At 61.6% G+C, this 115,343-nt stretch carries 74 protein-coding genes, 1 rRNA gene and 3 pseudogenes (1 of these 78 running past the window's edge); 42 read left to right on the plus strand and 36 right to left on the minus strand.

Annotation, left to right across the window (positions count from 1 at the left end; genetic code table 11):
* Nucleotides 1–6 precede the first annotated feature (6 nt).
* Both rrf and mrdA read left to right on the plus strand, forming a co-directional pair.
* Nucleotides 7–122, plus strand: a 5S ribosomal RNA gene (gene rrf / locus BSF44_RS04715).
* A 201-nt stretch (nucleotides 123–323) separates the two neighbouring features.
* A complete protein-coding gene (gene mrdA, locus BSF44_RS04720) occupies nucleotides 324–2,216 on the plus strand; it encodes a penicillin-binding protein 2 (RefSeq protein WP_095942491.1) in 1,893 nt (630 codons plus the stop codon).
* Nucleotides 2,217–2,218: 2 nt separating this feature from the next.
* On the opposite strand, the pseudogene BSF44_RS04725 reads toward mrdA, so the two are convergent.
* The 9 genes and pseudogenes from BSF44_RS04725 to BSF44_RS04765 form a co-directional block, all read right to left on the minus strand.
* Nucleotides 2,219–2,338: pseudogene (locus BSF44_RS04725) on the minus strand (LysR family transcriptional regulator); the annotation flags it as partial.
* Nucleotides 2,339–2,367: 29 nt separating this feature from the next.
* On the minus strand, nucleotides 2,368–3,498 hold the full coding sequence (locus BSF44_RS04730; protein WP_095942492.1) for a glycosyltransferase family 4 protein: 1,131 nt from the start codon (nucleotides 3,496–3,498) through the stop codon (nucleotides 2,368–2,370).
* Complete coding sequence (locus tag BSF44_RS04735; protein ID WP_095942493.1) at nucleotides 3,499–4,629, minus strand: glycosyltransferase family 1 protein; 1,131 nt, start codon at nucleotides 4,627–4,629, stop codon at nucleotides 3,499–3,501.
* Complete coding sequence (locus BSF44_RS04740; protein WP_095942595.1) at nucleotides 4,613–5,980, minus strand: glycosyltransferase family 1 protein; 1,368 nt, start codon at nucleotides 5,978–5,980, stop codon at nucleotides 4,613–4,615. Before BSF44_RS04740 ends, BSF44_RS04735 begins: the two co-directional genes overlap by 17 nt.
* Nucleotides 5,977–7,230, minus strand: a complete 1,254-nt coding sequence (locus BSF44_RS04745; RefSeq protein WP_095942494.1) for an ABC transporter ATP-binding protein — start codon at nucleotides 7,228–7,230, stop codon at nucleotides 5,977–5,979. Before BSF44_RS04745 ends, BSF44_RS04740 begins: the two co-directional genes overlap by 4 nt.
* Complete coding sequence (locus tag BSF44_RS04750) at nucleotides 7,230–8,027, minus strand: ABC transporter permease (protein ID WP_095942495.1); 798 nt, start codon at nucleotides 8,025–8,027, stop codon at nucleotides 7,230–7,232. Before BSF44_RS04750 ends, BSF44_RS04745 begins: the two co-directional genes overlap by 1 nt.
* Nucleotides 8,028–9,470, minus strand: a complete 1,443-nt coding sequence (locus BSF44_RS04755; RefSeq protein ID WP_095942496.1) for a mannose-1-phosphate guanylyltransferase/mannose-6-phosphate isomerase — start codon at nucleotides 9,468–9,470, stop codon at nucleotides 8,028–8,030.
* A 3-nt stretch (nucleotides 9,471–9,473) separates the two neighbouring features.
* On the minus strand, nucleotides 9,474–10,445 hold the full coding sequence (gene gmd, locus BSF44_RS04760) for a GDP-mannose 4,6-dehydratase (protein WP_008051090.1): 972 nt from the start codon (nucleotides 10,443–10,445) through the stop codon (nucleotides 9,474–9,476).
* 90 nt (nucleotides 10,446–10,535) lie between these two features.
* Nucleotides 10,536–10,880, minus strand: a pseudogene (locus BSF44_RS04765) (NAD-dependent epimerase/dehydratase family protein); the annotation flags it as partial.
* A 424-nt stretch (nucleotides 10,881–11,304) separates the two neighbouring features.
* On the opposite strand from BSF44_RS04765, the gene BSF44_RS04770 reads away from it, so the two are divergent.
* The 5 genes from BSF44_RS04770 to BSF44_RS04790 are packed head-to-tail and all read left to right on the plus strand — an operon-like array spanning nucleotide 11,305 to nucleotide 17,033.
* Nucleotides 11,305–12,882 (plus strand): glycosyltransferase, encoded by a 1,578-nt coding sequence (locus tag BSF44_RS04770; protein WP_256588966.1) that lies wholly within the window; start codon nucleotides 11,305–11,307, stop codon nucleotides 12,880–12,882.
* On the plus strand, nucleotides 12,876–14,171 hold the full coding sequence (locus BSF44_RS04775; RefSeq protein WP_095942498.1) for a glycosyltransferase: 1,296 nt from the start codon (nucleotides 12,876–12,878) through the stop codon (nucleotides 14,169–14,171). Before BSF44_RS04770 ends, BSF44_RS04775 begins: the two co-directional genes overlap by 7 nt.
* Entirely contained in the window at nucleotides 14,168–15,052 is an 885-nt protein-coding gene (locus BSF44_RS04780) for a bifunctional 2-polyprenyl-6-hydroxyphenol methylase/3-demethylubiquinol 3-O-methyltransferase UbiG (RefSeq protein WP_095942499.1), read from the plus strand. Before BSF44_RS04775 ends, BSF44_RS04780 begins: the two co-directional genes overlap by 4 nt.
* Nucleotides 15,049–16,206, plus strand: coding sequence for an acyltransferase (locus tag BSF44_RS04785; RefSeq protein WP_095942500.1), 1,158 nt, complete (start codon nucleotides 15,049–15,051; stop codon nucleotides 16,204–16,206). The genes BSF44_RS04780 and BSF44_RS04785 overlap by 4 nt, the downstream gene beginning before the upstream one ends.
* Nucleotides 16,200–17,033, plus strand: a complete 834-nt coding sequence (locus BSF44_RS04790; protein WP_095942501.1) for a class I SAM-dependent methyltransferase — start codon at nucleotides 16,200–16,202, stop codon at nucleotides 17,031–17,033. The genes BSF44_RS04785 and BSF44_RS04790 overlap by 7 nt, the downstream gene beginning before the upstream one ends.
* Before the next feature lie 24 nt (nucleotides 17,034–17,057).
* Here BSF44_RS04790 and BSF44_RS04795 read toward each other — a convergent pair whose 3' ends face one another.
* The 5 genes from BSF44_RS04795 to BSF44_RS04815 form a co-directional block, all read right to left on the minus strand.
* The gene (locus BSF44_RS04795; RefSeq protein WP_095942502.1) at nucleotides 17,058–18,605 is read right to left on the minus strand and encodes an amino acid ABC transporter permease/ATP-binding protein; all 1,548 of its coding nucleotides are present in this window, start codon (nucleotides 18,603–18,605) and stop codon (nucleotides 17,058–17,060) included.
* Nucleotides 18,606–18,669: 64 nt separating this feature from the next.
* Complete coding sequence (locus BSF44_RS04800) at nucleotides 18,670–19,464, minus strand: ABC transporter substrate-binding protein (protein WP_095942503.1); 795 nt, start codon at nucleotides 19,462–19,464, stop codon at nucleotides 18,670–18,672.
* A gap of 46 nt (nucleotides 19,465–19,510) precedes the next feature.
* Nucleotides 19,511–20,581 (minus strand): isopenicillin N synthase family oxygenase, encoded by a 1,071-nt coding sequence (locus BSF44_RS04805; RefSeq protein ID WP_095942504.1) that lies wholly within the window; start codon nucleotides 20,579–20,581, stop codon nucleotides 19,511–19,513.
* A gap of 14 nt (nucleotides 20,582–20,595) precedes the next feature.
* The gene (locus BSF44_RS04810; RefSeq protein ID WP_095942505.1) at nucleotides 20,596–21,447 is read right to left on the minus strand and encodes a sugar phosphate isomerase/epimerase; all 852 of its coding nucleotides are present in this window, start codon (nucleotides 21,445–21,447) and stop codon (nucleotides 20,596–20,598) included.
* Nucleotides 21,448–21,741: 294 nt separating this feature from the next.
* Nucleotides 21,742–22,011, minus strand: a complete 270-nt coding sequence (locus BSF44_RS04815; RefSeq protein WP_095942506.1) for a hypothetical protein — start codon at nucleotides 22,009–22,011, stop codon at nucleotides 21,742–21,744.
* Between the two features lie 180 nt (nucleotides 22,012–22,191).
* Here BSF44_RS04815 and BSF44_RS04820 point away from each other — a divergent pair, with 180 nt between their 5' ends.
* From BSF44_RS04820 to BSF44_RS04845, 5 genes are all read left to right on the plus strand, one after another.
* Complete coding sequence (locus tag BSF44_RS04820) at nucleotides 22,192–22,965, plus strand: ParA family protein (RefSeq protein WP_095942507.1); 774 nt, start codon at nucleotides 22,192–22,194, stop codon at nucleotides 22,963–22,965.
* A gap of 402 nt (nucleotides 22,966–23,367) precedes the next feature.
* On the plus strand, nucleotides 23,368–25,272 hold the full coding sequence (locus BSF44_RS04830; RefSeq protein WP_095942509.1) for a sigma-54-dependent Fis family transcriptional regulator: 1,905 nt from the start codon (nucleotides 23,368–23,370) through the stop codon (nucleotides 25,270–25,272).
* Nucleotides 25,272–26,990, plus strand: coding sequence for an ABC transporter ATP-binding protein (locus BSF44_RS04835; protein WP_095942510.1), 1,719 nt, complete (start codon nucleotides 25,272–25,274; stop codon nucleotides 26,988–26,990). The genes BSF44_RS04830 and BSF44_RS04835 overlap by 1 nt, the downstream gene beginning before the upstream one ends.
* Nucleotides 26,980–27,657 (plus strand): S8 family serine peptidase, encoded by a 678-nt coding sequence (locus BSF44_RS04840; RefSeq protein ID WP_095942511.1) that lies wholly within the window; start codon nucleotides 26,980–26,982, stop codon nucleotides 27,655–27,657. The genes BSF44_RS04835 and BSF44_RS04840 overlap by 11 nt, the downstream gene beginning before the upstream one ends.
* Nucleotides 27,654–28,949 carry an NAD(P)/FAD-dependent oxidoreductase gene (locus BSF44_RS04845; RefSeq protein WP_095942512.1) on the plus strand — a complete coding sequence of 432 codons (1,296 nt, stop codon included), beginning with the start codon at nucleotides 27,654–27,656 and terminating at the stop codon, nucleotides 28,947–28,949. Before BSF44_RS04840 ends, BSF44_RS04845 begins: the two co-directional genes overlap by 4 nt.
* A 112-nt stretch (nucleotides 28,950–29,061) precedes the next feature.
* Here BSF44_RS04845 and BSF44_RS04850 read toward each other — a convergent pair whose 3' ends face one another.
* Nucleotides 29,062–30,552 (minus strand): aldehyde dehydrogenase, encoded by a 1,491-nt coding sequence (locus BSF44_RS04850; protein WP_095942513.1) that lies wholly within the window; start codon nucleotides 30,550–30,552, stop codon nucleotides 29,062–29,064.
* Between the two features lie 525 nt (nucleotides 30,553–31,077).
* Here BSF44_RS04850 and peaA point away from each other — a divergent pair.
* The 4 genes from peaA (at nucleotide 31,078) to peaD (ending at nucleotide 35,635) form a co-directional block, all read left to right on the plus strand.
* Nucleotides 31,078–32,658, plus strand: coding sequence for a quinohemoprotein amine dehydrogenase subunit alpha (gene peaA, locus BSF44_RS04855; protein WP_095942514.1), 1,581 nt, complete (start codon nucleotides 31,078–31,080; stop codon nucleotides 32,656–32,658).
* Nucleotides 32,659–32,739: 81 nt separating this feature from the next.
* Nucleotides 32,740–34,170 carry a quinohemoprotein amine dehydrogenase maturation protein gene (gene peaB / locus BSF44_RS04860; RefSeq protein WP_095942515.1) on the plus strand — a complete coding sequence of 477 codons (1,431 nt, stop codon included), beginning with the start codon at nucleotides 32,740–32,742 and terminating at the stop codon, nucleotides 34,168–34,170.
* Nucleotide 34,171: 1 nt separating this feature from the next.
* The gene (qhpC, locus tag BSF44_RS04865; RefSeq protein WP_008016081.1) at nucleotides 34,172–34,495 is read left to right on the plus strand and encodes a quinohemoprotein amine dehydrogenase subunit gamma; all 324 of its coding nucleotides are present in this window, start codon (nucleotides 34,172–34,174) and stop codon (nucleotides 34,493–34,495) included.
* A 21-nt stretch (nucleotides 34,496–34,516) separates the two neighbouring features.
* Nucleotides 34,517–35,635, plus strand: coding sequence for a quinohemoprotein amine dehydrogenase subunit beta (gene peaD, locus BSF44_RS04870; protein ID WP_095942516.1), 1,119 nt, complete (start codon nucleotides 34,517–34,519; stop codon nucleotides 35,633–35,635).
* Between the two features lie 152 nt (nucleotides 35,636–35,787).
* Here the strand turns inward: peaD and BSF44_RS04875 are convergent, their stop codons facing one another.
* On the minus strand, nucleotides 35,788–36,189 hold the full coding sequence (locus BSF44_RS04875) for a lysozyme inhibitor LprI family protein (RefSeq protein ID WP_095942596.1): 402 nt from the start codon (nucleotides 36,187–36,189) through the stop codon (nucleotides 35,788–35,790).
* 278 nt (nucleotides 36,190–36,467) lie between these two features.
* Here BSF44_RS04875 and BSF44_RS04880 point away from each other — a divergent pair, with 278 nt between their 5' ends.
* Nucleotides 36,468–36,956 carry an SRPBCC family protein gene (locus tag BSF44_RS04880; RefSeq protein WP_095942517.1) on the plus strand — a complete coding sequence of 163 codons (489 nt, stop codon included), beginning with the start codon at nucleotides 36,468–36,470 and terminating at the stop codon, nucleotides 36,954–36,956.
* A 285-nt stretch (nucleotides 36,957–37,241) separates the two neighbouring features.
* Here the strand turns inward: BSF44_RS04880 and inhA are convergent, their stop codons facing one another.
* Entirely contained in the window at nucleotides 37,242–37,928 is a 687-nt protein-coding gene (inhA, locus tag BSF44_RS04885) for an isonitrile hydratase (RefSeq protein WP_095942518.1), read from the minus strand.
* Nucleotides 37,929–38,017: 89 nt separating this feature from the next.
* Here inhA and BSF44_RS04890 point away from each other — a divergent pair, with 89 nt between their 5' ends.
* Entirely contained in the window at nucleotides 38,018–39,025 is a 1,008-nt protein-coding gene (locus tag BSF44_RS04890) for a GlxA family transcriptional regulator (protein WP_095942519.1), read from the plus strand.
* On the opposite strand, the gene BSF44_RS04895 is transcribed toward BSF44_RS04890, so the two are convergent.
* From BSF44_RS04895 to BSF44_RS04905, 3 genes are all read right to left on the minus strand, one after another.
* On the minus strand, nucleotides 39,001–39,390 hold the full coding sequence (locus tag BSF44_RS04895) for a hypothetical protein (protein WP_095942520.1): 390 nt from the start codon (nucleotides 39,388–39,390) through the stop codon (nucleotides 39,001–39,003). The two genes, BSF44_RS04890 and BSF44_RS04895, sit on opposite strands and share 25 nt — an antisense overlap.
* A 206-nt stretch (nucleotides 39,391–39,596) precedes the next feature.
* Nucleotides 39,597–40,562 (minus strand): phosphotransferase enzyme family protein, encoded by a 966-nt coding sequence (locus BSF44_RS04900; protein WP_095942521.1) that lies wholly within the window; start codon nucleotides 40,560–40,562, stop codon nucleotides 39,597–39,599.
* A 288-nt stretch (nucleotides 40,563–40,850) separates the two neighbouring features.
* Nucleotides 40,851–42,674, minus strand: coding sequence for a glycoside hydrolase family 15 protein (locus BSF44_RS04905; RefSeq protein WP_095942522.1), 1,824 nt, complete (start codon nucleotides 42,672–42,674; stop codon nucleotides 40,851–40,853).
* A 308-nt stretch (nucleotides 42,675–42,982) separates the two neighbouring features.
* Here BSF44_RS04905 and BSF44_RS04910 point away from each other — a divergent pair, with 308 nt between their 5' ends.
* The 6 genes from BSF44_RS04910 (at nucleotide 42,983) to BSF44_RS04935 (ending at nucleotide 70,276) form a co-directional block, all read left to right on the plus strand.
* A complete protein-coding gene (locus BSF44_RS04910) occupies nucleotides 42,983–43,717 on the plus strand; it encodes a thioesterase II family protein (protein WP_095942523.1) in 735 nt (244 codons plus the stop codon).
* 242 nt (nucleotides 43,718–43,959) lie between these two features.
* Nucleotides 43,960–53,196, plus strand: coding sequence for a non-ribosomal peptide synthetase (locus tag BSF44_RS04915; protein ID WP_095942524.1), 9,237 nt, complete (start codon nucleotides 43,960–43,962; stop codon nucleotides 53,194–53,196).
* Nucleotides 53,197–53,248: 52 nt separating this feature from the next.
* Nucleotides 53,249–54,307 carry a TauD/TfdA family dioxygenase gene (locus BSF44_RS04920; protein WP_095942525.1) on the plus strand — a complete coding sequence of 353 codons (1,059 nt, stop codon included), beginning with the start codon at nucleotides 53,249–53,251 and terminating at the stop codon, nucleotides 54,305–54,307.
* A gap of 11 nt (nucleotides 54,308–54,318) precedes the next feature.
* Nucleotides 54,319–57,417, plus strand: coding sequence for a non-ribosomal peptide synthetase (locus BSF44_RS04925; protein ID WP_095942526.1), 3,099 nt, complete (start codon nucleotides 54,319–54,321; stop codon nucleotides 57,415–57,417).
* Nucleotides 57,414–69,218, plus strand: coding sequence for an amino acid adenylation domain-containing protein (locus tag BSF44_RS04930; protein WP_095942527.1), 11,805 nt, complete (start codon nucleotides 57,414–57,416; stop codon nucleotides 69,216–69,218). Before BSF44_RS04925 ends, BSF44_RS04930 begins: the two co-directional genes overlap by 4 nt.
* A 92-nt stretch (nucleotides 69,219–69,310) precedes the next feature.
* Nucleotides 69,311–70,276 carry an alpha/beta hydrolase gene (locus BSF44_RS04935; RefSeq protein WP_095942528.1) on the plus strand — a complete coding sequence of 322 codons (966 nt, stop codon included), beginning with the start codon at nucleotides 69,311–69,313 and terminating at the stop codon, nucleotides 70,274–70,276.
* A gap of 148 nt (nucleotides 70,277–70,424) precedes the next feature.
* Here BSF44_RS04935 and BSF44_RS04940 read toward each other — a convergent pair whose 3' ends face one another.
* Nucleotides 70,425–70,784 carry a DUF6124 family protein gene (locus tag BSF44_RS04940; protein ID WP_095942529.1) on the minus strand — a complete coding sequence of 120 codons (360 nt, stop codon included), beginning with the start codon at nucleotides 70,782–70,784 and terminating at the stop codon, nucleotides 70,425–70,427.
* Between the two features lie 534 nt (nucleotides 70,785–71,318).
* Between BSF44_RS04940 and BSF44_RS04945 the strand changes: the two are divergent.
* Together BSF44_RS04945 and BSF44_RS04950 are read left to right on the plus strand one after the other, a co-directional pair.
* Nucleotides 71,319–71,495, plus strand: a pseudogene (locus tag BSF44_RS04945) (antitoxin); the annotation flags it as partial.
* 574 nt (nucleotides 71,496–72,069) lie between these two features.
* Nucleotides 72,070–72,585 (plus strand): PaaI family thioesterase, encoded by a 516-nt coding sequence (locus BSF44_RS04950; protein ID WP_095942530.1) that lies wholly within the window; start codon nucleotides 72,070–72,072, stop codon nucleotides 72,583–72,585.
* Between the two features lie 113 nt (nucleotides 72,586–72,698).
* On the opposite strand, the gene BSF44_RS04955 is transcribed toward BSF44_RS04950, so the two are convergent.
* From BSF44_RS04955 to pvdM, 5 genes are all read right to left on the minus strand, one after another.
* Nucleotides 72,699–75,116 (minus strand): TonB-dependent siderophore receptor, encoded by a 2,418-nt coding sequence (locus BSF44_RS04955; RefSeq protein ID WP_095942531.1) that lies wholly within the window; start codon nucleotides 75,114–75,116, stop codon nucleotides 72,699–72,701.
* 126 nt (nucleotides 75,117–75,242) lie between these two features.
* Nucleotides 75,243–76,892: a cyclic peptide export ABC transporter gene (locus BSF44_RS04960; protein ID WP_095942532.1), complete on the minus strand. Its 1,650-nt coding sequence runs from the start codon at nucleotides 76,890–76,892 to the stop codon at nucleotides 75,243–75,245.
* A 220-nt stretch (nucleotides 76,893–77,112) separates the two neighbouring features.
* Nucleotides 77,113–77,985: a formylglycine-generating enzyme family protein gene (locus BSF44_RS04965; RefSeq protein ID WP_095942533.1), complete on the minus strand. Its 873-nt coding sequence runs from the start codon at nucleotides 77,983–77,985 to the stop codon at nucleotides 77,113–77,115.
* A gap of 16 nt (nucleotides 77,986–78,001) precedes the next feature.
* Nucleotides 78,002–79,282, minus strand: a complete 1,281-nt coding sequence (locus BSF44_RS04970; RefSeq protein ID WP_095942534.1) for an aminotransferase class V-fold PLP-dependent enzyme — start codon at nucleotides 79,280–79,282, stop codon at nucleotides 78,002–78,004.
* 29 nt (nucleotides 79,283–79,311) lie between these two features.
* On the minus strand, nucleotides 79,312–80,661 hold the full coding sequence (gene pvdM, locus BSF44_RS04975) for a pyoverdine-tailoring dipeptidase-like protein PvdM (RefSeq protein WP_095942535.1): 1,350 nt from the start codon (nucleotides 80,659–80,661) through the stop codon (nucleotides 79,312–79,314).
* A gap of 244 nt (nucleotides 80,662–80,905) precedes the next feature.
* Here pvdM and BSF44_RS04980 point away from each other — a divergent pair, with 244 nt between their 5' ends.
* Entirely contained in the window at nucleotides 80,906–82,525 is a 1,620-nt protein-coding gene (locus BSF44_RS04980) for a PvdJ/PvdD/PvdP-like protein (RefSeq protein WP_095942536.1), read from the plus strand.
* A gap of 130 nt (nucleotides 82,526–82,655) precedes the next feature.
* On the opposite strand, the gene BSF44_RS04985 is transcribed toward BSF44_RS04980, so the two are convergent.
* From BSF44_RS04985 to BSF44_RS04995, 3 genes are read right to left on the minus strand one after another with little or no spacing between them, the layout of a single operon-like run.
* Nucleotides 82,656–84,050, minus strand: coding sequence for an efflux transporter outer membrane subunit (locus tag BSF44_RS04985; protein WP_095942537.1), 1,395 nt, complete (start codon nucleotides 84,048–84,050; stop codon nucleotides 82,656–82,658).
* Nucleotides 84,051–84,057: 7 nt separating this feature from the next.
* The gene (locus tag BSF44_RS04990; RefSeq protein WP_095942538.1) at nucleotides 84,058–86,031 is read right to left on the minus strand and encodes a MacB family efflux pump subunit; all 1,974 of its coding nucleotides are present in this window, start codon (nucleotides 86,029–86,031) and stop codon (nucleotides 84,058–84,060) included.
* A complete protein-coding gene (locus tag BSF44_RS04995) occupies nucleotides 86,016–87,203 on the minus strand; it encodes an efflux RND transporter periplasmic adaptor subunit (RefSeq protein ID WP_095942539.1) in 1,188 nt (395 codons plus the stop codon). The genes BSF44_RS04990 and BSF44_RS04995 overlap by 16 nt, the downstream gene beginning before the upstream one ends.
* Before the next feature lie 381 nt (nucleotides 87,204–87,584).
* Here BSF44_RS04995 and BSF44_RS05000 point away from each other — a divergent pair, with 381 nt between their 5' ends.
* From BSF44_RS05000 to BSF44_RS05030, 7 genes are all read left to right on the plus strand, one after another.
* Nucleotides 87,585–88,064 carry a sigma-70 family RNA polymerase sigma factor gene (locus BSF44_RS05000; RefSeq protein WP_095942540.1) on the plus strand — a complete coding sequence of 160 codons (480 nt, stop codon included), beginning with the start codon at nucleotides 87,585–87,587 and terminating at the stop codon, nucleotides 88,062–88,064.
* Nucleotides 88,065–88,200: 136 nt separating this feature from the next.
* The gene (locus BSF44_RS05005) at nucleotides 88,201–89,538 is read left to right on the plus strand and encodes a lysine N(6)-hydroxylase/L-ornithine N(5)-oxygenase family protein (protein WP_095942541.1); all 1,338 of its coding nucleotides are present in this window, start codon (nucleotides 88,201–88,203) and stop codon (nucleotides 89,536–89,538) included.
* Nucleotides 89,539–90,106: 568 nt separating this feature from the next.
* Nucleotides 90,107–92,821 (plus strand): magnesium-translocating P-type ATPase, encoded by a 2,715-nt coding sequence (gene mgtA / locus BSF44_RS05010; protein ID WP_095942542.1) that lies wholly within the window; start codon nucleotides 90,107–90,109, stop codon nucleotides 92,819–92,821.
* 129 nt (nucleotides 92,822–92,950) lie between these two features.
* Complete coding sequence (locus tag BSF44_RS05015) at nucleotides 92,951–93,667, plus strand: MgtC/SapB family protein (protein WP_095942543.1); 717 nt, start codon at nucleotides 92,951–92,953, stop codon at nucleotides 93,665–93,667.
* Between the two features lie 105 nt (nucleotides 93,668–93,772).
* Nucleotides 93,773–94,174, plus strand: coding sequence for a chemotaxis protein CheY (locus BSF44_RS05020; RefSeq protein WP_095942597.1), 402 nt, complete (start codon nucleotides 93,773–93,775; stop codon nucleotides 94,172–94,174).
* A gap of 108 nt (nucleotides 94,175–94,282) precedes the next feature.
* The gene (locus BSF44_RS05025; protein ID WP_095942544.1) at nucleotides 94,283–94,909 is read left to right on the plus strand and encodes a response regulator transcription factor; all 627 of its coding nucleotides are present in this window, start codon (nucleotides 94,283–94,285) and stop codon (nucleotides 94,907–94,909) included.
* Nucleotides 94,910–98,137 (plus strand): transporter substrate-binding domain-containing protein, encoded by a 3,228-nt coding sequence (locus BSF44_RS05030; RefSeq protein ID WP_095942545.1) that lies wholly within the window; start codon nucleotides 94,910–94,912, stop codon nucleotides 98,135–98,137.
* A gap of 3 nt (nucleotides 98,138–98,140) precedes the next feature.
* On the opposite strand, the gene dkgB is transcribed toward BSF44_RS05030, so the two are convergent.
* Both dkgB and BSF44_RS05040 read right to left on the minus strand, forming a co-directional pair.
* Nucleotides 98,141–98,944: a 2,5-didehydrogluconate reductase DkgB gene (gene dkgB / locus BSF44_RS05035; RefSeq protein WP_095942546.1), complete on the minus strand. Its 804-nt coding sequence runs from the start codon at nucleotides 98,942–98,944 to the stop codon at nucleotides 98,141–98,143.
* Between the two features lie 248 nt (nucleotides 98,945–99,192).
* Nucleotides 99,193–100,101, minus strand: coding sequence for a LysR family transcriptional regulator (locus BSF44_RS05040; RefSeq protein WP_095942547.1), 909 nt, complete (start codon nucleotides 100,099–100,101; stop codon nucleotides 99,193–99,195).
* A gap of 104 nt (nucleotides 100,102–100,205) precedes the next feature.
* Here BSF44_RS05040 and BSF44_RS05045 point away from each other — a divergent pair, with 104 nt between their 5' ends.
* The 5 genes from BSF44_RS05045 (at nucleotide 100,206) to BSF44_RS05065 (ending at nucleotide 104,864) form a co-directional block, all read left to right on the plus strand.
* On the plus strand, nucleotides 100,206–101,072 hold the full coding sequence (locus BSF44_RS05045) for a pirin family protein (protein WP_095942548.1): 867 nt from the start codon (nucleotides 100,206–100,208) through the stop codon (nucleotides 101,070–101,072).
* A gap of 93 nt (nucleotides 101,073–101,165) precedes the next feature.
* Nucleotides 101,166–101,849: an isochorismatase family protein gene (locus BSF44_RS05050; RefSeq protein WP_095942549.1), complete on the plus strand. Its 684-nt coding sequence runs from the start codon at nucleotides 101,166–101,168 to the stop codon at nucleotides 101,847–101,849.
* Nucleotides 101,850–101,905: 56 nt separating this feature from the next.
* Nucleotides 101,906–102,532, plus strand: coding sequence for an isochorismate family cysteine hydrolase YcaC (ycaC, locus tag BSF44_RS05055; RefSeq protein WP_095942550.1), 627 nt, complete (start codon nucleotides 101,906–101,908; stop codon nucleotides 102,530–102,532).
* A 211-nt stretch (nucleotides 102,533–102,743) separates the two neighbouring features.
* A complete protein-coding gene (locus tag BSF44_RS05060; RefSeq protein WP_095942551.1) occupies nucleotides 102,744–104,186 on the plus strand; it encodes a mechanosensitive ion channel family protein in 1,443 nt (480 codons plus the stop codon).
* Nucleotides 104,187–104,423: 237 nt separating this feature from the next.
* Nucleotides 104,424–104,864 carry a carboxymuconolactone decarboxylase family protein gene (locus tag BSF44_RS05065; RefSeq protein WP_095942552.1) on the plus strand — a complete coding sequence of 147 codons (441 nt, stop codon included), beginning with the start codon at nucleotides 104,424–104,426 and terminating at the stop codon, nucleotides 104,862–104,864.
* Between the two features lie 12 nt (nucleotides 104,865–104,876).
* Here the strand turns inward: BSF44_RS05065 and BSF44_RS05070 are convergent, their stop codons facing one another.
* The 4 genes from BSF44_RS05070 to BSF44_RS05085 all read right to left on the minus strand — a co-directional run bounded on the left by BSF44_RS05070 (nucleotide 104,877) and on the right by BSF44_RS05085 (nucleotide 109,886).
* Nucleotides 104,877–106,469: a DHA2 family efflux MFS transporter permease subunit gene (locus tag BSF44_RS05070; protein WP_095942553.1), complete on the minus strand. Its 1,593-nt coding sequence runs from the start codon at nucleotides 106,467–106,469 to the stop codon at nucleotides 104,877–104,879.
* Entirely contained in the window at nucleotides 106,466–107,587 is a 1,122-nt protein-coding gene (locus tag BSF44_RS05075) for an HlyD family secretion protein (RefSeq protein WP_095942554.1), read from the minus strand. Before BSF44_RS05075 ends, BSF44_RS05070 begins: the two co-directional genes overlap by 4 nt.
* Nucleotides 107,588–107,925: 338 nt before the next feature.
* Nucleotides 107,926–109,107: an acetyl-CoA C-acyltransferase family protein gene (locus BSF44_RS05080; RefSeq protein ID WP_057713967.1), complete on the minus strand. Its 1,182-nt coding sequence runs from the start codon at nucleotides 109,105–109,107 to the stop codon at nucleotides 107,926–107,928.
* The gene (locus BSF44_RS05085) at nucleotides 109,104–109,886 is read right to left on the minus strand and encodes an enoyl-CoA hydratase-related protein (protein ID WP_095942555.1); all 783 of its coding nucleotides are present in this window, start codon (nucleotides 109,884–109,886) and stop codon (nucleotides 109,104–109,106) included. The genes BSF44_RS05080 and BSF44_RS05085 overlap by 4 nt, the downstream gene beginning before the upstream one ends.
* Before the next feature lie 216 nt (nucleotides 109,887–110,102).
* Between BSF44_RS05085 and BSF44_RS05090 the strand changes: the two genes are divergently transcribed.
* Genes BSF44_RS05090 through BSF44_RS05100 form a run of 3 tightly spaced genes read left to right on the plus strand, consistent with a single transcriptional unit; the run spans nucleotide 110,103 to nucleotide 113,572 of the window.
* Entirely contained in the window at nucleotides 110,103–111,209 is a 1,107-nt protein-coding gene (locus BSF44_RS05090; protein ID WP_095942556.1) for a polyamine ABC transporter substrate-binding protein, read from the plus strand.
* A gap of 39 nt (nucleotides 111,210–111,248) precedes the next feature.
* The gene (locus BSF44_RS05095) at nucleotides 111,249–112,667 is read left to right on the plus strand and encodes an aminotransferase (protein ID WP_095942557.1); all 1,419 of its coding nucleotides are present in this window, start codon (nucleotides 111,249–111,251) and stop codon (nucleotides 112,665–112,667) included.
* Complete coding sequence (locus BSF44_RS05100; RefSeq protein ID WP_095942558.1) at nucleotides 112,664–113,572, plus strand: LuxR C-terminal-related transcriptional regulator; 909 nt, start codon at nucleotides 112,664–112,666, stop codon at nucleotides 113,570–113,572. Before BSF44_RS05095 ends, BSF44_RS05100 begins: the two co-directional genes overlap by 4 nt.
* Nucleotides 113,573–113,829: 257 nt before the next feature.
* Here the strand turns inward: BSF44_RS05100 and paaZ are convergent, their stop codons facing one another.
* On the minus strand, nucleotides 113,830–115,343 hold the 3' portion of the coding sequence (gene paaZ / locus BSF44_RS05110) for a phenylacetic acid degradation bifunctional protein PaaZ (RefSeq protein WP_095942559.1). The gene runs 556 nt beyond the window's last position; only the last 1,514 of its 2,070 coding nucleotides appear in the window; its start codon lies beyond the right edge, outside the window — the gene reads right to left on this strand; the stop codon is at nucleotides 113,830–113,832.

Consider the following 115,343-nt stretch of genomic DNA (forward strand, 5'->3'; position numbering starts at 1 on the left):
GAATTTCTTGACGACCATAGAGCGTTGGAACCACCTGATCCCATCCCGAACTCAGCAGTGAAACGATGCATCGCCGATGGTAGTGTGGGGTTTCCCCATGTGAGAGTAGGTCATCGTCAAGATTAAATTCCGAAACCCCTATCTGCGTATGCAGGTAGGGGTTTTGTTTTTGCGCTCGAAAAACAAGGCCGGCCCACCCAAGGTCAATTATAAAAAAAATCACACAAACCAGGCTCCACGCTTTTGGTATGGTGCAGCTCATTTTTAATGGACTGAATTTGCGCCCACGGATCGGCATTCTTTTTCAAAGAGTTGCTGCACAAGTGCCCGAACCGATACCGATCAAGGACCACGAAAAAGAGACATGCCTGGTCAACAAGAGACTCATGGCCTGCGCCTTGTTCGTTGCGGCTGTCACCTGTGCACTGGTAGTGCGCATGTATGTCCTGCAGGTAGTCGAGTTCGACTATCACTCGACCATCTCCGAAAACAATCGCGTACATGTCCTGCCGATTACACCGCCCCGCGGGTTGATCTATGACCGCAACGGCGTACTCCTCGCAGACAACCGCCCCAGCTTCAACCTGACCATCACCCGCGAACGTGCATCCAATGTCAACGAAGAGCTGGACGAGGTCGTCAATCTCCTGCACTTGCCCGCTGAAGATCGCACGCTGTTCGACAAGGCGATGAAGCAGGCACGTCACCCCTTCGTACCCGTGACACTGTTCTATGAGCTGAGCGAAGAACAGATTGCCGTACTCGCCGTCAACGAGTTCCGTCTGCCGGGCCTCGATGTCGAGCCGCAGTTCGTTCGGCACTATCCATTAGGCGAGCACTTCGCCCATTCAGTCGGCTACGTCGGACGTATCAACGAGAAAGAGTCAAAGGCTTTGGATAACGTCGAGTACCGAGGTACCCAATCCATCGGCAAGACCGGGATCGAAAAATTCTACGAGTCGCAACTGCACGGCCATGTCGGTTATGAGGAAGTCGAAACCAATGCCCAGGGCCGTGTGTTGCGCGTGCTCAAGCACACAGACCCGGTGCCCGGCGAAAACATTGTCCTGAGCCTCGACATCAAGCTTCAGGAAGCCGCCGAACAAGCCCTGGGGGATCGCCGTGGTTCGGTGGTCGCGCTGGATCCGTCGACCGGTGAAGTGCTGGCCATGGTCAGCAACCCGAGTTTCGATCCGAACCTGTTCGTCACCGGTATCAGCTCCAGGGAATACTCTACACTCCGGGACTCCATCGACCGACCGCTGTTCAACCGTGTGCTGCGCGGTCTCTATGCGCCGGGTTCGACCATCAAGCCGGAAGTGGCAATCGCCGGCCTCGATGCCGGTGTCGTCACGCCACAGACCCGTGTGTTCGACCCCGGTTATTACCAACTGCCGGATTTCGATCACAAGTACCGCAACTGGAACCACAGCGGCGACGGCTGGGTGGATATGGATGCGGCGATCATGCGTTCCAACGACACCTATTTCTACGACCTTGCTCACAAACTGGGGATTGATCGTCTGCACGATTACATGGCGATGTTCGGACTGGGTGAGAAAGTCTCCCTGGACATGAATGAAGAGTCTCCCGGCCTGATGCCATCCCAAGCCTGGAAACGCGCCACCCGTCGTCAGGCCTGGTTCCCGGGCGAGACGGTGATTCTCGGTATCGGCCAGGGCTATATGCAGGTCACGCCACTGCAGTTGGCCCAGGCCACCGCGCTGATTGCCAACAAAGGCGTGTGGAATCGTCCGCACCTGGCCAAAACCGTGGACGGTGTCGCGCCGGTGGATGAGCATCCGATGCCGAATATTCTGCTCAAGGATCCACGCGGCTGGGAGCAGGTCAACCATGGCATGCAGATGGTGATGCACGATGCCCGCGGGATTGCCCGGGCCGCAGCGGCGGGCGCGCAGTACCGTATTGCCGGTAAGAGCGGTACCGCACAGGTGGTGGCAATCAAGCAGGGCGAGCGTTACAACCGGGAGAAAACCCGCGAGCGTAACCGCGACAATGCCTTGTTCGTCGGTTTCGCCCCGGCCGAGCACCCGAAGATCGTGATTTCGGTGATGATCGAAAACGGCGAGGCCGGTGGTCGCGTTGCCGGTCCCGTGGTGCGGGAGATCATGGACGCCTGGCTACTCGACCAGGATGGCCATCTCAAGCCGCAGTACGCAGCGCCGAGCAAGGCTGCGGGCGATCCTCACGTCTGAATTTAGTCTGTCAGCCGTTGTTGCAGGCTTTCGAGAAAGATCGTCTCGGCACGGCTCATGCGCTGTTCGCGGTTCCACAGCCAATGAATGTCCACATCGGCAATCCCTTCGTGGGGCAGCAGCAGGGGGAACTCGGATCTGCAGGAAGGCCTCACGCGTAGGCGAGGGTTTTTTCTTCCAGCAACTCCTCATACAAATTTGCCCATTTGCGACCCATTTCGTCCGCCGTGAACAGATTTTGATAACGGGCCTGTGCCTTCTCGCCCATTTGCGCCGCCAGCACCGGGTTTTCCCAAAGCGTGCGCATCGCCTCGCGAAACGCCAATGGATTACTCGGTGGCACCACCAGCCCGGTCTCGTTATGGATGTTGATGTAACTGGTGCCAGTGCCAATCTCACTGGAGATCATCGGTTTGCCATACATCGCGCCTTCCAGCAGTGAAATGCCAAAGGCTTCGGAGCGCAGGTGCGACGGGAACACGATGGCATAGCTCAGTTGCAGCAACGCTACCTTGTCCTCGTCTCCCAGACGCCCGAGGAAGTGAATATTGCGTAAACCCAAGGCGGCCGCCTGGGCATGCAGCTCTTGTTCCAACGGGCCGGCACCGACAATTACTGTCGGGTAATCCAGGTCCTTCAGGGCGTCGAGCAGGATGTGCAACCCTTTGTAGTAGCGCATCACACCCACAAACAGAAAGAACTTATCGCCAAGCTTTTGCCGCCAGTGAGCCGTTCGATCGCTGTCCGGCTGTGGGTAACCCGTCTTGTTCAATCCATAGGGGATCACTCGGGTCTTGTGCTGAAACTGTTGCAACACATCACTGGTGTGGAGGTAATTAGGCGATGCAACGATGATCCGGTCGGCGCTGTGCAGAAAGCGATTCATCAGCGGCCGGTAAAGTTTGAGCAGCTGTTTCTGGCGGATAATGTCCGAGTGGTACGTCACCACGCTGGGTTTGTTCAGACTGCTTGCGAAATGCACCAGGTCCATGAACGGCCATGGAAAGTGGTAATTGACTACGTCGGCCTCCGCTGCCAGCTCGCAAAACTGTTTGAAGACGCTCCAGGAAAAACCCGTGGAGGCGAACTGAATGTCGAGCCGGGCTCGATGGACTTCATGATGCGCGACCTGCATCACCGGCGGTGTCGGATCGGCACTGAGTGTCAGCACCTTGCCTTCAACGCCGTGCAGGGCGCCGCTTTCGCACAACTGGAAAATCACTTGTTCGATCCCGCCGACCGAGTCAGGCAGGTACGTCTTGAAAAAATGAAGAACTCGCATTCAACCTCCCAGAGCCTGGCGGTAAGCGCTGGCCGTGACTTGCGCGCAGCGCTCCCAGGTAAAAAGCCTTGCCTGTAGCAATCCGGCTTCTCGGCATGCCTGCCAATGCGCTAGATCCTCGATCAGACGACTCATTGCATCGCGCAAGCCGTCGGTTTCATCCGGTTCAACATAGTTACCCGCAGAGCCTGCGACTTCGGGCATGGCCGAACGTCGGGTCAGAATGACCGGCGTTCCGCAAGCCATGGCTTCCAGCACCGGCAGGCCAAAACCTTCGTAAAGCGACGGAAAAATCAATGCCCGGGCGCCGGCCAACAGCTGCGCAACGTGCTCGTCAGGCAGATAGCCCAGCAAACAGACACAACCGCGGGCCAGGGCCTGGTGCAATTCTTCGCTGAACTGCTCGCGCTGCCAGCCGGCCATGCCGACGATCAGCAATGGAAAACGCTGACGGACCGATTCCGGCAATCGGGCGTGGGCGCGCAGGGCGAGGGACAGATTCTTGCGCGGCTCCAGGGTACCGACACAGAGGAAGTATTCCCGCGCTTCAACGCCATGGTTCTTGAGTACAGCGTCGATAGCCTCGGGGGATCGCGGGTGAAAACGCGTGGCTACACCCAGCGGTGCGACGACAAACCGCTCGACCGGTAACCCGAAATGCGCCTGGGCTTCGTCAGCAATGAACTGCGAGTCGGTAAGAATCAGGCTTGCCTGTCGCACGCCATCGGTCACCCGCCGTTCGATTTCTCGCAAGCGCGCCGGTGGCTGCGTTTCGGGATAGTGCAGGTGAGTCAGGTCATGCAGGGTGATGACTGTCGGGCCGTCGAATGACAGCGGCCACAAACTCGGTTCGTGGTAGAGGTCGATGGCTTGCGCGCGGCCTTGATCGAAGCGTTTCTGCTCCAGCCACCGCCGGGCTTGATAGGCCCCCGGAATCTGCCGCAGCAATGGCGTCAGTCGGGAATAGCCGGGCATGGCCGCCTCAGGCAGCACATCACTCCAGCCCCAGCCATGAAACAGCGCCAGTTCAATATCCGGTTCACACGCCAGGGCGTTCGCCAGTTCGACGACGTAGTGGCCGATGCCGGTGCGCGGCGCCTGGAGAATCCGGGCGTTAAGGGCAATGCGCATGTTGCCTCTCTTGTGCGAGCGGCACGTCCGAGAGATTGCGCAGAGTGCGTTCGGCCAATTGCGCACTGGCTTCACGCCAACCGATCCAGCGCCAGTGCGCGACATCACGAGTGGCCGGGAATTGACCGCTGCTCTCGAAACGAATGACCAGGTCAGCCAGGCTTTGTGGTTCGGCCAGATCGAAGTACGCCATGAACTCGCCACCGATTTCGCGAAAAACCGCAATGTCGCTGCCCATGGCCGGCAGTCCACGCTGCATGGCTTCTACCAGTGGCAGGCCGAAGCCTTCCACAAAAGACGGAAACACCAGTGAGCTGGCGTGGGTGTAGGCATGTTCGAGGCTGGTGTCGTTCAGGTCGTTGAACATGAACAGTCGTTGGTTCAACTGCGGGTGATTACGGACCCGGGCCAGCAGTGCATCGCATTTCCAGCCGACTCGCCCGGCAATGCACAGACGGGCATTGGAGCCTGCCGCCCAGGCCCGTTCGAAGGCATCCAGCAGGTAGTCGTGGTTCTTGCGCGGCTCGATGGTACTGACCATCAAAAACACTGGTTCCGGCGTTCTGAAAATATGCGTCAGGCGCGGCTCGACGGCGGCCGTGACTTCGCTCAGGTCCAGTTCGGAGCCGAGGTGGAAATAGTCGAACCACAATTCACTGGCCCTGGCAGGACCCAGGCGGCGCTGCAGTTCATCACGCACCTGATCGCGCACCGTGGCGGAAATGGCCACATAGCCATCGGCGGTTTGGATGATCCAGTCGAACCATTCATTGAAAACCTGCACCAACCGCGTGTCGTAAAACTGCGGATGCGTCACGGGAATCAGGTCGTAAATCACCGAAACGATGCCCACGCCTTCACGTTTGAGTCGTTCGGCAAACGGGAAGAAATCGGTGTGCCAGGACGAGTCCAGCAGCACCAGTTGATCCCCCGGTTGGTGCTGTAGCGGCGTGCAACGTTTGGGCAGTTGATACTGGTTGATGCCCTCGATCGCACGCAGCGGAAGGCTGAAACAGGTGACCGCTGTCACCCGGTAGGCCACGTGCAGCAAACGCTTGATCACCCGTGAGTTGCTTCGGTTGTGCAAGCGCTGATGCAGTTGCCAGAAGCGGTGAGCCAAGCGCCCAAGTCGTCCACCAAAGATCATCAAGGCATCGAAAAACGGAATGTTCAGCGCACCGAGTTTCAGCACCCGATAGAGTTTGCCCTTGAGCATCACAACCGGGATGCATTCAACGCCGTCGACCGATTCCGGTAACTGGTTGACGACGTTGCGCACCACCCGCTGAATGCCCGAATTGACCTTGGGGTGCTGGAAAACGTGCGTACATTCCACCAAAAGACGCGTCATGGCGTGCCCCCCGAGGTCACCGGCGCGCTCGAACGCGTGACGGTGGTCTTCGCGGCCAACCACGAGCAGCCGACAAAGTCTTCCTGGCGGTTGTTGATCACATGGAACACCAACCCGTAATCGCGCCACTCGAAGTTGCGGTCCAGGTGTGAATCCAGGCGTGACAGGCTCAAGGCCACGGAATAGTTCCCCTTGCCCAGCCCCATGACGAAAGCAAAGCGATAGGTCACGCGCTCGCCTGCCTGCAAGTCGGTCAGCGCCTGATCCTGGCGATGGGTGTTGATGCCGTACATGGCCTGGCCCAGGCGATCCTTGATCATGAAGCCCAGCACCAGCCGTTCGATGTCCTGGCAAACCTCGACATTCACTTCCAGCACGACCGGCTGGCCGACTTCGGCGGCGTCGATGGAGCGTTCATGTTGGTCGAGCAAGCGCACGGTCAGGATCCGGGCTTCACCCGTTCCCGAAATGGTACTGACCTGGCCGCCTGCGAGGGCTTCCTGGCGCACGGTCTGTCCTTCACGCTCGGCGAGCAGGGCGTTGTAGTAATCCATCACGGATTCGGGTGTGTCGTGCATGGCCATGTGGCCGTTTTCCAGGAGGATCGCCGAGTCGCAGATCGACTGAATCGCCCCACGGTCATGGGAGACGATCAACAGCGTGGTACCGGCTTTGCGAAAACTGCGGATGCGGTCGAAACTTTTGTGCTGGAAGTAGGCATCGCCCACCGACAGTGCTTCATCGACGATCAAAATGTCCGGGCGCCGCGCGGTAGCCACACTGAACGCCAGACGCATTTGCATACCGCTGGAATAAGTGCGCACCGGGTGGTCGATGGCGTCGCCAATTTCCGCGAAGCGTTCGATTTCCGGCATCAACGCTTCTATTTCTTCGACCTGCATGCCCAGCAGTTGCCCGGCCATGACCGCATTCTGCCGGCCGGTAAAGTCCGCATGAAAACCCATGCCCAATTCCAGCAGGGCGGCGACGCGGCCTTCGAGCTCAATGGTGCCTCGGGTGGGTTGGGTGGTGCCGGTGATCATCTTCAACAAGGTGCTTTTGCCGGCGCCGTTGACCCCGACGATACCCACCGATTCTCCGGGGGCAATCTGGAAGGTCACGTCCTGCAGCACCCAATGCTGGCGATGACGGATCGGCGAGAACGGGACCAGCCATTCAACCAGTCGACTCCAGCGGGAAGGGTATTGTTTATAGGCCTTGCCCAGGCCGGTGACGCGTATGTGCCCCATCAGAGTTCATCCACCATTTCACCGACCCTCTGCCGAAACAGCCGAAGCCCGATGACGAGAAACAAAACGCTGGCGACCAGGATCGGCAGCAGCGAACTCCAGACGGGCCATTGGCCATACAGGAAGATGTTCTGGTAGCTGGTGATCAGGTTGGTCAGGGGGTTGAGTTGCAGCAAGCGCTGCACCCAATCGGGCAGGATGCTCAGCGGGTAAACGATTGGCGTCAGCCAGAACCAGAATTGCAGACAGATGGCGAAAAATTGCCCGACATCGCGAAAAAAAACATTCAATACGCCAAGAATAATCCCCAACCCGGCACAGAACATCACCTGTAACGCCAGCAGAGGAATGAGCGCCAACAGCGCCAGGCCCGGTAGTCGACCGGTGATCAACAGAAAGCCGAGGAACAAGCCGATGATGATTGCGAAGTTGATACCGGCATTCAACAGCACGATCACCGGCAGGCAGATCCGTGGAAAACTGATTTTTTTCAGCAGGTTGGCGTTATCCAGAAACATGTTCTGGCTGCGCACGGTGATTTCCGCGAACAAGCCCCAGGTCAGCAACCCGGCGCAGAGGTAGATGCTGTAGGCCATGCCGTCATCTACCCCCGGTAAACGCGCGCGCATGATCTGGGAAAAAATAACGGTGTAGACAATGATCATCGACAGCGGATTGAGCACGGTCCACAGGGCACCGAACAACGAATTGCGATAACGCGCCTGAAACTCTCGCTGGACGCTACCGAGGATGAACCCTCGATAGCTGCTCAGCGTGCGGTAAAGGGAAAGCAGCATTCAAACCGTCCTGCCGTATTGATCTTCGAAGCGGACGATGTCGTCCTCTCCCAGGTATTCGCCGCTTTGCACTTCGATGATCACAAGGTCGATCACGCCCGGATTTTCCAGGCGATGCTTGTGACCCGCGGCAATGAAGGTCGATTCGTTCTTGGCCACCAGGCGAGTGCCAGTGCCATTGTTGGTGACCCTGGCCATGCCTTCGACCACCACCCAGTGTTCATTGCGATGGTGGTGCATCTGCAGTGACAACTTGGCGCCGGGCTTGACCACGATGCGTTTGATCTTGAAGCGCGGGCCTTCCTCGAGCACGGTGTAGGTGCCCCATGGCCGGCTGACGGTACGGTGCAGGCGATAGGCTTCGTGCTCTTTATCCTTGAGTTGCCTGGCCACCCGGCGCACATCCTGGGCGCGGTCGGCGTGGGCCACCAGCACCGCGTCGGCGGTGTCGACGATGATCAGGTTGTCCACGCCCACGGTCGCGACCAGACGGTCTTCGCTGTGGACGAAGTTGTCGTGGCTGTCGATGAAAATCGACTCGCCGACGGCGCGGTTGTTTTGTGCATCCGCCGGTACCAGCGCGGCCACCGCACCCCAGGATCCGATGTCGCTCCAGTCGAAACGGGCCGGCACGACAACCACCTTGTCGGAGCGCTCCATCAACGCGTAGTCGATGGAAATGTCCATGATCTCGCCAAACAGGGCCGGCGACAGTTCCTGTTGCAGGCAACCCGCGTTTTCCACCGCAGCGCTGGCGGCCATGCAGGTTCGCGTCTGCTCCAGCAAGTCGGGCGCATGGGTTTGCAGTTCGGCCAGTACGCTGGCGACCGAGAAGCAGAACATCCCGGAGTTCCACAGGAAGTTGCCGCTTTCCAGGTAATGAGTCGCGGTTTGCAGGTCAGGTTTTTCGACGAAGCGTCGCACGCCGGCAGCGCCCTTGTCGTCCAGCGAAGTGCCGGCTTCAATGTAGCCAAAACCGGTTTCCGGCGCCGTCGGCACCACACCAAAGGTCACCAGGTGACCGCGCCTGGCCAGCGTCACGGCATGCTCGACCGCGTCCTTCAGTGCGTCGACATTGACGATCAGATGGTCGGCGGGCATGACCAGCATGATCGCGTCGTCGCCATGCAGGGCCTGGAGGGAGAGGGCGGCGGCGGCAATGGCCGGCGCCGTGTTGCGACCCGTCGGCTCCAGCAGGAAGTGCCCGCGATGACGGCCCAGGTGCGCGTCCCGAAAGTGATCCTTGCTCTGGAAGTAGTACTCGCGGTTGGTCACCGTGACGATATCGCCCCAGCCGGCGATCAGCTGCGCGGCACGCCGATAGGTCTTGCCCAGCAGCGACTGGCCGTCGGGCAATACCATGAAGGGTTTGGGATGGTCCTCACGCGACACCGGCCACAACCTTGTCCCGGCACCACCGGAGAGAATCACGGGAATCAGCATGGCCTACTCCTTGGCGACGCGTTTCATGTCCGCATCCATCATCATGCGGATCAAGGCATCCAGATCGGTTTTTGGTTTCCAGCCCAGCACACGCTGGGCCTTGGCCGGGTTGCCGAGCAGCACTTCGACTTCGGCCGGGCGGAAGAACGCCGGGTCGATCTTCACGTAGTCGCGGTAGTTCAGGCCCACATGATCGAAGGCAATCCGGCACATCTCGCGCACGGTGGTGGTCACACCGGTGGCCACCACGAAGTCGTCGGGCTTGTCCTGTTGCAGCATCAGCCACATGGCTTCGACGTAGTCCCCGGCAAAACCCCAGTCGCGCTTGGCGTCGATGTTGCCCAGGCGCAGTTCCTGCTGCTTGCCCTGCTTGATTCGGGCAGCGGCATCGGTGACTTTGCGCGTCACGAACTCGATGCCGCGCAGCGGTGATTCATGGTTGAACAGAATGCCGCTGCTGGCGTGCAGGTTGAAGCTCTCGCGGTAGTTCACGGTGATCCAGTGGCCGTACAACTTGGCTACGCCATACGGGCTGCGCGGATAGAATGGCGTGTTCTCGTCCTGCTGTTCGGCCTGGATCAGGCCGAACATTTCGCTGGTGGACGCCTGGTAAAAACGCGTGTGCGGGCTGAACTGACGGATCGCTTCGAGCAGGTGGGTCACGCCCAGGCCGTCGACGATGCCGGTGGTCACCGGTTGATCCCAGGAGGCCGCGACAAAGCTTTGCGCGGCGAGGTTGTAGATCTCGTCCGGCGCCGACTTGATCACCGCGCGCTGCACTGAACAGGCATCGGCCATGTCGCCCTCCAGGTAGACGATGTCTGCCTCGACCCCCATCTCACGCAGGCGCCAGCGCGAGTCGCTGCTGCGACGCGCCACCAGGCCGTGGACTTTGTAGCCCTTGTCGAGCAGCAGTTTGGCCAGATACGCGCCGTCCTGGCCGGTGATACCTGTGATCAATGCACTTTTAGTCATTCTTGTCGTACTCGCTTCTCCCGGTCGGACAGGATCGCCCGCAGGGATTGTTGTGTTGTGATTTCAGACTTCCATCCGGTGGTTTCGATCAGGCTGCGAATGCTCTGCTCGCGCCCCGAGCAAGCTGACGTACAGGAACGTGCCGGTGAAGCCGCATGCCTTGAAGGCTCGCAGCAGGTTCAGGGTGCCCAGCAGATTGATGTTCAGGGTGCGCGCCGGATCACGAAAGGCGTCCGGGACGAAAGTCTGGCCAGCCAGGTGAATTACCGCATCGGGCAATTCCGGCCACAAGCCTTCGAGGCTGTCCGGCGCGGCGAGATCGTAGCGGCAAGGAACAGGCAGAAGTTCCCATTCCGAGGCATCGGCCTGCAAACGCGATTGGGTATGTTGTCCTGTGAATCCAGTCAGGCCCGTGACAAACAGACGTTTTTTCAACCGCGACCCCCCGGTCATGCATTTCATCCATTCCTGATTGGCTTGATGGAAGGGTCTTACGAACCAACAGGATCGCTCGCAAAGACAGATGAAATGTTTGTTGTAGTTGTTTGCTGGTCAATCTGTGCCATTTGCTCGGCAATTTCAACAGGTCCAATCGTGACCGGTCAGTTCTCGTCAGCGTAGCCTGATTTATTCTCGTCGGGCGGTTCACGAATCCTCAACGGATGTGGTTAGAATGCCCTTCGTCACGAGTATCCGGGGTTCGGCAGCGTCGCTTCGAAACTGCGAGAAACTGACCACTAAAACAAGAACGAAGACGGGCAGCAAGACGATGGACGAGCGCCAGTAAACACTGACTCGAACCGTGTTCTCCCCGTCATGGCGTGAGGCTGCCGGGATGGCGGTGTCACCGTGGGATACCATGAATTTTATTCTTTACTCCGACGTCAACGACAGCTCCATCAGCCAGAGTCTCGGCCGTCCCGAGTACAGTTACTACTTCGTGCTCAAGGCGTATCGCCCTGTACTCGAAAGCCTTGGGCGAGTGCATGTGGTGTCCTCCACCGCCGAGGTCGATCCGCTCTACAAACAATTATTGGCCGCCGGCGAAGACAGTCTGTTCCTGTCGTTTACGCCGCCGCAGAAAACCCCGAACGACCTTGAGTGCCCGACGATCTGCGTGGTGGCCTGGGAGTTTGATTCGATTCCCGATGAACAATGGGATAACGACCCGCGCCAGGACTGGACGCAAATGCTGGCGCGGCAGGGCCGGGTGATCACACTCTCCAGCCATACCGCCCGGGCGATTCGTCGGGCCATGGGCGAAGACTTTCCGGTGTTGGTGTTGCCGACGCCGTTGTGGGAAAACTTCGCCGACATTCGTAGTCGCCACACCAGCGTCCCGATCAGCACCGGCTCGACCCTGGACATCAAGGGTTGCATCTTCGATACGCGCACCCTCGGGCTGAGCGCCGATGCACTGATTCCCGTCGTGCCGAGCGCCGAGGAACTGACGGCGCTCGAGGCCGAGCTGGAGGCATTGAAGCCACCGCCGCTGACGCTCAAGCGCCGCTTGGTGATTGCTCGCCATTACCTGCATATGTGGCGTCTGGACAAAGGTAAATCGCTGCCGGTCCCGGTTCATCGCACGCATTTTCTAAGCCAGTGGTACTGGGAAGGGATTCGCGACTTGTTGTCGCAAACCGCCCATGAACGTCTCGCTGACTGGTTGCCGGCCATCGCCGGCCCGCAGACGATTGCAGTACCCGAGCCAGACCCGCGACAGTGGCCGGACACCACCGCCCAGGTCGAAACACAGGTTGACGGTGTGGTGTACGTCACCGTGTTCAACCCGCGTGACGGTCGCAAAAACTGGCATCAGCTGATCACCGCATTCTGCTGGGCGTTCCGTGAAACGTCTGACGCGACACTGGTGCTGAAGATTACCCAAAGCGATCTGTCGTCCTACCACGACGAACTGATGACGTTGCTCGCGCAGCTTTCGCCGTTCGCCTGTCGGGTGGTGGTCATGCACGGCTACCTGGACGACCCGCAATACGCCCGTCTGTACGAAGCCGCCAGTTACTACGTCAATGCCTCGCGCTGCGAAGGGCTGTGCCTGCCGCTGATGGAGTTCATGGCCAGCGGCAAACCGGTGATTGCCCCGGATCACACGGCCATGGAGGACTACATCGATGAGCGTGTGGCGTTTGTGGTCACGTCCAGCGAAGAGCTGACCATCTGGCCGCAGGACACTCGCATCATCTACCGCACCCTGCGTTACCGGCCGGATTGGGGTTCCCTGAAAACCGCTTACGAAAACAGCTACCGTCTGGCCAAGGAACAACCGCTGGAGTATCAGCGCATGTCCCTGGCCGCCGTCGAACGCATGCGTGATTACTGCGCATTCGCCCCGGTGCACAAACGCATGGCGGATTTTTTCGGGCTGGCGCCACAGGCTTTGCCGACAGCAACCGTGACGGATACCGCCTCATGCTGATCATCATTCATTCGGAAACCAACCAGCACACCATTGCCCGGAACCTTGGCCGCTCGGAGTACAGCTATTACTTCGTGCTCAAGGAGTACCGACCCGTGCTGGAGCGGCTGGGGCGAGTGGTAGAAGTCAGCGACCCGCAGACCGAAGTCGATGCCTTGTACCTGGACTGTTTATCCCGTGGCGAAGCGTGCGTGTTCCTGTCGTTCTCACCACCTCATCGCACGCCGGTCAATTTCACCTGCCCGACGCTGCCGGTGTTCGCGTGGGAATTCAGCACTATCCCCAACGAACCCTTTGCCGGTGATCCGCTCAATGACTGGCGCACGGTATTGCAGGCAGCGGGTGCGGCGATTACACATTCCAGCTACACCGTGAGTGCGGTGCGCGAGGCGATGGGCGCCGACTATCCGGTCATCGCGGTACCGGCCCCGGTGTGGGACCGCTTTTGCCAACGCGGCGCCCACTTGCAACGTCAGCCCTTGGCCAGTCAGGTGCGGTTGACGCTCAAGGGGTTGCTGGCCGACAGCCGCGAACTCGACTTGCGTGCCTTCGGCCCCGTGGCCACTCGCCAAGGTGCGGGTATTGATTTCGAGGCCCCGCCGAGTGAGCACGAGTTGGTCCTCGACGGCGTGATTTATACCTCGGTGTTCAACCCCGGTGACGGGCGCAAGAACTGGGAAGACATGCTCAGTGCCTTTTGCGTGACGTTTCGCGAGGTGGACGACGCAACGCTGGTGCTCAAGTTGACGCACCACGATGCCGAGCAAGCGCTGACCGACATCCTTCACCACTTGTACAAAAACCAGTCTTACCGCTGCCGGGTCGTATTGATTTACGGCTATCTGGCTGACGCGGACTATGAGCAGCTGGTGCAAGCCACAAGTTATGTGGTCAACACATCCTATGGCGAAGGCCAATGTCTTCCGCTGATGGAGTTCATGTCCTGTGGCAAACCGGCGGTGGCGCCACGGACCACGGCGATGATCGATTATCTGGATGCCGATAATGCATTCCTGATTGACTCCACCGATGAGCTGACGGCCTGGCCACATGACCCGCGCAGGGCGTTTCGTACCTTGCGCTACGTCACCAATTGGGCGTCGTTGTGCAGGGCTTACCAATCAAGCTATGACGTGGCCAAGGGTGATCCCGGGCGTTATGCACAGATGTCCGTGCACGCAGTGGCCAGCCTCAGGAAGTTCTGCAGCCAGGCCACAGCCGAGCAGCGGCTTGGCGTATTTTTTGAGCGTTTGTTCGAAAACCGTGTCGTGGAAACCCCTGAGGCATGATTCGCGCATTGGTCAGACGTTTCTTTCCAGAGACGAAACCCGAGCCCCGGCCCGCGCCGTCGCCGGTCGAGCAATCCCGTGTGTCGCCAAGAGACGTGGGCTTGCACGATGCAATGCATGACGGCTGGTTTTGCGGCGACAGCGGCGAATTGCTCAAGGGGTTTGCCATTACCGCCGACGACACCTTGCTGGATGTCGGCTGCGGCGAAGGGGTGGCGACCTTGTTCGCGGTCCGCCAGGGCGCGTCGGTGATTTTCACCGACAGTGAACACGACAAGGTCCGCGAGCTTGCCCGGCAAGTGGCGGCGCAATCGGACAAACCGAACCTGGGGCTGGTCAGCAACAGTTTGCCGCTGCCATTGGCCGACGGGTGCGCCAGCAAAGTCGTGTGCATGGAAGTGCTGGAACACATCGATCAGCCAGAGCCCTTCATGGCCGAACTGGTGCGCATGGGCCGCCCCGGCGCGCTGTACCTGCTGAGCGTGCCGTCCCCGGTGGGCGAGCATCTGCAGAAAGGCATCGCCCCGGCCAGCTATTTTCAATCGCCCAATCACGTGCAGATTTTCAGCCCCGAGCGATTCGCCGCGCTGGTGGAAGACGCGGGCCTGGTCATCGAGCATCGCCAGGCCACCGGGTTTTTCTGGGTCATGGGCATGATTTTTTTCTGGGCCAGCGAGCGGGCTGCCGGGCGTGAATTGGGTGGCGCGGTTCGCGACCGGATTCAGGCGCCGTATCCGCCGCTGATGGAGAGCTGGGCGAAAACCTGGCAGGACTTGCTGGCCCAGCCTGACGGGTTGGCGATCAAGCAGATGCTGGACCGGTTCATGCCCAAGAGCCAGGTGATCATTGCCCGCAAACCCCATGTCCAGGAGGGCGCATGAGCAACGAAAAACGGATCATGGACATCGAGTTGCTGCGCGGCATTGCGGTGCTTGGCGTGCTGTTTCATCACCTGCAGGACAGCCTGTTCGCGGCGGCCGTGCCGTTGCTGCAGGCCATCACGCTGTACAGCCAGCCGTGGTGGGGCGTGGATCTGTTTTTCGCGATCTCGGGTTTCGTCATTGCCCGCAGCCTGATCCCGGCCTTGCGCCGCTGCACAACTCGCCAGGAATACTGGCAACAGACGCGCAATTTCTGGTTGCGCCGGGCCTTTCGTTTGCTGCCGTCGGCCTGGCTGTGGCTGGCGCTGATGTTGTTGGCGTGTCTTTTTCTCAACCGCTCCGGCGCGTTCGGCACCCTGCACGCGAACCTTCAGGCGACACTGGCCGGCGTTGCGCAGTACGCCAATTTCCGCTTTGCCGACAGTTTTTATCATTACGAATATGGCACCAGTTTCGTGTACTGGAGCCTGTCGCTGGAGGAGCAGTTCTACCTGCTGTTCCCGCTGATGATCGTGCTGTTTCGCAAGCACCTGGTGTGGGCGTTGCTGGCGCTGGTGGCGGTGCAATTGTTCACCTTGCGCACGCCGATCCTGATGGTGGTGCGTACCGACGCGCTGGCCCTTGGCGTGCTGTTGGCGATGTGGAGTACGCAACCGTCGTACCTGCGCTGGGAGCCAAAATTCCTGCGTCGTCCATGGGCGGGTGTTGCCGCACTGATCGCGGTATCGCTGCTGCTCAGCTTCATGGCAACGGATCGTTTCACCTTCACGTCTTACCGGATCGGCGTGATTGCGCTGTTGTGTGCGCTGCTGGTGTGGATCGCTTCTTACAACCGAGATTACCTGTTGCCGCGCGGAGTGTTCAAAAACCTGATGACCTGGGTCGGCAGCCGTTCCTACGGGATTTACCTGATCCACATCCCGGCCTACTTGCTGGTTCGTGAGTTCATTTTCCGTTTACAGGCTGCCGGGCTCCCCAGTCCGGCTGGCCATCCGATTCTGATGTTGCTGATGGCTGGCGGCCTGATCGTGCTGCTGAGCGAACTCAACTATCGCTTCATTGAAATGCCCCTGCGCAACCGCGGCGCCTCGCTGGTCAAACGCCTGGGCACCTCCCGAACAGCCATCCCATCCTCTGGAGCCACCTCATGCTGAGCCTTTTGAAGAAACTCACGGCGGGCACGCCCGCGCCTGTGCAGGCAGAGACACCGCCCGCGGCGCCAGTGGCGGAGAAAGTCGACCCCTACATGCTCGGTCTGCACGACGCGATGCTCAGCGGCTGGTTCAATCAGCAGACCGGCGAACTGTTCACCGGCTTCCCGGTGACCCCCGAGGACACGCTGCTGGATGTCGGCTGCGGCGACGGCGGCAACGTGCATTTCTGCGGGATGCGCGGGGCGAAGATCATCATCGCCGATATCGACGCGGCCAAGGTCGAGGCGACACGCCAGCGCCTGGGCGATACACCGGCCCGCGACGTCGAATGCCATGTCACCGACTGCAACCCGCTGCCGATTGCCGATGGGACGGCCACCCGGGTGGTGTCGACCGAAGTCATCGAGCACGTGGACGATCCGGCCCAATTCCTCGCTGAACTGGTGCGTGTGGGCAAACCGGGCGCGTTGTACCTGCTGAGCGTCCCGCACCCCAGCTCCGAAGACCTGCAGAAAGATATCGCGGCGGCCGAGTATTTCCAGAAGCCCAACCACATTCGCATCATCAGCGAAGAACAGTTCAAGGCCATGGTCAGCGATGCCGGCCTGGAAGTGATCAGCCACAGCCAGTACGGATTCTACTGGTCGATGTGGATGCTGTTGTTCTGGGAAGCCAAGGTCGATTTCAGCAACCCGGACCATCCGTTGCTCAACCACTGGGCGGACACCTGGCAGGCGATCCTGGCTTCGCCACGGGGTACGCAGATCAAGCAGGCGCTGGATGCGGTGGTGGCGAAAAGCCAGGTGATCATTGCGCGTAAGCCCTGATCGGCATTAGGGCTACCCACATGCTCATGCATGATCCAGCGTCGCAGACAGGTTCGGCGATCGGGTACTGATGCCCATGAAGCGCCGCACGCGTTCCCCTTCGGCATCGCATCGTATGGTTTGCGGTGCGGCATCCAATTGGATGTTACCGTTTTCCATGAATACGACCCGGTCGGATATCGACATGGCAAAGTCCATTTCGTGGGTCACGATCAGCATGGTCATGCCTTCTTTGGCCAGGTCGCGGATCACGTTCAGCACGTCGTTGACCAGTTCCGGGTCGAGGGCCGAGGTCGGCTCATCGAACAGCATGATCTGCGGCTCCATCGCCAGGGCTCGAGCGATCGCCACGCGCTGTTGCTGCCCGCCGGAGAGCTGGTGCGGGTACTTGTGGGCATGGGCCAGCAAGCCGACCTTGTCCAGTAGCGCGTAGGCACGATGTTCACTCAGCTCGCCCGGCTGACCGTGGTAACGGGGCGCCAGGGTGACGTTGTCGAGAATGGTGCGGTGCGGGAACAGGTTGAAGCTCTGGAACACCATGCCGATGTGCCGCACGCCTTTGCGCAGGCGGGCGCCGTTGGGTTTGTCCGACGCTTCGATGAATTTTTCGCCGAACAACAGAATGTCGCCGGTATCGATGGTTTCCAGGCCGTTGACCGTGCGGATCAGAGACGTTTTGCCGGAGCCGGATGGCCCGATGATCGAGACCACCTGGCCGTATTCGACATTCAGGTCGATACCCATCAGTACCTGGTGGGTGCCATAGCTCTTCTGGATGTTCTTCAGTTGCAGGATGGGCGTCGCGTTATTGCCAGCGGCTTTGCGCGCAATGTCGGGCAAGGCTTCGGCGCTGGCCTTGAAACTGGCGATGGTGGCCGCGTCGAGTGTGTGCGGCTTGCGGAAGTTCAGGTCCAGGTAGCGCTCCAGACGCTGCAGGAAATAGCCGAACACGGTGACGATCAACACGTAATAGACGCCTACCGCGGCCAGGGTTTCCATGACCAGGAAGTTGGTGGCATAGAGGCGTTGGCCGACGGTGAGGATTTCGGTCAGGGAGATGACCGAGACCAGCGAGGTTAGCTTGACCACCGTGATGTATTCATTAATCAGCGTGGGCAGCGAAATACGGAAGGCCTGGGGGATCACGATCAGGCGTTGCATGCCGAACAGGCCGACACCCAGAGCGCGCCCGGCTTCCTTCTGGCCCTTGGCCACGGAGATCAGGCCGCCACGATGGATTTCCGCCATGTACGCCGCTTCCGTAACCACCAGGGCCAGCAACCCTGCGTAGAAGGGGTTGGACAGAATCGGTCCGCTACCGGGAAACAATTGCGGCAGGTTGTAGACGAAGACCACCAGCACCAGCAACGGGATGCTGCGGAAGAACCAGATGTAGACCGCTGCGGGAATGCGCAGCAAGGGCGATTGGGACAGCTTGGCCGAGGCCAGGACAAAACCCAGCAGCATGCCGATGAACCAGGCCAAAGCACTGAGCTGGACCACCGTGACGCAGGCCTTCCAGAAGTCCGGCAGGGAGAACAGGGATAAGAAATACGACCAATCGAATTGCATGGGGCACCTCGATCTGCCGCCCCGGTGCAGGGGAGGCAGATGACCAGACTACAAGGACAGGTTCTTAGTTGGCAGTCGGATCTTCCAGGCCATATTTCTGGAGAATTGCCGCGTATTCACCGCTCTTTTTGCTCTCCTCGAAGGCCTTTTGCACGGCCTGGAAAGTTTCGTCGTTACCTTTCTTGACGAAGATGCCCAGGGTTTGCTGATAAATCGGATGCTCAGTGGTGATCACGACCCGGCCGTTGGTCTTTTCCGCGATCATTTTTGCCGCGCCAGCGATTTCGACCTGGGCCTGGATGTTTTTGGACAGCAGGGCCTGCGTCACTTCGGGCGCCGAAGGGTACTCGCTGACGGTGATCGCGCCTTTGTTGTTCGGCACGCAGTAATCATCGGAGAGCTTCTTGAATTCCTTGACCCAGGTGGTGCCCTGTTCCAGGCCAAGTTTCAGACCGCACAGGTCTTCAGGCTTTTTCGCATTGATCTCGCTGCCCTTGGGCACCATGACCGCGGCGCCGGTATTGGCATAGGCGATGGTCTGGGCCTGGGTCTGGCGCTCCGGTGTGATGTACATGCCGGAAATGATCGCGTCGTACTTGCCGGAGTTCAGGCCCAGGATCAGGCTCGGGAACTTGGTATCGACGAACTCCACCTTGGCGTTCATGTGTTTGGCCAGTGACGTTGCCAGCTCGGGGTCCGAACCCACTACGTTTTTGTCCTTGTCATAGGACTCGAAGGGCGGGTAGGTGATCTCCATGCCGACCTTTAACGTGTCTGCCGCGGCCATGCTCACCGAGGCACCGAACATACCGGCTGCCAATACAGCCAGGCTCAAAAGGTTTTTCTTGTTGTTTTTCATGATGTGCTGACTCCGGCGCAGGTAGGGGTTTAGCTGAAAACTTCAATCAGGACGGTTGAGCCTGATTTTTCAAATGTCCGAAACTGGCGGGCTTGCGTGCCTTGCCTGGCAGTTGAACGTCCCCGTTGGCCACCCTCTGGCGCAGATACTGATAGGTCTGCAACGCCTGGCCATACATGTGTTCGCCGATGGTGATTTCTTCGTAGTCGTTGCCTGCCTGGGCGAACCCGGGCAGCGGCTTGATCTGGGTGTGGTAGTCGCAGGCATAAAACAGTGGGAAGGAGTAACGCTCCTCCTTCACGCTGCGTACCCGGTGCGCGGTGGCAACGAAAGCGCCTGCCGTCATCACTTCCAGCATGTCGCCGATGTTGACGACAAAGGCATCGGCCATCGGTGGTGCATCGATCCATTGGCCACGATCGTTCATAACCTCTAGGCCCGGTTTGTCGGCCAAAAGGATGGTGAAGCACTCGTAGTCAGTATGGGCGCCAAGACCCGGTGCGTCATGGGCTGCACCGTCGAAGGGATAGTGGATCAGACGCAGCTTGGACGGCGGACGGGTCACCAGGCTGTCGAAATAGTTTTCTTCCAGGCCCAGGGTCAGGGCGAAGCCGCCGAACAGGCGCCGGCCCAAGGCGAAGATGGCTTCATAGTAGGCCTGCACCGAGGCCTTGAAACCTTGCAGCTGCGGCCAGTCGTTGGGCCCCAGCAACGGGGTGTTGGCCAGCACCAGCGGGTCATCGGCCGGGACTTCGAAGCCGACGTCGAAGGCTTCCTTGTGGTCCGGCTTGCCCTTGGAGTAGACCTCCTCGCCTTCGGGCACAAAGCCCTTGTGGGTTTGCGAGGTGCCAATGTAGTGGCGCATCTTGGCGTCCAGGGGCTGGTCGAAAAAGTCCTTGGCAGCCTTGCGCAGGTTGGCGATCAGTTGCGGGTCGATACCGTGATCGGTGATGTAGAGGAACCCGACCTCGCTGGCGGCGCGCCCCAATTGTTCGGCGACGGCCAGGCGGTGTTCCAGTTCAAAGCTGAACAGACCGGCGATGTTGACCACCGGGATGCTATTGAAGTTGGCTTTGTGTGTGTCAGTGCTTGCGCTGTTGTTTTTGTTGTCAGGCATGACGCATCGGCTCCCTAAGGATGGCTTGAATGGCTGAAACGGTCGAAGTGTTCACGCTCGGTCTGGCCCATCCACACGTTCAATGACCACAGGTCGGCGACCGGGACATTGGTGAAGGGCAAGTGATGCAGGTAGCCGTCGGCGCCGAATTCCGGGGTCAGGGTGCTGACCTGGTAACCGCGGGTTTGCTGCGAGCGCCAGATGCTTTCCCAGTGCTGTTGATGGAAGGCCAGTTCCCTTGCATATTCCGGAGCCGCCGGGTGCGGAACCTGCGGTCCCTGGTCATAACCGACCCGGGCCTGGATATGGTGAACCCGCTCGATGAAAGCGCTCAGGTCATCGGCCGGGTCATTCAACAGGCGCTCGCAGGTCACGACCCAATGGCTGATGTCACTGGTGAACAACAGCTCGGGCAGTTGCCGGATCAACTCCAGGGTCACCCAGGGGTTGAACAGCGAACGTGAGCGGTGGGTTTCAAAGCTGCAGACCTGGCCGTGCTTGCGCGCCAGATCCAGCGCCAGGCCAAAAAACTCCACTTGCTGTGGCAAGGACCAGCGGTCATTGCCCGCCAGCACGTTGACGAAGCGTGGACCGAGTTCGGCAGCCCAGGCGAGTTTCTGGTCGAGGTCATCAAGGTGAGCGGCAGGCGTTGCCGACTGGTCCGGCAGCACGTCGTACGCGGTGAAGACCGTGCTGATATAGCCCAGGCGATTGGCCTGCAGAAAAGCGCCAAACTCGGCCCGTTCACGGGTGTCCAGTGGCAGGCGTGCTTCCATGCCATCGAAGCCCGCGTGCAGCAACTCCTCGAGCGCCTGAGCCTTGGTGGCGGTATAGCCCCACAGCGTGCGGAAAATTTCCAGCTTCATCGGTGATCCTCAAAAATCCCAGGGCCTGCTGCAAAAGCACTTCGACGGCGCCAGGCCGCCAAGAGCCTGGTTCGCTGTGGAGTCGATGTTAGGCACAGGCCGGGCACTGAAAGAATCTGAAAGTTCAAATGAATACTTCAGACTTTCATTAACAAATAGCTTGCTATTTATAGTGCTGGCCAAGAGGGATTTTAAGGGCGAGAACGTGTCTGCGTTGGCTATTAGCGAGAGATGCCATTGTTACGGCATCATTTTGAAGAGTCCCAAGCGACACCGGGCCGACGAAGTTCCAGGCTACTTGTCATTCCTGGCATGCGCTACCTTCGCTCGAATGCCATCAAGATATTGGGACTTAAGCTCTGTCGTTAACGGCCCAAGAATGGGGTTTGCCTTGAACCGGGCCAACAGATGCTCAATCACCCGATCCACCTTGGCGTAGGCAGCAGTGACGCTTGAAGGTACCAGCGGATCAAACTGAATCCCTTCCATCTCGATATCGAGTCGCTTCAACACGGGTTGTGCATCCAGGATCTGGTGGCGTATTTCATCCACTGAACATTGCATTGTCGACCTCCTTGTAATGCCATAAGTACAGACACGCCTATCGTTAACTGCATCTCGGATGACGCAGTCAGGGTATGGCAGTTGCTGTCTTAAAAATGAAACAAAATTGTCGCGTAGAAATATTGCTGAAATGTTTCAATCCTATGATCGAGGGAGATCTTTTTTCAGGTTACCTCCCACATGCGTCGAGTTGTGTTCAATCAAAAAGGAGGCGTTGGCAAATCAAGCATCGCCTGCAATCTCGCGGCTGTCAGTGCTGCCGAAGGCTACAGGACGCTGCTCGTGGATCTCGATCCTCAGGCTAACTCGACTCAATACCTGACAGGGCTGACAGGCGATGATATCCCCATGGGGATTGCCGATTTCTTCAAGCAAACCTTATCCAGCGGCCCGGCCAGCAAAAAGAATCGGGTGGCCATCACTGATACTCGCTACGACAATCTGCATCTGGTCACGGCCAGCCGGGAGCTTGCCGACCTGCAGTCAAAGCTTGAGTCAAAATTCAAGATCAATAAGCTGCGCCGCTTGTTGGTGGAGCTTTCCGAGGATTACGAGCGCATTTATATCGATACGCCGCCGTCCCTGAATTTCTATACCTTCAGCGCACTGATCGCCGCCGACCGCGTACTGATTCCATTTGATTGCGACAGCTTTTCCCGTCAGGCGCTTTATAACGTCATCGCGCAAGTGGCCGAGTTGCAGGCTGACCATCATGAGTCGTTGATCGTGGAAGGTGTGGTGATCAACCAGTTTGTGGCGCGTGCCAGCGTGCACCAGACGCTGATCGACGAGTTGTTGGCCGAAGGCTTGCCCGTGTTGCCGGATTATTTGAGTAGCACGGTCAAAATGCGTGAGTCCCATGAAGCGTCGGTGCCCATGATCCATCTGGCGCCACGCCATAAGCTTTCATTGGAATTCGTCAGCCTGTTTTCCGCTTTGGAAAGAGCCGGTTGATCCGTGCGCTGAACATAAAATTGCAATCGAAATGCCAGTACGATGACTCGCGCGCAATCGCTAGCTCCAGCTTCGAATCAACACCTGTTTTCCTGGCTGTCCTTGGGACGGCCATTTTTTTTGCCAGAGATTTTTGGACGCCGCATTTTCAGTTTTTGCATTTAGTCCTCGGCTTGTCGAAGTTCACAGGTGAATACTCCGCCCACAGTGACTGAGTTGAGTCGTAGATTTGTGGGCGACGCTGAACCTGTGGGAGCTAGCCTGCTCGCGAAGAACGATGACACGGTCCACCTGACGGAACACAAGCGCCCTACGGCACTTGCCATAGCCCTGACGTTAACGTAAAGATTGCTCCAGGGCGCCGACGTATCAAGGCGCAGGGCTGATGACCCGGAGCGCTTGATGACGCCAATAAAAACAAACTCCCCCAAACTGCATCGCGAAGCCCGGCTGGCCCGGGAGAAGCTGCACCTGGAAGGTGAAGTGCCGGATGGCGTCCTGCGAGCGGAAATCGATGCCTCGTGGCGGCGCAGCCTGAGCCATGGCGTGCATTTCAATGCCAAGCATGAGCTGGCGCTGGAGTCGAGTGCCAGCCTCGACGTGTTGCTGGCCAGCAATCGCTTGCTGATCGACGCCGCGCTGCCGGCCATCGATTACCTGGCCGAGCGTCAGGGCAAGGAAGGGCTGATCATCCTCGCCAACTCCGACGCCACCATCCTCGCCGTCGAAGGTCGCGCCGACCGCCTCAAGGGTAGTGGTCTGCAGGACATCACCCTCGGTGCGTGCTGGAGCGAAGCGGTTCGCGGCACCAACGCCCTCGGCACGGCACTGGTGGAAGCCCGGCCGACCCTGATCGATTGCGGCGAACATTATCTGGATCGCCTCAGTGATTTTTCCTGCACGTCGGTGCCGATCCATTGCCCCCAGGGGGACATTCTTGGCGTCCTCGACCTGACCCGCGAAGGTCCCCTCGGCCGCGCCCACGACAGCACCGCGCTGCTGGCCATGGCCGTCAGCCAGATCGAAAGCCGGGTGTTCAACGCCAGCTATCCGGACGAAATCGTCCTGGCCTTCCACAGCCGCAGGCAATACCTGGAATCCCCGTGGCAAGGCCTGCTGGCCGTGAGTCTTGGCGGACAGATCCTGGCGGTCAGCGCCCAGGCCTGCCAGTTGCTCCACGCCGAGCGCTCGGCCCTGGTCGGTCGACGCTGCGAAGAGTTTCTCGGCGTCGACGGCCTGCAGTTGTTGGCGCGTCTGCATCAGGGCGGGGCCGGCAGCCTGCAAACCGCCAAGGGTGAATTCTTCTACAAGACCCTGCGCGCGCCGCAACGCTCGATCAACGTCAGCAGCCCACCGCGCACAGCAGCGAAACCGGCCAAGGCGCAACCGGATCTGGAAGCGCTGGCCGGCAGCAATACGCGCTACGCCCGTGCCTTGCGCATGGCCCGTCAAGGCCTGGCCAATGAGTTGCCGGTCTTGCTGCTGGGTGAAACAGGCACCGGTAAGGAGGTCATCGCCCGCGCCCTGCACATGGCCGGAAGCCGCTGCGACAAACCCTTCGTGGCGGTGAACTGCGCGGCCATTCCCGAAGGCCTGATCGAGTCCGAACTGTTCGGCTACCGCGAGGGTGCATTCACCGGTTCACGCCGGGGCGGCATGGTCGGGCGCTTGCAGCAGGCCCATGGCGGCACCCTGTTCCTCGATGAAATCGGCGACATGCCACTGGCCTTGCAGGCCCGACTCTTGCGGGTGTTGCAGGATCGCAAGGTCGCGCCCCTGGGCGCTGGCGAAGAGCAGGACATCGACGTCGCGCTGATCTGCGCCACCCACCGCGACCTCAAGCGTCTGGTGGAGGAAAAACACTTTCGCGAGGACCTGTTCTACCGGGTCAATGGCATCAGTGTGATGCTCCCGGCCCTGCGCGAACGCGAAGATTTCGGCGCGCTGGTGAGTCGCATGCTGACGATACTGGGCGCCCCCACCGTGGTCCTGCACGACGATTTCGATCGCTTGCTCAGTGGCTATCACTGGCCCGGCAACATCCGCCAACTGGAGATGGTCCTGCGCACCGCGCTGGCCATGCGCGAACCGGGTGACACCGTGCTGACTCTCGATCACTTGCCCGACAGCATGCTCGACGAGTTGACCGCCAGCGAACGGCCCCAGGCCGGCAGCATCCGGGAAAACGAACTGGAGCTGATCCGTCAGTCCCTGGACACGCATCAGGGCAATGTCTCGGCCGCCGCTGACGCTCTGGGCATCAGCCGCGCGACCCTGTATCGCAAGCTCAAACAGTTGCGTTCGTGATGCAGCGTTTTATCGTTCGGCTGATCGACAGCCAGAACCCCGAGGCCCTGCAAGCGTCACTGCGCTGGCTGTACGGCTTTGTGCGACCGCATCGACTGGCGATTGCCGGGCTGCTGGGCCTGTCGGTCTGCGCCTCGGCGCTGGTACTGGTGCAGCCGTGGCTGACCAAACTGCTGATCGACGATGGCCTGTTGGCGCGCAACTTCCCGATGCTGGTGTTGATCGCCGGTCTGATGATCGTGGCCGGGTTACTGGGCACGGCGCTCTCGGGGATCAACCGCTACCTGCACACGCGACTGTCCGGGCGCATGCTGTTTGCCCTGCGCGATGACTTGTACCGGCATTTGCAAACCCTGTCGCCGGGCTTTTACGGCCAGCGGCGCATCGGCGACCTGATGTCGCGCCTTGATGGCGACGTCGCGGAAATCCAGCGGTTTGCCGTGGACTCGCTGTTCTCGGCCGTGTCGAGCGTGATCGGCCTGGTGGTTGCCATCGCGATGCTGTTGACGCTGTCATGGAAACTCTCGCTGCTGGCCCTGGTGCTGATTCCCCTCGATGTCCTCTGGCTGCGCTGGATGCGGCGTAAGGTCGAGCGCGATGTGCGGCAGTTGCGCGAGCGTTCGGCGGACATGTCGTCGTTCATGGTAGAAACATTGCCGGTGATGAAATTCATCCAGTCCGCTGGCCAGCAACAGCGCGAAGCGCGGCGCCTCGAGACGCTGGGGCAGGGCTACATGAGCCAGTTGCTGCGCCTGCAGGTCACCGAGTTTTTCACCCAGGCCGTGCCCGGCACGCTGACCTCGCTGTCCCGGGGCTGCGCATTTTTGATCGGCGGTTACTGGGTGGTGCAGGGCACCTGGCAGCTCGGCGCGCTGATTGCGTTTTCCACTTACCTGGGGATGGCCGTGGGGCCGGTGCAGAGTTTGCTCGGGCTCTACGTCGCGATCCAGCGGATGACCGTCAGCCTCGGCCGGGTCATGGAGTTGCGCGGCGAACAACCGACCGTACTGACGCCCGTCACGCCACGTCCGATGCCCAATGGCGGCGATCTCTGGTTCGACAACGTGCACTTCGCCCATCCCGGCCGCCAATCGACCCTGCGCGGCATCGAGGCGCGGATCCCCTACGGTATGAAAGTGGCTCTCAGCGGCGGCTCGGGCGTGGGTAAATCCACCCTGATCGACCTGCTGCAACGTCATCACGATCCGCAGTCGGGCCGGGTACTGCTGGGCGATGTCGATCTGCGTGAACTGGATCTGTTCCAGCTGCGTCGACGCATCGCCATCGTCAGCCAGGACATCGTGCTGTTTCGCGGCAGCCTCGCCGACAACCTGGCCTACGCGGTGCCGGACGCCAGCCGCGAGGCGATTGGCGAAGTGGCGCGGCTGGCGCAACTCGACAGCCTGATCGAGTTGTTGCCCGAAGGCCTCGACAGCCCATTGGGCGAGCGGGGCCAGCAGTTGTCCGGCGGGCAGAAGCAACGCATCGCGATTGCCCGGGCGCTGTTGCAGGACCCATTGATTCTGGTGCTCGATGAAGCCACTTCTGCGGTGGATGAAGCCACCGAGCGCGAAGTCATCGACGCCATCGACCGCTTGTTCGCCGGGCGTACGCGCATCCTGATCAGCCATCGCCCTTCAACCCTGGCCGATGCCGATTTGCGCTTCGAACTGCTCGACGGCGTGCTGACTTCCAAAGCGGTGCTGCATGAAACCTGAGTTGCGCATGGGTGTGGTGGACAGCGGCCACTCGGCAGCACAACGGGTGCAGGTGATCGCGGGTCGGCGCTTTTCATTACTTGAAGACGGCCTGGCCGAGGGCGACTTGCGCGACGACCCGCTGGGGCATGGCAGCGCGGTGATCGAGGCGGTCGGCCGGCGTGCACCTTCGGCGCTGTTTTGCGTGGCCCAGGTGTTCGACCAGCGGGGTGTCACCAGCGCCTTGCAGATCGCTACGGCGATCGACTGGCTGCTGACGCAGAACGTGCGACTGATCAATCTGAGCCTTGGCCTGCGCCAGGATCGCAGCCTGCTGCGCGCGGCCTGCGCGGCGGCGGTGGCGCGGGGCGTGCTGCTGTGTGCGTCGAGTCCGGCCCAGGGGGAAGGGGTGTTTCCGGCGAACTATCCGCAGGTGTTGCGGGTGACCGGCGATGCGCGGTGCGCCGAGCAGGAATGGTCGTGGCTCAACAGCGCCCAGGCAGATTTCGCCGCCTGTGTGCACGGTACCTACCCGGGGCAATCCGGGGCGAGCCTCGGATGTGCCGCCTTGAGCGGGCACATCGCCGGGTTCCTCGCCGAACAGCCCGGTGCCAGCAATGAGCAAGTCATCGAGTGGTTACGCGAGCATGCCCGTTATCGTGGCCCTGAACGGCGATTCGGGCCATGACCGACATCGTCGTTCTTGGCGCCGGACCGGCCGGTGCCGCCGTCGCACTGGGGCTACGGCGGCAGGGCCATGGCGTCACGCTGATCAGCGAATGGCGCCGGTTTGCCGCGCTCGAAGGGGTGTCGGTGCGGGTTCTGGAGGCCTTGCGCAGCGCGGGCCTGCATCAGGCGTTGACGGAGGCGGCGCTGCCTTCTCAGCGCCAGGTGAGCTGGAACGGCCAGCACCACGCGCAGAACATCGAATACTTGCTCGACCGTCCGGTTTTTGACCGAGGCCTGCGTGAGGATTTGCGTCTGGCGGGGGTCGAGCTGATCGAAGGCCGGGTGCTGACGGTTCAGTCATCGGCCAATGGTCATCGAATTGAAATCGACGGCCGCGGACCGTTGTTCACTCCGTTTCTGGTGGAAGCCCGCGGACGTCAGGCACCCGCTATCGGCAAAGGCTTGCGTGGGCCCGAGACGGTCAGCTTGCTCAATCGCTGGCAAGGTGCGCCTGGCGACACCGCCAGCGCCGTGGAAAGCCTTGAGGACGGCTGGGCATGGATGGCGCGGCGCGCCGACGGCCAGTGTTACTGGCAATGGACGGTGGACGTGACCAGCGCCGGGTTGCCGGGCAAGGCGCAATTGCTCGATTACTGCCGACAGCGCCGCCAGGGTTCGAAGCTGGCCGCCGAATTTTTTGCTGGTGAAGCGCAAGGTGATCTACAGCTGCACGCCCGCAGCAGTACGGCGATTCTGAGCCCGCAGGTGTGTGGCGAAAACTGGATTCGGGTCGGCGATGCGGCCATGGCGGTGGACCCGTTGTCGGGCAACGGCATCTTTCAGTCCTTGTCTTCGGCGTTGCAGGCGCCGGCGGTGATCAACACGCTGCTGTGCAAACCCGAACGGGCGGCTTTGGCCCAGCGTTTTCACCAGCAACGGGTGGCGCAATTGTTTTTGCGGTTTGCGCGGATCGGCCGGGATTTTTATGCCGATGAACAACGCTGGCCGGATCAGCCGTTCTGGCAGGCACGACGGAACTGGCCGGACGCCGAGGTGGCCCATGCCGAGGCGGATTTCAATGCGCTGAGGATCGAGCGGGCACCGGTGTTGCGTGATGGGCTGGTCGATGAGGCCGAGGTGGTGATCACGGCGGATCAGCCGCTGGGGATCTGGCATGTGCAGGGGGTTGAGGTGGCGGCGTTGGTGCGGCGGTTGCGCAGTGAACCGGCTGAGCAGGTGTTGGCCGGCTTAACCACTGAACAGGGAAGAATGGTCAGGAGTTGGTTATTGGCTCAGGGATTCAAACCCTGAGTTCTGGGTTGCCGGGGCGGGCCTCATCGCGAGCAGGCTCGCTCCTACAGGGGATTTGTATTCAACACAAAACCACTGTAGGAGCGAGCCTGCACGCGATGAGGCCGCCGAATCAGAGTTTGATCAACACCGACTTCAACTCAGTGTAATGCTCGATCGCCGCATACCCCATCTCACGCCCGACCCCGGACATCTTGTAGCCGCCGAACGGCAGCGCCGGGTCCAGGGCGCTGTGGCAGTTGACCCACACCGAGCCTGACTTGATGCGCGGAATCATCCGGTGTACCGCCGCCAGGTCATTGGACCAGATACTCGCGCCCAATCCATACGGACTGTCATTGGCCATGCGCAGCGCATCGGTCTCATCATCGAACGGAATCGCCACCAGCACCGGCCCGAAAATTTCTTCCTGCACCAGTGAATGCTTCTGATCGACATCGACAATCACCGTCGGCTTGACGAAGAACCCCGGGCCGAACTGTTCACCGCCGCAGGCGATGGTCGCGCCGCTTTCCCGGCCCTTTTCGATGTAGCCGTAGACGCGCTCTTGCTGGCGCGCCGAGATCAAGGGTCCCATGTCGACGCTCGGGTCCAGACCGTTGCCCAGTTTCATGGCGTTGGCGATGTCGCTGATGTCCGCCACCACATTGTCGAAGTGCTTGCGCTGTACATACAACCGCGAGCCTGCGCAGCAGACCTGGCCCTGGTTGAAGAAAATCGCGCTGGCGGCCCCCACTGCGGCGGTTTTCAGGTCGGCGTCAGCCATGACGATGGTCGGCGATTTGCCGCCCAGCTCCAGGGTGACCCGGGTCATGGAATCCATGGCGATCTTGCCGATCTGCTTGCCCACGGCGGTGGAGCCGGTGAAGGTCAGCTTGTCCACCCGCGGGTTGTGGGTCAGGGCCGAGCCGGCGGTGATGCCGGTACCGGTGACCACGTTGAACACGCCTTCGGGATAACCGGCCTCCAGCACCAGTTCGGCGAGTTTCAGTGCGGTCAGCGGGGTTTCGTCGGCGGGTTTGAGCACCACCGTGCAACCGGTGGCCAGGGCCGGACCGAGTTTCCAGCAGGCCAGCAACAGCGGGAAGTTCCAGGCAACGATGGCGCCGACCACGCCCACCGCTTCGCGTCGGATGAAACTGTGGAACTGGTCGTTGGGCATCAGCGGTGCCGACACGTCAACCGTAGAACCTTCGATCTTGGTCGCCCAACCGGCCATGTAGCGCAGGAAATCGATGGACAGTTGCACGTCCATCACTTGGGCGACCGCCGCGCTTTTACCGTTGTTCAGGCATTCCAGTTGCGCCAGCAGCTCGGCGTCGCGCTGCATCAGGTCGGCGAGTTTCCACAGCAGGTTCTGCCGCTCCCGGGGGCGGGTGCGGGTCCAGGCCGAATCGTCGAACGCCTGGCGGGCGGCGAGCACCGCGCGGTCGACATCCTCCGGCGTTGCCCGTGGCACCACGCACAGCTCTTCTCCAGTGGCCGGGTTGTGCAGGGGCATGGTCTGGCCGTCGGCGGCCTCGACCCAGTCACCGCCGATGAGCATGCGCGGGGCACGCTGGATGAATGCCGAAGTGGCGGGAAGCAGGTTTGGGAGCGACATTGGCGAGGCCTCTTGTTGTTCGTGAGAACCGGGCTTTCGCAATGGCTGTGCCAGTTATGTTTTTTCGGCCAAAAGGCCCGATCCTGTGGGGCGACAGATATTTTCCGGGTGACCGTGAGATCGATAAACGTCGCAATTTGCGACGACGTGAGACGTCCCGAACACAATACCCTGTAGGAGCGAGCCTGCTCGCGATGGACTAAAGAGCACTGCGTTTAGCCGGTAAGCACGCGTAATCGTTAACGACCATCGCGAGCGGGCTCGCTCCTACAGAAAGCTATGCTTGTCTCAGGGTGAAACAGTTGTCGCGAAATTAAACGTGGAACACCGACGACACGATTGGCAAAACACCGGCCTCTATCGGCAAGTCATTGATTCATAGAATTATTCATAAGCTGGCACGCTCCGTGTATTGCTCATCTCAGACGTTTCTCTTGCCTCCGTCAGCGGATCAAAGCCGACGGCAGAAACCATAAAAACGATAAGCCACAACAATAAGAACGCACCGTGCGAGGTTCGACGTTGATGAAGAGAAAACTCCGATCGGGCATGAGCGCCAGCCTGCTGGCCGTAGCCGCTTGTATAGCGCTGCATTCGCCTCATAGCCTGGCAGCCCGCGACGCCCAGACCATCCTCAAGGAAACCTGTCAGGGTTGTCACACCCCCGAAGCCGATAATGCCCTCAGCCGCATCAGCCACCAGCGCAAAACGCCGGAAGGCTGGTTGATGAGCATCGCCCGCATGCAGACCATGCACGGTTTGCAGATCAGCGATGACGACCGTCGCACGCTGGTCAAGTACCTGGCCGACACCCAGGGCCTGGCGCCGAGCGAAACCGACGGCGTGCGCTATGCGCTGGAGCGCCGGCTCAATACCGTCGAGCAGTTCGACGACCCAACCCACCAGATGTGCGGCCGTTGCCACTCCGGTGCGCGGGTCGCCCTGCAACGGCGTCCGGCCCAGGAGTGGGAGCGCCTGGTGAACTTCCACCTCGGCCAATGGCCGTCGCTGGAATACCAGGCGCTGTCCCGGGACCGCGACTGGTTCGATATGGCCCGCAAGGAGATGGTGCCGCTGCTGGCCAAGCGTTATCCGCTGGACAACCCGGCCTGGAAAAAATGGCAGAGCGCGGCGCCGAAAGCCGAGGCCCTGGTGGGCGACTGGAGCTTCAGCGGCCACCTGCCGGGCAAGGGTGAGCTGGCCGGTGTCATGACCGTGAGTGCCGATGGCAGCGACATCTTCAAGGTCAGCGTCAAAGGCCAGTACGCCGACGGCAGCCCGTTCAATGGCGACGGCAGTGCGATTCTCTACACCGGCTACGAATGGCGCGGCAACGTGACCATCGATGGCGTGACCATGCGCCAGGTGTTCGCCGCCCAGGGCAATGCGATGCAGGGCCGGATGTTCGAGGCCGAGCACGACGAGCGCGGTCTGGACTTCGTCGCCGCCAAACAGGGTTCCCAGCGTTTGCTGGCAGTGCAGCCGGGTTACCTGAAGGCCGGCAGCGAAAGCGAAGTGACCCTGATCGGCAGTGGCCTGACTGGCAAGCCGGACTTTGGTAAAGGCGTGGAAGTGCTCGACGTGATCGAGCAGAGCCCTGAGCGGATCAAAGTCAAACTCAAGGCGGCAGCCAATGCTCAACCGGGCGTGCGCGCCGTCACCGTCGGTACGCTGAAAGGCCCGAGCCTGTCGGTGTACAGCAAGATCGCCTCGGTCAAGGTGGTGCCGGAATTCTCGGTGGCGCGGATCGGCGAGGGCGGTGGTTCGACGCCGAAAGTCCAGGGCCGTTTCGACGCGGAAGCCTGGGGCAAGGGCGCTGACGGCAAGCCATATCGCATCGGTGTGTTCCCGGCGCAGTGGAAAGTCGAAGCCTTCGACGACCGCGCCAGGGAAGACGAAGACGTCAAGTTCGCCGGCACCATGCAGGCCGACACCGGCGTGTTCACCCCGGGCGATGCCGGGCCGAACCCTGCACGCAAGATGTCCACCAACAATGCCGGCAACCTCAAGGTCATCGCCGCCGTCGACGACGCAGGGAAATCCCTGACCGGCGAAGGCCACATGATCGTGACCGTGCAACGCTGGAACAATCCACCCATTCCTTGATGTGCCTGGCGTTCAACGATTCAGACACTTTTCGGAATGACCGCAAGCCCCGCCAAGCGGGGCCTGCACAGGAGGTTGGCAATGGGCACTATCTTGAATCTGGTCGAACGTAACCTGCACGAAGTGCAGGTCGATGCCGACCGCATGCTGTTTCACATCCCCAGCAGTTCGCTGTTCGCCAGCGATGAACTGACGGGTACCATCATCGATACCTTGCGCGGGCCCGGTTGTTCTTCGGACGACCTGATCCAGCGCCTCGCCGCGCGTTTCAATGGCGAGGAAATCACCGAGACCCTGCGCGAGCTGATGGCCCTGGAGCTGGTCAGCGACGGCTCGCCACTGACCCCGGACATCGCCACCAAGCGCGTCGAGCGCACGGCGATCAATACCGTGGTGCTCAATGTCAACACCGGCTGCAACCTGAGCTGCACGTATTGCTACAAGGAAGACCTCGACAAGCCGTCGGCGGGCAAGAAGATGGACGTTGAAACGGCGATCGCCTCGGTGGAAATGCTGCTGCGCGAATCCCCGGACGAAGAGCGTTTCACCGTGGTGTTCTTCGGCGGCGAACCGCTGAGCAACCGCAAGCTGATCGAGTACATGGTCGACTACTGTGAGAAGCGTTTTCGCGAGGCGGGCAAGTTCGTCGAATTCGTCATGACCACTAACGCCACGCTGCTCACTGAAGAAACCGTGGACTACCTCAATGCCCACCGTTTCGGACTGTCAGTGAGTATCGACGGGCCGAAAACCGTGCACGACCGCAACCGCATCACCGTGGGCGGGCAGGGCACTTATGATGTGGTGCGACGCAAGGCCGAGATGCTGCTGTCGCGCTACAACAGCCGTCCCGTTGGCGCCCGGGTGACCCTGACTACCGGCGTGACCGACGTCGAAACCATCTGGGATCACCTGTTCAACGAACTGGGTTTTGCCGAAGTCGGCTTTGCCCCTGTGACCTCCGGCGACATCAGCAGCTTCAACCTCACCAGTGACGAACTGGTGCAGGTGTTCGCCAACATGAAGGCCCTCGGTCGTCGTTACCTGGAAGCGGCACTGGAGCACCGCAACATCGGTTTCTCCAACCTGCACCAGCTCATCACCGACATCCACGAAGGCCACAAGAAAGCCCTGCCATGCGGCGCGGGCCTGAAGATGCTGGCAGTGGATCACAAGGGCGAACTGAACCTGTGCCACCGCTTTACCGGTTCGAGCCTGCCGACCTTCGGCAACGTCCACAGCGGTGTGAAACAGGTGGAGTTGAACGACTTCCTGTCCCAGCGCCTGGATCGCACCAACACTGGCTGCGAAGACTGCCAGATCCGTAACCTGTGTTCCGGCGGCTGCTACCACGAGAGCTACGCCCGCTACGGCGACCCGACCCACCCGACCTATCACTACTGCGAACTGATGCGTGACTGGGTCGACTTCGGCATCGAGGTCTACACCCGGATCATGGCCAATAACCCTGCGTTCATCAGCAGTTACATCACTCCGCGCAAGGCTCACTGATATGAAACATCTCAAGGCAATCAATAACAAAGCGTTGAAGCTGGATCAGGCCGCGGACGAGAACCGCATTGAAGAAGTGGTGGCCATGAGCTCCGTGGCGGGCTGTGCCTCGACCACCGACCCGGGCTGGGAAATCGATGCGTTCGGCGGTGTGTCGTCGCTGTGCCAGCCGATGGAAGCCGACCTCTACGGTTGCTCCGACCCGTGCTGGTGGCCGGCCCAGGTGCCCGACATGATGAGCACCTACCCGGACTGGAACAAGGATGCCCAGGCGTCCAACGACAACTGGCGCAACCTCGGCACTGTCTTCCCCAAAGACAAGTGATCACAGAAGAAGGATTCCAGCATGCGTAACATCAAAGCCTGCGGCCTGGCCGCGTTCGCCGTCCTGAGCAGCTGTTCTGTCAGTGTTCTGGCCGATGAAAACACCGCGCTGCAAGTCGGTCACGAATACATGGTGACCACCAACTACCCGAACAACCTGCACGTGATCGACCTGGCCACCGACACCCTGTTCAAGACCTGCAAGATGCCCGACGCCTTCGGCCCCGGCACCGTGCAGCTGTCGCCGGACCGCAAGACCGCCTACGTGCTGAACAATCACTATGCGGATGTCTATGGAGTCGAACTGGACAACTGCAAGCAGGTGTTCCACGCCAGCATCACCCAGAAGCCGGGGGAAAAAGCCAAGTCGATGTTCGCCTTCACCCTCAGCCACGACGGCAAGGAGCTGTACACCGTCGCCAACCCGACGCTGATGATGAACGATCGCTACGAGGTGCAGCAGCCCCGGCTCGACGTGTACAAGACCGACGCCGGCATGGACGCCAAGCCTGTGCGCAGTTTTCCGGCACCGCGCCAGTTGACCATCATGCAGAGCGGTGATGACGGTACGCTGTACGTGGCCGGGGCCGATGTCTACAAGGTCAATGTGCAAACCGGCAAGTTCGACGTACTGATCCCCAGCCGTCACTGGAAGCGCCCGAACTACAGCGCGCCGGACGTGCTTTACGTGTGGAACCAGCAGACGTACCGGCATGACTTCTCGCTGCTGTACACCGCGGCGAAGTTCAAGGACAAGAAACAGGACCCGGCCACCGCCGAATACCTGTACGGCCTGTTCAGCGTCGACCTGAAAACCGGCAAGACCGAAACCACCGACTTCGGCCCTTTGACCGAAATCTACTTCAGCGGCATGCGCTCGCCCAAGGACCCGAACCTGATGTTTGGCGTGCTCAACCGCCTGGCCAAGTACGACATCAAACAGAAGAAAATGCTCCAGTCCGCCACGCTCGATCACTCGTATTACTGCATTTCCTTCAACAAGGACGGCAGCAAGATCTACCTGGCGGGGACCTTCAACGACGTGGCGATCTTTGATGCCGACAGCCTGAAGCAGACGGGCAGCATCAAGTTGCCGGGCGGGGACATGGCGATTACCACGGCGCAGGTTTTCGTCCGGTAATTGTGGCGTCTGAACTGACGCTATCGTCGGATCGCCGCCTGGATCAAGCTCGCTCCTACAGGGTTTCCGGTCAGGCACAAAATTTGTGGTCACCGAAAATCCACTGTAGGAGCGAGCCTGCTCGCGATGAAGCCCTTACATACACCAGAGATTCAAACCCCCGGCACCGGACACCCCAAATCCCCCTCCTGACACTTCAGGTAAGTCTTGAACATCTCTACCCGCGCCCTGGTCAATTCAGTTACACAATTGCTGTAGATCAGCGGATACACACTCCCGCCTTCCACCCCGGACGCCGAGAACTTGCACTCGGCATCACGGAACGCAACCCACGCCCGCTGCGCGCCCACCAACTGTTTCTTGCTGTCCGGGTTGCTCTTGAGTCGCGAAGTGATCTGCTGGTACAGCGTATTCAATTCCTTGTCGGCGGCCGCATTCTGCTGGGCAGCGCACTGGTTCATCGTCGCCTGGTTGCTGGCGTTGTCGCAGTCCACGGCGAACGCCATGGAGGTGAATAACAGGGGCGTCAGCGCCAAGAGTAAGCGTGGTTTCATGCTGGAGTACTCGTTATGACCTAATGAGAGGTGCATCGTAGCGCCGAGGGGCATAGGCAACCGCCGCGCGGGCTTTTCATGGCGCTATCCTTTTCGATGCTGTTTCGAGGCCGAACGTTAGCAGTTTCGCCCCCTTGATTTTGCGAAAACCCCAGAACTTATCAGCGCAATTGCGACCGAATATCTCAGGCATGTTTGATTGCCAATCCCGATTGGTACTACTTTAGGGTTGGTCTTGTGGTCTTACTGACCTACTGTTCAAGTACAGGAGGTGACTTATGAACCCAGCATCTGATCGCATCGAAAGGAAAGTCCTGCTCAAGGCCAAGCGTTCGCAGGTCTGGCGTGTGCTGGCCAATGCCGAAATGTTCGGACAGTGGTTTGGCGTGGCGCTGGAGGGCAAGCGTTTTGTGGCAGGCGAATGGACCCAGGGGCAGGTTACCTATCCCGGTTATGAGCATTTGCGCTGGAATGTACTGGTAGAACGGGTCGAGCCGGAGCGGCTGTTTTCGTTTCGCTGGCACCCGTACGCTGTGAAGCCTGAAGTCGATTACTCCCAGGAACCCACCACCCTGGTGAAATTCGAGCTCGAAGACATGGACAACGGCACGTTGCTCAAGGTCTCCGAATCCGGATTCGATCACATTCCCCAGGCCCGTCGCGAAAAGGCTTTCCGCATGGACAGTCGTGGCTGGGAAGAGCAAATGAACAATATCGAGCAGTTTTTGATCGAAAACGCCAAGTCCCACGAGCAACAGAGTGGCTGAAGCCGGCTCGAAACCTGAGGCGTCTAAGGGTTTTCGGAAGGGGGTTTATAGCGAATGTCTTACACGCGATGGTAGCGATATCGCCTGTTACAAATTGGATCCGAAGCGTATTCTGGCCTTACCCACTGAAGCACAGGATGTGCTCAGGATCATGGATGATCGACCATCTGCAAGGAACGCTACGACAAGGAGTCGTCATGGTCTTGGAAAAACCCGCTTCGGCGGGTTTTTTTTGCGCGCATGAAAAGTCGCGGCGGCAGGAACCGTGTTCCTGCCGCCGTTTTTTCACTGAAGGTCGAGTTTCGCCGCTGCGCGCTCGGTGATCTGCGCCCGCAGCTTCAACGAGACGGCAGCCCGCTGGCGAGCCTCTTCCAGCACACTGGCCGGGGCCGTCTCCGGGCTGCCCGCGGTAAACGGCGGGGCCGGGGCGTATTCCAGTTGCAGTTGCACCAGCTCGGCGGTGGCCTGGTCGAACAGCTCGGCGGCCAAGGTCAGGGCGAAGTCGATACCGGCGGTGATGCCGCCACCGGTCAGCAGATTGCCGTCGCGCACCACCCGGTCTTGCACCGCGATTGCGCCCAGCGGCTTGAGCAATTCGTGATACGCCCAGTGAGTGGTGGCGCGTTTGCCCTTGAGCAATCCCGCCGCGCCCAACACCAGCGCGCCGGTGCACACCGACGTGATGTAGCGGGCGTTGGCGGCCTGGGCCTTGAGAAAGTCCAGGGTCTGGTCATCCTCCATCAAGGGGCCGACGCCACTGCCACCGGGCACACAGATCACGTCCAGTGCCGGGCAATCGTCGAAGGTGGTGGTCGGTTTCAACAGCAGGCCGGTGCTGGCGGTGACCGGCATCAGGTCTTTCCAGATCAGATGCACTTTCACGTCCGGCAGCGAGGCCAGTACGTCATAAGGGCCGGTCAGGTCCAGTTGTTGAACCTGTGGAAACAACAGAAAACCGATCTGCAACGTCATGGTGTTCTTTCTCGTGAAGTGGGTGGACGGTTTGACTTTAGACTCGTAGGCTTTGGCGCATACGCCAATATCCCCACGAATTACGCCAAATGTCGAAAACCATCCATGTGCTCGCTTTCGCCAACGTGCAATTGCTCGACGTCACCGGGCCGTTGCAGGTATTCGCGTCGGCCAACGACATTGCCCGCCAGCAAGGCCTGCCACCACCCTACGCGCCAACGGTGATTGCCAGCGGCGGCGGGGCGGTGATGTCGTCGGCGGGCTTGGCGTTGTTGGCCGAATCGTTACCGGATGAGGGCACTGATACCCTGATCATCGCCGGTGGCTGGGGCGTTTACGCAGCGGCCGAAGATGCGCCGTTGGTCGCCTGGGTGCGCGAACATGCCCGTGGCTGCCGACGGGTTTCCTCCGTGTGCACCGGCGCGTTCCTGCTGGCGGCCAGCGGCTGGCTCGACGGCCGGCGCGTGGTCACCCACTGGACCCGTTGCGAGCAACTGGCACGGCAGCATCCGCGACTGCACGTCGAGCCCAACCCGATCTTCATCAACGACGGTCCGGTCTGGACCTCGGCCGGGGTGACCGCCGGCATCGACCTGGCATTGGCCATGGTCGAACAAGACCTCGGGCGCACCATGGCCCTCGAAGTCGCCCGGCAACTGGTGGTGTTTCTCAAGCGTCCGGGTGGCCAGTCGCAATTCAGCGTGACCCTGTCACTGCAACAGGAAGGCAACCGTTTCGACGAACTTCACGCCTGGATCAGCGAAAACCTGACCCGCGATCTGGGTATCCCGACCCTGGCCTTGCAGGCCGGCATGAGCGAACGCAGCTTCGTGCGCCACTACCGCGCCGACACCGGCCAGACCCCGGCCCGGGCCATCGAACTGATCCGCGTCGAAACCGCGCGGCGTTTGCTCAGCGATACCGGCGTGCCGATCAAACGGGTGGCGGTGCAATGCGGCTTCGGCAGCGAAGAAACCCTGCGCCGCAGCTTCCTGCGGGCCATGGGCGTGACGCCACAGGCGTATCGGGAGCGGTTTTCGGTTGGCGGAGCGGATCCGGTGTCCGGTTCACGTCAGGCTTCAGCTTCCGCCAACTGATTGAAATACTTCGCCCGATCCGGCGTAAACGTCACCACCATGCCGGTTCGCGAGCAGGTCAGCGCCCGCTCTTCGCTCAAATCAACATCCAGATCTTCCCCGCGTAGTCCTTGCCACTGTGCGAGGTATTTGAGAGAGCCATATTTTTCGAGTTTCTTCAGGCTGCGGCTGACGCCGCCTTTCCAGCCCAGTACGGGCAGCTCGCCGGCGAGGCACTGTCGGGCGAGGTCGGGGAAACGGGCGGCGCGCTGGCGGCCGACTTCCCAGCATTTGATCAGGCCCTTGTCACCGGCCTCCCAGAGTTCTTCGCGGTTCAAACCGGTTCGGAGCGGGGAATCGATGCTGCGTTGGATGCGTTGGCTCATTCTGGTTCCTTGAATTCGGGGGGTGTTGGACAGCTCCGCTGTACCCGTAGAGCAAGGATGTTAGGTGGGGATGTAACGGCTGGCAACAAGACATTTCAAGGTGTAAGAAATTTACGAAATGGGCAGTGAGAGTGGTTTTGCTAACAAACTTCAAAAGTCTGTAAGTGTTCTCGCAAGCAATGAGAAATTCGAGATGCTTGCATTTGTTATTTTTTCCACAGGGTCTCTAGTAGTTGTTCGCTTTTTAGGTGTGGGGTTAATTTCTCTAGTAGATGAGATGTTCGGCGCTGTGCATATTCAAGTATTTCTTCGTTAATGATAATGTTGTTGTGTAAGAAGATAAGGCTTCTTAGTTGGTTGGTTTTTATTAGTGCTGGTGTGCTGTTGTTGATTAATTGTTTTATGGATTCACCATACCCATTGACGAATTGCTCCCAGGATTTGAGTTTTTCCAATTCCGTGTGTTCGCTCCCCGTGAGCCACCAGATGAACGTAGCGACATCAAATGCCGGGTCAGAGATTCTGGTGTGCTCAAAGTCAATCAGGGTGCACGCATTAGAAGAATAAAGTGCGTTTCCTGGCCAGGCATCTCCGTGGCAAATACAACGTTTCATACGCTCGGTATGGGATAGGGTAGTTAGATTTATATCGTTGTGTAAGGTTTGTATGATTGTCTTTAATTGAATGGTTTTTTGGGAGCGGTTGGGGCTTCCAAGCTTTGATATTAGATGCTTAACGTTACTGGTATCGTGTTTTGGATTTCTGAACGGGGGCGGTGGAATGTGATGCAATGTGAATAATGCTTGGCCAAACAGATAGTCGTCTGACTGAGCTCCGGCATTTGTAAGATACGGGTTGCCAGTGCACTCACGAGTGAGAATGCCATAGTAAAACTGGTTCTCGTATAGGTAGGTTTTTTCTATCTGGGCTTTCGCAAGTATTGGATTGATGCTGTTGGGTTGGCGGGATGATATATGAAATGTGATTTTTCTTTCGAAAGAAATTCTTTGTTTTGAATGGTCTCTTTTATTGAAAATCTTGAAAATCAACGAATCGTTTTCGTTGGTTATTCTGAATATTTTGTTGACTGCGTCGTAAATGAGCTCAATGTGCTTTATGTGTAGATCGTATGCCTCGGAGATTGAACGCATTAGGCTGTCCAGGCTATTCATGTACAGGCTCCTGAAAAAAAACGATAGATTGCGAGGGCGTTTGTTGTTGTGTGATTTTAGTCGGAACTATTGGCTGGATATCAAGAAGGCTTGGCGTGTGTTGTGGGAACAAAAAAACAGAATGTGACAGCGTTTTTAATAATACCCCCAGAAAAAAGCTTTTTACGCCGATCTACTTGGATCTGATATTGCTGACAGTATTCTCGGAACAGTCCTACATCGGCTTATGTACAGCAAAAATACAAAGTGCTGCCGGCTAACGCGGTTATTGGGGGGGACCATCAAACCTCACGGCTGCCAAATAACCTTCTCCCCACTCAACCTCCGATCCAGAAAGCACGCCGCACTGATCAACGCCAGATGCGTCAGCGCCTGCGGCGTGTTGCCCATGTGCCGCCCATGGCTGTCGAACTCTTCGGCGTACAACCCCAGCGGGTTGGCGTACCTGAGCAGTTGTTCGAACTCCAGGTGGGCCTTGTCGAGCTGGCCGGCGCGGGCCAGGCATTCGACGTACCAGAACGAGCACGCGGCGAAGGCGCCTTCGCTGCCGGGCAGGCCGTCGATCTGGCTGTCGTCGTTGCGGTAGCGGTAGATCATGCCGTCGCGCACCAGGCTCTTTTCGATGGCTTCCAGGGTCGCCAGCCAGCGCGGGTCGCGGGCGCTGACGAAACGCACCAGCGGCATCAGCAGCATCGAACCGTCCAGGCCGGTGCCGCCGATGTGCTGGACGAAGTGCCCGCGCTCCTCATTCCAGAAGTTCTCCCAGATGTCGGCGTAGATCGCCTGGCGGGTCTGGTCCCAACGTGCGAAAGGTGCCGGCAGCGAGCGTTTTGACGCGAGGCGGATGGCGCGGTCCAGGGCGACCCAGCACATCAGTCGTGAATGCAGGAAATGGTATTGCGCGCCGCGCATTTCCCAGATGCCGACATCCTTTTGCTCCCAGGTTTCACAGACCTGATCGACCACTTCCACCGTGTGTTTCCAGCCTTCATGGGAAATGGCTTCGCCGTATTTGTTGACCAGGTAAATCGCGTCCATCAGCTCGCCAAAGATATCGAGCTGAACCTGTTCGTACGCCTGATTGCCGATGCGCACCGGTTGTGCGCCACCATGACCGGACAGGTGCGCCAGTTCGATCTCCGGCAGCTCCTGGCGACCGTCGATGGCATACAGGATGTTGAGTTTCATCGGCTTGCCCCGGCAGTCGCTGACCCGCCCGCGCAACCAGCGCATGTAGGCGTTGGCCTCTTCGACGAAGCCCAGGCGCATGAATGCATAGACGGTGAACGAGGCGTCGCGGATCCAGGTGAAGCGATAGTCCCAGTTGCGTGCGCCGCCAGGACTTTCCGGCAGACCGAAGGTGGCGGCGGCGAGAATGGCGCCGTGTTTGCGCGAGGTCAGCAGCTTCATTGCCAGGGCCGAGCGGTTGACCATTTCGCGCCAGCGGCCGCGGTAGTTGGACTGGCCGATCCAGTCGCGCCAGAACTTCAAGGTACGCTCCAGGCACAGTTGCGCGGCGCCTTCCTTGAAGCGCGGATCGTCGAGGGCGCCGAGCAGGAATTGACCGGTCTGGTCTTGTTCGAGGGTGAATTCGGCGACCGCCACGTTAGCGTCGATGCGCAATGCCTGATCCGAAGAGAGCCGCAGAGTCGGTTGGTCGGCTGCCTCAAACACCACATCCTGTTTATTCTGGCGTGCGCGAGTGTGGGCGCGGGCGTAGTCATGGCGCACGGCGCAGCTCATGTGAAAGGTGGCGCGGCCGCTGACCACACGGATCCGCCGCATCAGCAGCGGCAGATCATCCTCGGTGTCGCCGACGGGCAGCAGGTCGGTGACCTCGACCACGGCGCGGTCGCTGAGCCAGCGGGTCAGCAGTACATTGGTGTCGGGCAGGTAGATTTGCTCTCGGCGGGCGTCGGGCAAGTCCGGTGACAACTGGAAAATCCCGGCCTCGGGGGTGTCCAGCAGCGAGCAGAAGATCGATGGGCTATCGAACTCCGGCCAGCAGAAAAAATCCACGCTGCCCTTGTCGTTGACCAGCGCCGCGCTGCGCATGTCGCCGATGATGCCGTGGGCGTCGATGGGGCGTTGGCGTTCGGGGGGATCGACCATTGTCGCGAAACTCCGGGAACCGGGGGCCTAAATAGCTGACTGGTTTGGGTGGGCGAGAGTTCATTCGGCGAGAGGTGTGAGTTGTCTGTTCTGGCCCCATCGCGAGCAAGCTCGCTCCCACAGTTGATCGGTGTACACAGTCCCTTGTGGGAGCGAGCCTGCTCGCGATAGCGGACTATCAGTCGACATCATTATTGCCTGACACACTGCTATCGCGAGCAGGCTCGCTCCTACAAGGGATCGCAATCCGGCTAATTCCGACTACACCTCATCCGTTCTCTTTACAGACAACTCTCGAGGAAAGCCCGGTGACCCCGCTGACATTGCTGTGCCTGCCCTATTCGGGCGCGAGTGCCATGGTCTATAGCCGTTGGCGGCGCAAATTGCCGGAGTGGCTCAGGCTGCAACCGGTGGAGCTGCCGGGACGTGGCGCGAGGTACGGCGAGCCCCTGCATACCGACATGCGCCGTCTGGCGCTGCAATTGGCCCAGGAACAAAAAGCCACGCTGAAGGCGCCGTACGCGTTGTTCGGGCACAGCATGGGCGCGCTGCTGGCCTGCGAGATGGCCCATGCGTTTCGCTCGCTGGGTTGCCCGGAGCCGGTAGCGCTGTTCGCCTCGGGCACCGCCGCGCCTACGATGCGCGCCGAATACGACCGAGGCTTTGCCCAGCCTAAAAGCGACGCCGAACTGATCGAGCAACTGCGCACCCTCAACGGCACCAGCGAAGAGATCCTGGCCAACGAAGAGTTGATGAGCCTGACCCTGCCGGTGCTGCGTGCGGACTTCCTGCTCTGCGGGCGTTTCGAACCAGTGCAGCGCCCGTTACTCAAGTGCCCGGTGCACGTGCTCGGCGGCAAAACCGACCGCGCCACCGCCGAACAGTTGATCGGCTGGAGCCAGGAAACCCGTGGCAGCTTTTCGGTGGACATGCTGGCGGGTGGGCACTTCTTCATCCATGAGCAAGAAGCCAAGGTGCTGCGGGTGATCAAGGATCAGCTTGAGGTGCATCATCGACGGCATGGGTTGAAAGCAGTGGGCTGATCCGATTCATGCATCACCGCACACCTTGTAGGAGCGAGCCTGCTCGCGATGGCGGCATCACATTCAACTTGAATGTGTCTGACCCGCCGCCATCGCGAGCAGGCTCGCTCCTACAGGTTTTTTCATTGTTCTGTATTGCGCATTTCACCTCCCGCCTGATCCGCTAATTTTTCCCGCCTGCATTCGTTTTATAGGCACGACGCGCCTTTGCGCCTGCTGCCTACTGATGCGGATGCCGATAGATGAATGCTCAAGACTCCTTGAAACTTGCTCGCCGGTTTATCGGGTTGCCCCTGGAAAAGCGCCAGATGTTCCTTGCGGCCTTGCACAGGGAGGGCGTGGATTTCGCCCGTTTCCCGATTCCGGCCGGCATCGAGGCCGAGGATCGCCAAGCGCTGTCGTACGCCCAGCAACGCATGTGGTTTCTCTGGCAACTGGATCCCCACAGCGGTGCGTACAACCTGCCGGGCGCAGTACGGCTGACCGGGCGCCTGAACCTGTCGGCGCTGGAACAGGCATTCGCCAGCCTGGTGGCGCGGCATGAAACCCTGCGCACGGTGTTCGCCCGTCAGGCCGATGACAGCTTGCAGCAAGTGCCGGCCGCTGCGCCGCTGCGGATCGAACAGGTGGACTTCAGCGCATTGCCTGCCAATGAGCGCGAAGGTGCAGTGGCTGAAACCGCCAAACAGCAATCGGTACTGCCGTTCGATCTGTCGACCGGTCCGCTGCTGCGGGTGACCTTGCTCAAGCTCGCCGAGCAGGAACATGTCCTGCTGTTGACCCTGCACCACATAGTGTCCGACGGCTGGTCGATGAACGTGCTGATCGACGAATTCATCCGCTGCTACGACGCCTTCGATGCGGGCGCGCAACCGCAGCTGGCAGCGTTGCCTATCCAGTACAGCGACTACGCCCTGTGGCAGCGCCGCTGGCTGGAGGCGGGGGAGCAGGCGCGGCAACTGGCGTACTGGCAGGCGCAGTTGGGTGACGAACACCCGGTGCTGGAATTGCCCCTGGACCATTCGCGCCCGGCGATGCCGAGCTATCGCGGTACCCGCTTCGAATTCGCGGTGGAGGCGCAACTGGCCGAGCAACTGCGCAGCACCGCGCAGAAACACAACATCACCCTGTTCATGCTGTTGCTCGGCGCCTTCAACACGTTGCTGCATCGCTACACCGGGCAAACCGACATCCGCGTCGGCGTGCCCATCGCCAACCGCAACCACGCGGAAATCGAAGGCCTGATCGGCTTCTTCGTCAACACCCAGGTACTGCGCACGCAACTGGACGGCCAGACCCGGGTCGACGACCTGCTGCGTGCCATCAAGGAAACCGCCCTCGGCGCCCAGGCCCATCAGGACCTGCCGTTCGAGCGCCTGGTCGAGGCGCTGAAACTGGAACGCAGCCTCAGCCACACGCCGCTGTTCCAGGTGATGTACAACCACCAGCCACACGTGGCCGACATGGCGTCGGTCGGCACCGCGTCCGGCCTGGAGCTGGGCAGTATCGACTGGCAAAGCCGCACCACCCAGTTCGACCTGGCCCTCGACACCTGGGAGAAGGGCGGCAAGCTGCACGCCGCGCTGACCTACGCCAGTGACCTGTTCGAGGCCGATACCATTGCACGCATGGCCGGGCACTGGACGCGCCTGTTGCAAGCGATAGTCGACGATTCGACGCAAAAAATCGGCGAGTTGCCGATGCTGACGGCAGCTGAGCAGCAAGTGCTGGTGCAAGACTGGAACCGCACCGCCGAGGTCTATCCGGTCGAACAGTGCATGCACCAGTTGATCCAGGCGCAGGCCCGCCGCACCCCCGGCGCGCCGGCGCTGGTGTTTGGCGAACGTCAGCTCAGCTACGCGCAACTCGACGCCCGCAGCAATCAACTGGCGCACTGCTTGCGCGAGCAGGGTGTTGGCCCGGATGTGCTGGTGGGCATCTGCGTCGAGCGTTCGCTGGAAATGGTCATTGGCCTGCTGGCGATTCACAAGGCCGGTGGTGCCTACGTACCGCTGGACCCTGAGTACCCGGCCGAACGCCTGGCCTACATGATCGAAGACAGCGCGATTGGCTTGCTGCTCAGCCAAAGCACCTTGATCGGCGTACTGCCCACCGATGGCGTCAAGGTCATCACCCTGGATCAGGAGCAGGATTGGCTCGACGGCTACAGCGAGACCTGCCCGCTGGTTGAAGTGCATCCGTTGAACCTGGCCTATGTGATCTACACCTCCGGCTCCACCGGCAAGCCGAAGGGCGCTGGCAACAGTCACGCGGCGCTGGTCAACCGCCTGTGCTGGATGCAGCAGGCTTACGGGCTGGATGGCAGCGACTCGGTACTGCAGAAAACCCCGTTCAGTTTCGATGTGTCGGTGTGGGAGTTTTTCTGGCCGCTGATGACCGGCGCGCGCCTGGTGGTGGCGCCGCCGGGGGCGCATCGTGAACCGGCGCAGTTGATCCGCCTGATCGATGACTACGGTATCAGTACGCTGCACTTTGTGCCGTCGATGCTCCAGGCGTTCATCCACGAGCCGGGTGTCGAGGCTTGTACCGGCCTCAAGCGCATCGTCTGCAGCGGTGAAGCCTTGCCGCTGGATGCCCAATCGCAGGTGTTCAAAAAACTGCCGGGCGCAGGTTTGTACAACCTGTATGGCCCGACCGAAGCGGCCATCGACGTCACCCACTGGACCTGCATCGACGAAGGCGCCGACAGCGTGCCCATCGGCCGGCCCATCGCCAACCTGCGCACCCATGTGCTGGATGCGCAATTGCTGCCGGTTCCGGCTGGCGTGGCGGGGGAGTTGTACCTCGGCGGTGCCGGTCTGGCGCGCAGTTATCACCGGCGTCCGGCGCTCAGCGCCGAGCGGTTCGTGCCGTGCCCCTTCCATGACGGCGCGCGCTTGTACCGTACCGGCGACCGCGTGCGCCAGCGTGCCGATGGGGTGATCGAATACCTCGGTCGCCTCGACCATCAAGTCAAATTGCGCGGCCTGCGCATCGAGCTGGGGGAGATCGAAACCCGCCTGATGCAGCATGCCCTGGTGCGCGAGGCCGTGGTGTTGGTGCAGGGTGGCAAGCATCTGGTGGCGTATCTGGTGCTGGAAAAACCCGGTGCCGATGAACAGTGGCCACAAACCCTCAAGGCCTGGCTGCTCGGCGGTCTGCCGGAATACATGGTGCCCACCTACCTGATGCCACTGGACGCCTTGCCGGTGACCGCCAACGGCAAGCTTGACCGCAAGGCCTTGCCGCCACCCGACGCCGTGCCGCAACAGGCATTCGTCGCGCCGCAGGATGCAATGCAGACCGCGCTGGCGCAGATCTGGCAGGACGTTTTGGGTCTGGAGCGCGTGGGGCTTGAAGATAATTTCTTCGAGCTTGGCGGCGACTCGATCATTTCCATTCAGGTGGTCAGCCGCGCCCGTCAGGCTGGCATTCGCCTCAGTCCGCGGGACCTGTTCCAGTACCAGACCGTGCGCAGCCTGGCATTGGTCGCGGTGTTCGACAGCCGCAGCACTGTCGATCAAGGCCCGGTCAGCGGCGAAGTGAGCCTGACCCCGGCGCAGCATTACTTCTTCGAACAGGCCATCGCCCAGCGTCGGCACTGGAATCAGTCGCTGCTGCTGACGCCCCGGGAAGCGTTGAATCCTGAGACGTTGGAACAGGCGTTGGTTACCGTCATCAACCACCACGACGCCTTGCGCCTGCGCTTCGTCGAAGGTGCCGAAGGCTGGCAACAGCACCACGCAGCGCCAGTCGAATCAGCTGGATTGTGGCAGCGTCAGGCGTCTTCGACCGATGCCTTGACCGCCCTGTGCGATGAGGCGCAACGCAGTCTCGATCTGGCAAACGGGCCGCTGCTGCGTGCCTTGCTGGTCAGCCTTGACGATGGCAGCCAGCGCCTGCTGCTGGTGGTCCATCACCTGGCAGTGGACGGGGTGTCGTGGCGGGTTTTGCTCGAAGACTTGCAACAGGCTTACCGGCAAGTGGCGCTGCCCGAAAAAACCAGCGCCTACCAAGCCTGGGCCGCGCACCTGCAACAGCATGCCGGCACCGTGCCTGGGCAAATGCCGTACTGGCAGGCGCAACTGGCGGATGCCCGGGACCTGCCGTGTGACAACCCCCAGGGCAGTTTGCAGCAGCGCTACGGGCACAAGATCGAGACGACACTGGACACCGAGCTGACCCGCCTGTTGCTGCAACAGGCCCCGGCGGCCTATCGCACCCAGGTCAATGATCTGTTGCTCACGGCGCTGGCGCGGGTCATCTGCCGCTGGAGCGGGCAAGGCTCGACGCTGATCGAGCTTGAAGGCCACGGCCGCGAAGACTTGACTGACGACCTCGACCTGAGCCGCACCGTCGGCTGGTTCACCAGTCTGTTTCCAGTGCGCCTGCAACCCGAGGCCGGTGCGGCGAATTCGATCAAGTCGATCAAGGAACAACTGCGCGCCATTCCTGGCAAAGGCCTGGGCTACGGCTTGCTGCGTTATCTCGGTGAAGCGGCACAGCGTCAGGCCCTGCAAGACCTGCCGGCGCCGCGGATCACCTTCAACTACCTGGGGCAGTTCGACCGTCAGTTCGACGACGCCGCGCTGTTGGTCCCGGCCCCGGAAAGCGGTGGCCAGGCCCAGGGCGACGATGCGCCGCTGGCCAACTGGCTGAGCGTGGAGGGCCAGGTCTATGGCGGGCAGCTCTCGCTGCAATGGGGCTTCAGCCGTGACATGTTTGCCGAGTCCACGGTGCAACGACTGGCCGATGCCTACACCGAAGAACTCAAGACGCTGATCGAGCATTGCTGCGCGACTGCGGCGGGCCAGGTCACACCATCGGACTTCCCGCTGGCACGCATCACCCAGGCACAGCTCAATGCCTTGCCTGTTGCGGCACCGGCCATCGAGGACGTTTACCCGCTGACGCCCATGCAGCAGGGCATGCTGTTCCACACCCTGTACGAGCCCCAGGCCGAGGCCTACATCAATCAATTGCGCCTGGACATCCAGGGCCTGGAACTGGCGGCGTTCGGCCGTGCCTGGCAGGCGGCGATCAACCGGCATGACATCCTGCGCAGCAGCTTCCACTGGCTTGGGCTTGAGTGCGCGCATCAGGTGATTCATCGCCGGATCGACCTGCAACTGCAAGTGATCGAAGCCGCCGACATCGACCTCGACACACTGGCCGCCGAGGAGCGCAGCCGCGGCTTCGAACTCAGCGCCGCGCCGTTGTTCCGCCTGCTGCTGGTGCGTCGGGGCAGTGAAGACTGGCACCTGATCCATACCAGCCATCACATCCTCATGGACGGCTGGAGCAACGCCCAGTTGCTCGGCGAAGTGATCCAGCACTATGCCGGCCAGACCTTGGCCAGGCCGTTGGGGCAGTACCGAGACTATTTGGGCTGGATTCAACAGCAGCCACTGCTGGCCGGCGAGCAGTTCTGGAAGCAGGCGCTGGCGCCGCTGGAAACGCCGACGCTGTTGGCGCAAGCCTTGCCGACGCCCGTCGATGGGCGCGGCATGGGCGAACATCAATTGACCCTTGAAAGCGCCGCGCTGCAGCGCCTGAGCGATTTCGCCCGCCAGCAGAAAGTCACCCTCAACACGCTGCTGCAAGGCGCTTGGGGCCTGCTGTTGCAGCGCTACACCGGCCAGTCCTGTGTGGCCTTCGGCGCAACCATTGCCGGGCGTTCCGCGCCGTTGCCTGGCATCGAGCAGCAGTTGGGGCTGTTCATCAACACCTTGCCGATCATCGCCGCGCCGCAGGCCGGGCAGTCGGTGGCCCAGTGGCTCAACGACCTGCAAGCCCTGAACCTGAGCCTGCGCGAGTTTGAACATGTGCCGCTGTACGACATTCAGGGCTGGGCCGGGCAACAGGGGGCGCTGTTCGACAGCCTGTTGGTGTTCGAGAACTTCCCGGTGGCCGAAGCCCTCAAGCAAGGGGCGCCGGCGGGCCTGACCTTCGGCGCGCTGCACAATCACGAAATCACCAGTTACCCGCTGACCCTGGGCATCGAAGTCGGCGCCACGTTGCGACTGGACTTCAGTTTCGACCGTACCAGGTTCACTGCCGCGCAGATCAGCCAGTTGGGTGCCAGCCTGCTGCATGTGCTGGCGCAATTTGTTGCCCAGCCACAACAGGCGCTAGGCGTCGTCAGCCTGCTGGACACTCAGGCCCAAGCCCAGGTAATACGCGGCTCGCGTCCGCCTGCGCCGCCACTGGACAGCCCGTTGCTGGCCCATCAGCGCTTCGAGCAACAAGCGGCCCGCACCCCCGATGCGCTGGCGGTGATGGTCGGTGACGAGCGCCTGACCTACGCCCAACTCAATGCGCAAGCCAACCAGCTCGCCCATCGCCTGCGCGCCCAGAGTGTGGCGCCGGGGCAGCGGGTTGGCCTGTCGGTGCGGCGCAATGCGCAGATGATCGTCAGCCTGATGGCGATCCTCAAGTCCGGCGCCGGGTATGTGCCGCTCGACCCGGATTACCCGGCCGAGCGCCTGGCCTACATGATCGAAGACAGCGGCATCGACCTGCTGCTGGCGCAACCGGGCCTGCTGGCCGATGTAGCGCTGCCGCAGGGGTTGTCGCGCCTGGCGCTGGAGCCGGGCGCAGACGCGGGGTATTGCACCGACAACCCGGTCAACCTCGCCAGCGCCGAAGACCTCGCCTACCTGATCTACACCTCCGGCTCCACCGGACGGCCGAAAGGCGTGTGCCTGGCCCATGCCGCACTGCGCGAGTTTTGCGTGATTGCGTCGGACTATTCACAACTCACCGCGCAAGACCGCGTGTTGCAGTTCGCCACGTTCAGCTTCGACGGCTTTGTCGAGCAGTGCTACCCGCCATTGTGCGTGGGTGCGGCGCTGGTGATGCGCGGCGATGAGCTGTGGGACACCGACACCCTCTATCGCCAGATCATCGAACAGGGCGTGACCCTGGCGGATTTGCCGGCGGCGTACTGGTTCCTGCTGGCTCAGGAGTGGGCCGCGCAATCGCAGCGGGACAAGGGGCGTTTGCGCCAGGTCCACGTCGGCGGCGAAGCCATGTCGCTGGAAGGCCTGAAGCTGTGGCACGCCGCCGGTTTGGGCGATGTGCGCCTGCTCAACACCTACGGGCCGACCGAAGCCACGGTGGTGTCCAGTACCCACGCATGCACGCTGGCCGATACCCGCAACCACATCGGCGTACCCATCGGTAAAGCGCTGCCGGGTCGCGCACTGTATGTGCTGGACAGCGAGGGCCATCTGCTGCCGACCGGTTGCGTCGGCGAATTGTGCATCGGCGGCGACGCCGGCCTTGCCCAGCGCTATCACCAGCGACCGGGCTTGAGCGCCGAGCGCTTCATCGCCGATCCGTTTTCCGCCACACCGGGTGCGCGGCTGTACCGCAGTGGCGACCTGGCGCGTTATCGCGAAGACGGCGCGCTGGAATACCTGGGGCGCATCGATCACCAGGTGAAAATTCGCGGTTTCCGCGTCGAGCTGGGTGAGCTGGAAGCGCACCTGCAAGGCCTGCCGATGATCAGCGAAGCCGCAGTGCTGGTGCACGAAGGCGTTGGCGGCAAGCAATTGATCGGCTATGTGGTGCCGGCCGATGCCGAGCGGCTGCCGGCGGATGCGCGTCAACTCACCGACACCGTGCGTCGCGCTCTGGGCGAACGCCTGCCGGACTACATGCTGCCGGCGCAACTGGTGTTGCTGGCGGCGTTGCCGCTCAACCGCAACGGCAAACTCGACCGCGCCGCGTTGCCGGCCCCGCAGGTCTGGGAGGCCGAACTCGGCAGCGCCCCGCAAGGCGCACTGGAAATCGAACTGGCGCAGATTTGGCGGCAGGTGTTGCGGGTCAATCGCGTCGACCGGGAAAACAGCTTCTTCGAATTGGGCGGGCATTCGTTGCTCGCGACGCAGATCGTCTCGCAGATCCGCCAGCGCCTGGGCCTGTCGGTGAGCCTGCGCAGCCTGTTCGAGCATCCGCGCCTCGAGGATTTCGCCGCTCAGGTGCAAACGCTGCAACACAGCTGTGAACGCCCGGCGCTGGTGGCGGACACCTCTGGCGAACGCCAGCCGTTGTCCTTTGCCCAGCAGCGCCTGTGGTTCCTGTGGAACCTGGAGCCGGACAGTTCGATGTACAACATGCCCGGTGCCTTGCGCCTGCGGGGCGAACTGAATCTCGACGCCCTGCGCCTCACCTTTGAAACCCTGGTGCAGCGTCACGCCGTGTTGCGCACCACCTTCTACGAAGAAGACGGCCAGGCCTGGCAGCGGGTCCACGGGCAGTTGCCGTTGAGCTTCGAGACCGGCGACCTGCGGCATCTGCCAGCGCCAGACGTCGAGGCGCAGCATCTGGCCCGCGAGGAAGTCGCGCGGCCATTCGACCTGCGCCACGGTCCGTTGCTGCGGGTGCGGGTGCTGCGGGTCGCGGATGATCAGCATGTGCTGTTGCTGACGGTGCATCACATCGTCGCCGATGACTGGTCGTTCCGCGTGCTGATCAATGAATTCATCACGCTGTATCCAACCCTCAACCGTGGCCAGACCCCGCAACTGCCGGCGCACAGCGTGCAGTACGCCGACTTCGCCAAATGGCAGCGCCAGTGGCTGGAGCAGGGCGGTGAGTTGCAACGCCAGCTCGACTACTGGCAGCAGCGCCTTGCCGAGCCACAGGCGGTGCTGGAGTTGCCCGCCGATGGCGACCGGCGCACGGCGCAAGAGGGTGCCAGTGCCCATTTCACCTTCAGCGACGAACTCAGCCGGCAGTTGCGCGACTTTGCCCAGCAACGCGATTTGTCGCTGTTCATGCTGCTGCTGGCCGGTTTCACCCTGGTCCTGCGCCAGCGTACCAAGGTCAGTCGGGTGCGCATCGGCACCGATATCGCCAACCGAAATCAAGCCGAGCTTGAAGAAATGGTCGGCTTCTTCGTTAACCAATTAGTACTGCAAGTGGAGGTCGATGCCGAGCAGTCGGCGGCACAGTTGCTGGAGGCCTGTCGCCGGGCGGTGCTGGAGGCTTCGGACCATCAGGACCTGCCGTTCGAGCGTCTGGTGGAAGCCTTGCGCCTGCCGCGCCGGGCCGGTCGTTCGCCGCTGTTCGACATCAAGCTGATCTACCAGGAAGGCGTCGGTCGCCTGCCGTCGATGGAGGGCTTGCAGGTAGAGGACTTCCCGTCCGGGCGTCAGGCCGCCGAGATCGGCATGGTCGCCGCGTTCTACAACGATGCCGAGCACATTCACCTGAGTTTCGAAACGCCGGTGGGCCAGTACCTGCCGAGCACGCTGGAGTCTTTGTTCGAACAGGTCCGGGCGGTGCTCGAAGCGCTGATACGCGCTGACGGGGTGCAGGTCGGTGAGTTGCTGGACCTGGCGGCTGATGTGCAACGCCTTGCCGATGCGCGCGTGAACGAGCAACGCAAGGCCCTGCTCGGCGGTGCCATGGCGATCAAGCGTCGCTCGGCGAACCGTGGCGCGCCGGCTGCGCAATCCGCGGCGGACTGATTCAGTCGGCGGCGCCCTTGAGCGCCGCCGTCAACATTTTCTGGAGGGGTTTATGACCGTTTCAACGACCAAGTCCATGCCCAGGATGGGCCGTGGTGCCCGCAAAAGCCTGTCCACCGATCCGACGCGGCTGGTGAGTTTTGCGCCGATGTTCGAAGGCCTCAGCATGCCGCTGGTGTGCCGTCCGGCCGTGTCCGGCGTGAGCCTGGTGGAATGGGCGAGCCAGAATCGCGCGCTGATCGAAAGCAAGCTGCTGGAACACGCGGTGATCCTGTTCCGTGGCTTCCAGGTGGCCGATATCGGCGAGTTCAACCGTTGCGTCGACGGGATTTCCGGCGGCGCCCTGGAGTACCTGTTCCGCGCCTCGCCACGGACCCAGATCAGCGGCCAGTTCAAGATCTACAGCTCCACCGATTACCCGGCGGCGGAGAAAATTTTCCCGCACAACGAACACTCGTATTCGCCGGTGTTCCCGCGTCACCTGTATTTCTACTGCGACACGCCGTCGACCACCGGCGGTGAAACCCCCTTTGGCGATACCCGCCGGATCCTCGCGCGGATCGACCCGGCGGTGCGCGAAGAATTTACCCGCAAACGCATCATGTACGTGCGCAACTACGGCGATGGCATGGGCCTGCCATGGCAGACGGTGTTCCAGAGCGAGGACCGCGCAGAAGTCGAGGCCTACTGCGCAAAAATCGGCATCCAGGCCGAATGGAAGCCGGGCAACCGCCTGCGCACCCGGCAGAACGGCCCGGCCATCGTGCGCCATCCACTGAGCGGCGAGCGCATCTGGTTCAACCACGGCACCTTCTTCAACGCACTGACCCTGCCGGACAGCATCCGCGACAACCTGCTGCGTGAATTCGGCCCGCAGGACCTGCCACAAAACACCTTCTTCGGCGACGGCTCGCCGATTCCCGAGGATGTGATTCGCCACCTGCAAGGCATCTACCGCGAGGTGATGGTCGAGTTCGCCTGGGAGAAGGGCGACGTGGTCCTGCTCGACAACATCCTCAGCGTGCATGCGCGCAACGAATTCACCGGCTACAGAAAAATCCTCACGGCCATGGCCATCGCGCAGAAAAGCGCCGACCTGGATCAGGAATAAGGACACCCGACATGAACACCACCGCCCTCGAACCTTCGGTAGACGTATTCCAGACTTCGGCCCAGCAGGCCTTTTATTTGCGTGCCCAGGCGCTGGGCGCTCGGCCGCTATTCGCCGCGCTGACGTTGCCGGTCGCCCGGCCAGTGGACGCCCTGGCGTTGCGCACGGCGCTGGAGACACTGGGCCAGCGTCATGAAACCCTGCGCACGGTCTACCGCCGCTTGCCGGGCATGAAGTGGCCGGTGCAAAGCCTGTGCGCTGGGTTACCACTCACACTTCTGGGCAGCCAGCCTTCGGTGGCCGAAGCCTTGAGTCGCAGCCGTGAAGTCATGATTGAAGATTCGAATCAGGCGCTGGTGGTGGCGCAAGTTGAAGACGGAGCAGGGCAGCCGTTCATCACCCTGCTGGCCCCGGCATGCAGCTTCGACGAGGCATCGCTGCGGGTGCTGGCGAGTGAACTGGGCAGCCTGTTGCGCGGTGAAACCCTGGGCGACGACGAGGACGCGCTGCAATACCTGGACTACAGCGCCTGGCAGGAAGAACTGCGCGAAGAAGACATCGGCCACCAGGGCGCCGCGTTCTGGCGCAACCTGCAACAGCAATTCGCCGTGACCCACCGTTTGCCGTTCGAAAAAACCGTTGAAGTGTCCCTGGCTCGCCGTCAGGTCACGCTCAGCGATGCCACCTGGTACGCCGGGGTACAACGACTGGCTGATGAGTCGAACGTCGAGGCACCTCAGGTCGCGTTACTGCTGTGGAGCGCATTCGTGGCGCGCATCGGCCAACAGGAAAAAGGCCTGATCGGCTGGCAGGTGGACGGTCGCAACGAGCAGACCGCCGCCACCCTCGGGCGTTTCGCCCGGCGTTTGCCGGTGGCCTTCGAATACCGCAGCCAGCAGACTCTGGCGCAAGCCTTGGCAACCTTTGCCGCCAGCGTCGAACAGTCGCTGTCGTGGCTCGATTGCCTCAATGAATTTGAATTGAGCACCGAAGGCACCGCGCCGCTGCGTTACGGCTTCGTCCATCAGGCTGGCGAAGAGGCCGCAATCGAGGTGGACGACGGCAACCCGGAAGTCCTGCGCTTGCGAGTGCTGGGCGATCAGTTGCAGTTGTCGTGTCTCGACGGTGCGTTGCCTGAATCGATGCTGGCCGAGTGGCTGGGGCAGTTTGCCGAGTTCAGTCGGCAACTGTTGGCGTCGCCCGAACTGACCCTGGCCGGGGCTGATCTGGTCAGTGCCGCGCAGCGGACCCGTCTGATCGAAGGCTTCAATCCGAACGCCACCGAGCAGGTTTTGCCGTGCCAGTTCCTGCACGAGTTGTTCAGTGAACAGGCGCGCCTGCATCCGCAACGCATCGCCCTGAGTGTCAACGGCCAGCGCCTGACCTATGCCGAACTGGATGCGCACTCCAACCAAGTGGCCAATACCTTGCGCGCCCAAGAGGTGGCGGCGGATGAAATCGTTGCGGTCTACGGTCAACGTTCTCTGGAGATGGTTATCGCCCTGTTGGGCACGCTCAAGGCTGGCGCTGCGTACCTGCCACTGGACCCGAACTACCCGATCGAGCGCCTGGCGTTCATGCTCGCCGACACCGGCGCGCGCCAGGTACTGGCCTGCCAGCCGCTGCCAGACGCGTTGCACAGTGAGCGTGTGGTTTCCCTGATGCCGGGGGCCGAAGTCTGGTCCGCCGCGTCAACCCGGCCTGAGCCACAGGGCGACAGCGCCAACCTGGCCTACGTCATCTACACCTCCGGTTCCACCGGCATGCCCAAGGGCGTGATGGTCAACCATGCCAACGCCTTGGCCTCGACCCTGGCGCGCAACGCTTTCTATCGCCAGCCACTGCGCGCATTTCTGATGCTCTCGTCGTTCTCCTTCGACAGCTCGGTGGCCGGGGTTTTCTGGGCGCTGGGGCAGGGCGCGACCCTGTGCCTGCCGGACGAAGACAACTACAAGGATCCGGCCAGACTGGCGGCGTTGATCCAGCAGGAAGAGATATCCCACTACCTGACCCTGCCGTCCTACCACGCGCAGATTCTCGAGCACCTCGACCGCCAGGCACTGGCCTGTGTGATCGTCGCTGGCGAAGCCTGCGGCAACGCACTGGTGCAGCGACATCGCGAGGCATTGCCGGGGGTGGCGCTGGTCAACGAATACGGCCCGACCGAAGGCACCGTGTGGTGTTCGGCCTGGGAACTGCCGCTTGACCAGGACGATGACAGCATCCCGATCGGCCAGCCGATTGCCGGCATGCGCCTCCACGTGCTCGGTCCGGACCTGCAACCGGTGGCTGTGGGCGTCGAAGGCGAGCTGTATGTCGGTGGCGCCGGCATCGCCCGGGGTTATCTGCAACGGGCCACGCTGACGGCCGAGCGTTTTGTCCCCGACCTGTTCGCGAAGGCGGCGGGCCAGCGTCTGTATCGCACCGGCGACCTGGCGCGCTATCGCGCCGATGGCGTGCTGGAGTATCTGGGCCGGGTCGACCATCAAGTGAAAATCCGCGGCTTCCGCATTGAGCTGGGGGAAATCGAGTCGGCCATGCGCAACGCGCCGGGCATCGAGGACGCCGCCGTGATTGCCCACGAAACCCCGACCGGTCCGCAACTGCTGGGCTTCGTGGTGTCACCGGCCGACACCGCCGAGATCCGCCTCAACGAATTGCGCAGCCATCTGGCCGAGGCGCTGCCCGAGCACATGCAGCCGGCGCGCTTGCAGGTGCTGGAGCGTTTCCCGCTGATGCCCAACGGCAAACTCAATCGCCAGGCCTTGTTCGATCTCGATGTGCGCCGCAGCGTCTTTGTCGCGCCGCGCAACGACCTGGAAAAGACCCTGGCGGCGATCTGGGTCGAAGCGCTGCAGGTCGAGCGCGTCGGTGTGCACGACAACTTCTTCGAACTCGGCGGGCACTCGCTGCTGGCCACGCGCATTCGTGCGCGGATTCAGGAAGAACTGAACCTGGCGATCCCGCTCAAGCTGTTTTTCGACGGTGACACCCTGGAGCGACTGGCGGCGGAAATCGAGCAGTTACACCAGCACAGTGAACACAAAGAAAACGATGTAGACGCCCTTGAAGCGTTGTTTGACGAAGTGGATGAGGAACACGCGCGATGAGTGCCGCACCGGACAGAATGATGACCCTGGCCCAGCGTTTCTGCGGCTTGAGCGCGGACGCCCGGCGTGCGTTGCAACAGAAGATGCATGCCCAGGGGCTGACCCTGGAACTGCTGCCGATCCCGCCACGGGACCGCGCCGTCGACACGCTGCCGGCGTCCTACGCGCAGCAGCGCTTGTGGTTCCTCTGGCAGATGCAGCCCCAGGCCACTGCCTACAACCTGACCGGTGCCTTCCGCCTGAGCGGTGAGCTGAACCCTGAGGCGCTGGCGCAAACCCTGGACGCGCTGGTACAGCGTCACGAAGTACTGCGCACCACCTTCGTCTTCGATGAGCAGCAAGTGCTGCAAAAGATTCACCCATGGATGGATGCGCCGCTGGTGGAAGTCAGCGCTGGCGACGAGGCCGAACTGCAACGGCAGATCGCCCTGAACGCCGAGCAGCCATTCGATCTGCACAGCGGTCCGTTGATGCGCTGCCGCTTGATCCGCCTCGATGCGCAGCAACATGTGCTGGTGCTGACCTTCCACCACATCGTCACCGACGGCGGCTCGCTGCCGATCCTGTTGCAGGAGTTCACCCGGCTCTATGCGCAGTTCAGTACCGGGCAGTCTGCGCAGCTGCCGGAGTTGGGCATCCAGTACGCCGACTTCGCCCGCTGGCAGCGCCTGTGGCTTGAGGCTGGCGAGGCCGAACGCCAGTTCAATTACTGGCGCGAACAGTTGGGGCACGAGCATCCGCCACTGAACCTGCCGACCGACCGTCGTCGCCCGGCCATTCCAAGCCAGCAGGGGGCCAGTGTCGAACTGGAAATCTCCCCGGCGTTGACCGCCTCACTGCGGGATCTTGCCCGCCGCGAAGGCTGCACCTTGTTCATGTTGCTGATGGCGGCATTGCAGACGCTGTTGCACCGCTACAGCGGCGAACAGGACATCCGCGTCGGCGTGCCAATTGCCAACCGCACCCGCCAGGACGTGGAAAACCTGCTGGGCTTTTTCGTCAATACCCAGGTGCTGCGCAGCCAGCCGCGGGCCGACCAGCCGTTTGCGCAATTGTTGGCCGAGATAAAAGCCGCGGCACTCGGCGCGCAAGCCCATCAGGATTTGCCCTTCGAGCAACTGGTCGATGGCCTGGGCGTGGAACGCAGCCTGAGCCACACGCCGCTGTTCCAGGTGATGTTCAACCACCAGAGCGACAGCGGCGACCCGCAACGCTGGGACCTGCCGGGGCTGAGCGTCGAACCGCTGATCTGGGACGAAAAGACCACCAAGTTCGACCTGATGCTCGACACCGTCGAGGGCGACGAGGGCATCCATGCGTCGTTCGTGTACGCCACCGAACTGTTCGACGCCTCGACCATCGAGCGCCTCGGCCGGCACTGGCTGAACCTGTTGCAGGCGATTTGCACTGACAGCACGGTTGCCCTGGCGGACCTGTCCATGCTCGATGCCTGCGAGCAGCAGGCCACTCTGTTCGACTGGAATCGCACTGCCGGGTTGACCAGCGATCAGCCGAACCTGTTTTGCGCCCATCAACTGATCGAAGCCCAGGCCGCCGCGCACCCGCACAACATTGCCGTGACCTGCGACGGCGTCACCCTCACTTACGCCGAACTGAATCGCCGCGCCAACCGCATCGCCCATCACCTGCGCGAGCGCGGAGTCGGTCCTGACGTGTTGGTGGGTATCGCCCTGGAGCGTTCGCTGGAGATGATCGTCAGCCTGCTGGCGATCCTCAAGGCCGGAGGCGCCTACCTGCCGCTGGACCCGCAATACCCGCAGGACCGTCTGGCCTACATGCTCGCAGACAGCGGCACGCGCCTGTTGCTGACCGATTCCGCACTGTTGCCGCGTCTGCCGTTGAACGAAGAGATTGAAGTGATCTGCCTCGATCACGCCAGCGACTGGCTGTTTGAAGCCAGCGCCGACAACCTGCCGAACCTGACGGCGCCGGAGAATCTGGCCTACGTCATCTACACCTCCGGTTCCACCGGCAAACCGAAAGGCACGCTGCTGCCCCACAGCAACCTGACGCGGCTGTTCAGTGCCACCGAACACTGGTTCGGTTTTAACGCCGACGATGTCTGGAGCCTGTTCCACTCCTATGCCTTCGACTTTTCCGTGTGGGAAATCTTTGGCGCGTTGTTCTACGGCGGCAAGCTGGTGCTGGTGCCGCATGCGGTCAGTCGTACCCCGGAAGACTTCGCTCGTTTGCTCAGGGATGAGGGTGTCACGGTACTCAACCAGACCCCCTCGGCCTTCCGCCAGTTGATGCCGTTCGCCTGCGCCAATGCGCAAAACCTGTCCCTGCGTTATGTAGTGTTCGGCGGCGAGGCGCTGGACGTGGCCAGCCTGCGTCCGTGGTACGACGCCTTCGACGACCGGCAGCCGTTGCTGATCAACATGTACGGCATCACCGAAACCACGGTGCACGTGACCTACCGAGCGCTGTCCCGCGCCGACCTCGACGGCGCCAACAGCTCGCCGCTGGGCGAGCCGATCGCTGATCTGCGCTGGTACGTGCTCGACCCGCGCCTGAACCCGGTGGCCAAGGGTTGCGTCGGTGAGTTGTACGTCGGCGGTGCTGGCCTTGCTCGCGGTTATCACCAGCGTGCCGACCTGACCGCCACGCGGTTTGTCCCGGACCTGTTCGCCACCGAGTCGGGCGCGCGCCTGTACCGCACCGGCGATCTGGCGCGGTATTGCGCCGATGGCAGCATCGAGTACGCCGGGCGTATCGACCATCAAGTGAAGATCCGTGGCTTCCGCATCGAACTGGGGGAAATCCAGGATCGCCTGCAAAGCCATCCGGCCATCGAGCAGGCGCTGGTGCTGGCGCCACAGGTCAATGGCAGCTCGCAACTGGTCGCGTGGTTCACCGCGACCGGCGGCGACAGCGATTTGCGCCAGTGCCTGCGTGAACATTTGCAGGCTGGTTTGCCGGACTACATGGTGCCGGCGCATCTGATCAAACTCGACCGATGGCCGCTGACCGGCAACGGCAAGCTGGATCGCGGTGCATTGCCCAAGCCTGACGCGGCGCTGGCGCAGCAGGCTTACACGGCACCGATGGATGCGCTGCAATCCGAATTGGCGGCGATCTGGCAGGACGTGCTCAAGCTCGAGCGCGTAGGCATCGACGACAACTTCTTTGAGCTGGGCGGCGACTCGATCATCTCGATCCAGGTGGTCAGCCGTGCGCGTCAGGCCGGGATTCGCATCACCCCCCGGGACCTGTTCCAGCACCAGACCGTGCAGAGCCTGGCGAAGGTCGCGGTACGCAGCGCCGGGTTGCTCATCGACCAGGGGCCGGTGCGTGGCGAGGTGCTGCTGACGCCGATCCAGCACTGGTTCTTCGAGCAGGACATCGAAGCCCGTCATCACTGGAACCAGTCGCTGCTGTTGGAACTGCGTGAACCACTGGACAGCGCCAACCTGCAACAGGCATTGGCCGCGTTGGTGGAGCATCACGATGCATTGCGCCTGCGTTTGCGCAATGTCGACGGCGTCTGGCAGCAGGCTCAAGCCGAGCAGTGGAACAGCGCCGAGGTGCTGTGGCAGCGCCAGGCCGCCAATGCCGATGAATTGCTTGAGCTGTGCAACGCCGCGCAAGCCAGCCTGAATCTGCAGGACGGTCCGCTGTTGCGCGCCTTGCTGGTGGACATGGGCGCGGCTGGACAGCGCCTGCTGCTGGTAGTGCATCACCTGGCGGTGGACGGCGTGTCCTGGCGGTTGCTGTTGGAAGATTTGCAAACGGCCTACCAGCAGGCGCAGCAAGCCCAACCCCTGCGTCTACCAGCGAAAACCAGCGCCTATCAGACCTGGGCCGCTCGCCTGCAATCCCATGCGCAAAGTGCTGTATTGGCCAGCCAGGCCAGTTACTGGCAAGACCAGTACCGCGACGTGCAAGTTGAACTGCCCGTCGAAAACCCCCAGGGCAGCCTGGCCAGCCAGCACGCTGTGAGCGTGGAAACGCTGCTCGACAGCACCTTGACCCGGCAATTGCTGCAAGATGCTCCAGCGGCTTACCGCACCCAGGTCAACGACCTGTTGCTGACGGCGCTGGCGCGGGTGTTGGGCCAATGGACCGGTCAAACTTCGACCCTGGTGAAACTGGAAGGCCATGGTCGTGAGGACCTGTTCGACGACATCGACCTCACTCGCACCCTGGGCTGGTTCACCTCGATTTTTCCGGTGAAACTCACTCCGGCCACTGATCTGGCCGGCAGCGTCAAAGCGGTCAAGGAACAGCTGCGCGCCGTGCCCGACAAAGGCATCGGCTTCGGCATCCTGCGCTATCTGGCCGACGCCGGCCTTGAGGATCTGCCGTCACCGCAAGTCACCTTCAACTACATGGGCCAGTTCGACGCCAGCTTCGACGAACAGGCGCCGTGGCGCCCGGCCAAGGAAAACGGTGGCGCCGAGCAGGGAGCATCGGCCGAACTGGACCGGGGCCTGAGCATCAACGGCCAGGTGTATGCCGGGCAACTGCGCCTGAGCTGGACCTTCAGTGGTGACGTGTTCAACCCGCAGACCGTGCAGCGTCTGGCCGACGCCTATGCGGTGGAACTGCAGCAACTGATCGAACATTGCCTCAGCGGTGCCGGCGGCCTGACCCCGAGCGATGTGCCGCTGGTGCGCGTCGATCAGGCGCAGCTGGATGCCTTGCCGCTGGCGGCCAGCCGGATCGAAGACATCCTGCCGCTGTCGCCGATGCAGCAAGGCATGCTGTTTCACAGCCTGTTCGCCCCGGATGCCGGGGCTTACATCCCGCAGATGCGCGTGGATGTGCAGGGTCTCGACGTCGAGGCGTTCCGCGATGCCTGGCAACAGACGCTGCAGCGCCATGAAGTGCTGCGCGCGGCGTTCTTCAGTGAAAGCAACGGCTCGCGGCCGCTGCAAGTGATCCTCGCCGACGCCACGCTGCCGCTGACTGTGCTCGACTGGCGCGATCAAACCAAGGTGACCGAAGCGCTGGATCGCCTGGCGGAGGACGACCGTTTGCGCGGTTTCGACCTGACGGTGGCGCCGTTGCTGCGCCTGACGTTGGTGCAGACCGCCGCTGACCGCCATCACCTGATCTTCACCAATCACCACATCCTGCTGGACGGCTGGAGTACCTCGCAGTTGTTCGGCGAAGTGCTGCAACGCTACTCCGGTGTCATACCGGCGCCAGTCGTTGGCGGATATCGCGATTACATGACCTGGCTGGGCAGCCGTGATCGCGCCACATGCGAAGCGTTCTGGCTGGAGCAATTGCAGTCGTTCACCGAGCCGACCCGTTTGGCCGGCGCCTTGCCAGGACCGGTTGCAGGGCAGGGCGGTGCTCATCGCACCCTGCACCTGAGCCTGGACCGCGCGGCCACCGAACGCCTGAGCGGCTTTGCCCGTCAGGCCCGCGTCACGCCCAACACTCTGCTGCAAGCGGCGTGGCTGTTGCTGTTGCAGCGCTACACCGGGCAGCAGACTGTGGCGTTCGGCGCCACAGTGTCGGGGCGTCCGAGCGAGTTGCAAGGCATCGAGCAGCAGATCGGTCTGTTCATCAACACCTTGCCGGTGATCGCCACACCGCACCCCGAGCGCACGGTCAGCCAATGGATCGATGAAGTCCAGGCGCTCAACCTCAGGTTACGCGAAGTCGAATACACGCCGCTGGCAGATGTGCAGCGCTGGGCCGGTCATTCTGGCGAGGCGCTGTTCGACACACTGCTGGTGTTCGAAAACTACCCGGTGGCGCAAGCGCTGGAGCAGGGTAACGCCAGTGCGCTGAAGTTCTCCGGTATCAGTCACCACGACCAGACCAGCTTCCCCTTGGCCATCGCCGCCGAGCTGGGTGAATGCCTGGACTTGCGTTTCAACTACGACACGGCGCTGTTCAGCGCCGAAGCCATCGAAGGCTTGAGCGCACGTCTGCTGGCGTTGCTCGATGCCATGGTCCGTGCGCCACAGCAGCCATTGGGGCGCCTGAGCCTGCTCGATGCCGAACAAACGGCGCAGCAGGTCGAAGGCTTCAACCGCACCGCGCAGGCCTGGCCGGATGTGCGCCCGGTCTACCAGTGCTTCGAAGCCCAGGCGCTGCAAACCCCGCAGGCCCCGGCCCTGGTGTTTGCCGGCCAGACCCTCAGCTATCGCGAGCTCAACCAACAGGCCAACCGGCTGGCGCACTACCTGCGCAGCCAGGGCGTCGGCGCCGAAGTGCTGGTGGGCATTGCCGCCGAGCGTTCGCTGGAACTGGTGATCGGCCTGCTGGCGATCATGAAGGCCGGTGGCGCCTATGTACCGCTGGACCCGGACTACCCGCGCGAACGCCTGGAACACATGTTCAAAGACAGCGGCGTACACCTGCTGCTGACCCAACGGCATTTGCTGCAGCAGTTGCCGATTCCAGCCGCCACCACCGCGATCTGCCTGGACGACATGGCGCCGTTGCTCGAAGGCCGCAGCGAAGAAAACCTGCCCTGCGTGGTCGAGCTGCAATCGCTGGCCTACATGATTTACACCTCCGGCTCCACCGGCAAACCCAAGGGCGCGGCCAACCGTCACGATGCCTTGTACAACCGCCTGGCGTGGATGCAGGGCGCTTATCCACTGGACGGGCGCGACACCGTGTTGCAGAAAACCCCGTTCAGTTTCGACGTGTCGGTCTGGGAGTTTTTCTGGCCATTGATGACCGGCGCACGCCTGGCCGTGGCCGAACCGGGTGCCCATCGCGATCCGGCGCAACTGGTCGGCCTGATCGAGCAGTACCAGGTCAGCACCCTGCATTTCGTGCCGTCGATGTTGCAGGCGTTTGTCCAGGGAGAAGGCTTCGAGCGTTGCGCCAGCCTGCGGCAGATCCTGTGCAGCGGCGAAGCCCTGTCGGCAGACTTGCAGCACAGCCTGTTCCGCGTGCTGCCGAACGTTGGCCTGTACAACCTGTACGGCCCGACCGAAGCGGCCATCGACGTGACCCACTGGACCTGCATCGATGACGGCGCCGTCAGCGTCCCGATCGGTTATCCGATTGCCAACCTGGTGACCTACATCCTCGACGACAGCCTGCAACCGCAAGTGCAAGGTCGCGTGGGTGAGCTGTACCTGGGCGGCATCGGCCTGGCCCGTGGTTACCACAACCGTCCGGGCCTGACCGCCGAGCGCTTTGTCGCCAGCCCGTTCGGTGAGCAGGGCGAGCGCCTGTACCGCACCGGCGATTTGGCGCGTTACCGCGAGGACGGCGTGATCGAATACGTCGGGCGCATCGACCATCAGGTGAAGATCCGTGGCTTGCGCATCGAGCTGGGGGAAATCGAAGCCTGCCTGCTGGAGCATCCATCGGTGCGCGAAGCGGTGGTGATCGCCCTCGACGTTGGCAAGTCCAAACAACTGGTGGCTTACGTCACAGGTGATGCTGCCCTCGATCCACTCAAGCAACACCTGCGCAACGCGCTGCCCGAGCACATGCAGCCGAGCCACGTGCTGCTGCTCGAACAGTTGCTGGTGACGCCCAACGGCAAGCTCGACCGCCGCGCATTGCCGCAGCCGGACCAGCAAGTGCGCGAATACGTTGCGCCGCGCAATGCCGTGGAAGCAACGCTGCAAGCGGTGTGGCAGGCGTTGTTCGAAGTGCCGCAGATTGGCATGCAGGACAACTTCTTCGAACTGGGCGGTGATTCCATCGTCTCGATCCAAGCCGTGAGCCGCGCACGCAAGGCCGGGTTGAGCATTTCGCCCAAGGACGTGTTCAGCCATCCCACCATCGCCGAACTGGCCTCGGTCGCTCAACCGGTCGGGGAGGATCAAGCTGTACCGACTGTGTTCGCACCGACAGCAAAAATCGAACTGAGTGACACGCAATATCAGGCGCTGGAACTGACGGCGGACGAAGTCGAGGATGTTTATCCGCTGTCGCCGATGCAGCAGGGCATGCTGTTCCACTCGGTGCAGGACGGCGACTCGGGGCTGTACGTCAACCAGATCGAAGTGGGCGTGCGCGGGGTTGATGGCGCGCGTTTCCGTGAAGCCTGGGCCGACACCGCCCGGCGTCACGGGATTCTGCGCACCGCATTCCTCTGGGAAGGCGACAAGGAACCGCTGCAAGTGGTGCTGCGTGATGCGCCGTCATTGCTCACCGAACTGGACTGGCGTGGTCTGGATAATCAGCCCGGGCGTGTGCGCCAACTGGCCCTCGAGGAGCGCGAACGTGGCTTCTCGTTGAACCGCGCACCCTTGTTGCGCCTATTGTTGGTGCGCCTGGAGGACGACCGCTATCGCCTGATCTGGACCTATCACCACATCCTCATGGACGGCTGGAGCGTGTCGCGCCTGATCGGTGAAGTGCTGCGCCATTACAGTGGCGACGAGCACGAGCCGGTGGCCGCCTATCGCGACTACATCGACTGGCTCGGCCAGCAAGTCGCCGAGGCCAGCGAGGCGTTCTGGAAAGGCAAGCTCGCCAACCTCGAAGGCGCCACGCACCTGGCCCGCGCTTTGCCGGTCAAGGCGCCGCAGGCGGGTTACCACGCAATCTATACGCACCTGAGTGCCGCGCAGACCGGACGTTTGCAGGCCTTTGCCCAGCAACAGCAAGTGACGCTCAACACCCTGGTGCAAGCCGCGTGGCTGTTGCTGTTGCAGCGCTACACCGGCCAGCGCACGGTGACCTTCGGCGCCACCGTGTCCGGGCGTCCGGAAACCCTCAACGGCTCGGAGAACATGCTCGGGCTGTTCATCAACACCTTGCCGGTGGTCAATACGGTGCCGACTGAAGCCCGCGTCGGTGACTGGCTGCGCGAACTCCAGGCCTACAACCTCGACATCCGCGACTTCCAGCAAACCCCGCTCAGCGATATCCAGCGCTGGGCCGGGCAAGGCGGACAGTCGTTGTTCGACAGCATCATCGTGTTCGAAAACCAGCCGGTGGACCGCACCCTGCGCGAATGGAACGGCGACTCGCTGCGCTTCGAGGACATTTCCGATTTCGGCCTGACCAGCTTTGCCATGGATCTGATGGTCAGCCTCGATGAAGGGCTGCGCATCGAGTACATGCACCAGCGCGATCAGTTCGATCTGACCACCGTGGAAATCCTGCGCGGCCACATGGAAAGCCTGATGCAGCGCCTGTGCGACGACGCCGGGCGCGCCGTCGGTGAGCTGGGCCTGCTGACCCTGGACGAAGGCCGGGCGCTGGACGGCGAGCTGCCGGTGATGGCCGAGGGGGGCGAGACGCCGGTGCACGAGCTGATCCGTCAGCGTGCGCGACTGCAACCGGATCACACGGCGCTGGTGCTCAGTCATGCCGAGCGTGACGCCGAGCAGTTGAGCTACGCCGAGCTGGACCGTCGCTCCGACGCCTTGGCGGTGCATTTGCTGGAACGGGGCGTGCAGGCCGAAGACGTGATCGGCGTGTTCATGGAGCGCTCGCTGGAGCTGGTGGTGTCGCTGCTGGCGGTGATGAAGTGCGGTGCCGCCTATGTGCCGCTGGACCCGCAATACCCGCAGGAACGCCTGCGCTACATGATGGCCGACAGCGACATGCGTCTGCTGCTGACCCAGGAGCGGCTGCGCGATAGCGCACAACTCAATCCGGGCACAACGATGGTCGCCGTGGATCGCTTGAACCTTGATGTCGATGTGACGCTGCCTTCGTGTTCCGTGCACGCCGAGCAATTGGCCTACCTGATCTACACCTCGGGCTCCACCGGTAAGCCGAAAAGCGTCGCCGTGTCCCACGGGCCGCTGAGCATGCACGTGCAAGCCATCGCCGAGCTGTACGAGATGGACCCGGACAATCGCGAACTGCATTTCATGTCGTTCGCCTTCGACGGTGCCCATGAACGCTGGATCACCGCGCTGATCAGCGGCTCGACCCTGGTGATCCGCGACAACACCCTGTGGACCGCCGAACAGACCCTGGCGGTGCTGCACCGCCAGCGCATCAGCGTCGCCTGCTTCCCGCCGGCGTACCTGTTGCAACTGGCCGAGCACGCCGAACTGCAGGGCGGCGATCCGCCGCCGGTGCGCATCTATTGCTTCGGTGGCGATGCGGTGCCGGACGCCACCTTCGAACGGGTCAAGCACACCCTCAAGCCACAATACCTGGTCAACGGCTACGGTCCGACGGAAACCGTGGTCACGCCGTTGCTGTGGAAAATCGCCGCCGACGGCCACTGCCAGGCGATGTACGCGCCGATTGGCCAACGCGTCGGCGCCCGCAGCCTGCACGTGCTGGACATGGACCTCAACCCGTTGCCGGTGGGCATGGTCGGCGAGCTGTATATCGGCGGACGGGGTGTCGCGCGCGGCTACCACCGTCACCCGTGGCAGTCTGCCGAGCGCTTCGTCGCCGACCCGTTCAGCGCCGAGGGCGGGCGCCTGTACCGCACCGGCGACCTGGTGCGCCGGCGCGAAGATGGCGTGTTCGATTACGTCGGGCGCATCGACCATCAGGTCAAGGTGCGCGGCTTCCGCATCGAATTGGGCGAAATCGAAGCCCGTTTGCGCGAGCAGGCCGGGGTCAACGATGCGTTGGTAGTGGTGCGGGACAACGGCCAGGGGCCGCAACTGGTGGGCTATGTGGTCGCGGCGCAAGACGATGGCCTCGGCCCGCGTTGCCAGGCGGCATTGCGCGAAAGCCTGCCCGACTACATGGTGCCGACGCAGGTCGTGGTGCTGTCGCGCTTCCCGCTGACCCCGAACGGCAAGCTCGACCGCAAGGCCCTGCCGGCCCCGGCCTTCAGCGGTCGCGAATACATGGCCCCGCGCACGCCGCTGGAATGGGCGCTGGCGGAGATCTGGCAGCAGGTATTGGGTATCGAGAAGGTCGGCATCACCGACAACTTCTTCGAGTTGGGCGGCGATTCGCTGCGCACCCTCAAGGTGATCTCGAAAGTCCGCGCCCTGAACGAGCCTGACTTCCAGCTCAAGCTGCGGGACATGATGGCCAAACCGACGATTGCCGGGTTGTCCGGAGTCGATGAACAGCCCGTGCGGCAGAGTCCGCAACCGCTGTTGCTGCTCAACCAGGTGGTGAATGATCAGCCGCCGCTGTTCTGCCTGCACGCCGGTTTCGGCACGGTGTTCGACTACGAGCCACTGGCCCGGCGCCTGGAGGGGGAGCGCACGGTGTACGGCGTGCAATGCCGAATGCTGCTCGACCGGCAATGGCACGACACCTCGCTTGCGCAGATGGCCGCCGACTACGTCGAGGCAATCCGCGCCCGGCAACCCCAGGGGCCGTACCACGTGTTGGGCTGGTCGCTGGGCGGGGCGTTGGCGTTGATGGTGAGTGACCTGTTCGAACAGCAGGGGCAGCGTGTGGCATTCGTCGGTCTGGTGGACAGCTTTGTACCGACCCAGGCCAATGCCGTCGCCAGCCCGGATGAGTGGCGTACGGATCTGGCCGAGTTCCTCGGTGCAACTTTGGGCATGGATGGCGAGGTGATTGCCCGGGTGTTGACTACCGAGTCGGCAGGGGACCACGACGCCGTGGCGCGGATCATTCGCGCGGTGATCGACAGCGAAAGCGATCAGGCCAGCGGTTATGCGCTGCTTGGTGCCGACGAGTTGGCCCAGACGTTCATGGTCAGCACACGCTTGAAGGCGCTGTCGCGGCAGGTCGAAACCCTGCCGATTGTGCAGGCCGAACTGCATTGCTGGTGGGCCGATGGCAACCCGACGGCCGAACGCACGACCCTGGAGCGTCAGCAACCACGGCTGCGCAAGGTGCAAACGGTGATGGCCGGCCACTTCGATATCCTGCAGCAGGATGAGTGCCTGGACGCCGTGGTGGCGGCGCTAGGCCGGGAGGTCGTGCCGCAGTTCTAGGGCTTGCCCGCGACAAAAACAGGCTCGCCCTAATGAACGGTCCTCACTGTTCGTTTATTGGGCGAGCTTTTTATTTTTGGAGACTACCGCCCATGGCACTGCACCCGGACATCGAAGGATTTCTAGAGCTGGCCGAGTTCGGCCGCCTCAGCGGCAAAAGCCAACCCATGCATGAGCTGAGCCCCGCAGAAGCGCGGCAGCAGTTCGAACAGACTTCGCAGCTGCTCGATGCGCCGCCGACGGGCGCCTTGACGGTGACGGCGGTCAGCATTGCCGCGCGGGACGGGCATTTACTCAACGCACGGCTGTATGCCAAACAGCAACCGGACAGCGAACCGCGCCCGGTGTTGTTGTACTTCCATGGAGGCGGCTACGTGGTGGGCAGCCTCGATTCCCACGACACCCTGTGCCGGCGCCTGGCGCTGGCGGGGGAGTTTGCCGTGTTGTCGGCGGACTATCGGCTGGCGCCGGAACACCGTTTTCCCACCGCCTACAACGATGCCGAAGACATCACCCGTTGGCTGGCCATCACCGGAGCCAAGGCGTTGGGGCTGGACGCCAGACGCATTGCACTGGCGGGGGACAGCGTCGGCGGCAGCCTGGTGGCATCGCTGTGCATCGCCATTGCCCAGGACCCATTGGGCTGGCCACTGGTGCCGCGCCTGCAAGTGTTGCTGTACCCGGTGATCGACGCAGTAAAAAAGCGCCCGTCCCTTGAGCGATTCGCCGAAGGCTACCTGCTGGAAGCCACCACGCTGGAGTGGTTCTACCAGCAGTACCAACGCAGTGAAGCGGATCGTGCCGACTGGCGTTTTTCACCGCTGTACGCCGAGTGCGTGCAAGCGCTGACGCCGACGGTGCTGTGGCTGGCCGAATACGATCCACTGCTCGACGAAGGCCTGGCCTGGGCCGAGAAACTGCGGACCGGGGGGCAACCCGTTGTGCTGGAGGTAAAGTCCGGCATGACCCACGACTTTGCGCGCATGGGCGAGATGGTCCAGGAAGTGCCGGGGATGCTGATGCAACTGGCGGCGCAGATCGGCGAGAGTTTGACCTGACGCATAGCGTAGTGATCAGCGACACCGTACCCCTTGTAGGAGCGAGCCTGCTCGCGATGGCGGCAGCACATTCAACTTCAATGTGTCTGACACACCGCCATCGCGAGCAGGCTCGCTCCTACAGTTCGTTTTGCGCTGAATCGGATAACTAAGGCGGATCAAGCCGATCCAGCGCCCGATTCACCGCCAGTTCCCCCAGCATGATCACCTGCGCAATCCCCAACAGCGCATGGCGACTTGTCCCCTCCAGATGATCCACCAGATCGTTGGCCATGACATTGGCCGACGCCAGGGATTCGCAGGCGTGCACCAGCAGGGTTTCGGTACTGAGTTCGGGGTTCACGATGAACATGGTGCTGGGTGTGCGCGGGGTGGCCATGATGTTGGCGCCCGGGTTGAGGTAGTGATTGAGCGCGCGCTCGGCGGCTTCGTGGAATTGTTTGGAGTCGGGGCTTTCGTAAGGGGAGGCCGGGTCGGTTTCCGGCGGATTTGGAGTTACCTTGAACATAAAAATCTTCCTCTAGTAGTGAGCCCACAACCATCTCGCTACTAAACGAAAGGGTGGCGGCTGTGCGCAAGTTAGTAGACCGGTGAGGAAGCGAACCGGCGCGCCCGAGGGCGCCATGCACACAGCCACCATCAAGTGCAGACGAATGTCCGACTGGATGAAACTTGTGCAACCGTTCAACCTCATCGGGCTACTAAACCCGATCACTGGAAATCAGTGACGGAATCAAGTTACCGACGACCCCCAAGGCGCACAAGCCGGCGGATTCTGGCGTACCTGTAGGCAACGGCGCAAGGCGTTGTGGCTTTCACGAAGTAACCTGTAGGTCGCTTAAACAGGCGCTGTCGAGTGGTTTTTAACCTGCTGTTTTGCCTTGTCAAAGAGCGTTGAATTCCTCGGAGTCGGCAGGAAGAGTCCTACGAAAATTTGCGGTTGGCCCTCGGAAGTACAGCGCTTACGATGTGACGCGACGCACGCCGGGTAAGCCAGTGACATTCATCATTGCCAATGACGACAACGGCTTTGGAGGCCAAAATGAAAGCCGAACCGTCCCCCATCGTTTCAGGGCTTCAGACCGAAGAGCAGGCCGCCAGCCATGACCGCTGGTTCCGCGCCAAGGTGCAAGCTTCGATAGACGACCCACGCCCGAATGTCCCGCACGATCGGGTGATGGCTGACATGCGAGCCCTCATCGCACGAAGGTCTGAAAAAACCAAGGACGATTCAATGATGGATCTTAAAAAGAACCTCATCGGTTGCCTGATATTCCCCATCGCTCCTGTCGCAGTCATTTATCTGACCTTCGCCCTGTGCAGCGACATCTGGGCAGAAAACTTCTACACACCCGGTGAGGACGGCGGAGAAGTCGAGCCCATGCTGGCTCTCCTTATCATTCCGCTTCTGCTGGTGATCGTTGCATCGTTGCTGGCGGGGCTGACCGGGTTGAGCCGATGGATTACGCGGCGCTTCGAACCCGGTGCCTGGTGGCGATGGCTGCTGGCGATTCCACGTTTGGTCCTGGCAGCCGTCGCATTGTTTCTGTTTTTGCTTTCAAGCGGTTTCCTGATGGGCGATACGCTCGGTCCATTCAGGCATTGGCAGGTGGCTTGTGCATGGGCAGCCTGTGCAGCCACCGTGAGCGCATTCCTGGTTCAGCAATTTTCACGCCTGAAGGAATAGTCCTTAAGCCACGGACAGGGGGCTGCCGAGCTATCTTCCGCATCCCGTATCGGCTATGTAATATCGACATCGGCCCGATGCTGCCCGTATTAAGGATGAACACGCTATGACCCCGCAGGACACTCCACTTCAAGACATCGCCGCGCCCGAAGGCGTTTGTTATGGCTGCGGCAGCCAGAACCCGCACGGGCTGCACATCAAGAGCTTCTGGCATGAAGACGGGGTGCATGTCATGGCCGAGCATTTGCCGGAAGACAAGTACTGCGGCTGGCCGGGTCTGGTTTACGGCGGTTTGATCGCGATGCTGGTCGATTGCCACTCCAACTGGGCGGCGATGGCTTATCACTACCGGGCAGAGCAACGCGAGGTGGGCAGCTTGCCCCACATCACCTGCGTCACCGGTAACCTGGGCATCAAGTACATCAAGCCCACCCCGATGGGTGTCCCCCTGACACTGCGTGCAAGAGTCGAGGGCGAGGTCGGGCGCAAAAGCCGGGTCATCTGCGAGATCTTCGCCGGGGATGTCCTGACCGCTGTCGGGGACTCCACGTTTGTCCGCGTCGATACCGAGCAACTCAGGGCCGCTGCACAAGCAGAAAACGGAACCGGCTCACTACTGTAGGAGCGAGCTCGCTCGCGATGGACTCAAGAGCGCTGCGTTTAACCAGTAAACACGCGTTATCGTTAACGACCATCGCGAGCATGCTCGCTCCTACAAGTGGAGTCAGCCGGCCATCAGTACTGCGCGCGCAGGCTCAGGGTCAGGGTGCGCGGGTCGCCGTAGAAGTTGGTGCCCCAGGAGGCATCGACGCGGTCGTAGTACTTGCGGTCGAACAGGTTGTTGGCGGTCAGTGTCGACGACAGGTGTTCGTTGAACTTGTAGCCCACCTGCGCCGAGGTCACGGCATAGCCGCCTTGTTTGAACTTCACATCACGCTGGTAGTAGGTGTCGCTGACTACACGCACGCCACCGCCGACGCTAAAGTCCTTCAGCGCACCGTCGGTGAACTCGTACTTGGTCCACAGGTTGTAGTTGTGCTTGGGCGTGATGGTGCTGAAGGTCTTGCCTTTGTTGGCCTGATCGCCGTCCAGGAACTTGGTGGAGGTGAAGGCGTAACCGGTGACGATGCTCCAGTTGTCGGTCAGGTTGCCGCTCAGCTCGGTTTCCCAACCCTGGCTGCGGGCCTTGCCTTCGGTCATGTAGGCACCGGAGGTGTTGTCGTACTCGGCGCGGTTTTCATCGTAGATGCGGAAGGCCGCAACGCTGGCGTTCAGGCGTCCGTCGTAGAATTCGCGCTTGAGGCCGATCTCGTACTGCTTGCCTTCGCGCGGGCCGACCGGCTGGCCGTCTGTGCCGATTTCACTCTGCGGTTTGAACACGCCGGTGTAGCTGAAGTAGGTCGACAGTTCAGGGGTGATCTTGCCGATGATGGCGCCGTACGGCACGACCTTGCGGTTGATGCTGGTGTGGGCTTCGCCGAAGTTGTTGAAGAAGGCGTTGGCGTTCTTCGCGTCGCTTTCGTACCAGGTGACACGGCTGCCGCCGATGACATCGAGCCAGTCGGTGACGTTGAACTTGGCGCGGGTGTAGACGCCGTACTGATCGGACTTGGACCAGTTGCCGTTGACGTGCGCATAGTCGTTGCGGGGAATGTCGATGCTGCCCGGATCGAACACGTTGATCGGGAAGTACTCGCCGCCGCCGTAGGTGAAGTCCTTGTCCAGATGCTGGTACTCGGCGCCCACGGTGAACTCGTGCCGACGATCGGCGAATTCGAACGGCGTGGTGACGAAGCTGTCGACGCCGACGGTCTTGATGTGGGTGTAGTAGTCGTAGGCCACGGCCCAGCTGTCACCGGTGGCCGGGTCGACCGCGCCGTCGGCCCAGGTGAAGTTACGCTCCGGGGTTTCGGCGTCGCGGTAGGTCAGGGTGGTCTTGAACTGACCGCCGTTGTCCAGTTCGTGGTCGAGTTCGGCGAAGGATTCCCAGACTTTTTCGTTGAGGGTGTTCCACTTGGCGTCGACGAAGGTCGAGCGCGGTACGTCGAGCAATGAGCCGTCGGCGTAGGCCGGCAGGCCGAAGGCCGGGGTGGAGTTGTTCTTCTGGTAGGCGCCGCCTACCGACAGGGTGGTGGCCGGGTCGAGGTCGAATTCCAGGCGACCGTAGACCATCGGGCGTTCGTTCTGCGCGTAGTCGACGAAGGACTGGTTGTTCTCGTAGGCGGTGATGAAACGACCGCGCACGGTGCCCTGTTCGTTCAGCGGGCCGGTGACGTCCACCGAAGAACGGTAGCGATCGTAAGAGCCGGCGGCCAGTTCGCCACCGAGGGCGAATTTGCTCAGGGCGCGCTTGCGCACCACGTTGATCGTACCGCCGGGTTCACCCGCGCCCTGGTACAGGCCCGACGGGCCGCGCAGTACTTCGATGCGGTCGTACATCGCCAGGTCGAAACTGGTGGCCATGTCGCCCTGGCCGGTGGGCTGCGAGACGCCGTCGACCTGCACCTGATCGACGAGGAAGCCACGCATGTAGACGTCGTTGAGGCTGGAACCGGAGTTGTAGGTTTTGATGGTCACGCCGGTGACCTGGCGCATGGCGTCCTGCAGGCTGTTGAGGTTCTGGTCGTCCATGCGCTGGCGCGTGACGACGGACACCGACTGCGGGATGTCCTTGAGCTTGATGTTGCCTTTGCCGATGGTCACTTCATCGCTGGTGTAGGAGTGCGTGCCTTCGGTGGTCGGCCCCAGCGCCACGCCGGTGATGGACGTCGCACCCAGTTGCAGTGCACTGGAGTCACCGGCCGATGGCACCAGCGACACGGTGTTGCCATTCAACTGAAAATTGATGCCGCTCCCCAGCAGCAAGGTTTTCAGTGCCTGTTCCGGTTCCATGTTGCCGGACACCGCCGTGGACTTGATGCCGTTGACCATGTCCTGGCTGTAGAGAATCTGCAGGTTGGTCTGCTGGCCCAGTTGGCGCAATGCGCTGGCCAGCGACTGAGCCGGCACATTGACGTTCACCGGGGCTGCCTCGACCTGGGACGTACCCAGCAGCAACAGGGTCAGCAGCGCGCCCGGCACGACCGTTCGGAATTTCCTTTGCCGTTCGATGGCTAGCGCCAAGGGTGCGCGGGACAGAGTAAGGCTTTGCATTGCTCGAATCGCTCCAGAATGGTGTGTGCAGTTTTTTAGTTAATGATAATTATTATTAGACGGACCACTTTGGCTAAACCGGAAAACAAACTTCAAAAAACAATGATTTGCGTGCGGCAATGGCACTCAAACGGTTGTGCGCTCGGTGACGACCCGGCCCGATTCCATGCGCACCAGTTGATCGGCCATGTCGAAATAGCGGTCGTCGTGGGAGATCACGATGATGGTCTTGCCCAGGCGTTTGAGGTCCGGCAGCAGCTCGGTGTAGAAGATGCGGCGGAAGGTCGGGTCCTGGTCGGCGGCCCATTCGTCGAACACCAGCACCGGGCGCTCTTCCAGCCAGGCATTGACCAGCGCCAGGCGCTTGCGCTGGCCGGTGGACAGGTCGGTGGTGGTGAAGCTGCCGTCCCTGACGCTGACCTTGTGCGCGATCTCCAGCCGCTGCAGGTATTGGTTGGCATCTTCGGGAATGTGCTGGTCGCCCTGGACCACGTCATCGAACAGGTAGTAGTCGGCAAAAATCGTGGTGAACAATTGGCGGTAGTCGTCGCGATTGTGCGCATCGATGCCTTGGCCGTTGAGCAGGATCGATCCCTGTTGCGGCGCGTAGAGACCCAGCAGCAACTTGATCAGGGTGGTCTTGCCGCAGCCGTTTTCGCCGACGATGAAAACGATGTCGCCTTGTTCGATGGTCAGGTTCACCGGGCCCAGGCGAAACGCGTCGCTGCCGGGGGCGGCGGGGAAGGCGTAGCTGACGTTGTCCAGTTGCAAGCGGTTGACCACCGTCGGCGAGGTGCCTTTGTCGTTGAGCAGCAGGTGCGGCTCGGGGGAGGAAAACTGGCTGGACAGTTCGGCGATGCGGCGAAAGGCAATGCGCGCCCGGCTGACGATCGGCAAGGTGCTGACCAGGTGCTCGATCGGGCCTTTCATGTACAGCAGCACCAGCACGAAACCGCTCATCACCGCTTGGTCGGCACTGGGCCAGAACGATTGCAGGGCCAGCGCCAGGCCGATCACCACGAAGAACAGCATCGAGCCCAGGGTCTTGGCGATCACGAAGGTGTTGATCGAACGCACCTGTGTGTTACAGATGAAATCGGCGGTGCCCTGGATGCCCTTGACGAACATGCGCTGGCGGCGCGGGCGGTGGATGCGCAACTCCTTGGCGCCGCCGGCAATGGCGTTGTAGTGCTTTTGCAGATCGTCCTCGGCATCGCGGGCGGCCATGAAACCCTGGATGCCCTTGCCCTGGGCGTAGAACTGGATGCCGGTGCCGATGGCAATCGCCAGCACCATCATCAGGAACATCGGCCACGACAACATCGCCAGGTAGCCCATGCAGCCGAGGGTCACGGTCAGGGAAATCGCCAGCGGTGCGAAGGCGAAGGCGAAGTCGCTGATGGTGTCGACATCGTGGGTCAGCACCGGGATCAGCCGGTGGCTGCGGTAGCGCTCGATCTGCTCGATGGGCGCTGAAAGCACCTTTTCCCCAAGGGTTTTGCGCAGCCTGGCAATGATGTGCTGGCCGACGTAGTTGGTGCCGATGTCCGAGCAGATCGAACTGCCCAGGGCCAGCAGGCACAGGCCGCCGAACAGCGCGACCACGCCTTGGGTCAGGCCATTCGGCGAGTGCAGCGCGTTGTTGATGGTGGCCAACAGCGCCGTCACGCTCAGGCCACCCACCATGCCCAAAAGGATCGACAGACTGACGACGAGCCGGAACGGTTTGAGGAGGCTGAACAATTCATGAATTGCACCGCGCGTTGGCTGGGTCATGGGCAGAGGGTTCCTTGGGTCTTGAGGCAGATACCCAGTAGAACGTCTGGTGGAGGGCTTAATTTAAAGGGTGGGAGACGGGTGGCGGGGGCTCGGTCCGCTGACAGGGTACAAATCAGTGTGGGAGCGAGCCTGCTCGCGAAGGCGGACTATCAGTCAACTTCTACTGCGACAGGCAGACCGCTTTCGCGAGCAGGCTCGCTCCCACAGGATGGGGAAGCTAGAGAGTGCGCACGACGCGAAATCCGATCCAGTCGCCACGGGTTTGCGGGTCGATGTCATTGCGGTTGCCCGAGCGGGAAAACACTGGCGCTTCGCCCCAGTCGTTGCCACGGATGCGCAGGGTGTCGCAGTTCGGTTCGGTCCAGGCGCTGCCATCGGTGGGCGCGCCGACGTAGTCCGGGTGGTAGCAGTCGGCGATCCACTCGTAGACGTTGCCATGCATGTCGTACATGCCGAAGGCATTCGCCGGAAAGCTGCCCACCGGTGAGGAGTAACTGTAGCCATCGGTGGGGCCGTAGGTGTTGGCATGGGTGGCGATGCTGTACTCGGTGCCGGGGTCGAACGGGAAGGGGAACGCTCCCGTTGACCCGGCGCGGGCTGCGTACTCGCGCTGGGCCTCGCTGACGATGTGGTAATGCTGGCCGGTTTTCATCGACAGCCAGGCGACGTAGGCGCTGACTTCGGCGAAGTTCATGCACACCGCCGGCTGGCGCGGGTCCTGGGGGTAACTCGGTTTGCCATTGGTGCATGCCCGGCCGGGGCGGGTGTCGCCATCGGGCAGGGTGACTCCGGTTTCCTTCATGTATTGGGCCCATTCGCCAGCGGTGATCTGGTAGCGGCTCATGGCGAAGGGTTTGTCGAACGTCACCTCATGCATCGGGCCTTCATCTGGCTCGCGGCCGACCTCGTCGTCCGGGGTGCCCATGGTGAAGGTGCCGGCGGGCAGCACCACCATTTCCGGGCAGTTACGGCAATCCTTGAAGACCTTGCCGGGCAACGGCGCGGTGTAGGCCTGGGCGAGGCCGGGCAAGGCGCTGCCGAGCACGGCCAGCAGCGTCAGGGCGCCGAGTTTTTTCAGGGTGCTTTTCATAATGGCTCTCGCTCAGTCAGACCTGGTTGGCCAGCAGTTCCATCAGGCGGTCGATGTGCGCTTGGGTATTGAGCAGCCCCGGCGACACACGAATGATCGGCCCGACATCCCGGTCCACGGCATCGCACACCACGCGCTGATCCATCAGGTAATTGGCGACCTCCTCGCAGTCCCGGTTCTTGATGCGGAAGAAGGTGAAGCCGGCGGAATATTCCGGCGACAGCGGCGTGACCAGCTCCACCGACGGGTGTGCCTGCAAGCGTTTTTTCAGGTAGCTGTTGATGGCGTGAATGCGCATCGCCACCTCGGCCTTGCCCAGCTCCAGGTGCAATTTGAAAGCTTCGGTCAGTGCCCAGCGGTGTTCGAACGAGTGGTAGCCGCCGTAGGTCATCACCGTGGAAAATCGGGTGGCTTCGGAGAAGGTCGGGATGGTCGGGGTCACGTCCTTGAGCTCGTCGGAGCGGGCGCAAATGATCCCGGTACCCCGTGGGCCGAACATCCATTTGTGGGTGCCGGCAATGAAGAAATCGCAGTGCATGTCCGGGAAGTCGACGTTCTCCACGCCGAAGCCGTGTACGCCATCGATCACGTAGAGGATGCGGTCCTTGTCGGCGCGGCCACGGTTTTTCTCTTCCACCAGTTTGCCGATCTCTCCGATGGGCAGCTTCACGCCGCTGCCGGAATGCACCCAGGTCATGCCCAGCACGCGGGTTTCGGGGCGGATGTTGCGTTCAATCGCGGCCAGCACTTCGGCGGTCGAAACCTTGTACGGGTCTTCGAACAATTTGATCTTGCGAACCTGGGTGCCGTCCTTCTGGGTGCGGTATTCGAACACGCTGTTGGCGGCGTAGTGCTCGTGTTCGCTGGTGAGGATCTCCTGATCCGGGCGCACGTGGATGCCGGCGTAGATCATCGCCAGGCCTTCGGTAGTGCTGCCGGTCAGGGCGATCTGCGACGGCTTGGCTTTCAGATAGCGACCGGCCCACACGCGCACCTCTTCTTCGCGGCGTTCGGTTTCGCCGCGATGCCAGTCCATGGCCAGGCCCGGGTTGCGATCCAGATTGGCGCGGTGCATCTCGATGGCTTCACGCACAGGCAGCGGGTGCGAGGTCACCAGGAAGTTGGCGAAGTGCAGGTAGTTCGGGTCTTGGGTGAAGAGTTGGCGCAACTGGTCCCATTTGTCCTTGGGCAGTGGCGCGGGGCTGGCGGCCCGTGCTGGCAGACTCACGGCGGAGACCAGGGGGATGCCGGCCGCGAGGATGCCGGCCTGCTTGAGGAATGAACGACGGTTGGTCATGGATTCGGTTCGCTTTGGCAAAGGAGAAATCAGTTTTGAACGACAGGCCGGGAGGACTTCTGCACCTGGTCCCAGACCCGCAGGAAGTTGCCGCCCCAGAGCTTGGCGATGTCGGCCTCGCTGTAGCCGCGGCTGATCAGTTCGGCGGTCACGTTGCGGGCCTCGCTGACGTCTTTCCAGCCGTCGAGGCCGCCGCCGTCGTTGAAGTCGGAACTGATGCCGACGTGGTCGATGCCGATTTTCTTCACGGCATAATCGATCGCATCGCCGTAATCCTTGAGAGTGGCCTTGGGTTCTTCGTCGAGGATCGAATAGAGCTGGCTGGCGTACTCGCCGAAGCGCTGCTCGGGCCAGACAGTGATCACCGGATCGCCGGGCATCAGCGCCATCTCCAGGCCTTGCAGTGGTTGCAGGTCGAAGCGGGCGCGCAGGGCGTTGAGCTTGTCCTGGGTGGCCTGGCTCAGCGGGCGGATATAGGTCGGGAAACCGACGATCTGCACCACGCCGCCGCTGTTCTTGATCAGCTGCATTTCCGGGTCGCTGAGGTTGCGCGGGATGTCCACCAGCGCGCGTGGTGCCGAGTGGGAGGCGACCATCGGCGTGCGGCTCAGTTGCGCGACTTGCTCCAGGGCCTTGGTCGACATCTGCGACACATCGATGATCACGCCCAGGTCGTTGAGGCGATGTACCGCTTGCTTGCCGATGTCCGACAGCCCACCCAAGGCGTCCCGCGAATCATTGAAAAACGGCAGCGGCCGTGACGAATCGGCCCAGGCGTTGTTGCCCACGTAGCTGAAGCCGAACATGCGCATGCCGCGCGCGGCCCACTTGTCCAGGGCGTTGAGGTCATTGCCCAGCGGATAGGCGTTGAGCATGCTGATGAACACCGCGAATTTGCCTTCGCCATGCAGGCGGCGGAAGTCGTCGGGGGTGTAGGCGATGGCTACTTGATTGGGGAAGTCACGCACCATCGCGCTGATGATCTTGTAGCGGGTTTCCTGCTCATGGCGGGCCTCGTCGACGAAACCGGCGGTAGGGCGATGGGGGGCGTTGGGGCCGTTCCAGATTTCCGGCCAGCCGAAAATCGTCAGCGCCGCACCGGACAGGCGCCCGCGCCCGGTCTTGATCAGGTCGAACTGGCCTTCGCCGTCCTTGTCGACTTCATTGCCGGCGGTGCCGAAGTCCATGGGCACGGTGATGTGGCTGTCGAACGAGAGAATGCGTTCCTGCAACTGATCGGCCTGTTTCATCACCTTGACCGGGTAGCCTGGGTTGTCCCTGAACCCGTAGTCCCAGGCCGCGAAGCCCGCTCCTGCGCTGATCGCCAGGGCCAGCGGCAGGCCGATGAAAAGAGCCTTTTTTGAACGTGGTTTTGTCATTGTCGTCTCAGTCAGGTTCGCCGCCCCGGATCAGGCGCAGGGGCCTTTGCTATCTGGGGGGAACGAGTGGCTGGCCGGAAAATTTAGCGCGGCTGATGGCCTCATCGCGAGCAGGGCTCGCTCCTACATGGGAATGCGGTCTCCTGTAGGAGCGAGCCCTGCTCGCGATGCTTTTTAAATTTATGCGGGCAACAAACGTTCTAGCTTGGATAAAGCCTGCTTCATGGCTGACACAGGTAGGGCAATGACGATTTCTCGACGATGGTTCCTCGCGGGTCTGGCGCTGACCGGTGCCGCCGTGCCGGCGGTGTATTACGGGCATCGCGAACTGTCCAGGCCGGACCCGACCATCACCCCCGGCGAAGCCTCGTTCGAGGTGGCGGATGTTGCCGGCCAACGCTTGGCGGATACCTTGCGCGGGGTCTGGCAGATTCGTTTCGAAGGTCGTGACGCCGGTATCGAAGGCTTGCCCCTCGAAGGCCTGGAGGTGTTCCTCGACATCGGCCACAAGGGGCGTGGTTTCAGTGGTTATCTCGACACCGCCGAGCGTTTGCGCTCCACCGAGGAGCCCCGTTACCGGGTGCTCGGCGATCTGTCCGGGGCCAACCCGAAGCAGCTGGCCTGGCGACTGCTGGGGGCCAGCGGCTGTTGCGATTACGAGTTCGACATGACCCTGGACGAGGTGTGGGCCGGTTTCGGCAACGCCGGCAGCGGCAGCCTCAGTGGACGGGTGCTGGACCTGAATCGGCCACTGATGCTCACCGCGCAGGACAATCGCTTCATTGCCGTCAAACGGGAATTCCCTGAAGCCCGGGAGCGCGCCGGCCTCAATCCGACCCTGCTGGCCTGGCTGGTATCCCCGGAACACCGGTTGTTCCACCAGCTTTGGCATGCCTCCCGGGACAAGTGGCACAAGCTGTCCGAAGACCAGCGCGGCGCCTTGCGCGGGCTCGGCTGGCAACCCGGACCGCGAGACACGGAGCGTGACGCCCGAGGTGAACGCAAGGATCGCAACGGTTCGGGCGTGGACTTTTTCTTCATGCACCGGCACATGCTCGGCACCGCGCGCTCGATGCAGGACCTGCCGTCCTGGACGCACTTCCCGTTGCCGCAGCCGGAGCTGGCGCGGGACAGGCTCGGCTTTGCACGTTACTTCGACAACCACGACGGCACCGCTTTGCCGCCGACCTGGCTGGCCGAGGACGATGACGAGTACACGCAATGGGTCAGCGACATCAAGACAGGCGAGACCTATCACAGCAATTTCCAGGTCTGGGAATCGCGCTACCGCGATCCGCGTTACCTATCGACGTTGACCCTCGGTCAGTTCGGCTCGGAGGTCGAACTGGGCCTGCACGACTGGCTGCACATGCGCTGGGCTTCGGTGCCGCGTGATCCGTCCAACGGTCAGCCGGTGCCATTCGCCCGGGATCCGGCGGACTTTTCCGCACGCTGGTTTGCACCGGAAAACGATTTTCTCGGCGACCCGTTTTCTTCCCATGTGAGCCCGGTGTTCTGGCATTTCCACGGCTGGATCGACGATCGCCTGGAAGACTGGTTCCGCGCTCACGAGCGCTTTCATCCGGGGCAGGTCAGTCGGCTGCAGGTCAACGGCGTGCAATGGTTCGCGCCAGGGCGCTGGGTCGAAATCGATGACCCGTGGCTCGGCCCGAGCACCCATGGCTGCAGCACCACGCCCGGTTTGCAGACAGGCAAGTCAGTGGAAATGGACCCGGAAACCATGAAGCTGGCGCTGCGCATTACCTTTGGCGAAGACGAGAAGAAACTTGCCGGCTTGTTCCGTAAGGTGCCACAACGGCCGTGGTATGCGCGGCATTTGAAGGCTAAACAGAGCCAGGCTTGATACCGCGTTATCGTTCAATCGCGAGCAGGCTCGCTCCTACAAGGTTTAGTGTTTTCCGCATGGTTCGGGCACGACACAAATCATGTAGGAGCGAGCCTGCTCGCGAAGGCGTACTCACTGACGACAAAGATTACAAAACCTGCCACCCGCCACCCAACGCCTTGTACAGCGCAATACTCGCCTGCATCCGCGACAACCGCAGTTGCACGTTCAAATCCTGCGCCGCATACAGCGTGCGCTGGGTTTCCAGCACCGTCAGTAAATCCTCGGCCCCGGCCTGATAGCGGCTTTGCGCGATGTTGAACGCGGTCTGTGCCTGGCTCAGCTCTTCGCTCTGCCACCCGCGCTGTTCATCCAGTCCGCGGATGCTGTTGAGGGCCTTTTCGACGTCGGCGAAGCCGTTGATGATCGCGCCGCGATAGGTCTCCAGCAGTTCCTCCTGGCGTGCCGTGGCCTTGTCGCGCTGGGCGCCGAGGCGGCCGTTGTTGAACACCGGCGCGAGCAGCCCGGCGGTGAGGTTGTAGAAGGGGCTGCGCAGAATGTCGTCGGCCCGGTCGGCGCCGGAGCCGATTTCGGCGGTGAGGGTCACGGTCGGCAGCATCGCGGCCCGGGCGACGGTGACGTCGGCCTGGGCGGCGGCCAGTTGCGCCTCGGCCCGGGCAATGTCCGGACGGCGGCTGAGCAACTGGCTGGGTACCCCGGCCTCGATGTCGGGCCAGGTCAGTTGATCGAATCGCTCCTGACCCAGTGACAGCGCCTGAACCGGGCGACCGAGCAGGACAGCGAGGCTGATCCGTGCATCCTCGGCCTGTTGTTGCACCAGCGGCAGCTGGCGTTGCTGCGCTGCCACCAGGCTTTTTTGCTGCGCCAGTTCCAGGGCCGTGGCCGAGCCCGAATCGAAACGGGTCTGCACCAGTTTCAACACGTTTTGGGCATTGGCCAGATTCAACTCGGCGATGCGGCTCTGCTCCTGCAACGACAAGGCTTGCGCGTAGCCGTTGGCCACACCACTGAGCAACGTCAATTCCACTGTGGCCTGATCGAACTCGCTGGCTTGCAGACTGAATTGCGCACTGTCGCGACTGGCCCGTTGGCCGCCCCAGAAATCAATTTCGTAGCTGGCCGTCAGGTTCGCCGTGAAGTAGTCGACGGCATCGTTATCCCTGTCGGCATCGAGCTGACTGTAGCCGCTGCCGCGCAGCAGTTTCTGGCGATTGGCGTTGACCCCGGCCTTGACCTCGGGCAATTGCGAGCCGCCGGCAATCACCGTGTCGGCCTGGGCCTGGCGTACTCTCGCGATGGCTGCGGCCAGGTCGTAGCTGCCAAGCCGTGCCTGTTCGATCAGGCGCCCCAGTTGCGGGCTGCCGAAGCGGTTCCACCATTGCTGGTTGTCATGGACAGTGCCTGCGGTGTGCGGCGATTGCCAGGCGGCGGGCGGCTGGATGCCGCTGTCCGGGCGCTGGGCCGGGCTGCCACAGGCGCTGAGCAGCAGGCACAAAGTTAACAGGCTGAGTGGCGGCTTCATCAATCGATCATTCACTGGTAAGGGCCGTGACCGGGTCGAGTCGGGCAGCCTTGCGGGCCGGCATGTAGCCGAAAACGACACCGGTGACCAGGGCGCAGCCGAAGGCACCCAGCACCGCTATCAGGGAGAACGCGACAGCGACTTCGCTGACAATCAGCACGCCACCGACGATCAGCGCCAGGGCGATCCCGGTGAGGCCGCCCACCACCGAGAGCATCACCGCTTCGGTGAGGAACTGGCGCAGAATGTCGCGCTGGCGGGCACCGGTGGCCATGCGGATACCGATCTCGCGAGTCCGCTCGCGCACGGTCATGAGCATGATGTTCATCACGCCGATTCCGCCCACCAGCAGGGAAATCGCCGCAATCGAACCGAGCATCAGCGACAGGGTGTTTTGTGTGCGCGCCTCGGCCTGGATCATCGCCGCGTTGTTGGTCAGCTCGAAATCGTGCTTGCCGTCGTGCAGGCGCAGCATCAGTTGCTCGATGGCTTTTTCGGTTTCCTTGACCTTGCGCGCGTCGGCGGCGGCGATGGCGATGTATTCGGGATTGTGGGTGCCGAACAGGCGCACGCTGGCGGCGGAGTAGGGGATGGCGATGCGGTCGTCGCTGTCGGAGTCGCCGGAGCTGGCGCCTTTTTCCGCGAGCACGCCGACCACCTGGAAGGGGACGTTTTCGATCAGGATGTACTGGCCGATCGGGTTGGCCACGTCCTTGAGCAGTTTGGTCCGCACCTTGTGCCCGATCACCGCGACCGCCGCGGCGTTCTGTTCGTCGGCGTGGGTAAAGTAACTGCCTTCGACCACCGGCCAGTTGAAAATCGCCGGGAAGTTGGTGTCGTTGCCGCCGACGTAGCTCATGTGGTCGAGGTTGCCGAAACGCACCCCGGCCTCCTGGCCGTTGACCGGCATGATTCGTTTCACCTGGGGCAAGCTGGCAATCGCCGCGACTTCATCGAGGGTGACGATGCCCATGGGCGTACGCGGGTTGGGCGCCGAGCCGCTGAGGTAAATGATGTTGGAGCCGAACGCGCCCATCTGCGCCATCACCTGGCGTTTGCTGCCTTCGCCGACGGCCAGCATCACCACCACCGAGGCGACGCCGATGATGATGCCGAGCAGGGTCAGGGCGGTGCGGAACTTGTTGATCCACATCACTCGCCACGCCGCGTGCACGGCATCGACCAGTTCGCCTTTCCAGGCGCCAGTGGCTTCTGCGCTTTCGCTCAGGCGCCTGCGTAAATCGACGGCTTGCAGGGCGCCGGGGTTGGCCGAGTGTTGCGCGGCAGGATTGTCCCGGGCGCTGTCGCTGATGATCTCGCCGTCGCGGATCTCGATGATGCGTTTGGCCCGGGCCGCTACTTCGCGGTCGTGGGTGATGAGGATCACCACGTGGCCCTGGCTCGCCAGCTCGTCGAGCAAGGTCATGACCTCGGCGCCGCTGTGGCTGTCGAGGGCACCGGTGGGTTCGTCGGCCAGGATGATGTGGCCGCCGTTCATCAACGCGCGGGCAATCGACACCCGTTGCTGCTGCCCGCCGGAGAGTTGATGGGGGCGGTTGCCGGTGCGCGAAGCCAGGCCGAGGCGCTCGAGCAGGGCGGCGGCGCGGGCGTGGCGTTCGGCGGCGGGCAAGCCTGCGTAGATCGCCGGCATCTCGACGTTTTCCTGGGCCGAACCGGAGGGAATCAGGTGGTAGCCCTGGAACACAAAACCAAAGGCTTCACGGCGCAGCCAGGCCAGTTCGTCACTGTCCAGCGCCGCGACGTTTTCCCCAGCGAAGCGGTATTCGCCCGAGGTCGGGCGGTCGAGGCAGCCGAGGATGTTCATCAGCGTCGATTTGCCGGAGCCGGAAGCGCCGACGATCGCCACGAACTCCCCGGCATGGATCGACAGGTCGATGCCACGCAGCACGTGGACTTCAGGCGCGTCGCCACCGCCATAGGCTTTGCGGATGTCCGAAAGGTCGATCAGGGGCGTGTGCATTCAGCGCCACTCCCGTCGACCGGGCCGATCAACAGGTGATCGCCCTCCTGCAGGCCGTCGAGGATCTGTACCCGCAGGCGGTCACTGATGCCGGTGCGCACGTTGCGCTGCTCGATGCTGCCGTTGCTGGCGACCACTTGCGCGGTCTGCCGGTCTGTCTGCGGGCCGGCCTGCAGGGCTGCGATGGGCGCGGTGAGTACGTTCTGCGCCTGATTGGCGACGAAAAATACCTGGGTGGTCATTTCCGCCATCAAGGCGTTGTCGGCGTTGTCGACGTCCAGCAACACGGTGTACAGCACCACGCGGGCACTCCCGCTTTTGCTGGTGCTGGCGGGGCTGCCGCTGCCCTGGCTGGTCTGGTCCAGCGGCTTGGGCGGGACGGGCAGGATTTGCCGCACGGTGCTGGTCCAGCGCCGGGTGCCGCCGCTCAGGGTGGTGAACCAGGCGTGCATGCCGGGTTTGACGTGGCCGATGTCGGCCTCCGAGACCTCGGCCCACACGGTCATTGGCGACAGTTTGGCGATGCGCAGGATCAGCGGAGTCTGCTGTTGGGCGTTGAGGGTCTGGCCGACCCGGGCATCCAGCGCGACCACGGTGCCGGCCATCGGCGCATAGATCCGCGTGTAGCCAAGCTCCGCCTGGTCGCTGCGCAGGCTGGCTTCGGCCTGGCGGATCTGCGCCTGGAACATGGCGACCCGTGCCTGGGTGGCGCGCAGTTCGGCCTGGGCGGTCTGCACGTCTTCTTCACGGGTGGCGCCGCCGGCGGCGAGGTTCTGTTGACGCTGGTACTTCTGCCGGGCCAGGTCGTGTTGCGCGCGCTGTTCCTGCAGCTGCGCCTTGAGATTTTCGACGGAGAAGCGCCCGGCATCAAGTTTGGCCTGTTGCGTGGACGGGTCGATTTCCACCAGCAACTGGCCTTCCTTGACCACATCGCCGACTTCCACGTGGATCTTGTGGATCTGCCCGGAGGCCTGGGCGCCGACGTCGACATAACGCCGCGGTTGCAGGGTGCCCAATGCGGTGACGCTGCTTTCAATGTCGGCGCGGCTGACCTGGACGGTGACCAGCCCGTCGCGGCCCGGCGGGATGAACTGCCAGGCGGCGACGGCCACCACGGGGATCAGACAAAGTGCTGCAAGCAGGGCGCGTCGGGTCTGTCGGGGACGTTTCATGCAGGGTTCCAGCCTGGGAAAATCGGCCCGTCGTTCAGCGGCGGAGGCGGGCAGAGACGGGGAGCTGTCCTGTAAACGATGGACCGGGCACAGAATTTAGGCGACGACACAACCCACTGTAGGAGCGAGCTTGCTCGCGATGGCCGCAAGGACGACGCGATAAATCAGAAAATACGCATCATCGTTCACGACCATCGCGAGCAAGCTCGCTCCTACAGGGGGCGAGACAATTTATCGGGCAAGTTGAAGCAGTACTTTAAATCTATATGAGAATTACTATAAATTACGCGACTCGAACTGCCACTATCGTGCCACTGTGTAATTCAGCGGTCACCGAACCGGCTCAAGGACAGAAACCGCACCCCCGTGCGGACGGGAGTCATGTTGGAAAACTACTATCGCGAACTGGTGTGTTTCCTGAACGCCAGGCTGGGCAACCGTCAGGTGGCCGAAGATGTGGTGCATGACGCTTATCTGCGGGTCCTGGAGCGCTCCAGTGATACGCCGATCGAGCAGCCCCGGGCATTCCTTTATCGCACCGCCCTGAACCTGGTCATCGACGACCATCGACGCAATACCCTGCGTCAGGCCGAACCCCTGGACGTGCTCGACAATGAGGAGCGCTATTTCACCCCTTCGCCACAAAGCATGCTCGATCATGGCCAGCGCCTGGAAATGCTCCAGAGTGCCCTGGCGGAGTTGCCGAGGTTGTGCCGCGAGAGTTTTCTGCTGCGCAAGATCGAAGGCCTGTCCCATCCGCAGATTGCCGAGCAACTGGGCATTTCCCGGGCGATGGTCGAGAAGCACATAGTCAATGCCATGAAGCATTGCCGTATACGCATGCGACAGTGGGACGCCTAGTGATCCCGGGCGGTTAAATTTTTTTTCACGGTCCTCGTTCCTACTCAACAGACGACCTGTTGTGCGGCCCACGGCCTGTCAGGTCACTTAGGTTCAATGTCCCGCTATGGCGGGGAGCATCCAGAGGACACTGGAAATGACACAGGCAATTGCATCGCCCCTCGTTCACGACCTGATCGGCGTCGGATTCGGCCCGTCGAACCTGGCACTGGCCATCGCGCTGCAAGAGCGCGGGGCGAGCCAGGGCAATCTGGATGTGCTGTTTCTCGACAAGCAGGCCGACTACCGCTGGCACGGCAACACCCTGGTGACCCAGAGCGAGTTGCAGATTTCCTTCCTCAAGGACCTGGTAACCCTGCGCAATCCGACCAGCCCTTACTCGTTCGTCAATTACCTCAAGGCCCACGGGCGCCTGGTGGACTTCATCAACCTGGGCACCTTCTATCCGTGCCGCATGGAGTACAACGACTACCTGCGCTGGGTCGCCGGGCAGTTCACCGCGCAAAGCCGCTACGGCGAAGAAGTGCTGACCATCGAGCCGGTGCTGCACAACCATCAGGTCGAGGCATTGCGGGTGATTTCCCGCGATGGGAGCGGGCATCAGCAGGTGCGCACCACCCGTTCGGTGGTGGTCAGCGCCGGTGGCACGCCACGCATTCCCGAGGTGTTCAAGGCGCTCAAGGATGACGGCCGGGTGTTCCATCACTCCCAGTACCTGGCGCAGATGGCCAGGCAGCCGTGCGTGGACAACCGGCCGATGAGCATTGCGATCATCGGTGGCGGGCAGAGCGCGGCGGAGGCCTTCATCGATTTGAACGACAGCTTCCCGTCGGTGCAGGTGGACATGATCCTGCGCGGCTCGGCACTCAAGCCGGCCGACGATAGCCCCTTCGTCAACGAAGTGTTTTCGCCGGAGTTCACCGACCTGGTGTTCCAGCAGCCAGACAGCGAGCGCGAGCGACTGGTCAACGAGTACCACAACACCAACTACTCGGTGGTGGACATCGATCTGATCGAGCGCATCTACGGCATCTTCTACCGGCAGAAGGTCTCGGGCATCGCCCGTCATGCGTTCCACACCCTGACCACGATCGAAAAGGCCACCGCCAACGAACGGGGCATCGAATTGGTGTTGCGCAACAACGCCACCGGTGAAGTCTCGGTGCGTCACTACGACGCCGTGGTGCTGGCCACCGGTTACGAGCGGCAGATGCACCGCAAGCTGCTGGCGCCACTGGAAGAGTACCTGGGTGATTTCGAGGTCGATCGCCACTACAAGCTGATCACCGATGAACGCTGCAAGGCCGGCCTCTACATGCAGGGCTTTTGCCAGGCCAGCCATGGGCTGAGCGACACCTTGCTGTCGATCCTGCCGATACGTGCCGATGAAATTGCCGGGTCGTTGTATGAGCATGGCAAGCATCGCGGGAATGGGCGGTCGGTGGTGGATTTGTTGTTGGCCACTGCCAGCTGAGTTTGCTGCGTCTGTAAGGCCGCCATCGCGAGCAGGCTCGCTCCTACAATGGACCGGTGTTCACAGGACCAATGTAGGCGTGAGCCTGCTCGCGATGAGGCCATTGAAATCACCCAAGACCCTCAATCCTGAACCCTTCCTGAAGAACCCCGCGATACCCCCGGCAAGACTTTGTAACGGGTTTACTCGCCAAACATCGGGGCGTAAGCTTCGCGCGTTTTCATCCATTACGGAGACCCACAGTGGGTACTTGTTCGAGTGACAGTTGTCGGCCGGTCTCGGTAACCGGCATTTTCTCGGCAAGATAACGCGCAGTCTCCTGTGCCGTTGTCTCGCCGACAAGCGAGCAGCGGCATCCCGATCATGGCCAGTCCCGGCCGTGTCCCGACGTCCCTCTCATCGACGCTGAACAGTGCGTGGTTTCGACTTTTTGTCGTGGCCGCCGCTCTATCGACACGTCAGTCATTCGTGACCGGCGCGCCAGGCCTTGCTTTGCCGGTTGTTCCGGCGGCAGCGGCGTGGACCTGCCTGCTCGACGGTTTCCCGGCTGACCAAAGGGGCACCAGCCATGAAACTTACCCTCAAGGAATTCTTCGCAGGCTTCCTGCGTAACCGCCACATCGCCCGGCACTTCCGTCGCCTTGCGTTGCTGGAAACCTTCACCGACACCACGGTCAGCCGTGAAGTCCCGCCCACCCTGGCGCAAACCCTGGTGGCCGCTGCCGGCAGCGACACGGGGCAACTGCTCAACAATTTGGGCAGTCACACCGACGGTTTGAGCGAACTTGAAGCCGATGCCCTGCGCGAGCAATTGGGCCTCAATGAAGTCGAGCACGAACAGCCGCTGCCCTGGTGGACCCACCTGTGGCACTGCTACAAGAATCCGTTCAACCTGCTGCTGACCTTGCTGGCGCTCATCTCCTGGCTGACCGAAGACATGAAAGCCGCCATCGTGATTTTCTCCATGGTGGTGCTCTCGACCTTGCTGCGCTTCTGGCAGGAAACCAAATCCAACCAGGCCGCCGATGCCCTCAAGGCGATGGTCAGCAACACCGCCACGGTGATGCGCCGCGACCTTGAGGACCAGAGCGCGCAGCGTATCGAGTTGCCGATCAGGCAACTGGTGCCGGGCGACCTGATCGTGCTGTCTGCCGGTGACATGATTCCCGCCGATTGCCGGGTGCTCAGCGCCAAGGACCTGTTCGTCAGCCAGGCGGCCATGACCGGTGAATCGATGCCGGTGGAAAAATTTCCCCGCCAGCAGGACCGCGACACTATCAACCCCCTGGAACTGGACAACATCCTGTTCATGGGCACCAACGTGGTGTCCGGCACGGCCATGGCGGTGATTGTCACCACCGGCAACAGCACCTATTTCGGTGCCCTGGCCCAGCGCGTCGGCGCCACCGACCGGGCGCCGACTTCGTTCCAGACCGGGGTCAACAAAGTCAGCTGGCTGCTGATCCGCTTCATGTTCGTGATGGCGCCGCTGGTGTTGTTCATCAACGGTTTCACCAAGGGCGACTGGACCGAAGCGTTGCTGTTCGCGCTGTCGATCGCCGTGGGCCTGACCCCGGAAATGCTGCCGATGATCGTCACCTCGACCCTGGCCAAGGGCGCGGTGTTCCTGTCGCGCAAGAAAGTCATCGTCAAACGCCTCGACGCCATCCAGAACTTCGGCGCCATGGACGTGCTGTGCACCGACAAGACCGGCACACTGACTCAGGACAAGATCTTCCTGGCGCGCAACGTCGACGTCTGGGGCAACGCCTGCGATGATGTGCTGGAAATGGCCTACCTCAACAGCTACTACCAGACCGGCCTGAAAAACCTGCTGGATGTGGCGGTGCTCGAACACGTCGAGATCCACCGTGAGCTGAAAGTCGGCACGGCGTTTCGCAAGGTTGACGAGATCCCGTTCGACTTCACCCGCCGGCGCATGTCGGTGGTGGTCGCCGAGCGCGATCAACCGCACCTGCTGATCTGCAAGGGCGCGGTGGAAGAGGTGCTGGCGGTGTGCTCGCAGGTACGCCATGGCGAAGTCGATGAAGCCTTGAGCGAAGAATTGCTGGCGCGAATCCGTCAGGTCACGGCCACGTTCAACGGCGAAGGCTTGCGTGTGGTGGCGGTTGCTGCTCGGCCGATGACCGAAGGACGCGACACCTACAGCCTGGCCGATGAACAGGCACTGACGCTGATTGGTTACGTGGCGTTCCTCGATCCACCGAAAGAAAGCACTGCCCCAGCCATCAAGGCGCTGGCAGCCCATGGCGTGGCAGTGAAAGTACTGACCGGCGACAACGAGCTGGTGACGGCGAAAGTCTGTCGCGAAGTCGGCCTGGAACAGCAAGGCCTGCTGATGGGCAACGACATTGAACGCATGAGCGATGCCGAGCTGGCGAAAGCGGTGGAAACCACCAACGTCTTCGCCAAACTGACGCCATCCCACAAGGAGCGCATCGTCCGGCTGCTCAAGGGCAACGGACACGTGGTCGGTTTCATGGGCGACGGCATCAACGACGCCCCGGCGCTACGCACCGCCGACATCGGTATTTCGGTGGACAGCGCCGTGGACATCGCCAAGGAAGCGGCCGACATCATCCTGCTGGAAAAGAGCCTGATGGTGCTGGAGGAGGGCGTGCTGGAAGGGCGCCGGACCTTCGCCAACATGCTCAAGTACATCAAGATGACCGCCAGTTCGAACTTCGGCAACGTGTTCTCGGTGCTGGTGGCCAGTGCGTTCATCCCGTTCCTGCCAATGCTGCCGATGCACCTGCTGGTGCAGAACCTGCTCTATGACATTTCGCAGATCGCCATTCCGTTCGATAACGTCGATGAGGAAATGCTCAAGCAACCGCAGCGCTGGCAACCGGCGGATGTCGGACGCTTCATGCTGTTTTTCGGGCCGATCAGTTCGATCTTCGACATCACCACGTTCGCCTTGATGTGGTACGTGTTCGACGCCAACACCCCGGATCACCAAACCCTGTTCCAGTCCGGCTGGTTCGTGGTCGGGCTGCTGACCCAGACCCTGATCGTGCACATGATCCGCACGCCGAAGATCCCGTTCCTGCAAAGCCGCGCGGCCATGCCCTTGCTGGTGATGACCGGGCTGATCATGGCCGTGGGGATTTTCCTGCCGATGGGACCGCTGGCGCATTACTTCAAGTTGCAGGCGTTGCCGTCGCTGTACTTCGTGTTCCTGCCGGTGATCCTGCTGGCGTACATGGCGCTGACCCAGGCGGTGAAGGGGTTCTACATTCGCCGGTTTGGCTGGCAGTAATGCTGCCAGATGTAGGAGCGAGCCTGCTCGCGATGACGGAGTGTCAGTCAATATCCATGTCAACTGATACACCGCTATCGCGAGCAGGCTCGCTCCTACAGGGATCGTGTGTTTTTCCAGGAGTTTTATATGCAAGCACTTAGCAACCTCAACCTGAACTCCCTGCTCGACACCCTGGTCAGCCTCAGCGCGGCCTTTATCCTCGGTGGCCTGATCGGTTTCGAGCGCCAGTACCGGCAACGCACCGCGGGCCTGCGCACCAACGTGCTGGTGGCGGTGGGCGCGGCGATTTTCGTCGACATGGCCAACCGGCTCGCCGGTGCCGAAGGCGCTGTGCGGGTCGTCGCCTACGTGGTTTCCGGTATCGGCTTTCTCGGTGCCGGGGTGATCATGCGCGAAGAGGGCAATGTGCGCGGCCTCAATACCGCCGCCACGCTCTGGACCTCGGCGGCGGTCGGTGCCTGCGCCGGTGCCGACCTGCTGGCCGAGGCGTTGCTCGGCACCTTGTTTGTGCTGGCGGCAAACACCCTGCTGCGGCCGATCGTCAACAACATCAACCGTCAGCCGCTGGACGTGATTTCGGCGGAAGTCACCAACATCGTCTATGTCATTGCCCGACGCACGCAGCAGAAAACCGTGCTGGCCTTGCTCGAAGCCGAGCTGGAACGCAGCAACTACCCGGCCAGCGATGTCGATGTGCACGCCTTCGGCACGGATGAAATTGAAATCGAAGCCACCCTGGCCACCACCTCGGTCGATGGTGATGAACTGGATGCGCTGGTGGCACGGATTTCGACTTCGACCTTGGTGGTGCAGGCGTTCTGGAGTCCGAGTACCACGGAGTAAAGTCAGATTAACCGGCGTTTATTTAGGAATATTCCTACATAAATCTAGGAAGGTCTTCCGTAGGCTTTGCGACCTCTTGAAACCGACATCCTTTTGGAGGTGATCTTGCCGAACAAATCCTTGCGCATCCTGATCGCCGATGCGCAGCACTTCAACCGCCTGCGGATCGAGCGGCTGTTCAATCAGCTCGGCTACTTTCGCGTGGCACCGGTGCAGAGTCTCGACGAGCTCCTTCCACTGGTGGAGTACGGTTGCGAGCCTCTGGACCTGGTGCTCATCAATGGAGCGATGGCCAGCGAAGGGCTGGACCTGTTGAATTTCTTTACCGAAAACCCGCAAGTCCATCAGGCCTTTATCTTCAATGTACAGCAGGCGTCGTTGCCGCCAGTCGCGGGCAACGTCCAGCTCAGCCAGGCCGCGCTGCCTGACTTGACGTCCATTACGCAGCTGATGAGCGCCATCGAACATCGCCTACCGTTTGTCGGAACTGTCATTTCTGTCAGGTAGTTCTTTCCAGCCTTCCATGCAAAAGTCTGTGCGCAGCGTTGTGCCCCACCGCTGCGGTGCCTGGAGGGCATTTTTTGCCCGATCGTGTTGTTTTGCACGGGAGTTGTCATGAAGTCAGCACTGATTGTGGAAGATCATCCGGTGGTTCGCTCCATGATCCAACTCGTACTCAAGGGCGAAGGGTTCAAGCAGGTTTACGAGGCCTCCCGTGGCGATGAGGTCCTGGCGTTGATCCGGGAGCATCGACCGGATGTCGTGCTGCTTGATCTGGGTCTTCCCGGTGTGGCGGGGCTTGAGGTGATGGACCGTATCAAGGCCGAAAACACGCGATGTCGCGTGGTGGTGTTCACTTCACTGGAGGCCCAGTTCTATCAGGACCGCTGCATGCGTGCCGGGGCTGTTGCCTATGTTTCCAAGAGCAAGGACCTGGATGATCTGAAGGCGGCGGTGAATTCCGTAATGGCCGGCTATACCTATTTCGCCCAGATCTCCTCGAGCTCTGTGTCGATGGGGGAGTTGCAACGTAGCGAAAAGCAGTTGATCGAAAAGCTCTCCAATCGTGAGTTGACCATTTTGCAGTACCTGGCCCGGGGTTCGAAAAACCTGGAAATCGCCGAGATCATGCACCTGAGCTACAAGACCGTCAGTACCTACAAGACCCGACTCACCCTCAAGCTCAACGTGAGCTCGTCGGTGCACTTGAGGGATTTCGCCCTGCGCAATCATCTGATCTGAATGAACGCACTCCGACGACTGGCCGGTGGGGTGCTGATCGGCCTTTTTCTCTGGGCATCGACGGTCTGTGCACAACAGTCGTTGACCCTGTTGGGGCGCTCGAGCGTCGAAGGCCTGAGCGTCAGGTTGTCGCAAACCGAGTCGCGCTGGCTACAGAAAAAGGGCCGATTGGTGCTGGCTGTGTCGGCGCCGGACTATCCCCCCTTCGAGTTCAATACGGCGGGCAAGGTATTCGAAGGCGTGACCGCCGATTACGCCGGATTGCTCGAACAATTGTTGAACGTCGCCATCGAGGTCCGACGTTATCCGTCCCGGGCCGATGCGGTGCGGGCCATCAAGGAGGGGCAGGCAGACCTGCTGGGAACGGCCAATCGATTTGAAGCCGAAGATCCACAGCTGCAGATGTCCAGCGCCTATGCGGTCGATCAACCGGTGCTGGTCACCCGCACCGATTTCCCTCCGGTGCTCGACCCGACACTGGCCGGCAAGCGGCTGGTGATGCTGTATCACTACTTGCCCGAATACAGCGTGCAACAGTTCTATTCCAGGGCGCAGGTCCAGTTGTTTCCCTCGACATTGGCGGCGATGGGCGCCGTAGCGTTCGGCCAGGCCGATGTCTACCTGGGTGATGCGATCAATGCCCATTACCTGATCAGCAAAAATTACCTGAACAACGTGCAACTGACGGACTTCTCGCCCATGGAATCCGGGCGTTTTGCCTTTGCGATGGCCCGCGACAACGATTCGCTGTTGCCCATCGTCAACAAGGCGCTGGCGGCCATCACCACCAATGAACAAATGAACATCCTGCGCCGCTGGGGGGCCAACGGGGTGTCTTTCCCGGGCACTCAGTCATTGCAATTGAGCGTGGCCGAACAGCACTGGCTCAAACGGCACCCGCGGGTGAAGGTCGCAATCAACGAAAATATCCCGCCGATTTCATTTGTCGACAGCGAAGGCAAGTTCCGCGGTATTGGCGTCGATGTGCTGACGAAAATCAGTTTGCGCACCGGCTTGCAATTCGACATCCGGGGCATGAAGTCGGTGGCCGAGATGATGACCGCCATCAAAAGCGGGCAAATCGATGTCCTGGCGGGTATCGGCCTCAGCTCCCAGCGTGAAGATGAATTGCTGTTCACCCGCGCGTTTCTGAGCAGCCCTTCGGTGCTGGTGACCCGCGTGGACACGGACAGCCCCAGGACGCTGGATGACATGGCGGGAAGGACGTTGGCGCTGACCCAGGGCAACATTGTCGGCGAGTACCTTCGCCAGCATTACCCGCAGATCCAGCTGGTGGATGCGCCCCTGTCGACGGACGCCATGGAAATGGTCGACCAGGGCGAGACTCAGGGTGGCATCAACTCCCTGATCAGCGCCCGTTACCTGATTTCCCGGCAGTATCGCGATCGCCTGCAAGTGACCAGCACCGTGGGCACCGACCCTGCACGAAGCACCCTGGCGACCAGCCGCGAGGCCACCGAGCTGCATTCGATCCTGGACAAGGCGCTGTTGAGCATCCCCCCCGAAGAAATTGACGAGCTGACCCAGCCCTGGCGCTATGACGCGATGGTCGAGCAGAGCTATTGGCTACGACACCGGCAGGCGATCGTGCAGGCATTTGCGCTGGCGGGTGTCTTGCTGTTGCTCGCGTTGGCCGGGATTGTGTGGCAGCGCCGACAGATTCGCCAGCGTCAGCAATTGCTCGGGCAATTGCAGGAAGCCAAGGACGCGGCGGACGATGCCAACCGGGCCAAGACCACGTTCCTGGCCACCATGAGCCATGAAATCCGCACGCCGATGAACGCGCTGATCGGCATGCTCGAACTGGCACTGAAACGGGCCGATGAAGGGGAGACCGACCGCGCCGCCATCGAGGTGGCGTCCAACGCCGGGCAACAATTGCTGGATTTGATCGGCGACATTCTGGACGTCGCCCGGATCGAATCCGGGCATTTGTCGCTGGCGCCGGAGCGGGTCAATCTGCAAGCGCTGGTGACGTCGGTCTGCCGGGTTTTCGAAGGGCTGGCGGTGCAGAAGAATCTGCAGTGGCGGGTCGAACTCGACGAACACAGTGACTGTGACGTGATGCTCGATCCCACGCGCTTCAAACAAGTGCTGTCCAATCTGCTGAGCAACGCGATCAAGTTCACCCGTGAAGGCCAGGTGAGCCTGACACTGCGGGTGCGGCCTCAAGCCCCGGCGCACCTCTCCGTCAGCGTACAGATCGAGGACAGCGGCATCGGCATCAGCGCGCTCGACCAGCAACGTCTGTTCAGCCCGTTCGTGCAGGCGGGTAACAACCAGCAGAGCGCCCGGCAAGGTTCCGGCCTGGGCCTGGTGATCAGTCGTACCCTGTGCGAAATGATGGGCGGCCGGTTGCACCTCGACAGTGAGCTTGGGCGCGGCACGCGGGTGGATATCAGCCTGGTGCTGCCCGCGCTGCAAGCATTGCCAGCGGGGGGGATGCCCCAGGATCCGGCGCAACTCACGACCCGGGCGTTGTCGATTCTGGTGGTCGATGATTACCCGGCCAATCGCCTGTTGCTCTCGCGGCAGCTGAGCTATCTGGGCCACAGCGTGGTGCTGGCGGAGGACGGGGCGCAGGGGCTTGAACAGTGGCGCGGGCACAGGTTCGATCTGGTCATCACCGACTGCAACATGCCGCAGCTCAGTGGTTATGAATTGGCGGGTGCGATACGCGAGCAAGAGCGGGTGCAGGGGCTGTCGTCGACGCTGATCCTGGGCTTTACCGCCAATGCACAGGCTGAGGAGAAGGCCCGGTGCCAGGTGGCGGGCATGGACGATTGTCTGTTCAAGCCCATTCGCCTGGTGGATTTGCAGGCGTGGCTGGCCCAGCGGTTTTCCAGCACACCTTCAGCGGCTATCGATGATCCTGGCGTCGCCGAGTTCGATTTGAGCGGGCTGGAGCGCTTTGCGGATGCGGACCGTGAGCTGATCGATCAACTGTTGCACGATCTGGCGCTGAGCAACCGCGAGGATCGCGTGCATTTACTGGCCTTGCACGCCGGCGGCAATCGCCCGGGCTTGCAGGAACTGGCACACCGGATCAAGGGCGGGGCGCTGATGGTGCGCGCGCTCGCCCTGGTCGAGTGTTGCGAACAGCTGGAGCAGGCGTGCAATGACGGCCGCGCGGCAATGATCGATGGCGCCGTCGACCGGTTGCAGCAGGCCATGGCCCGTCTGGACCAGCGTCTGGAGCAGGATTGAGCCTCAATCCCAGTTCGGTGCGATGCCTTTCGGGCTGGTCAAGCGGTGGCCACGATCCAGCGTTGCGATCAGGGCCATGTCGGCCTCGCTCAAGGTCAGCTCGCGAGCCTTCAAGTTGCTTTCAAGGTTGGCCCGGCGAGTGGAAGACGGGATCACCGCGTAACCCGATTGCATGGCCCAGGCCAGGGTGACCTGCGCCGGTGTCGCTTGCAGGCATTCGGCGATCTGCTGGATGAGCGGGTCCTTGAGGACTTCACCGTAAGCCAGGGTCATGTACGAGGTGATACCGATGCCCTGGCTGCGTGCGAATTCGACGACCTCGCGGTTTTGCAGGTACGGGTGCAGCTCGACCTGGTTAGTGGCGATGTGCTCGGCACCGATGGCCGCGACTGCCTGTTTCATCAGGTCGATGGTGAAGTTGGACACGCCGATCTGCCGGGTCAGGCCCAGGCGTTTGGCTTCGAGCAGAGCGCCCATGAACTCTTCGACCGGCACTTGATCGTCCGGCGACGGCCAGTGGATCAGGGTCAGGTCCAGGTAATCGGTCTGCAGTTTGCGCAGGCTTTCTTTCAGACTGTCGATCAAACGATCACTGGCCAGGTTGGCGACCCAGATCTTGCTGGTGAGGAACAACGCCTCCCGGGCGATGCCGCTGGCGGCGATGGCTTCGCCGACGTCGGATTCGTTCTCGTAGATTTGTGCGGTATCGATCACCCGGTAGCCGAGCGCCAGGGCGGTGCTCACCGAATCGATGACCACCTGGCCTTGCAAGCGAAAGGTACCCAGGCCGAAGGCGGGAATGGACATTGATGACTCCAGAGGTTGCAGTGGGAATGGGCGGCAGTATCGGCGCCTGCATCCGTGAGAAAAACCGCTGGAGCGGCAAAGCAATGTTTACCGAAAGTCATGAATCATCGGCAGCTTGCAGCATTGATGGTGCCGGCCTCATCGCGAGCAAGCTCGCTCCCACAGGGGATTTGTGGTGCATATAGATCCAATGTAGGAGCGAGCCTGCTCGCGATAGCCATCACTCGGTCTAAACCCTTGCCCCGACTCTAGGCAATATCACTGCGACTGAATTCCTCCCCGAGAAAGTCGATCAACGTGCGCACCGAAGGCAGCAAACCCCGACGCGAAGGGAAAATCGCATGAATCACGCCGCTTTTCGGTGCCCAGCCCGGCACCAGTTCCACCAATTGCCCGGCAGCGATTTCGTCGCGCACCACCACACTGGGCAGGTGCACGATGCCGATCCCGGCGACCGCCGCATGGCGCAACGCCAACAGGTCATCGGTGACCATGCGCGGCGCATGCCGGATCATCGCGGTGCTGCCGTCGGCCCCGAACAGTTCCCACTGATATTCGCGTTGCGCCGCGCCCCAGTGCAGGCTCGGCAAACCGCTGAGGTCGGCCGGGGAGGCCGGTGTCGACAGGCGCGATAAATAGGCCGGGCTGCCGACCACGCTCTGGGTGCTGTTGCCCAGCACCTTCATCACCATGTCGGTGTTTTCCAGCGGTGGAAAACGAACACGCAGGGCAATGTCGAAGCCTTCGTGAATCAGGTCGACCCGACGGTTGGTGCTCTCGATGAACAACTCCACCAGCGGGTATTTGAGCATGTAGCGGGTCAGCATCGGCCCGACCCAGGAATTGAGCAGCGCCGTCGGGCAACTGACACGCACCAGGCCCTGGGGTTCGGAGCGGTTGCGCTCGATCAGTTCGGCGGCGCTTTCCGCCTCCACGCGCATGGCCAGGCAGCGCTGGTAATAGGCCTGGCCGATTTCCGTCAACGAGCAATGCCGACTGGTGCGGTGCAGCAGGCGCACGCCGAGGCGCTCTTCGAGTTCGGCAATGCGTCGGCTGAGCTTGGACTTGGGCATGTCCAGTGCCCGGCCGGCCGCGGCGAAACCGTGATGCTCCACCACCTGGGTGAAGTAGTAGAGGGTGTTGAGGTCTTCCACCATCGTTCTCCAAATAGAACGCTAAAGCTGATTTTTGCAGTCTAGCGCAGCAAAGGTCACGGTTTTAAGCTTTGTCCATGGCTTCACTCACCTCATCAGGAGACACCATGAAAAACATCATCGGTATCTACACCAGCCCACGGACCCATTGGGTCGGCGACGGTTTTCCGGTTCGCACGCTGTTTTCCTATGACAACCTGGGCAAGCACATCAGCCCGTTCCTGTTGCTGGATCACGCCGGCCCCGCTGAATTCACCCCGACCACCGAGCGACGTGGCGTTGGTCAGCATCCGCATCGTGGCTTCGAAACCGTGACTATCGTTTACAAGGGCGAGCTGGAGCACCGGGACTCCACCGGCAGTGGCGGCAAGATCGGCCCCGGCGATGTGCAATGGATGACCGCTGCCTCAGGGATCCTGCATGAAGAGTTCCACTCCGAGGGATTCGCCAAAAGCGGCGGCACCCTGGAGATGGTGCAACTGTGGGTCAACCTGCCGGCCAGGGACAAAATGGCCGACCCCGGCTACCAGACCATTCTCGACGGCGACATCCCGAGCATCGCCTTGCAGGACAACGCCGGCAGCCTGCGCCTGATCGCCGGTGAGTTCGACGGTCACAAGGGCCCGGCGCGCACCTTTACCCCGGTCGACGTATGGGACATTCGTTTGAATGCCGGCAAGTTGCTCACCCTGGATCTGCATGAAGGGCGTAACACCGCACTGGTGGTCTTGCGCGGCACGGTTCAGGTCAATGGCCTGGAATCGGTGCGCCAGGGGCAACTGGCCCTGTTCGATCGCAAGGGCGATCAGCTGACCCTCGAAGCCAGCGAAGACGCGGTGGTGCTGTTGCTCAGCGGCGAGCCGATCGACGAGCCGATCGTCGGTCACGGCCCGTTCGTGATGAACACCGAGCAAGAAATCCACCAGGCCTTCGCCGACTTCCAGTCCGGTCGCTTCGGCCGGATGCACGCTTAATTCGCAGCGCTTTTACACCCGACTCTACACAGGATGAGTAGGCCGGTTTTCAGGCCAGGGATGGCTGTTGCCCAAAAGAAAGAGGAAACGCACATGAACACTGCCTACGCGGCCAACTTCAACGGCCAGAAACCGACCATCGACCCCAATGACAGCGCGATGCTGTTGATCGATCACCAGAGCGGACTGTTCCAGATCGTCAAGGACATGGACGTGCCCCAACTGCGCGCCAACGCCATTGCCCTGGCCAAGGCCGCAACCCTGCTGAAGATGCCGGTGATCACCACCGCTTCCGTTCCCCAGGGGCCGAACGGGCCGTTGATCCCGGAAATCCACGAGGCCGCACCCCATGCGCAATACGTGGCGCGCAAAGGTGAAATCAACGCCTGGGACAACCCGCAGTTTCACGCGGCGGTCAAAGCCACCGGCAAGAAAACCCTGGTGATCGCCGGCACGTTGACCAGCGTGTGCCTGGCGTTCCCGTCCATCGCCGCCGTGCATGAAGGCTACAAGGTGTTTGCCGTGGTCGACGCCTCCGGCAACCACTCGAAACTGGCCACTGATCTGACTGTTGCCCGTCTGGCCCAGGCCGGGGTGGTGCCGATCGACATCATGGCTACGCTATCCGAACTGCAAGGCTCGTGGAACCGTCCGGATGCCGAGCAGTGGGCGGCTGTCTATGCCCAGGCCATGCCGCATTATCAATTGCTGATCGAGAGTTACCTCAAGGCCCAGCAAGTGGCGAACGAACACGAGGCGCTGGACTCTCAGCGCTGATCGGTGACCCCACGCCGATTTCCACTCGGCATCGATAACACGCGAGGACTACTGCAATGACTACTTCCTACAAGCGTCTGGACAAGGACAACGCCGCGGTTCTGATGGTTGATCATCAGGCGGGCCTGTTGTCACTGGTGCGCGACATCGACCCGGATCGATTCAAGAACAACGTGCTGGCCCTGGCCGACCTGGCCAAGTACTTCAAACTGCCGACCATCCTCACCACCAGTTTCGAAACCGGTCCCAACGGACCGCTGGTGCCCGAGCTCAAGGCACTCTTTCCGGATGCGCCGTACATCGCTCGCCCGGGCCAGATCAACGCCTGGGACAACGAAGATTTCGTCAAGGCGATCAAGGCCACCGGCAAGAAGCAACTGATCATCGCCGGTGTGGTAACTGAAGTGTGCGTGGCGTTCCCGGCGCTTTCGGCACTGGCCGAAGGTTTTGAGGTGTTCGTGGTCACCGACGCGTCCGGCACTTTCAACGAACTGACCCGCGAATCGGCGTGGAACCGCATGACCGCTCAGGGCGCGCAACTGATGACCTGGTTCGGCCTGGCCTGTGAACTGCACCGCGACTGGCGCAACGACATCGAAGGCTTGGGCACGCTGTTCTCCAACCATATTCCGGATTACCGCAACCTGATGACCAGCTACAGCACGCTGGCCAATAGCAAGTAATCCAGCCAACACGCTTTCCCCTGTGGGAGCGAGCCTGCTCGCGATGACGGTACAACAGGCACTGATGTAGTGACTGTCAGGCCGCCATCGCGAGCAGGCTCGCTCCCACATTGGTTTTGTGGTGATTGCAGAAACCAGCCAAATCAATTGCTCCTACACTATGGCCAATCCATGCGATCTTCGCGTTATTGACCCTGGCTGGAGTTGCTTGATGCTGTCATTGCTCACCGAACACCCATTGTTTTGCGCGATGGCGCTGATCCTGATCGATCTTGGGTTGTGGTACTTGCTCAGTGCCGTTGGCAGCGCCTGGCGGCTGCTGGTGCGGGTGGTAATTTTTTCGTTGTTCAGCCTGCTGTTGTTCAACGAAGGCATGAACCCGATGGAGCCAGCGCCCTGGGCCGACAACGTACCCTTGCATCTGGCGGCCACCGGTTTGCAAATCGGCTGGTGGTTGTTCGGTGCACGGACCCTGACCGTGCTGATCGGCGCGGTGATGATGCAACGGGTCGGGCATACCGGGCGATTGCTTCAGGATCTGCTCGGTGCGGTGATTTTCCTGATCGCGATCATTGCCGCCCTGGCCTATGTGCTCGATCTGCCGGTCAAGGGCGTGCTGGCGACGTCCGGTGCGTTGGCGATCATCGTCGGCCTGGCCTTGCAAAGTACCCTCAGCGACGTGTTCTCCGGGATCGTCCTGAACACCACCAAGCCTTATCAACTGGATGACTATATCTCCATCGATGGCATGGAGGGCAAGGTGACCGACATCGACTGGCGTGCCACGCGCATGCAGACCTCTCAAGGCAGCATGGCGGTGATTCCCAATTCACTGGCGGCCAAGGCCAAGATCATCAACTTCAGTCGGCCGAGCGATATTTTCGGCATATCCATCTCTGTGGAACTGAGTCCGCATGCGCGACCGAACACCGTGATCGATGCCCTGGAGCGTGCCATGCAGGGCTGTCGCCTGCTGCTGGATAAACCAGCGCCTAACGTCGCCCTGAAAAACGCCAGCAGCGCCGGGGTGGAGTACGAAATCAGCGGGTTTGTCGCGTCGATGAGCGAGAAGCGTGAGGTGCGCAATCAACTATACGATCTGGCCTACCGGCACTTACAGGCATCCGGGATCAACTTGTTGTCGAGCGTGGAACTCGACCCGCCGGTCAACTTGACACGGCAGCGGGCGTTACTGGACAGCTCGCCGATTTTCTCCACCTTGCGTCAGGAAGAGAAAGACACCTTCAGCCAGAACATGACACTGCAAACCTTCCGTGCCGGGGAGACGATTCTGGAAGCGGGGGAGGTCAGCGATCACTTGTACATCATTGAGTCCGGCGTGGTCTCGGTGACGTTGATGCGCCACGGGGCGCCATTCGAATCAGGGCGCATGGGGCCGGGGGAAGTGATCGGCGAGGCCGGGATCCTGGCCGACAGTTCGGTGCCTGCGCAGTTCACCGCCAAGACCTTCTGTGGCCTGTATCGCATCGAAAAATCCTACCTCAAGCCGTGCCTGGATGCCCGTCACGACATCAGCGATGCAATGAAAACCTTGCTCGATTACCGGCTGCTCAAAGCGAAAACCCTGACTCAGGACCTGCCGGTGGCACAGGCGAAAAAGGGCTTTTTGCAGTGGTTGCGCAATCGGGTGTGAATGGCCGCTGCGCGGTTCGTCGGATCGCCGCCCGGAGCCGGCTCGCTCCCACAGGGAAATGCGGTCAAATGTGGGAGCGAGCTTGCTCGCGATGACGGCAGTGAGCTCAGCAAAAGTGAAGAGTGAAACCCATCACACCCTCGGCAATGGCCTCCTCGACTTCTGGAAGATTGGCTATTTGTGCAGACCGGTCGTGGGACTAACGTAGTGACACACCCACTTGCCCTGGAGCATGCCATGCAATCCCGTATCGATTTCTACACCGCTTCCCCTGACGCCCTCAAAGCGATGATCGCCCTGGAAACAGCGGTGTCGAAGCTGCCGCTGGAAAAAAACCTCATCGAACTGGTCAAGCTGCGCACCTCGCAAATCAACGGCTGCGCTTTTTGCCTGGACATGCACAGCGCCGATGCCCGCAAGGGTGGTGAGTCCGAACGTCGTCTGGCCACACTGTCGGCCTGGCGCGAAACGCCGTTCTTCACCGAGCGTGAGCGCGCCGCACTGGCCTGGACCGAATCCCTGACCCTGATCAGCCAGACCCATGCCCCGGACGAAGACTATGAGCTGGCTACCGCCCAGTTCGATGCCAAGGAACTGGTCGACCTGACTGTCGCCATCACCACCATCAATGCCTGGAACCGCCTCGCCATCGGCTTCCGCAAAATGCCCCAGGCCTGACCCGCACAAGCATCAATGCGCATCGGCACTCGGCGCGGCCGGTGGTTGCACTTTGCGCATCAGGGGCACCATCGCCGTGGCGATAATGAAGCAGACCATGATCATCAGGAACGCATCGCCATAGGTTTGCGTCTGGGCTTCGCGGTAGGTCAACAACCATAACTGATGCAGGCTGGCGGTGACCCCGGCGTCACCGCCCTGACCGAGAGCGGCGAAGTTGTTACTGACTTGGGACAGCCATTGGTTGAGCGCCTCGTTGGTGCTGTTGAGGTTCTCCGCCAGCCGGGTGAAATGCAGGTTGGTGCGGTCGTTGAGGATGGTCGCGCAGGCGGCAATGCCGATAGCCCCGCCCAGGTTGCGCATCAGATTGAACAACCCCGACGCATGCTTGAGCCGTGCCGGCGCCAGGCCGCCGAGGGTCAAGGTCACGGTTGGCGGCACCGCCAATTGCTGGGCAATTCCGCGCAGGGCTTGCGGCAGCATCAATTCCCTGGCCCCCCAGTCATGGGTGATCGGGCTGAAATCCCACATCGATAACGCGAACAACCCAAGGCCGGTCATCATGATCCAGCGCAGGTCGATGCGGTTGGCCAGAAAGGCATACAGCGGAATCGCCATGATCTGGAACACCCCGGTGGAGAAAACCGCCAGACCAATGTCCAGCGCACCGTAGCCACGCACCCGGCCGAGGAACAACGGCGTCAGGTAAATGGTGGCGAACAGGCCGATGCCGGTGACGAACGAAAAGAAACAGCCGAGGGCAAAATTGCGGTCCTTCAAGGCGCGCAGATCGACAATCGGATTGGCCACATGCAGGGTCCGGCCGATGAACGCCAGCCCGGCCAGGCCGCTGATCCACGCGGTGGTCAGGATCGTGCGGTCGCTGAACCAGTTCCAGCGCGGGCCTTCTTCGAGGGTGTATTCCAGGCAGCCGAGGAACAGCGCCAGAAACACCATGCTCAAGTAATCCGCGCCTTTGAGCAGCGACAGTTCCGGCTGGTCGATTTTCACCAGCATCGGCACGGCCACGGCGACAAAGATGCCGGGGACCAGGTTGATGTAGAACAGCCAGTGCCAGGACGATATGTCAGTGATCCAGCCGCCGATCACCGGGCCCAGGGTCGGCGCCAATGAGGCCACCGCGCCGATGGTCGCGGCGGCGATCACCCGTTGCTTGCCGGTAAAGAACACGAAGGCCGTGGTGAACACCAGCGGGATCATCGAGCCACCCAGAAAGCCTTGCAGGGCGCGGAAGGCAATCATGCTCTGGATGTTCCAGGCCACGCCGCACAGCAGGCTGGTCAGGGTGAAACCCACCGCCGATGCGCAAAACAGCCAGCGCGTCGAAAACACCCGCGACAGCCAGCCGGACAGCGGGATCACGATGATTTCGGCGATCAGGTAGCTGGTTTGCACCCACGCGGTTTCGTCGGTGCCGGCGGAAAGCCCGCCGCCGATGTCACGCAACGAAGCCGAGACGATCTGGATATCCAATAGCGCAATGAACATGCCGATGCACATGCTGGCAAAGGCGAAGACCTTGGTTGCCGTCGCCATGTCCGCGGCATTGAACGGTTGTGCCGGGGCGGCGAGGGCGCGGCTCATGGCGCGCTGGCCACGGCTGGTGCTTGAGGCTCCTTGCGCGTGTCCACTTCTGCGGTCACCGACAACCCCGGACGCAAGTGGCCGAGCACACTGTCGGCCGGGTCGAGGTGGATCCGCACCGGCACCCGTTGCACGATCTTGGTGAAGTTGCCGGTGGCGTTTTCCGGTGGCAACACACTGAATTGCGAACCGCTGGCAGGGGCGAGGCTGTCCAGATGACCGTGGAATTCCTGGCCCGACAGCACGTCGGCACGGATCACCACCCGTTGCCCCGGCACCATGCGGGCCAGTTGGTCTTCCTTGAAATTGGCATCGACCCACAGACCGCTGGCCGGCACCACCGAGAGCAATTGCGAGCCGGCCTGGGCATAGGCGCCGACCCGTGCCCGGCGATTGCCGATCACACCATCGACCGGCGCCTTCAGTTCGGTGTAGCCGACATTCAATTGCGCAAGGTCACGCTCGGCCCTGGCCTGGATCAAGGCGGCCCGGGCTTGTTGTTTCTGGGTGTCGATCACATTCAACTGGCGCTGCGCGGCCAGCAGTTCAGCCTGGGCGCGGTTGCTTTGGGCCTGGGCCGTCTTGAACGTGGTGTTGGCGCGCTGGGCGCTTTCCACCGAGACGGCGTTGGTGATCACCAGTTTTTTGTAGCGGGCATCGTCATCCCGCGAACGGGCGGTTTCGGCACCGGCGGCGTCGATGCCGGCGCGGGCCTGGCCAATGACGGCCTGTTGCAGTTGTTCGGTGGCGTCGAGGTTGGCCAGCAGGGCCTCCTGGGCGGCCACTGCGCCTTCGGCCTTGGCCAGGTTGGCGCGGTAGTCGCGCGAATCGAGACGGATCAGCACGTCGCCGGCCTTGACCTTCTGGTTGTCGGCCACCAGCACTTCGTCGATGTAACCCGCCACTTTCGGCCCGATCACCGTCACATCACCGCCGATGTAGGCGTCGTCGGTTTCCTCGATGAAACGCCCGGCAGACCACCAATGCACGCCATATACACCAGCCAGTACCAGTGCGGCGATGCCCAGTGTTGGCAACAGCAGGCGTTTAGGCTGGGGAGGTTTGGCGGCAGGCACCGGGGCAGCCAGGTCGGGTTCAGCGGTGGGCATGCTGGTCATGGAGGATTACCTGCTGGAGCGGGGGTTATTTATGATGAGTGTAATATGACGTATGTAATATTTTGAGGCAATTGGTTTTTGCTGCCGGTCGTCAGGTGATAAATGAGAGGGGGATCAGATTTTGAATTCGATGAATAACTACTGTGGGAGAGGGGGGGCAGATTTTGAGTTCGATGAATAACTACTGTGGGAGTGAGCCTGCTCGCGATAGCGGTGTGTCAGGCAACATCTTTGCCAACTGAACGGCCGCAATCGCGAGCAGGCTCGCTCCCACACAGAATCGGGAATGAAAAAGGCCGGTGATCTGCGCAATCACCGGCCTTTTTTACAGCTATTGCTTAGACGCGTTCAAAAATCGCCGCGATCCCCTGGCCACCACCGATGCACATGGTCACCAGCGCGTAACGACCGCCGGTGCGATGCAGTTCGTGGATGGCTTTGGTGGCGATGATTGCGCCGGTCGCGCCCACCGGGTGGCCCAGGGCGATGCCCGAACCGTTCGGATTGACCTTGGCCGGGTCGAGGTCCAGTTCCTGGCTGACGGCGCAGGCTTGGGCGGCGAAGGCGATGTTGGCTTCGATCACGTCCAGGTCGGCGACGGTCAGGCCGGCGCGCTTGAGTGCCAGGCGCGTGGCCGGGATCGGGCCCAGGCCCATGAATTCCGGTTCGACGCCGGCGTGGGCGTAGCTGACCAGGCGGGCGAGGGGTTTCAGGTTGTTGGCCTGGACCGCGTTACCACTGGCCATGACCAGTGCCGCTGCACCGTCGTTGAGGCCCGAGGCGTTGCCGGCGGTGACCGAACCGTCCTTCTTGAACGCAGGCTTCATCGCCGCCAGCTGTTCCAGGGACGTGGCGCGCGGATGTTCATCGACGCTGAACAGTTTGACGCCTTTGCGATCCTGGATTTCCACGGTCGCGATCTGCTCGCTGAAGTAGCCGTTGGCAATCGCGTGGGCCGCGCGTTGCTGGTCTTCGAAAGCCAGGGCGTCCTGCATTTCGCGGGTGATGCCGTTGCGCGCGGCGACGTTCTCGGCGGTGATGCCCATGTGGATGCCATGGAAGGGGTCATGCAGGATGCCGAGCATGTAGTCGATGACCTGGGCGTTGCCCATGCGCGAACCCCAACGGGCGGCCGGCATCAGGTACGGGCCGCGGCTCATGGATTCGGCGCCGGCACCGACGACGATGTCGGCATCGCCGAGCATCAGGGTCTGGGCGGCGTTGATGATCGCTTGCAGGCCCGAACCGCACAGGCGGTTGACGTTGTAGGCCGGGGTTTCCTTCGGGATGCCGGCGTTCATCGCCGCGACGCGGGAGATGTAGGCATCACGGGTTTCGGTCGGGATCACGTTGCCCATCACCAGGTGGCCAACGAGCGCCGGGTCCACGGCGGCTCGCTCCAGGGCGGCTTTCACGGCCGTGGTCGCGAGGTCGGCCAGTGGTACGTCCTTGAGCGAACCACCGAAGGTACCGATGGCGGTACGGGCGGCGCTGACGACGTAGATTTCTGGAGTGTTCATGGCTGGTTTCCTTTCGGTGGATTCTTATCTGTACTGCGATTGAGCAGGGCGTTCAAGGCGGTTTTCGCCTCGTCGGTATTCAGGCGCTGGATGAACAGCGTGTTTTCTTCGCGCAGGGTGGCTTCCAATTCTGGCAACGTCGCCTGTTTCATCAATTGGCGGGACTGGCGCAAGGCTTGCTGTGGCATGGCCAAAAAACGCTGGGCGATTTTTGTCGCCGCCGCCAGGCATTGTGCGCCGTCATCGAAGGCCTCGTTGGCCAGACCCCAGGCCACCGCTTCATTACCGTCCAGGCCGTTGCCCAACAGCAGCAGGCTCGTGGCGCGGGCATGGCCGAGGCGGCGTGGCAGCAACAGGCTGGCGCCGAATTCGGGACACAGACCAATGTTGACGAATGGCATGCGCAGCTTGGCGTTGCGGGTGACCAGCACCTGATCGCAATGCAACAGCAGCGTGGTGCCAATGCCGATGGCCGCCCCGCAGACTGCCGCGACCAGCGGTTTTTGCAGGCGCGTGACGACCTTCATCAAGTGGAATGCCGGGGCGTCCAGATGAGTGGGTGGATTCTGCAGGAAATCCACCAGATCATTGCCGCTGGTGAAGCACGCCGGGCCACCGGTGAGGATGATCACGCCGGTCTGCGGGTCTTCGTCAGCGGCCTGCAGCAGCTCGGCCAGTTGCGTGTACATGGCGTTGTTCAGCGCATTGAGCTTGTCCGGGCGGTCGATGGTCAGCGTCAACACGCCGTCGCGTTGCTCGTGTTTGATCAGGTCGGTCATCGCAGGCTCTGCAGGGTCGGTTCAGGGCTGCCACTTTAAGCGCCGGACAAACTCCGGATCTATGGCAAAACGGGTCAACTGCACTGCCGCTTTTTGCCATGCCGGTGTGCCAAAAGCGATACACACCCATTCGGGGTATGGCCGCGCCCGGCGAATCGACCAATAGTGGGGGCATCCGCTCATCCAGAGCCGAACTCGCTATAAGGTGCATTTGCTATGGGCAAGACACTGCTTAAGGTGATTTCCAGTCTGTTTGTTGTACCGCTGACATTGAATGCCTACGCCGCTCAAGTGGACGACGGCAATACGCTACGGCTTTACAACTGGGCGGACTACATCGGTGAAAAAACCATCGCCGACTTCGAAAAGGCCACCGGTATCAAGGTGGTCTACGACACCTTCGATTCTTATGAAACGGTACAGGCCAAGCTGCTCACCGGTCATTCCGGTTATGACCTGATCGTGTTGAATGCCTCCCTCGCGCCGCCGCTGATCAAGGCCAAGGTGTTCCAGCCGCTGGATAAAAAGCAGTTGCCGGGGTGGACCAACCTGGATCCGCAGATCCTCGAAGACCTGCAAGGCTATGACCCCGGCACCCAGTACTCGGCGCCCTACACCTGGGGCAGCAACGGCGTCACCTACAACGTCGACAAGATCAAGGAACGCATGCCGGACGCGCCGATCGGCTCGCTGGCGATGATCTTCGATCCGAAGATCGTCTCGCGCTTCGCCGATTGCGGCGTGACCCTGCTCGATGCCCCGACCGAAGTCATTCCCATGGCCCTGAAGTACCTGGGACGTGATCCACGCAGCGCCGCACCGGAAGATCTGAAAGCCGCCCAGGACTTGCTGCTGTCGGTGCGGCCGTACATCCGCAAGTTCGACTCGGTCAATTACCTGACCAGCCTGCCCAACGGCGACGTGTGCATGGCCATGACCTGGTCCGGCGACTACGCCACCGCCATGGCCCGCGCCGCAGAAGCCAAGAAGAAGATCGACCTGGCCTACTTCATCCCCAAGGAAGGCTCGCTGATCTGGTTCGACAACCTGTACATCCCGGCCGACGCGCCCCACGTCGCCAATGCCCACAAGTTTCTCGAGTACCTGATGCAACCGCAGGTGATGGCGGACGTGAGCGACTTCATCAACTACGCCAACAGTAACGCCGCGGCCACGCCGTTGTTGAACGCCGATGTGCGCAACAACCCGGCGATTTACCCCGACGCGCAAACCCGCGAGCGGCTGTTCCCGCAGAAGACCCAGGACGCCAAGGACATGCGGGCGATTACCCGGGTCTGGAGCACCGTGAAAAGCGGCATCTGATGGGTTCGATCGTTAGTCATTTCGATTAGAGGTTTATTTATGGCGACTCCAACACGCAGCGTTTTTTCCCCAGCGGACGAGTCCCGGCTGGTCAAGGCCGACAAGGCTCACCATATGCACGGCTATCACGTGTTCGACGAACACGCCGAGCAGGGCTCGTTGAACATCGTCGCCGGTGATGGCGCCTATATCTACGACACTCAGGGCAACCGCTTTCTCGATGCAGTGGGCGGCATGTGGTGCACCAATATTGGTTTGGGCCGTGAGGAAATGGCCGAAGCCATCGCCGATCAGGTGCGGCAACTGGCCTATTCCAATCCGTTTTCCGACATGTCGAACAACGTGGCGATCCAGCTGTGCGAAAAACTCGCCAGCCTCGCTCCCGGCGACCTCGACCATGTGTTCCTCACCACCGGCGGCTCCACCGCCGTGGACACCGCCTACCGGCTGATCCAGTACTACCAGAACTGCCGTGGCAAACCCGAGAAGAAGCACGTCATCGCCCGATTCAACGCCTATCACGGCTCCACCACCCTGACCATGTCGATCGGCAACAAGGCCGCCGACCGGGTCCCGGAGTTCGATTACGCCAACCCGCTGATCCACCACGTCTCCAACCCCAACCCGTACCGTGCGCCGGACGGCATGGACGAGGCGCAGTTCCTCGAGTTCCTGGTCAAGGAGTTCGAAGACAAGATCCTCTCGATTGGCGCGGACAAGGTCGCCGGGTTCTTCGCCGAGCCGATCATGGGCTCGGGCGGGGTGATCATTCCGCCCCGGGGTTATCTCAAGCGCATGTGGGACGTCTGCCAGCGCTACGACATCCTGTTCGTCGCCGACGAAGTGGTGACTTCGTTCGGTCGCCTGGGCAAGTTCTTTGCCTCTTATGATGTGTTCGATGTGCAGCCCGACATCATCACCACCGCCAAGGGCCTGACCTCGGCTTACCTGCCGCTGGGCGCCTGCATCTTTTCCGACCGTATCTGGAAAGTCATCGCCGAACCGGGCAAGGGCCGCTGCTTCACCCACGGCTTCACCTACAGCGGGCATCCGGTGTGCTGCACGGCGGCGCTGAAGAACATCGAAATCATCGAGCGGGAAAACCTGCTGGCCCATGTCGACACGGTGGGGGCGTACCTGGAAGAGCGCCTCGCGACCCTGCGGGACTTGCCGCTGGTGGGGGATGTGCGCTGCCAGAAACTCATGGCCTGCGTGGAGTTCGTCGCCGATAAACGCACCAAGGCGCTGTTCCCCGACGAGATCAACATCGGCGAGAAGATCCACGTGCGGGCCCAAGCCCGGGGTTTGCTGGTGCGGCCGATCATGCACCTCAACGTGATGTCGCCACCGTTGATCCTGACCTTTGCCCAGGTCGATGAAATCGTCGAGACCTTGCGCGAATGCATTCTGCAAGTGGCCGCCGAGCTTGAAGCGAGCGGACAGTACGCGGGCCAATGATTTCGTCAGTCAGGCTGTTACCAAGGGCGTGTCCAGCCGCTAGACTGCGGGGCATGAGCAAACCAGACGACGATACGCTGATCGCGGTGCCCTTCGGGGCATTGCACAAATGGCATGGGGGAATGCGCGAGGCATTCGCCCATATCGATGAGCCCGACGCCCTGCAACACCTGGCGTCGGCGTTGGCGCAGATGGTGTCCGTCGAGTCGATGATGATCAGCCTGGAACGCAAGGACCGCGCACCGCAGCTGCTGCATCAGCGCGGGATTGCCCAGGAGTATCAGGTCTCGATTCTGGAGCGCTATTTTGCCGGTGGTTATTTGCTCGACCCATTCTGCCTGGCGGTGGAGCAGGGCTTGGCGCAAGGCTTCTATCATCTGGAGGAGATTGCCCCGGACAACTTCTTCGACAGCGACTACTACAAGTCCTATTACCTGAAGGCGGGTTGCTCGGAAGACAGTTACTACATCGTCGATATCGGCAATGACACGAAGATTTCCGTCAGCCTCTATCAGGGTTTCGGCGGCGAATGCCTGAGCGCCGAACAGCTGAATCTGCTGCGTGCCGTAGAGCCATTGGTGCGCGAATTCATCAGCGAATTCAGTCAACGGGGAATGCTGCGCAGTAGTGAGATCCAGTGCGATAAAGACCAGGGCCTGCGCGATGATCTCAAGCACCGGGTGCAGTCGGCGTTCGAGCATTTCGGCAGCGACCTGCTCACCGAACGTGAGCGACAAGTGGCGCATATGGTGTTGCGCGGGCATTCGGTGAAATCCACGGCCAGCCAGATGAACATCTCACCGGAAACCGTGCGCATGCACCGCAAGAACCTGTACCTGAAACTGGAGGTGGGGTCGCAGTCGGAGTTGTTTGCGCTGTTTATCGAGTGGTTGCGCAAGCATTAGCAGACAACGCAGATCAACTGTAGGAGCGAGCCTGCTCGCGAAGAACCTGAGATCGCCACGGGGTGTCAGGCAGCCAGTTTCATCGTTCACGAGCATCGCGAGCATGCTCGCTCCTACAGGTGTAATTGATCGGCCACAGATTTTTTGACCAACCCGGAACCCTGTAGGAGCGAGCCTGCTCGCGAAAAACCTGAGAGCACCGCGTTCATCCAGAAAGCGCATGCCATCATTCACGTCCATCGCGAGCAGGTGTTGCGTCAGTCTTCGCGTTTTACGACCAGGGTGAGAATGTCATAACTCGCCACCAGCTCACCCAACTGGTTGGTCACTTCCACATCCCACGCCACCACCCCTTGCGGGATGCCCTGAGGGCTCTTCTTGCCCTGATCGATCTTGCGCTTGCAGGTCAGGCGCGCCTGGATGGTGTCGCCGATGCCTACCGGGTTGATGAAGCGCAAGGTGTCCAGGCCATAGTTGGCCAGCACCGGGCCGACGCCAGGGGAGACGAACAGACCGGCCGCCGCCGACAGCACGAAGTAACCGTGGGCGATGCGCTTGCCGAACTGCGATTCCTTGGCCGCGATCTCGTCGAAGTGCATGTAGAAGTGGTCACCCGACAGGCAGCCGAAGTTCACCAGGTCCGCTTCGGTGACGGTGCGACGGTGAGTCAGCAGCGATTCGCCGATCTGCAGGTCCTGGAAGTGACGACGGAACGGATGCACGTCGGTTTCGATGACCTTGGCGCCGCGCACGTATTCGCCGGTGACCGCCGCCAGCATGGTCGGCGAACCTTGCACCGCCGCGCGTTGCAGGTAGTGCTTCACCGCGCGCAGGCCGCCGAGTTCTTCACCACCGCCAGCACGCCCCGGGCCGCCGTGCTTGAGTTGTGGCAGCGGCGAGCCGTGGCCGGTGGATTCGCCGGCGCAATGGCGATCCAGCACCAGCAAACGGCCGTGCCAGACAGCCGCGACCGGGATGGCCTTGGCGGCGATTTGCGGATCCTTGGTCACCAGGCTGGCCACCAGGCTGCCTTTGCCGCGAGCGGCCAGGGCCAGCGCTTCGTCGAGATCGTCGTAGGCCATCAGGGTGCTGACCGGGCCGAACGCTTCGATATCGTGGGCACCGCCCTCGGCGTGCGGGTCGCGGGCCTGCAACAGGGTCGGGGCGAAGAACGCGCCTTTGTCGACATTTACACCACGGGGTTCGAAACCGTCGCGGGCGCCGAACAGCATGTCGCTGCTCTGCAACAGCGCTTCCAGACGTTCTGCCACGTCTTTCTGCTGGTCGTGGGAAGCCAGTGCGCCCATGCGCACGCCTTCGACCGACGGGTCGCCGACCACCACTTTGGCCAGGCGATCGCGCAGGCGGGTAGCAACGGCATCGATGTGTTTGGCCGGGACGATGGCGCGGCGGATGGCGGTGCATTTCTGCCCGGCCTTGGTGGTCATTTCCCGGGCGACTTCCTTGATGAACAGCTCGAATTCTTCGTCATCCGGGGTCACGTCCGGGGCGAGGATCGCGCAGTTCAGCGAGTCGGCTTCAGCGTTGAACGGTACCGAATTGCGGATCAGGTTCGGGTTGACCCGCAGCTTGGCCGCGGTGTCGGCGGAACCGGTGAAGGTCACCACGTCCTGGCCTTGCAGGCGGTCGAGCAGATCGCCGGTGCCGCCGATGATCAATTGCAGACTGCCCGCCGGCAGCAGGCCGGATTCGTCCATCAGGCGCACCACGGCTTCGGTCAGGTAGCTGGTGGCGCTGGCCGGCTTGACGA

The organism is Pseudomonas sp. ACN8, assembly GCF_002303925.1.
Classification (GTDB): domain Bacteria; phylum Pseudomonadota; class Gammaproteobacteria; order Pseudomonadales; family Pseudomonadaceae; genus Aquipseudomonas.

Excerpts from the sequence above, each read along its gene's own strand:
- BSF44_RS04995 (WP_095942539.1), bottom strand. The coding sequence starts at position 87,203 with ATGAAACGTCCCCGACAGACCCGACGCGCCCTGCTTGCAGCACTTTGT.
- BSF44_RS05070 (WP_095942553.1), bottom strand. The coding sequence starts at position 106,469 with ATGAGCCGCGCCCTCGCCGCCCCGGCACAACCGTTCAATGCCGCGGAC.
- BSF44_RS05095 (WP_095942557.1), top strand. The coding sequence starts at position 111,249 with ATGGCGACTCCAACACGCAGCGTTTTTTCCCCAGCGGACGAGTCCCGG.
- BSF44_RS05015 (WP_095942543.1), top strand. The coding sequence starts at position 92,951 with ATGCAAGCACTTAGCAACCTCAACCTGAACTCCCTGCTCGACACCCTG.
- inhA (WP_095942518.1), bottom strand. The coding sequence starts at position 37,928 with ATGACGTTGCAGATCGGTTTTCTGTTGTTTCCACAGGTTCAACAACTG.
- BSF44_RS04835 (WP_095942510.1), top strand. The coding sequence starts at position 25,272 with ATGCAGCGTTTTATCGTTCGGCTGATCGACAGCCAGAACCCCGAGGCC.
- BSF44_RS04780 (WP_095942499.1), top strand. The coding sequence starts at position 14,168 with ATGATTCGCGCATTGGTCAGACGTTTCTTTCCAGAGACGAAACCCGAG.
- BSF44_RS05090 (WP_095942556.1), top strand. The coding sequence starts at position 110,103 with ATGGGCAAGACACTGCTTAAGGTGATTTCCAGTCTGTTTGTTGTACCG.
- BSF44_RS04935 (WP_095942528.1), top strand. The coding sequence starts at position 69,311 with ATGGCACTGCACCCGGACATCGAAGGATTTCTAGAGCTGGCCGAGTTC.
- BSF44_RS04900 (WP_095942521.1), bottom strand. The coding sequence starts at position 40,562 with ATGAATAGCCTGGACAGCCTAATGCGTTCAATCTCCGAGGCATACGAT.
- BSF44_RS04915 (WP_095942524.1), top strand. The coding sequence starts at position 43,960 with ATGAATGCTCAAGACTCCTTGAAACTTGCTCGCCGGTTTATCGGGTTG.
- BSF44_RS04775 (WP_095942498.1), top strand. The coding sequence starts at position 12,876 with ATGCTGATCATCATTCATTCGGAAACCAACCAGCACACCATTGCCCGG.
- BSF44_RS04790 (WP_095942501.1), top strand. The coding sequence starts at position 16,200 with ATGCTGAGCCTTTTGAAGAAACTCACGGCGGGCACGCCCGCGCCTGTG.
- BSF44_RS04840 (WP_095942511.1), top strand. The coding sequence starts at position 26,980 with ATGAAACCTGAGTTGCGCATGGGTGTGGTGGACAGCGGCCACTCGGCA.
- BSF44_RS04920 (WP_095942525.1), top strand. The coding sequence starts at position 53,249 with ATGACCGTTTCAACGACCAAGTCCATGCCCAGGATGGGCCGTGGTGCC.
- BSF44_RS05050 (WP_095942549.1), top strand. The coding sequence starts at position 101,166 with ATGAACACTGCCTACGCGGCCAACTTCAACGGCCAGAAACCGACCATC.
- peaD (WP_095942516.1), top strand. The coding sequence starts at position 34,517 with ATGCGTAACATCAAAGCCTGCGGCCTGGCCGCGTTCGCCGTCCTGAGC.
- BSF44_RS04925 (WP_095942526.1), top strand. The coding sequence starts at position 54,319 with ATGAACACCACCGCCCTCGAACCTTCGGTAGACGTATTCCAGACTTCG.
- BSF44_RS04805 (WP_095942504.1), bottom strand. The coding sequence starts at position 20,581 with ATGCCTGACAACAAAAACAACAGCGCAAGCACTGACACACACAAAGCC.
- BSF44_RS05100 (WP_095942558.1), top strand. The coding sequence starts at position 112,664 with ATGATTTCGTCAGTCAGGCTGTTACCAAGGGCGTGTCCAGCCGCTAGA.
- BSF44_RS04985 (WP_095942537.1), bottom strand. The coding sequence starts at position 84,050 with ATGAAGCCGCCACTCAGCCTGTTAACTTTGTGCCTGCTGCTCAGCGCC.
- BSF44_RS04895 (WP_095942520.1), bottom strand. The coding sequence starts at position 39,390 with ATGAGCCAACGCATCCAACGCAGCATCGATTCCCCGCTCCGAACCGGT.
- BSF44_RS04980 (WP_095942536.1), top strand. The coding sequence starts at position 80,906 with ATGACGATTTCTCGACGATGGTTCCTCGCGGGTCTGGCGCTGACCGGT.
- BSF44_RS05075 (WP_095942554.1), bottom strand. The coding sequence starts at position 107,587 with ATGACCAGCATGCCCACCGCTGAACCCGACCTGGCTGCCCCGGTGCCT.
- BSF44_RS05040 (WP_095942547.1), bottom strand. The coding sequence starts at position 100,101 with ATGGTGGAAGACCTCAACACCCTCTACTACTTCACCCAGGTGGTGGAG.
- BSF44_RS04770 (WP_256588966.1), top strand. The coding sequence starts at position 11,305 with ATGAATTTTATTCTTTACTCCGACGTCAACGACAGCTCCATCAGCCAG.
- peaA (WP_095942514.1), top strand. The coding sequence starts at position 31,078 with ATGAAGAGAAAACTCCGATCGGGCATGAGCGCCAGCCTGCTGGCCGTA.
- BSF44_RS05080 (WP_057713967.1), bottom strand. The coding sequence starts at position 109,107 with ATGAACACTCCAGAAATCTACGTCGTCAGCGCCGCCCGTACCGCCATC.
- pvdM (WP_095942535.1), bottom strand. The coding sequence starts at position 80,661 with ATGACAAAACCACGTTCAAAAAAGGCTCTTTTCATCGGCCTGCCGCTG.
- BSF44_RS04820 (WP_095942507.1), top strand. The coding sequence starts at position 22,192 with ATGCGTCGAGTTGTGTTCAATCAAAAAGGAGGCGTTGGCAAATCAAGC.
- gmd (WP_008051090.1), bottom strand. The coding sequence starts at position 10,445 with ATGACTAAAAGTGCATTGATCACAGGTATCACCGGCCAGGACGGCGCG.
- BSF44_RS04930 (WP_095942527.1), top strand. The coding sequence starts at position 57,414 with ATGAGTGCCGCACCGGACAGAATGATGACCCTGGCCCAGCGTTTCTGC.
- BSF44_RS04960 (WP_095942532.1), bottom strand. The coding sequence starts at position 76,892 with ATGACCCAGCCAACGCGCGGTGCAATTCATGAATTGTTCAGCCTCCTC.
- BSF44_RS05005 (WP_095942541.1), top strand. The coding sequence starts at position 88,201 with ATGACACAGGCAATTGCATCGCCCCTCGTTCACGACCTGATCGGCGTC.
- BSF44_RS04830 (WP_095942509.1), top strand. The coding sequence starts at position 23,368 with ATGACGCCAATAAAAACAAACTCCCCCAAACTGCATCGCGAAGCCCGG.
- BSF44_RS04800 (WP_095942503.1), bottom strand. The coding sequence starts at position 19,464 with ATGAAAAACAACAAGAAAAACCTTTTGAGCCTGGCTGTATTGGCAGCC.
- BSF44_RS04880 (WP_095942517.1), top strand. The coding sequence starts at position 36,468 with ATGAACCCAGCATCTGATCGCATCGAAAGGAAAGTCCTGCTCAAGGCC.
- BSF44_RS04845 (WP_095942512.1), top strand. The coding sequence starts at position 27,654 with ATGACCGACATCGTCGTTCTTGGCGCCGGACCGGCCGGTGCCGCCGTC.
- BSF44_RS04955 (WP_095942531.1), bottom strand. The coding sequence starts at position 75,116 with ATGCAAAGCCTTACTCTGTCCCGCGCACCCTTGGCGCTAGCCATCGAA.
- BSF44_RS04745 (WP_095942494.1), bottom strand. The coding sequence starts at position 7,230 with ATGGGGCACATACGCGTCACCGGCCTGGGCAAGGCCTATAAACAATAC.
- BSF44_RS05000 (WP_095942540.1), top strand. The coding sequence starts at position 87,585 with ATGTTGGAAAACTACTATCGCGAACTGGTGTGTTTCCTGAACGCCAGG.
- BSF44_RS04755 (WP_095942496.1), bottom strand. The coding sequence starts at position 9,470 with ATGCTGATTCCCGTGATTCTCTCCGGTGGTGCCGGGACAAGGTTGTGG.
- BSF44_RS04795 (WP_095942502.1), bottom strand. The coding sequence starts at position 18,605 with ATGCAATTCGATTGGTCGTATTTCTTATCCCTGTTCTCCCTGCCGGAC.
- BSF44_RS04750 (WP_095942495.1), bottom strand. The coding sequence starts at position 8,027 with ATGCTGCTTTCCCTTTACCGCACGCTGAGCAGCTATCGAGGGTTCATC.
- dkgB (WP_095942546.1), bottom strand. The coding sequence starts at position 98,944 with ATGTCCATTCCCGCCTTCGGCCTGGGTACCTTTCGCTTGCAAGGCCAG.
- BSF44_RS05030 (WP_095942545.1), top strand. The coding sequence starts at position 94,910 with ATGAACGCACTCCGACGACTGGCCGGTGGGGTGCTGATCGGCCTTTTT.
- BSF44_RS04990 (WP_095942538.1), bottom strand. The coding sequence starts at position 86,031 with ATGCACACGCCCCTGATCGACCTTTCGGACATCCGCAAAGCCTATGGC.
- BSF44_RS04815 (WP_095942506.1), bottom strand. The coding sequence starts at position 22,011 with ATGCAATGTTCAGTGGATGAAATACGCCACCAGATCCTGGATGCACAA.
- BSF44_RS04810 (WP_095942505.1), bottom strand. The coding sequence starts at position 21,447 with ATGAAGCTGGAAATTTTCCGCACGCTGTGGGGCTATACCGCCACCAAG.
- qhpC (WP_008016081.1), top strand. The coding sequence starts at position 34,172 with ATGAAACATCTCAAGGCAATCAATAACAAAGCGTTGAAGCTGGATCAG.
- BSF44_RS04785 (WP_095942500.1), top strand. The coding sequence starts at position 15,049 with ATGAGCAACGAAAAACGGATCATGGACATCGAGTTGCTGCGCGGCATT.
- BSF44_RS04890 (WP_095942519.1), top strand. The coding sequence starts at position 38,018 with ATGTCGAAAACCATCCATGTGCTCGCTTTCGCCAACGTGCAATTGCTC.
- mgtA (WP_095942542.1), top strand. The coding sequence starts at position 90,107 with ATGAAACTTACCCTCAAGGAATTCTTCGCAGGCTTCCTGCGTAACCGC.
- BSF44_RS05025 (WP_095942544.1), top strand. The coding sequence starts at position 94,283 with ATGAAGTCAGCACTGATTGTGGAAGATCATCCGGTGGTTCGCTCCATG.
- BSF44_RS04965 (WP_095942533.1), bottom strand. The coding sequence starts at position 77,985 with ATGAAAAGCACCCTGAAAAAACTCGGCGCCCTGACGCTGCTGGCCGTG.
- BSF44_RS04735 (WP_095942493.1), bottom strand. The coding sequence starts at position 4,629 with ATGCGCATTGCCCTTAACGCCCGGATTCTCCAGGCGCCGCGCACCGGC.
- BSF44_RS05065 (WP_095942552.1), top strand. The coding sequence starts at position 104,424 with ATGCAATCCCGTATCGATTTCTACACCGCTTCCCCTGACGCCCTCAAA.
- BSF44_RS05045 (WP_095942548.1), top strand. The coding sequence starts at position 100,206 with ATGAAAAACATCATCGGTATCTACACCAGCCCACGGACCCATTGGGTC.
- BSF44_RS04970 (WP_095942534.1), bottom strand. The coding sequence starts at position 79,282 with ATGACCAACCGTCGTTCATTCCTCAAGCAGGCCGGCATCCTCGCGGCC.
- BSF44_RS04940 (WP_095942529.1), bottom strand. The coding sequence starts at position 70,784 with ATGTTCAAGGTAACTCCAAATCCGCCGGAAACCGACCCGGCCTCCCCT.
- BSF44_RS04950 (WP_095942530.1), top strand. The coding sequence starts at position 72,070 with ATGACCCCGCAGGACACTCCACTTCAAGACATCGCCGCGCCCGAAGGC.
- BSF44_RS04875 (WP_095942596.1), bottom strand. The coding sequence starts at position 36,189 with ATGAAACCACGCTTACTCTTGGCGCTGACGCCCCTGTTATTCACCTCC.
- ycaC (WP_095942550.1), top strand. The coding sequence starts at position 101,906 with ATGACTACTTCCTACAAGCGTCTGGACAAGGACAACGCCGCGGTTCTG.
- BSF44_RS04730 (WP_095942492.1), bottom strand. The coding sequence starts at position 3,498 with ATGCGAGTTCTTCATTTTTTCAAGACGTACCTGCCTGACTCGGTCGGC.
- BSF44_RS04740 (WP_095942595.1), bottom strand. The coding sequence starts at position 5,980 with ATGACGCGTCTTTTGGTGGAATGTACGCACGTTTTCCAGCACCCCAAG.
- BSF44_RS05060 (WP_095942551.1), top strand. The coding sequence starts at position 102,744 with ATGCTGTCATTGCTCACCGAACACCCATTGTTTTGCGCGATGGCGCTG.
- BSF44_RS04850 (WP_095942513.1), bottom strand. The coding sequence starts at position 30,552 with ATGTCGCTCCCAAACCTGCTTCCCGCCACTTCGGCATTCATCCAGCGT.
- BSF44_RS04905 (WP_095942522.1), bottom strand. The coding sequence starts at position 42,674 with ATGGTCGATCCCCCCGAACGCCAACGCCCCATCGACGCCCACGGCATC.
- BSF44_RS05085 (WP_095942555.1), bottom strand. The coding sequence starts at position 109,886 with ATGACCGACCTGATCAAACACGAGCAACGCGACGGCGTGTTGACGCTG.
- peaB (WP_095942515.1), top strand. The coding sequence starts at position 32,740 with ATGGGCACTATCTTGAATCTGGTCGAACGTAACCTGCACGAAGTGCAG.